This is a genomic window from Rhodococcus sp. 05-2255-1e (assembly GCF_002259025.1).
Classification (GTDB): Bacteria; Actinomycetota; Actinomycetes; order Mycobacteriales; family Mycobacteriaceae; genus Rhodococcoides; species Rhodococcoides fascians.
This window is the reverse complement of sequence record NZ_NOZE01000009.1, coordinates 514,671-628,330: the sequence shown is the minus strand read 5'-3', so window position 1 is coordinate 628,330 and position 113,660 is coordinate 514,671. Positions and strand designations below refer to the sequence as shown.

116 protein-coding genes, 2 pseudogenes and 2 riboswitches (2 of these 120 cut by a window edge) are annotated in these 113,660 nt (G+C 65.1%); of the genes and pseudogenes, 47 read left to right on the top strand and 71 right to left on the bottom strand.

Features of this window, described 5'->3' with window-relative positions; translation table 11 throughout:
- Positions 1-355: the 3' portion of a winged helix-turn-helix domain-containing protein gene (locus tag CH262_RS06360; protein ID WP_032366689.1), read on the top strand. 125 nt of this gene lie to the left of the window's left edge; only the last 355 of its 480 coding nucleotides appear in the window; its start codon lies beyond the left edge, outside the window; the stop codon is at positions 353-355.
- A 14-nt stretch (positions 356-369) separates the two neighbouring features.
- On the opposite strand, the gene CH262_RS06355 is transcribed toward CH262_RS06360, so the two are convergent.
- From CH262_RS06355 to CH262_RS06335, 5 genes are all read right to left on the bottom strand, one after another.
- On the bottom strand, positions 370-894 hold the full coding sequence (locus CH262_RS06355; RefSeq protein ID WP_027494251.1) for a hypothetical protein: 525 nt from the start codon (positions 892-894) through the stop codon (positions 370-372).
- 54 nt (positions 895-948) lie between these two features.
- Entirely contained in the window at positions 949-1,164 is a 216-nt protein-coding gene (locus CH262_RS06350) for a VOC family protein (protein WP_157889861.1), read from the bottom strand.
- 38 nt (positions 1,165-1,202) lie between these two features.
- A complete protein-coding gene (locus tag CH262_RS06345) occupies positions 1,203-2,549 on the bottom strand; it encodes an LLM class flavin-dependent oxidoreductase (RefSeq protein WP_032386126.1) in 1,347 nt (448 codons plus the stop codon).
- Positions 2,550-2,561: 12 nt separating this feature from the next.
- Positions 2,562-3,434 carry an LLM class flavin-dependent oxidoreductase gene (locus CH262_RS06340; protein ID WP_032366691.1) on the bottom strand — a complete coding sequence of 291 codons (873 nt, stop codon included), beginning with the start codon at positions 3,432-3,434 and terminating at the stop codon, positions 2,562-2,564.
- A gap of 342 nt (positions 3,435-3,776) precedes the next feature.
- Positions 3,777-4,187 carry a nuclear transport factor 2 family protein gene (locus CH262_RS06335; protein ID WP_032386125.1) on the bottom strand — a complete coding sequence of 137 codons (411 nt, stop codon included), beginning with the start codon at positions 4,185-4,187 and terminating at the stop codon, positions 3,777-3,779.
- Between the two features lie 126 nt (positions 4,188-4,313).
- Here CH262_RS06335 and CH262_RS06330 point away from each other — a divergent pair, with 126 nt between their 5' ends.
- The gene (locus CH262_RS06330) at positions 4,314-6,128 is read left to right on the top strand and encodes an FAD/NAD(P)-binding protein (protein WP_032386124.1); all 1,815 of its coding nucleotides are present in this window, start codon (positions 4,314-4,316) and stop codon (positions 6,126-6,128) included.
- Between the two features lie 29 nt (positions 6,129-6,157).
- On the opposite strand, the gene CH262_RS06325 is transcribed toward CH262_RS06330, so the two are convergent.
- A complete protein-coding gene (locus CH262_RS06325; protein ID WP_032386123.1) occupies positions 6,158-6,748 on the bottom strand; it encodes a TetR/AcrR family transcriptional regulator in 591 nt (196 codons plus the stop codon).
- A 93-nt stretch (positions 6,749-6,841) separates the two neighbouring features.
- Between CH262_RS06325 and CH262_RS06320 the strand changes: the two genes are divergently transcribed.
- Positions 6,842-7,861 (top strand): aldo/keto reductase, encoded by a 1,020-nt coding sequence (locus CH262_RS06320; RefSeq protein WP_032369853.1) that lies wholly within the window; start codon positions 6,842-6,844, stop codon positions 7,859-7,861.
- A 1-nt stretch (position 7,862) separates the two neighbouring features.
- Entirely contained in the window at positions 7,863-8,720 is an 858-nt protein-coding gene (locus CH262_RS06315) for an LLM class flavin-dependent oxidoreductase (RefSeq protein WP_032386122.1), read from the top strand.
- A gap of 24 nt (positions 8,721-8,744) precedes the next feature.
- Here the strand turns inward: CH262_RS06315 and CH262_RS06310 are convergent, their stop codons facing one another.
- The 10 genes and pseudogenes from CH262_RS06310 to CH262_RS06265 form a co-directional block, all read right to left on the bottom strand.
- Positions 8,745-9,680 carry an NADP-dependent oxidoreductase gene (locus CH262_RS06310; protein ID WP_032386121.1) on the bottom strand — a complete coding sequence of 312 codons (936 nt, stop codon included), beginning with the start codon at positions 9,678-9,680 and terminating at the stop codon, positions 8,745-8,747.
- A gap of 37 nt (positions 9,681-9,717) precedes the next feature.
- Positions 9,718-10,829 (bottom strand): annotated as a pseudogene (locus CH262_RS06305) (LLM class flavin-dependent oxidoreductase).
- Positions 10,826-11,566, bottom strand: a complete 741-nt coding sequence (locus CH262_RS06300) for a DUF1684 domain-containing protein (RefSeq protein WP_230591118.1) — start codon at positions 11,564-11,566, stop codon at positions 10,826-10,828. Before CH262_RS06300 ends, CH262_RS06305 begins: the two are co-directional and overlap by 4 nt.
- Positions 11,563-12,927, bottom strand: coding sequence for an NtaA/DmoA family FMN-dependent monooxygenase (locus CH262_RS06295; RefSeq protein WP_032386648.1), 1,365 nt, complete (start codon positions 12,925-12,927; stop codon positions 11,563-11,565). The genes CH262_RS06300 and CH262_RS06295 overlap by 4 nt, the downstream gene beginning before the upstream one ends.
- A 2-nt stretch (positions 12,928-12,929) precedes the next feature.
- Complete coding sequence (locus CH262_RS06290; protein ID WP_032386118.1) at positions 12,930-14,009, bottom strand: LLM class flavin-dependent oxidoreductase; 1,080 nt, start codon at positions 14,007-14,009, stop codon at positions 12,930-12,932.
- A complete protein-coding gene (locus CH262_RS06285) occupies positions 14,002-15,600 on the bottom strand; it encodes a dipeptide ABC transporter ATP-binding protein (RefSeq protein WP_032386117.1) in 1,599 nt (532 codons plus the stop codon). Before CH262_RS06285 ends, CH262_RS06290 begins: the two co-directional genes overlap by 8 nt.
- Complete coding sequence (locus tag CH262_RS06280) at positions 15,597-16,493, bottom strand: ABC transporter permease (RefSeq protein ID WP_032386116.1); 897 nt, start codon at positions 16,491-16,493, stop codon at positions 15,597-15,599. Before CH262_RS06280 ends, CH262_RS06285 begins: the two co-directional genes overlap by 4 nt.
- On the bottom strand, positions 16,486-17,466 hold the full coding sequence (locus CH262_RS06275; RefSeq protein ID WP_032386115.1) for an ABC transporter permease: 981 nt from the start codon (positions 17,464-17,466) through the stop codon (positions 16,486-16,488). Before CH262_RS06275 ends, CH262_RS06280 begins: the two co-directional genes overlap by 8 nt.
- The gene (locus CH262_RS06270; protein WP_032386114.1) at positions 17,463-19,073 is read right to left on the bottom strand and encodes an ABC transporter substrate-binding protein; all 1,611 of its coding nucleotides are present in this window, start codon (positions 19,071-19,073) and stop codon (positions 17,463-17,465) included. Before CH262_RS06270 ends, CH262_RS06275 begins: the two co-directional genes overlap by 4 nt.
- 220 nt (positions 19,074-19,293) lie before the next feature.
- Positions 19,294-19,387, bottom strand: a riboswitch (SAM riboswitch).
- A gap of 103 nt (positions 19,388-19,490) precedes the next feature.
- Entirely contained in the window at positions 19,491-19,997 is a 507-nt protein-coding gene (locus CH262_RS06265; protein ID WP_143547076.1) for a hypothetical protein, read from the bottom strand.
- Between the two features lie 370 nt (positions 19,998-20,367).
- Here CH262_RS06265 and CH262_RS06260 point away from each other — a divergent pair, with 370 nt between their 5' ends.
- Positions 20,368-22,311, top strand: coding sequence for an HNH endonuclease signature motif containing protein (locus CH262_RS06260; protein WP_094717229.1), 1,944 nt, complete (start codon positions 20,368-20,370; stop codon positions 22,309-22,311).
- Positions 22,308-22,829, top strand: a complete 522-nt coding sequence (locus CH262_RS06255) for a TfoX/Sxy family protein (protein ID WP_080731886.1) — start codon at positions 22,308-22,310, stop codon at positions 22,827-22,829. Before CH262_RS06260 ends, CH262_RS06255 begins: the two co-directional genes overlap by 4 nt.
- 62 nt (positions 22,830-22,891) lie before the next feature.
- Here the strand turns inward: CH262_RS06255 and CH262_RS06250 are convergent, their stop codons facing one another.
- The 4 genes from CH262_RS06250 to CH262_RS06235 all read right to left on the bottom strand — a co-directional run bounded on the left by CH262_RS06250 (position 22,892) and on the right by CH262_RS06235 (position 26,252).
- A complete protein-coding gene (locus CH262_RS06250) occupies positions 22,892-23,362 on the bottom strand; it encodes a GNAT family N-acetyltransferase (protein ID WP_027494269.1) in 471 nt (156 codons plus the stop codon).
- A gap of 128 nt (positions 23,363-23,490) precedes the next feature.
- Positions 23,491-24,465, bottom strand: a complete 975-nt coding sequence (locus CH262_RS06245) for an ABC transporter substrate-binding protein (protein WP_032386111.1) — start codon at positions 24,463-24,465, stop codon at positions 23,491-23,493.
- A gap of 42 nt (positions 24,466-24,507) precedes the next feature.
- Positions 24,508-25,299, bottom strand: a complete 792-nt coding sequence (locus CH262_RS06240; protein WP_032386110.1) for an amino acid ABC transporter ATP-binding protein — start codon at positions 25,297-25,299, stop codon at positions 24,508-24,510.
- Positions 25,296-26,252: an amino acid ABC transporter permease gene (locus CH262_RS06235; RefSeq protein WP_032386109.1), complete on the bottom strand. Its 957-nt coding sequence runs from the start codon at positions 26,250-26,252 to the stop codon at positions 25,296-25,298. The genes CH262_RS06240 and CH262_RS06235 overlap by 4 nt, the downstream gene beginning before the upstream one ends.
- Before the next feature lie 117 nt (positions 26,253-26,369).
- A riboswitch (SAM riboswitch) is annotated at positions 26,370-26,463 on the bottom strand.
- Positions 26,464-26,619: 156 nt separating this feature from the next.
- Between CH262_RS06235 and CH262_RS06230 the strand changes: the two genes are divergently transcribed.
- The 4 genes from CH262_RS06230 to CH262_RS06215 all read left to right on the top strand — a co-directional run bounded on the left by CH262_RS06230 (position 26,620) and on the right by CH262_RS06215 (position 29,412).
- Complete coding sequence (locus CH262_RS06230) at positions 26,620-27,021, top strand: hypothetical protein (protein WP_032386108.1); 402 nt, start codon at positions 26,620-26,622, stop codon at positions 27,019-27,021.
- Positions 27,022-27,148: 127 nt separating this feature from the next.
- A complete protein-coding gene (locus CH262_RS06225; RefSeq protein ID WP_371828174.1) occupies positions 27,149-27,490 on the top strand; it encodes a WhiB family transcriptional regulator in 342 nt (113 codons plus the stop codon).
- Positions 27,491-27,580: 90 nt separating this feature from the next.
- The gene (locus CH262_RS06220) at positions 27,581-28,339 is read left to right on the top strand and encodes an HAD-IIA family hydrolase (protein ID WP_068053998.1); all 759 of its coding nucleotides are present in this window, start codon (positions 27,581-27,583) and stop codon (positions 28,337-28,339) included.
- Positions 28,339-29,412: an isochorismate synthase gene (locus tag CH262_RS06215; protein WP_032386107.1), complete on the top strand. Its 1,074-nt coding sequence runs from the start codon at positions 28,339-28,341 to the stop codon at positions 29,410-29,412. The genes CH262_RS06220 and CH262_RS06215 overlap by 1 nt, the downstream gene beginning before the upstream one ends.
- Positions 29,413-29,417: 5 nt before the next feature.
- On the opposite strand, the gene CH262_RS06210 is transcribed toward CH262_RS06215, so the two are convergent.
- Genes CH262_RS06210 through CH262_RS06195 form a run of 4 tightly spaced genes read right to left on the bottom strand, consistent with a single transcriptional unit; the run spans position 29,418 to position 32,522 of the window.
- Complete coding sequence (locus CH262_RS06210; protein ID WP_032386645.1) at positions 29,418-30,641, bottom strand: O-succinylhomoserine sulfhydrylase; 1,224 nt, start codon at positions 30,639-30,641, stop codon at positions 29,418-29,420.
- The gene (locus CH262_RS06205; RefSeq protein WP_032364957.1) at positions 30,638-31,051 is read right to left on the bottom strand and encodes a rhodanese-like domain-containing protein; all 414 of its coding nucleotides are present in this window, start codon (positions 31,049-31,051) and stop codon (positions 30,638-30,640) included. Before CH262_RS06205 ends, CH262_RS06210 begins: the two co-directional genes overlap by 4 nt.
- A 48-nt stretch (positions 31,052-31,099) precedes the next feature.
- A complete protein-coding gene (locus CH262_RS06200; RefSeq protein WP_032364956.1) occupies positions 31,100-31,627 on the bottom strand; it encodes an Rv0361 family membrane protein in 528 nt (175 codons plus the stop codon).
- A gap of 34 nt (positions 31,628-31,661) precedes the next feature.
- Complete coding sequence (locus tag CH262_RS06195; protein WP_032386106.1) at positions 31,662-32,522, bottom strand: TauD/TfdA dioxygenase family protein; 861 nt, start codon at positions 32,520-32,522, stop codon at positions 31,662-31,664.
- 304 nt (positions 32,523-32,826) lie between these two features.
- Here CH262_RS06195 and CH262_RS06190 point away from each other — a divergent pair, with 304 nt between their 5' ends.
- Complete coding sequence (locus CH262_RS06190; protein ID WP_032364954.1) at positions 32,827-34,212, top strand: FAD-dependent oxidoreductase; 1,386 nt, start codon at positions 32,827-32,829, stop codon at positions 34,210-34,212.
- Positions 34,213-34,283: 71 nt separating this feature from the next.
- On the opposite strand, the gene CH262_RS06185 is transcribed toward CH262_RS06190, so the two are convergent.
- Positions 34,284-35,153, bottom strand: a complete 870-nt coding sequence (locus tag CH262_RS06185; RefSeq protein WP_230591115.1) for an SMP-30/gluconolactonase/LRE family protein — start codon at positions 35,151-35,153, stop codon at positions 34,284-34,286.
- Between the two features lie 55 nt (positions 35,154-35,208).
- Here CH262_RS06185 and CH262_RS06180 point away from each other — a divergent pair, with 55 nt between their 5' ends.
- Entirely contained in the window at positions 35,209-35,955 is a 747-nt protein-coding gene (locus CH262_RS06180; RefSeq protein WP_032364983.1) for an amidohydrolase family protein, read from the top strand.
- Here CH262_RS06180 and CH262_RS06175 read toward each other — a convergent pair.
- Entirely contained in the window at positions 35,952-36,434 is a 483-nt protein-coding gene (locus tag CH262_RS06175; RefSeq protein ID WP_032371480.1) for a DUF456 domain-containing protein, read from the bottom strand. The two genes, CH262_RS06180 and CH262_RS06175, sit on opposite strands and share 4 nt — an antisense overlap.
- A gap of 42 nt (positions 36,435-36,476) precedes the next feature.
- Between CH262_RS06175 and CH262_RS06170 the strand changes: the two genes are divergently transcribed.
- Positions 36,477-37,172: a CPBP family intramembrane glutamic endopeptidase gene (locus tag CH262_RS06170; protein WP_143547075.1), complete on the top strand. Its 696-nt coding sequence runs from the start codon at positions 36,477-36,479 to the stop codon at positions 37,170-37,172.
- 10 nt (positions 37,173-37,182) lie between these two features.
- Here the strand turns inward: CH262_RS06170 and purT are convergent, their stop codons facing one another.
- Positions 37,183-38,379 carry a formate-dependent phosphoribosylglycinamide formyltransferase gene (gene purT / locus CH262_RS06165; protein ID WP_032386104.1) on the bottom strand — a complete coding sequence of 399 codons (1,197 nt, stop codon included), beginning with the start codon at positions 38,377-38,379 and terminating at the stop codon, positions 37,183-37,185.
- A 95-nt stretch (positions 38,380-38,474) separates the two neighbouring features.
- On the opposite strand from purT, the gene CH262_RS06160 reads away from it, so the two are divergent.
- A complete protein-coding gene (locus CH262_RS06160; protein ID WP_032386103.1) occupies positions 38,475-39,551 on the top strand; it encodes a CaiB/BaiF CoA transferase family protein in 1,077 nt (358 codons plus the stop codon).
- A gap of 68 nt (positions 39,552-39,619) precedes the next feature.
- Here the strand turns inward: CH262_RS06160 and yczR are convergent, their stop codons facing one another.
- Complete coding sequence (gene yczR / locus CH262_RS06155) at positions 39,620-41,101, bottom strand: MocR-like transcription factor YczR (RefSeq protein ID WP_032373687.1); 1,482 nt, start codon at positions 41,099-41,101, stop codon at positions 39,620-39,622.
- Between the two features lie 90 nt (positions 41,102-41,191).
- Here yczR and CH262_RS06150 point away from each other — a divergent pair, with 90 nt between their 5' ends.
- Positions 41,192-41,716, top strand: a complete 525-nt coding sequence (locus CH262_RS06150; protein ID WP_032386102.1) for a methylated-DNA--[protein]-cysteine S-methyltransferase — start codon at positions 41,192-41,194, stop codon at positions 41,714-41,716.
- A 72-nt stretch (positions 41,717-41,788) separates the two neighbouring features.
- Here the strand turns inward: CH262_RS06150 and CH262_RS06145 are convergent, their stop codons facing one another.
- From CH262_RS06145 to CH262_RS06110, 8 genes are all read right to left on the bottom strand, one after another.
- Positions 41,789-42,133, bottom strand: a complete 345-nt coding sequence (locus CH262_RS06145) for an LGFP repeat-containing protein (protein ID WP_230593450.1) — start codon at positions 42,131-42,133, stop codon at positions 41,789-41,791.
- A gap of 186 nt (positions 42,134-42,319) precedes the next feature.
- Positions 42,320-43,885 carry a hypothetical protein gene (locus CH262_RS06140; RefSeq protein WP_032386643.1) on the bottom strand — a complete coding sequence of 522 codons (1,566 nt, stop codon included), beginning with the start codon at positions 43,883-43,885 and terminating at the stop codon, positions 42,320-42,322.
- Positions 43,886-43,944: 59 nt separating this feature from the next.
- A complete protein-coding gene (locus CH262_RS06135) occupies positions 43,945-44,451 on the bottom strand; it encodes a SipW-dependent-type signal peptide-containing protein (RefSeq protein WP_228139290.1) in 507 nt (168 codons plus the stop codon).
- An 86-nt stretch (positions 44,452-44,537) separates the two neighbouring features.
- Positions 44,538-45,044, bottom strand: coding sequence for a hypothetical protein (locus CH262_RS06130; protein WP_032386101.1), 507 nt, complete (start codon positions 45,042-45,044; stop codon positions 44,538-44,540).
- Complete coding sequence (locus CH262_RS06125) at positions 45,041-45,640, bottom strand: signal peptidase I (protein ID WP_032386100.1); 600 nt, start codon at positions 45,638-45,640, stop codon at positions 45,041-45,043. The genes CH262_RS06130 and CH262_RS06125 overlap by 4 nt, the downstream gene beginning before the upstream one ends.
- Positions 45,637-46,089: a hypothetical protein gene (locus tag CH262_RS06120; RefSeq protein WP_230591113.1), complete on the bottom strand. Its 453-nt coding sequence runs from the start codon at positions 46,087-46,089 to the stop codon at positions 45,637-45,639. The genes CH262_RS06125 and CH262_RS06120 overlap by 4 nt, the downstream gene beginning before the upstream one ends.
- A 111-nt stretch (positions 46,090-46,200) precedes the next feature.
- Entirely contained in the window at positions 46,201-46,767 is a 567-nt protein-coding gene (locus tag CH262_RS06115; protein ID WP_032386098.1) for an alternate-type signal peptide domain-containing protein, read from the bottom strand.
- Between the two features lie 412 nt (positions 46,768-47,179).
- Positions 47,180-48,469, bottom strand: a complete 1,290-nt coding sequence (locus tag CH262_RS06110; RefSeq protein ID WP_027494295.1) for an adenylosuccinate synthase — start codon at positions 48,467-48,469, stop codon at positions 47,180-47,182.
- Between the two features lie 203 nt (positions 48,470-48,672).
- On the opposite strand from CH262_RS06110, the gene CH262_RS06105 reads away from it, so the two are divergent.
- From CH262_RS06105 to CH262_RS06095, 3 genes are all read left to right on the top strand, one after another.
- Positions 48,673-49,338, top strand: coding sequence for a hypothetical protein (locus CH262_RS06105; protein WP_027494296.1), 666 nt, complete (start codon positions 48,673-48,675; stop codon positions 49,336-49,338).
- Entirely contained in the window at positions 49,335-50,108 is a 774-nt protein-coding gene (locus CH262_RS06100) for a site-2 protease family protein (RefSeq protein ID WP_094717377.1), read from the top strand. The genes CH262_RS06105 and CH262_RS06100 overlap by 4 nt, the downstream gene beginning before the upstream one ends.
- Positions 50,109-50,225: 117 nt before the next feature.
- Positions 50,226-50,693: a pyridoxamine 5'-phosphate oxidase family protein gene (locus tag CH262_RS06095; RefSeq protein ID WP_179274920.1), complete on the top strand. Its 468-nt coding sequence runs from the start codon at positions 50,226-50,228 to the stop codon at positions 50,691-50,693.
- Here CH262_RS06095 and CH262_RS06090 read toward each other — a convergent pair.
- The 3 genes from CH262_RS06090 to CH262_RS06080 form a co-directional block, all read right to left on the bottom strand.
- Positions 50,683-51,612 (bottom strand): cation diffusion facilitator family transporter, encoded by a 930-nt coding sequence (locus CH262_RS06090; protein WP_094717228.1) that lies wholly within the window; start codon positions 51,610-51,612, stop codon positions 50,683-50,685. The genes CH262_RS06095 and CH262_RS06090 overlap by 11 nt on opposite strands.
- A gap of 78 nt (positions 51,613-51,690) precedes the next feature.
- A complete protein-coding gene (locus CH262_RS06085; RefSeq protein WP_048316520.1) occupies positions 51,691-52,785 on the bottom strand; it encodes an FUSC family protein in 1,095 nt (364 codons plus the stop codon).
- Positions 52,786-52,822: 37 nt separating this feature from the next.
- Positions 52,823-53,239, bottom strand: a complete 417-nt coding sequence (locus CH262_RS06080) for a DUF3151 domain-containing protein (RefSeq protein ID WP_027494301.1) — start codon at positions 53,237-53,239, stop codon at positions 52,823-52,825.
- A gap of 148 nt (positions 53,240-53,387) precedes the next feature.
- Between CH262_RS06080 and CH262_RS06075 the strand changes: the two genes are divergently transcribed.
- Positions 53,388-54,074, top strand: coding sequence for an Rv0361 family membrane protein (locus CH262_RS06075; RefSeq protein ID WP_143547074.1), 687 nt, complete (start codon positions 53,388-53,390; stop codon positions 54,072-54,074).
- Between the two features lie 63 nt (positions 54,075-54,137).
- Here CH262_RS06075 and fbaA read toward each other — a convergent pair whose 3' ends face one another.
- A complete protein-coding gene (fbaA, locus tag CH262_RS06070; protein WP_027494302.1) occupies positions 54,138-55,178 on the bottom strand; it encodes a class II fructose-bisphosphate aldolase in 1,041 nt (346 codons plus the stop codon).
- Between the two features lie 185 nt (positions 55,179-55,363).
- Between fbaA and CH262_RS06065 the strand changes: the two genes are divergently transcribed.
- On the top strand, positions 55,364-56,104 hold the full coding sequence (locus CH262_RS06065; protein WP_371828753.1) for a VTT domain-containing protein: 741 nt from the start codon (positions 55,364-55,366) through the stop codon (positions 56,102-56,104).
- Between the two features lie 64 nt (positions 56,105-56,168).
- A complete protein-coding gene (locus CH262_RS06060) occupies positions 56,169-56,834 on the top strand; it encodes a DedA family protein (protein WP_027494304.1) in 666 nt (221 codons plus the stop codon).
- Between the two features lie 83 nt (positions 56,835-56,917).
- Here CH262_RS06060 and CH262_RS06055 read toward each other — a convergent pair whose 3' ends face one another.
- The 4 genes from CH262_RS06055 to CH262_RS06040 form a co-directional block, all read right to left on the bottom strand.
- On the bottom strand, positions 56,918-58,054 hold the full coding sequence (locus CH262_RS06055; RefSeq protein WP_032373679.1) for a glycoside hydrolase family 76 protein: 1,137 nt from the start codon (positions 58,052-58,054) through the stop codon (positions 56,918-56,920).
- Between the two features lie 62 nt (positions 58,055-58,116).
- Entirely contained in the window at positions 58,117-58,800 is a 684-nt protein-coding gene (locus CH262_RS06050) for a TrmH family RNA methyltransferase (protein ID WP_045841394.1), read from the bottom strand.
- Entirely contained in the window at positions 58,797-59,414 is a 618-nt protein-coding gene (locus tag CH262_RS06045; RefSeq protein ID WP_230591112.1) for a DUF6636 domain-containing protein, read from the bottom strand. Before CH262_RS06045 ends, CH262_RS06050 begins: the two co-directional genes overlap by 4 nt.
- 131 nt (positions 59,415-59,545) lie before the next feature.
- Positions 59,546-60,334: an SDR family oxidoreductase gene (locus tag CH262_RS06040; RefSeq protein ID WP_027494308.1), complete on the bottom strand. Its 789-nt coding sequence runs from the start codon at positions 60,332-60,334 to the stop codon at positions 59,546-59,548.
- Between the two features lie 90 nt (positions 60,335-60,424).
- On the opposite strand from CH262_RS06040, the gene CH262_RS06035 reads away from it, so the two are divergent.
- A complete protein-coding gene (locus CH262_RS06035) occupies positions 60,425-60,874 on the top strand; it encodes a hypothetical protein (RefSeq protein ID WP_094717227.1) in 450 nt (149 codons plus the stop codon).
- Here CH262_RS06035 and CH262_RS06030 read toward each other — a convergent pair.
- Positions 60,801-61,487, bottom strand: a complete 687-nt coding sequence (locus CH262_RS06030; protein ID WP_373453764.1) for a lysoplasmalogenase family protein — start codon at positions 61,485-61,487, stop codon at positions 60,801-60,803. The two genes, CH262_RS06035 and CH262_RS06030, sit on opposite strands and share 74 nt — an antisense overlap.
- A gap of 150 nt (positions 61,488-61,637) precedes the next feature.
- On the opposite strand from CH262_RS06030, the gene CH262_RS06025 reads away from it, so the two are divergent.
- From CH262_RS06025 to CH262_RS06005, 5 genes are all read left to right on the top strand, one after another.
- Positions 61,638-62,237, top strand: a complete 600-nt coding sequence (locus tag CH262_RS06025; protein ID WP_143547073.1) for an Rv1733c family protein — start codon at positions 61,638-61,640, stop codon at positions 62,235-62,237.
- A 92-nt stretch (positions 62,238-62,329) separates the two neighbouring features.
- A complete protein-coding gene (locus tag CH262_RS06020) occupies positions 62,330-62,791 on the top strand; it encodes a MarR family winged helix-turn-helix transcriptional regulator (protein ID WP_032364936.1) in 462 nt (153 codons plus the stop codon).
- Positions 62,788-64,014, top strand: a complete 1,227-nt coding sequence (locus CH262_RS06015) for an MFS transporter (protein WP_032386093.1) — start codon at positions 62,788-62,790, stop codon at positions 64,012-64,014. The genes CH262_RS06020 and CH262_RS06015 overlap by 4 nt, the downstream gene beginning before the upstream one ends.
- Before the next feature lie 271 nt (positions 64,015-64,285).
- On the top strand, positions 64,286-66,133 hold the full coding sequence (locus CH262_RS06010) for a hypothetical protein (RefSeq protein ID WP_094717225.1): 1,848 nt from the start codon (positions 64,286-64,288) through the stop codon (positions 66,131-66,133).
- A gap of 97 nt (positions 66,134-66,230) precedes the next feature.
- On the top strand, positions 66,231-66,728 hold the full coding sequence (locus CH262_RS06005) for a class F sortase (RefSeq protein ID WP_230072970.1): 498 nt from the start codon (positions 66,231-66,233) through the stop codon (positions 66,726-66,728).
- 57 nt (positions 66,729-66,785) lie between these two features.
- Here the strand turns inward: CH262_RS06005 and pyrE are convergent, their stop codons facing one another.
- The 5 genes from pyrE to clpB all read right to left on the bottom strand — a co-directional run bounded on the left by pyrE (position 66,786) and on the right by clpB (position 72,744).
- A complete protein-coding gene (gene pyrE, locus CH262_RS06000; protein WP_027494314.1) occupies positions 66,786-67,334 on the bottom strand; it encodes an orotate phosphoribosyltransferase in 549 nt (182 codons plus the stop codon).
- A gap of 102 nt (positions 67,335-67,436) precedes the next feature.
- Positions 67,437-68,012 carry a LemA family protein gene (locus tag CH262_RS05995; RefSeq protein ID WP_094717224.1) on the bottom strand — a complete coding sequence of 192 codons (576 nt, stop codon included), beginning with the start codon at positions 68,010-68,012 and terminating at the stop codon, positions 67,437-67,439.
- Positions 68,013-68,069: 57 nt separating this feature from the next.
- Positions 68,070-69,032 carry a hypothetical protein gene (locus CH262_RS05990; protein WP_094717223.1) on the bottom strand — a complete coding sequence of 321 codons (963 nt, stop codon included), beginning with the start codon at positions 69,030-69,032 and terminating at the stop codon, positions 68,070-68,072.
- A gap of 116 nt (positions 69,033-69,148) precedes the next feature.
- Positions 69,149-70,102, bottom strand: coding sequence for a DUF5666 domain-containing protein (locus CH262_RS05985; RefSeq protein WP_094717222.1), 954 nt, complete (start codon positions 70,100-70,102; stop codon positions 69,149-69,151).
- Positions 70,103-70,197: 95 nt separating this feature from the next.
- Entirely contained in the window at positions 70,198-72,744 is a 2,547-nt protein-coding gene (clpB, locus tag CH262_RS05980) for an ATP-dependent chaperone ClpB (protein WP_094717221.1), read from the bottom strand.
- Between the two features lie 213 nt (positions 72,745-72,957).
- On the opposite strand from clpB, the gene CH262_RS05975 reads away from it, so the two are divergent.
- Positions 72,958-74,118: a globin domain-containing protein gene (locus tag CH262_RS05975; RefSeq protein WP_032382279.1), complete on the top strand. Its 1,161-nt coding sequence runs from the start codon at positions 72,958-72,960 to the stop codon at positions 74,116-74,118.
- 17 nt (positions 74,119-74,135) lie between these two features.
- Here the strand turns inward: CH262_RS05975 and CH262_RS05970 are convergent, their stop codons facing one another.
- From CH262_RS05970 to CH262_RS05960, 3 genes are all read right to left on the bottom strand, one after another.
- Entirely contained in the window at positions 74,136-74,828 is a 693-nt protein-coding gene (locus CH262_RS05970) for a hypothetical protein (RefSeq protein WP_143547072.1), read from the bottom strand.
- A gap of 106 nt (positions 74,829-74,934) precedes the next feature.
- A complete protein-coding gene (locus CH262_RS05965) occupies positions 74,935-75,216 on the bottom strand; it encodes a DUF2277 domain-containing protein (protein ID WP_032373673.1) in 282 nt (93 codons plus the stop codon).
- Between the two features lie 22 nt (positions 75,217-75,238).
- Positions 75,239-75,814, bottom strand: a complete 576-nt coding sequence (locus tag CH262_RS05960) for a TetR/AcrR family transcriptional regulator (protein ID WP_027494321.1) — start codon at positions 75,812-75,814, stop codon at positions 75,239-75,241.
- 95 nt (positions 75,815-75,909) lie between these two features.
- Between CH262_RS05960 and CH262_RS05955 the strand changes: the two are divergent.
- Positions 75,910-77,280 (top strand): annotated as a pseudogene (locus tag CH262_RS05955) (cytochrome P450); the annotation flags it as partial.
- 26 nt (positions 77,281-77,306) lie between these two features.
- On the opposite strand, the gene dinB reads toward CH262_RS05955, so the two are convergent.
- Positions 77,307-78,494 (bottom strand): DNA polymerase IV, encoded by a 1,188-nt coding sequence (gene dinB, locus CH262_RS05950; protein WP_032364970.1) that lies wholly within the window; start codon positions 78,492-78,494, stop codon positions 77,307-77,309.
- Positions 78,495-78,673: 179 nt separating this feature from the next.
- Between dinB and CH262_RS05945 the strand changes: the two genes are divergently transcribed.
- The 3 genes from CH262_RS05945 to CH262_RS05935 are packed head-to-tail and all read left to right on the top strand — an operon-like array spanning position 78,674 to position 82,628.
- The gene (locus CH262_RS05945) at positions 78,674-80,947 is read left to right on the top strand and encodes a putative bifunctional diguanylate cyclase/phosphodiesterase (protein WP_094717219.1); all 2,274 of its coding nucleotides are present in this window, start codon (positions 78,674-78,676) and stop codon (positions 80,945-80,947) included.
- Between the two features lie 11 nt (positions 80,948-80,958).
- Positions 80,959-81,582, top strand: coding sequence for a 5,6-dimethylbenzimidazole synthase (gene bluB, locus CH262_RS05940; RefSeq protein WP_179274518.1), 624 nt, complete (start codon positions 80,959-80,961; stop codon positions 81,580-81,582).
- Entirely contained in the window at positions 81,579-82,628 is a 1,050-nt protein-coding gene (locus CH262_RS05935) for a hypothetical protein (protein ID WP_094717218.1), read from the top strand. The genes bluB and CH262_RS05935 overlap by 4 nt, the downstream gene beginning before the upstream one ends.
- 4 nt (positions 82,629-82,632) lie before the next feature.
- On the opposite strand, the gene CH262_RS05930 is transcribed toward CH262_RS05935, so the two are convergent.
- The 4 genes from CH262_RS05930 to CH262_RS05915 form a co-directional block, all read right to left on the bottom strand.
- A complete protein-coding gene (locus tag CH262_RS05930; RefSeq protein WP_032364925.1) occupies positions 82,633-83,145 on the bottom strand; it encodes a DUF427 domain-containing protein in 513 nt (170 codons plus the stop codon).
- Between the two features lie 22 nt (positions 83,146-83,167).
- Positions 83,168-83,962, bottom strand: a complete 795-nt coding sequence (locus CH262_RS05925) for a DUF2637 domain-containing protein (RefSeq protein WP_094717217.1) — start codon at positions 83,960-83,962, stop codon at positions 83,168-83,170.
- A gap of 40 nt (positions 83,963-84,002) precedes the next feature.
- On the bottom strand, positions 84,003-84,305 hold the full coding sequence (locus tag CH262_RS05920; RefSeq protein WP_032364923.1) for a WhiB family transcriptional regulator: 303 nt from the start codon (positions 84,303-84,305) through the stop codon (positions 84,003-84,005).
- A 259-nt stretch (positions 84,306-84,564) separates the two neighbouring features.
- Positions 84,565-85,125 (bottom strand): gluconokinase, encoded by a 561-nt coding sequence (locus tag CH262_RS05915; RefSeq protein ID WP_094717375.1) that lies wholly within the window; start codon positions 85,123-85,125, stop codon positions 84,565-84,567.
- A gap of 80 nt (positions 85,126-85,205) precedes the next feature.
- Between CH262_RS05915 and CH262_RS05910 the strand changes: the two genes are divergently transcribed.
- Positions 85,206-85,949: a FadR/GntR family transcriptional regulator gene (locus tag CH262_RS05910; RefSeq protein ID WP_027494331.1), complete on the top strand. Its 744-nt coding sequence runs from the start codon at positions 85,206-85,208 to the stop codon at positions 85,947-85,949.
- 59 nt (positions 85,950-86,008) lie between these two features.
- A complete protein-coding gene (gene otsB / locus CH262_RS05905; RefSeq protein WP_094717216.1) occupies positions 86,009-88,561 on the top strand; it encodes a trehalose-phosphatase in 2,553 nt (850 codons plus the stop codon).
- A gap of 222 nt (positions 88,562-88,783) precedes the next feature.
- On the opposite strand, the gene CH262_RS05900 is transcribed toward otsB, so the two are convergent.
- Entirely contained in the window at positions 88,784-89,890 is a 1,107-nt protein-coding gene (locus CH262_RS05900) for a LacI family DNA-binding transcriptional regulator (protein ID WP_032364921.1), read from the bottom strand.
- Between the two features lie 141 nt (positions 89,891-90,031).
- On the opposite strand from CH262_RS05900, the gene CH262_RS05895 reads away from it, so the two are divergent.
- The 6 genes from CH262_RS05895 to CH262_RS05870 are packed head-to-tail and all read left to right on the top strand — an operon-like array spanning position 90,032 to position 95,033.
- On the top strand, positions 90,032-91,054 hold the full coding sequence (locus CH262_RS05895) for a metal ABC transporter solute-binding protein, Zn/Mn family (protein ID WP_032386084.1): 1,023 nt from the start codon (positions 90,032-90,034) through the stop codon (positions 91,052-91,054).
- 48 nt (positions 91,055-91,102) lie between these two features.
- Positions 91,103-91,936, top strand: coding sequence for a metal ABC transporter ATP-binding protein (locus CH262_RS05890; RefSeq protein ID WP_027494335.1), 834 nt, complete (start codon positions 91,103-91,105; stop codon positions 91,934-91,936).
- Complete coding sequence (locus CH262_RS05885) at positions 91,933-92,811, top strand: metal ABC transporter permease (protein WP_027494336.1); 879 nt, start codon at positions 91,933-91,935, stop codon at positions 92,809-92,811. Before CH262_RS05890 ends, CH262_RS05885 begins: the two co-directional genes overlap by 4 nt.
- Positions 92,812-92,821: 10 nt before the next feature.
- Positions 92,822-93,580, top strand: a complete 759-nt coding sequence (locus tag CH262_RS05880) for a LamB/YcsF family protein (protein ID WP_094717215.1) — start codon at positions 92,822-92,824, stop codon at positions 93,578-93,580.
- Positions 93,580-94,182, top strand: coding sequence for a 5-oxoprolinase subunit PxpB (pxpB, locus tag CH262_RS05875; protein WP_094717214.1), 603 nt, complete (start codon positions 93,580-93,582; stop codon positions 94,180-94,182). The genes CH262_RS05880 and pxpB overlap by 1 nt, the downstream gene beginning before the upstream one ends.
- Positions 94,179-95,033, top strand: coding sequence for a biotin-dependent carboxyltransferase family protein (locus CH262_RS05870; protein WP_094717213.1), 855 nt, complete (start codon positions 94,179-94,181; stop codon positions 95,031-95,033). Before pxpB ends, CH262_RS05870 begins: the two co-directional genes overlap by 4 nt.
- A 94-nt stretch (positions 95,034-95,127) precedes the next feature.
- On the opposite strand, the gene rlmB is transcribed toward CH262_RS05870, so the two are convergent.
- From rlmB to CH262_RS05845, 5 genes are read right to left on the bottom strand one after another with little or no spacing between them, the layout of a single operon-like run.
- Complete coding sequence (gene rlmB, locus CH262_RS05865; protein ID WP_032373657.1) at positions 95,128-96,111, bottom strand: 23S rRNA (guanosine(2251)-2'-O)-methyltransferase RlmB; 984 nt, start codon at positions 96,109-96,111, stop codon at positions 95,128-95,130.
- Positions 96,111-97,526, bottom strand: coding sequence for a cysteine--tRNA ligase (gene cysS, locus CH262_RS05860; RefSeq protein WP_094717374.1), 1,416 nt, complete (start codon positions 97,524-97,526; stop codon positions 96,111-96,113). Before cysS ends, rlmB begins: the two co-directional genes overlap by 1 nt.
- Before the next feature lie 23 nt (positions 97,527-97,549).
- On the bottom strand, positions 97,550-98,014 hold the full coding sequence (ispF, locus tag CH262_RS05855) for a 2-C-methyl-D-erythritol 2,4-cyclodiphosphate synthase (RefSeq protein WP_094717212.1): 465 nt from the start codon (positions 98,012-98,014) through the stop codon (positions 97,550-97,552).
- Entirely contained in the window at positions 98,011-98,676 is a 666-nt protein-coding gene (gene ispD, locus CH262_RS05850; protein ID WP_094717211.1) for a 2-C-methyl-D-erythritol 4-phosphate cytidylyltransferase, read from the bottom strand. Before ispD ends, ispF begins: the two co-directional genes overlap by 4 nt.
- 35 nt (positions 98,677-98,711) lie before the next feature.
- Positions 98,712-99,200, bottom strand: a complete 489-nt coding sequence (locus CH262_RS05845) for a CarD family transcriptional regulator (RefSeq protein WP_027494344.1) — start codon at positions 99,198-99,200, stop codon at positions 98,712-98,714.
- A gap of 288 nt (positions 99,201-99,488) precedes the next feature.
- On the opposite strand from CH262_RS05845, the gene CH262_RS05840 reads away from it, so the two are divergent.
- The 3 genes from CH262_RS05840 to disA all read left to right on the top strand — a co-directional run bounded on the left by CH262_RS05840 (position 99,489) and on the right by disA (position 102,762).
- The gene (locus CH262_RS05840; RefSeq protein WP_027494345.1) at positions 99,489-100,097 is read left to right on the top strand and encodes a hypothetical protein; all 609 of its coding nucleotides are present in this window, start codon (positions 99,489-99,491) and stop codon (positions 100,095-100,097) included.
- 53 nt (positions 100,098-100,150) lie between these two features.
- Positions 100,151-101,548, top strand: coding sequence for a DNA repair protein RadA (radA, locus tag CH262_RS05835; protein ID WP_027494346.1), 1,398 nt, complete (start codon positions 100,151-100,153; stop codon positions 101,546-101,548).
- Between the two features lie 128 nt (positions 101,549-101,676).
- Positions 101,677-102,762: a DNA integrity scanning diadenylate cyclase DisA gene (disA, locus tag CH262_RS05830; RefSeq protein WP_027494347.1), complete on the top strand. Its 1,086-nt coding sequence runs from the start codon at positions 101,677-101,679 to the stop codon at positions 102,760-102,762.
- Positions 102,763-102,807: 45 nt separating this feature from the next.
- On the opposite strand, the gene CH262_RS05825 is transcribed toward disA, so the two are convergent.
- The 3 genes from CH262_RS05825 to CH262_RS05815 form a co-directional block, all read right to left on the bottom strand.
- Positions 102,808-103,677, bottom strand: a complete 870-nt coding sequence (locus CH262_RS05825) for an SCO6745 family protein (protein WP_094717210.1) — start codon at positions 103,675-103,677, stop codon at positions 102,808-102,810.
- Positions 103,678-103,692: 15 nt separating this feature from the next.
- Positions 103,693-104,439: a hypothetical protein gene (locus CH262_RS05820; RefSeq protein ID WP_027494349.1), complete on the bottom strand. Its 747-nt coding sequence runs from the start codon at positions 104,437-104,439 to the stop codon at positions 103,693-103,695.
- Between the two features lie 132 nt (positions 104,440-104,571).
- Positions 104,572-105,198, bottom strand: coding sequence for a carbonic anhydrase (locus tag CH262_RS05815; protein ID WP_027494350.1), 627 nt, complete (start codon positions 105,196-105,198; stop codon positions 104,572-104,574).
- Between the two features lie 183 nt (positions 105,199-105,381).
- Between CH262_RS05815 and CH262_RS05810 the strand changes: the two genes are divergently transcribed.
- On the top strand, positions 105,382-106,266 hold the full coding sequence (locus CH262_RS05810; RefSeq protein ID WP_094717209.1) for an A/G-specific adenine glycosylase: 885 nt from the start codon (positions 105,382-105,384) through the stop codon (positions 106,264-106,266).
- Here CH262_RS05810 and CH262_RS05805 read toward each other — a convergent pair.
- Both CH262_RS05805 and CH262_RS05800 read right to left on the bottom strand, forming a co-directional pair.
- Positions 106,263-107,072: an alpha/beta fold hydrolase gene (locus CH262_RS05805; protein ID WP_094717208.1), complete on the bottom strand. Its 810-nt coding sequence runs from the start codon at positions 107,070-107,072 to the stop codon at positions 106,263-106,265. The two genes, CH262_RS05810 and CH262_RS05805, sit on opposite strands and share 4 nt — an antisense overlap.
- Positions 107,039-107,815, bottom strand: a complete 777-nt coding sequence (locus CH262_RS05800) for an alpha/beta fold hydrolase (RefSeq protein WP_094717207.1) — start codon at positions 107,813-107,815, stop codon at positions 107,039-107,041. The genes CH262_RS05805 and CH262_RS05800 overlap by 34 nt, the downstream gene beginning before the upstream one ends.
- Before the next feature lie 36 nt (positions 107,816-107,851).
- On the opposite strand from CH262_RS05800, the gene CH262_RS05795 reads away from it, so the two are divergent.
- Positions 107,852-108,163 (top strand): antibiotic biosynthesis monooxygenase family protein, encoded by a 312-nt coding sequence (locus CH262_RS05795; protein ID WP_027494354.1) that lies wholly within the window; start codon positions 107,852-107,854, stop codon positions 108,161-108,163.
- A gap of 16 nt (positions 108,164-108,179) precedes the next feature.
- Here the strand turns inward: CH262_RS05795 and CH262_RS05790 are convergent, their stop codons facing one another.
- Both CH262_RS05790 and CH262_RS05785 read right to left on the bottom strand, forming a co-directional pair.
- Positions 108,180-110,474, bottom strand: coding sequence for a putative bifunctional diguanylate cyclase/phosphodiesterase (locus CH262_RS05790; protein WP_143547071.1), 2,295 nt, complete (start codon positions 110,472-110,474; stop codon positions 108,180-108,182).
- A gap of 173 nt (positions 110,475-110,647) precedes the next feature.
- Positions 110,648-111,085, bottom strand: coding sequence for an OsmC family protein (locus CH262_RS05785; RefSeq protein ID WP_027494355.1), 438 nt, complete (start codon positions 111,083-111,085; stop codon positions 110,648-110,650).
- A 94-nt stretch (positions 111,086-111,179) separates the two neighbouring features.
- On the opposite strand from CH262_RS05785, the gene CH262_RS05780 reads away from it, so the two are divergent.
- Positions 111,180-112,379 (top strand): lipase family protein, encoded by a 1,200-nt coding sequence (locus tag CH262_RS05780; RefSeq protein WP_179274919.1) that lies wholly within the window; start codon positions 111,180-111,182, stop codon positions 112,377-112,379.
- Positions 112,380-112,478: 99 nt separating this feature from the next.
- Positions 112,479-113,660, top strand: partial view of a serine hydrolase domain-containing protein gene (locus CH262_RS05775; protein WP_094717205.1) — the 5' portion only. It continues 156 nt past the right edge of the window; 1,182 of the gene's 1,338 nt are visible here — the first part of the coding sequence; the start codon lies at positions 112,479-112,481; its stop codon lies beyond the right edge, outside the window.

The window sequence follows — 113,660 nt, the reverse complement described above, 5'->3', positions numbered from 1 at the left end:
ACCGCATGCCAAGATCCTGACGCGTTTCGACGTCCGGGTGAACGAACTCAACGCTCCCCTCGTCATCGACCTACCCGCACGCGATGTCGTTCTCGCCGGCAAGAGCGTTCGGTTCAGCCACACCGAGTTCGAGATCTTCGCCTATCTCGCCCAGCATCCTCGTGTCGTGGTGAACAGATCCGAGCTGAGTGACTCGAACGGCGGCCGCAGTGTCGACGTCCATCTCTCCAGGGTGCGAACCAAACTCGGGCAGTACGGCCGACTGATCACGACGGTCCGCGGCACCGGCTACCGATTCGACCCCGAGCCCGGAATTCGCGTCATCACCGAGCCGTCGGTGCTGCGCAGCGCCTGAGATCAGTTACACGACTACCGCGTCAGTGCTGCTGTTCGACGTCGACGGTTGCGCCGTACCACCACGAACACGAGCAACGCGACCAGAACCACCGCGATGATCGCGCCCAGTGCCGTCGCGCCACGGAAGCCGGGTGCGCTGGTATCGAGGGTGCGTTCGCCGGCGTGGGCGGCGTTGCTGGTACCCAGAACGATGGTCAGAGTCAGCAGGTTCGGGATGGCGGTGACGACTGCGAGAATCACCGATCCGATCGCCAACTGCTTTCCCGCCCTACCCTTTCGGACCGACCACGCACTCCAGAAGAACATCAGTGGCGCGAACGTGCAGACGATTCCGAACAGCAGGCCCCACAGAATTCCCTTGGTGAACGTGCGATCAGCCAGGCTCTCGACGCGCAGGCTCCACCACCGCGGCAGGAACGCCGCCAGAACGAAGTAAGCGATCAACAGAAGAACGACGCCGGCACCGAGCAGGATGCCGCGCCGCTTCCAATTCGCCGAGCTGGTCGACGGTGCAGGCGTGGTCGGGTCAGCAGTCATAGGCCCATGGTAGAGCGTTCACGTTCCCATCGGACCCGACCCGAGACCTGATCGTTAGCTTCGACCGGAGATGCGGTCGAAGTCCAATCGAAAGCCCTCGGGAGCTCTCGCGTTGTCGATGACACAGAAGCGGTTGCCTTCGGTATCCGCCAGTACGACGAAATCGGCGCCATCCGGATACCGCCACTCGACGGTAGTCGCACCGAGGGACAGCAATCGCGTCACTTCCCGCTTCTGCCCCGCCGTATCGGGCGCTCCCAGAACCAGCACCTAGCGCTACCGCTTCCCGTCCGCCGCGTGACGTATTTTCACGACGCCCGTGCACGGTCGGAAACAGCGTCACCGTCGAGGCCCAGGTGTCCCCGCAACGTCGTCGAGGTGTATTCGGTACGGAACACCCCTCGCTCCTGCAATGCCGGGACCAATTTGTCGACCAGATCGCCGATGGCGTCACGCAGGTGATACGGGTTGATGTTGAAGCCGTCGACCACACGGTGACGCACGAGGGCTGCCCAGTGGTCTGCCACTGCCGCAGGGGTTCCCGAGTGGAAGCGCGACGCCGGCGACACTTCGAGCACCAACTCTCGGATGGACAGCCCTTTCTCTTCCGAGAGGGCTCGCCATTGCGCGATCTGAGTCAGTTTGCCGGTCCGAGCGTCGATGGACAGCGTGCCGCGTGACGGATCCAGCTCGGCGTCCACCGGATCGATGTCGGGTAGTGGGCCCTCCGGGTCGTACGCCGAGAGGTCCTTGCCCCAATAGTGCTCGAGAAAGGCGATGGCTCGAACACCGTTGTGCGCGTTGGTTCGAAGCCACCGCACCTTTTCTTCGGCATCGGCTTCGGTATCGCCGAGTACGACGGTCACCCCGGGCAAGATCTTCACGGCATCGGCCGGTCGGCCGTAGGCAACCGTCCGGGCACGTAGATCTTTGGCGTAGGTCACCGCTGCGTCGTAGGCGTTGTTGGCCGAGAAGACGACGTCGGCGTGCCGGGCTGCGAGGTCCCGTCCTCCCGGCGAATCGCCGGCCTGGAACAGCACCGGCCTACCTTGCACACTGGACCGAACGTTGGGTGCCGCAACCGCTTCGAGCAGATCGGTGTGGGACTCCACAGGGGAATTTGCCCAGTACTGCTTCGCCAGTTCGACCACCTGGGTGGCGCGCTCGTAACGGCGTTCGTGCTCCAACCACCCTCCGCGCCTGAAGTTTTCACCCGTCCAGGCGTTGTCGGTGGTGACGATGTTCCATCCGGCGCGCCCGTCCGACAGCGCGTCCAGGCTGGCCAAACGACGAGCCAACTCCACCGGGATGCTGTACGTGGTGTTCTGGGTCGCGACAAGTCCGATGCGCTCGGTCACCGACGCCAGAGCCGCCAGTTGCGTGATGGCGTCGGGCCTGCCGGCGATGTCGGTGGAGAGAATGTCGCCACGGTTCTCTCGGATACGTTGACCGTCCCCGAGAAAGAACGCGTCGAACAAACCGCGTTCGAGTGTGCCGGCGACTTCGACGAACGTGTCGGTGGCCACTTGATCGGGGGCGTTCGGATGCTCCCAGACCGTCTGCGCGCCTATTCCTGGATAGAACACGCCCAGATGAATCTGCGCGTTCGGGTCGAACGGTGCGCCGGTGTCCGGGTGATGGTCGATGATGCCCATGACAGCTCTTCTCTACTCGTGCGCAGCCGCGGCGTAGCGGCTGACCGGACGCGGCAACCCCAGGTTCTCCCGCAGCGACAGTCCCGGCGTCGGTCGACGAATCAGATGTGCCGGTACCGCAAGCTCTTTCAACGCCGCACCACCGAGGTGCAGCCGAACGCCGTCGACGACACCGGCGAGGGCCTCGGCCTTCGACAGGTGGTCGATATCGGCGAACACCAGCGCGGCTCCGTCGCGGCGAGCGGCGTCGGCCTGCTCGCCGATACCGTCCCCGCGTACGAGTGCGACATCGAGCAGATCGGTGACTCCCAGGTCGGCGTCGCCGATGACGACCACCTGCCCCTGCGGCGGACGAGGAGTGATCAGTGGCCCTACGACGTCGAAGAATTCGCCCTCGAAGCGCACGTGATGCACGCGAGCGGGATCGAGATACCGGCCGGACTCCGCGTCTCGAACGACGGCGTCGTCTTCCCACGAATCCCACAGCCGCCGAGCCACGTCGATGACGTCACGCACTTCGGCGGTGGTCTCGGAGCGGACCTCGGATCCGACAGCCGCGTGAGTGTCCGCGCTGTTGTCGACACCGACCACCCAGGCCCCGCGGCCGTGCGATGCGTGGTCCACACTCGCGAGTTGTGTTGCGAGAAAGAACGGTTCGGTCGTCAAAGTGTGGACCGTGGGAGCCAGGCCGAGGGTGGACGTGGTGGAGGCGACGAATGCCGCACGAGTACCTGCATCGAGGCGCTCGCGTGAGGAGACCAGCGAATCACCGAAGGTGACGAGGGTGAAGCCGGCGCGTTCGGCGTCGGCGACGTTCTGCTTCAGGAGCGCGGGTGTCTCGTCGAACCCGTCGAGTTCGACGGCGAAGTACAACGTCTCGGTCATCCTCGGTTCAGCCCTTCGCACTCATCGTGTTCCTGCTTCCTGTACCGACGATCTTCACCGGACGGCTCAACCACGAGTTCCGAAGTCCAGCGCCGCGGCGGTGCAGGCAGGCTGAGCTCCGAGTCGATCGATCAACGCCGCTGCCAGTGCTTTCAGCCAGGTCATACGTGGACCCTAGGTTCATCCGCTGTAGAGCACACCCGTTGCGATCACGCTGATTCGAAGGACGTAGATGCCGTAGTACGTAGATGTCGCAGTACGTAGACGCGCAGTGTCAGCACGAGGTCACCGCTCTCGCGGGCCCGGACCACCTCTCCACTGTCACCGATCAGGTCGTGCGACCTACGTCGACCTCCACGTGGACCCGGTTTCGCGCTCGAAGACCGGCCGCACATCCACGGTGTCGTAGACGATGGACAGTGCAGTGATGCATCCGTTCTCGTCGAGTTCGGCGACGTCGACCACGTCGAACGGGGCCGCCACACCCGAGGGCAGTCTCCAGTCGAAATGGAACCAGAACGTGACGAGTCGAGCGCCTTCGGACGTACGACCTTCGGCGACGCCCTTCGAGGTCAGCGTCGCACCCGAGGTGTCCGCGAAAAGCGCGCGATAGAAGTCGGATGCGGGCGTCGGTCCGTACAGCGGCGAGTGCACAACCGCACCGGGTGCGAACAGAGTCAGGACCGCATCGACGTCGGCCCGTCGAAGTGCATCGAGGTACTGCTCGACCAAGTGGTCCGCGGACGAGTTCATGGAGCAAGGGTAGCCGACCGCCAGGACGCAAGACATTCGCTCATCGTGATTTTTTGCCCCTGCAGCAACGACTTTCGGCGTGTGCATACTTCTCGTAGTGGGACAGTGTCAGATGGAGGGCCGCCGGTGAAATCGTTCACTATCGCCATTGTGGGTGCGGGTCCGCGCGGCACAGGTGTACTCGAACGACTGCTGGCGCGCCGGTCCGATGCGGAGCTGCACATCCACGTCGTCGATCCGTTCCCTCCGGGGGCCGGTCGCATCTGGCGTAGCAGTCAACCACCGCTGCTGTGGATGAATTCGGTGGCCGCCGACGTCACCATGTTCACCGACGACACCACCGTCGTCGACGGTCCGATTCGCCCCGGTCCGACGCTGGCGCAGTGGGTTCTGGAACATGCCGACACCCTGCGCCAGGACCTCGAATTGCGGGACGAACTGCGCGATTTCGGTCCGCATTCCTTCGCGTCGCGGACTTTACAGAGTCGCTACCTCAGCTGGGTGTTCGAGCACGCCGTTGCCGACACCGACACGCACGTTCACGTTCATCGAGCACGGGTGACGGACCTGACCGCCGACCAGGTACTGCTACTCGACGACGGATCGACCATCCGCGCCGATGCCGTGCTCTTGGCACAGGGACATCCGGATGCGCTTGCATCGCACCGTGAATCACAGCTCGATGAGTTCTCCCGAACCCATGGGCTGACGTACATCGGCCCCGGATACACCGCAGATCTGGATCCCAGCCGAGTGCCTGCGGGAGAACCGGTGCTGATTGCCGGGCTCGGATTGGCATTCATCGACTGGATGGTGTTGCTCGCGGAAACTCGCGGTGGATCGTTCGCCCGCAACGCGGACGGCGTGCTCGAGTACACCGCCTCCGGCCGCGAACCGATTCTCTATGCGGGTTCGCGGCGCGGAGTTCCGTACCACGCGAAGATCTCCTACGACATCGCCGCGGCGCGCCCGCCCCTCCCGAAGTTCTTCACCGCCGACGCCTTCCCCGGCCACGGCCCTCTGCACTTCCGCGACGAAATCTGGCCGCTCGCATCCAAAGAACTGGCCTGGGCTCATTACTACGAGTTGTTCACGGCCCACCCCGAGCGAACAGTCGGCTCCTGGACGGAGTTCGAGATCGGATTGAGCGAGATCACCTGGGGATCGCAGGAACTCACCGCCTTCGTGGAGCAATTCGTTCCGAAGGACGAGGACCGCATCGATCTGGCACGGCTCGACAAGCCCTTTGCCGGACGGCGTTTCGAGGGACTCGACGAGGTAGGTACCGAGCTGCAGACCTACATCGAGACCGACCTTCGTCGTCGAGCAGATCCCTACTACAGCTCGGATGCCGCCGTCTTCTCGGCACTGCTCTCGGTGTACATGACCATCGGAGAGTTGTTGCGACGCGGGCGCATTCCGGCGCAGTCGGTCGCCGGCGATGTGGAAGGGTGGCTGCACTCGTTCTTCAGTTTCGTCGCGAGCGGTCCGCCACCGGAACGGCTCGAACAACTCCTGGCCCTCAGCCGGGCGAACATCGTTCACTTCCTCGGCCCCGATGTCACCTTCTCCCCGGAGAACGGGTCGTTCCTCGCCCGTAGCTCTGCACACGATGTGGTGGTGCACGCCGACACTCTGATCGACGCGCGCTTACCCGTCGCATCGATCGCCGCCGCCGGAGACGAATTGCTTCGCACCCTGCATACGCGCGGCGACATCACCGACATCCGCGCCACCGAGCACAGCGCAGCGAAAGTAGCAGTCGACGGGCGCTCTCGATTGATCACCGCGTCGGGAGAGGCGGCCGAGAACCGCTACGCGGTGGGTCCGTGGGTCGCCGGACACACGTGGTCGAGCGCCTTTCCGCGGCCGAGGACCAACGCCGGGTTCTTCCGACACAACGACCAGCTCGCGGCAGAACTACTGCGGCACAGCCGCTGAACCGTCGGTCGGCCGAACAACGGACCGGATCACGGCGCGATGCGCAGTCCGGCGATCAGCACCCGCGCCATCTTGCGCGGGTCGTAGCGGCTGTCCGTGGCACCGATGCACAGGTTGCCGACCGCCCGCATCAACTCCAATGCGGTCTGCCCCGGGGCGATCTCCCCCGAGTCCGCAGCGGCGTCGAGCAATGACTCGCACACCGGAACCAGCCGGTTCAGGAAGTAGCTGTGCAAGGTCTCGAATCCGGCACTGTCCGACTGCATGGCCTCGGCCAGACCGTGTTTGGTGACCAGGAAGTCGACGAACCGATCGATCCAGAGCACCAACGCCGCGTGCGGTGATTCGCGGCCGGCGAGAAGCTCCTGACCGGCGACGGCGCAGGCCTCCACCTGATGTCGGAAGACGGCGACGACGAGGTCGCCCCGCGTCGGGAAGTGCCGGTAGATGGTTCCCACGCCGACGCCGGCCCGCCTGGCGATATCGCGCACCGGCACTTCTACTCCCGACTCGACGAACGCAGCCGCCGCCGCGTCGAGCAAGGTCGCTTCGTTGCGCCTCGCATCCGCCCGCTTTCTGGGCTGCTCGGCTTCGGCCTCGGTCACTGTTCCTCCAGCCATCGACAAACGGAACAACGTTCCGTATGTTTGTTTGCGGAACGTTGTTCCGCTTACTCGCAGAGTAACCCCTCCAGAGGCCACAAGGAGATCCCCATGCAGTACCGCACACTGGGACGCACCGGCGTCCAGGTCAGCACTCTCTCGCTCGGCGCGATGAACTTCGGTGCCATCGGACGCACCACGCAAGACGAGGCAACCGCGATCGTCGACGCCGCACTCGAGGGCGGTATCAACCTCATCGACACCGCGGACATGTACAGCCAGGGACAATCCGAGGAAATGGTCGGCAAGGCGATCGAAGGTCGGCGCGAGAACATCGTGCTGGCCACCAAAGTGTTCAACCCCATGGGCGACGAACGCAATCATCAGGGCAGCTCCCGCCGCTGGATCGTCACCGAACTGGAGAACAGTCTGCGCCGACTCGGTACCGATCACGTCGACCTCTACCAGATACACCGCTGGGACCCCACCACGAGCGACGAGGAAACCCTCTCGGCGCTGACAGATCTGCAGCGTGCCGGGAAGATTCGATACTTCGGCTCCTCCACCTATCCGGCTTACCGAATCGTGCAGGCGCAGTGGACCGCACGGGAGCACCGTCTAGGGCGGTTCGTCACCGAGCAGCCGCCGTACTCGATCCTGCAGCGCGGCATCGAATCCCACGTCCTTCCGGTCGCGCAGGAGTACGGAATGGGGGTTCTGGCGTGGAGTCCCCTGGCGGGCGGCTTCCTCTCCGGAGCCATCCGGGCCGGGCGAGAGACCACCACCAACCGCGCGGCGATGATGCCCGAGCGATTCGGCACGGACACTCCCACGGGACGGGCCAAACTCGACGCCGTCGAGAAACTGGTCGGTGTTGCCGACGAAGCCGGACTGACACTGATCCAACTCGCACTCGGTTTCGTGACGGCTCATCCGGGAGTCACCAGCGCGATCGTCGGGCCGCGTACCGTCGAGCACCTACACTCGCAGCTCGCTGCCGCCGACACCGTCCTCCCGGCCGATGTCCTCGACAGGATCGACGAGATCGTAGCTCCGGGAGTCGATCTCGCGCCGGACGACAAGTTCGACACCCCGCCGGCACTGCTCGACGCCTCCCTGCGGAGACGCTGACATGGTCAGCTACGGGATCATGACCCCTCCCCAGAACGTCTCCTACGCCGACCTGCTCCGGGTGTGGCGCGAGGCAGACGGCATTCCGGAAATCGAGCACGCGTGGCTGTTCGATCACCTCATGCCCATCGGCGGTGACCTCGACGGCCCGATCTTCGAAGGCTGGACCATGCTGTCCGCATTGGCCGCTCGCACCGAGCGGTTGCGATTGGGAATCATGGTCACCAGCAATCGGATCCGTCCACCCGCGATTCTCGCGAAGATCGCCGTCACGGTCGACACGGTCTCGGACGGGCGGCTGGACTTCGGCATCGGTGCCGGATCACGGCCGAGCGTGCCGATGGCGAGACGGGAGTACGACGGGAGCGGGCTGCCCTACAGCGACGCTGCGAATGCTGTTGCGCGACTGAGTGAATCGCTCACGGTGATTCGTAGGCTCTGGACCGAGAGTGAGCCCTTCGACTTTCACGGCAACCACGTCGACCTCGTCGGGGCATTCCAGAATCCGAAACCGATTCAGCGACCGGGCCCGCCGATCGTGATCGGCGGCCGGGCGGCAGGAGTGCTGCGCCTCGTCGCCGAACACGCCGACGTATGGAACATTCCCGGTGGGGACCTGGCCGACGCACTGGACAGAGGCAGACTACTCGACCGGTACTGCGCCGAGATCGGGCGCGATCCAGGGGCGATCACCCGATCGATCGCTCTCGGGGTGTCGTTCGAAGAACCCGAGAGAACGAGAAACGACATCGGCGACGCGGTGGCCGCCGGATTCGATCATGTCGTTCTCATCCTCCCCGGACCCTATCCCGATGGCATCGCGCAGAGAGTGACCGAGGCGTTCATCGATCGCTCGTAAGAACCCGTGCGCCGGGCCTTGTCCTCACGGAACCAGAACGAACTTTCCACGCGGGTGCGTCGACTGCAGTTCGGCATGCGCCTTCGCCACGTCCTCGAGCGGGAAGGTCTTGGCAACCGTGACCTCGAATACGCCTGCACCCGCCTGCTCCAGCAGCACCGGGGATGCGAGGCGTCGACGCTCCATACTGACCGGCCCACCAACGGTGAGGAACCCGTCTGCCGAAGCTCGTCCGAAGGCGGCCGTGCTGACCAATCTCGCTCTGTCCGTCAGTAATTCGAGAGAGACGTCGACGGCCTCGTCGGTGCCCACCGTGTCGATTGCCGCATCCACCCCATTCGGCGCGGCTGCTCGTACCCGGTCGATCAGTCCGTCGCCGTACTCGACGGGCTCGACACCGTAGGACCGGAGCGCGTCGTGGTTCTGTTGGCGCGCAGTCCCGATGACGGTGGCCCCACGCTCCAGAGCGAGCTGAGCCACCACGGACCCGACGCCGCCCGCCGCCCCGTGCACGAGAACGGTGTCTCCGCTCTCGACACCGACGGATTCCAGTGCGTCGTAGGCAGTTCCAGCCACGGCGAGTACACCCGCAGCAACGTTCCAGTCCAGGGCTTCCGGCTTCGGAAACACGAACCGCGCGGGAACCAGAATTCGCTCGGCGTACGTACCGTTCTGGCCGGAGACAACCACCGCGTCGCCGACGGCGACAGGACCGACCGGCCCCTCGACGGTTCCGCCGACCGCCACCACGATGCCCGACGCCTCGCTGCCCAACGCGATCGGAAGCTTCGACGCGTCGGTGCCGAATGCACCGCTGTAGCTCTTGTAGTCGAAGGGGTTGACGCCAATCGCTTTGACTTCGACCAGAACCTGGCCCTCGGATGGTTCAGGCAGCCCTCGTTCGACGATCTCGATGACGTCCGGTCCACCGTAGGACGCTGCAACAGCAACTCGTGTCATGCGCGGTACAACGGTCACCACGACGCAAATGTTCCGCTCAGATCCGCAGGCGCGGCAGTCCCCATTCCCTACCGAGCAATTCGTACGAGCGCAGCCGGTCCGCATGGTCGTATGTGACCGAGGTGAGCACGAGTTCGTCCGCATCGGTCGCTTCCTGCAGGGCGTCGAGCTTCACCGCGACCGTCGCCGCAGACCCGACGATCTGGGTGTCCACCCGATCCGCTACGCGCTGGTACTCCTCGTCGGTCAGAGGTGCCACATTGTTCGGATCCGGATACTCGATCGCACCTCGACCACTGCGAATGCTGTGCACCCATTGCGGAAAAGACGCTGCAAGCTCTCGGGCCTGCGAATCCGATTCTGCAACAACTACATCGGCCGACACCGCCACGTACGGCGAGGACAACCGGGCCGACGGCAGAAAAGCACGGCGATACTCGTCGATCGCCTCGAGAGTCGTCCCCGGGCTGAAGTGATAACTCGCCGCGAACGGCAGACCGCGGGCACCGGCCTCACGGGCAGTCGGCCCAGCGCTGCTGCCGAACAGCCACAGCGCCACATCGGCCCCGACACCCGGGCGTGCCGTCAACGGCACCTCGTCGCGCTCGTAGCTACCGGCAAGCAGCGCAACAAGGTCGTCGAGTTGATCGACGAATTCCGGGACCTCAGCGTGTGGCTGCTGCAGCGCAGCCAGAGACGCACCCAGCAGCGGGGTCGTTCGCGGGGTCGCCACTGGGAACAGTCCACCGTGTTCCGATGACACCGCGTGCTCGGGCGCAGCCTGCTGTGCACCGGTCAGGGCTGCTGCTCTGCGCTGCCCGGATCGACCCACACCAAGATCGATACGACCCGGATACAGCGCGTCCACCGTTCCGAAGGACTCCACTACGGCAGCAGCTGTCGTGAAACCGAGCTGGACCGCAGCCGATCCGACACGAATGCGGTTGGTGGCAGCCGCAATCAAACCCACCAGTACGGCAGGCGCAGAACTGGCCGCAGCGACGAAGTGATGCTCGGCAACCCAGTAGCGCTCGTAGCCCACTCTTCGGCCTGTCGTGCCAGATCGAGCGAATTCCGGAGCGCCTGAGCAGTGCTCGACCCAGCGCTGATCGGTGCCAGGTCGAGAACGGACAGCGGCACGCGCGTCATCCGGGCGTCTTCTCCCCTGCTTCGACAGCCACCGTCAGCCGGTTCTCCGCCGGTGCGACCGGGCACGTCGCGTAGTCGGTGAACGCGCACGGCAGGTTCGCCGCTCGGTTGAAATCGAGTGCCACGGAGCCACCCTCGGGTTCCGCCACAGCAAGGATCCGCGCCGCCGGGTACGTGGTGACCCCGCTCGTGGCATCGGTGAACAGAACCTTCAGACCAGTGCCGTTGCCGCCGAACGCAACCAACTGCTGGGCCGTACCGGCCAGCTCGAAATCGAGGGTGCCCACCGCAGTGTGGTGGTGTTCGAGACCCTCGACCACGGCACCTGTCGTCACGGTGACCGGGGCGTCGTAGGGCGTGAACGTGGCGCGGGCCACGAACTGCTCGCTGGGCTCGTAGGCCGGTATTCCGTTGTAGGACTGCAGGGTCGAGGCTTTCGGATCGTGGACCCGCAACGCCACCGCGCCGGTGCGGCGGATGACCTCGATACGGCGTTCACCGTCGTCGACGAGGATCCCGGGCGCACCCTCCACCGGATTCAGAGTCGTCACCCCGTCCACTCCCTCGACGGTCACCGAGTCCGAGTCGGCCCGCCATCGGCCGGGCAGATCGGCAACGATCTCGAACTCGTCGGTGAGCCAATACAATCCGGTCAGCGACAACCATCCCAATGGATCGCCGTAGGACGCTTCCCGGTCCGCGTGCCACTGCTTCCAGTCCTGCTCGAATTCACTCACGATGCTCGTACTCCTTCACGCTGTTGGTACGGGTGACGCAGACCGAGGTGATCACGCAGCGTGTTACCGGTGTACTCGGTACGGAAACTACCGCGATCCTGCAGTTCTGGGACGACTTTGTCGACGAACTCGTCGAGTCCGGCCGGCGTGATGTGCGGGACGAGGATGAACCCGTCGCACGCATCGTTCTGGACGTAGCTGTCGATGTCCTCTGCTACCTGTGCCGGCGTTCCGACGAACTGCTGCCGGGTCGTCACCGCGATGATGAGCTCCCGGATGCTCAGGTTCTCGGCCTCGGCACGCTCACGGTACTGCTGCGCAAGGGTTCTCGGGTCACCGTGGCGAGCGCGACCACGGGTGATGCTCACGTCACCACTCGGCTCGACGTCGGGCAGCGGTCCGTCCGGGTCGTAGTCGGACAGGTCTCGTCCCCACACCTGCTCCAGAAACGAGATGGCCGTCTTGCCGCTGACCTGTTGGTGCCGAATATGGTCGGCCTTCTCGGCTGCATCCTGGGCCGAGTCCCCGAGGACGAACGTGGCGGCGGGCAGCACCTTCAGGTCGGCGTGCTCGCGGCCGTATTTGGCCAACCTTCCCTTGACGTCGGTGTAGAACTTCTGCCCGTCCTCCAGCGTTCCGTGGATGGTGAAGATCGCATCCGCCTTGGCCGCACCGAACTCACGACCTTCGTCGGAATCGCCGGCCTGCAACAACACCGGGTGTCCCTGCGGACTGCGCGGCAACGTGAAGCGGCCCGTCACATCGAATTGACGACCCGAATGCGAGACCGTGCGGATCTCGGATTCTCGGCCGAAGACACCTCGATCCCGATCGACGACGAACGCATCGGACTGCCACGAATCCCAGAACTCTCGGGCGACGTCGATGATCTCGTTCGCTCGCACGTAGCGGTCGGCCCGGTCGAGGTAGCCACCGCGTCGGAAGTTCTCTCCGGTGAACGCGTCGGACGAGGTCACCATGTTCCACGCCGCGCGCCCGTCGGACAGGTGGTCCAGCGAAGAGAACTGCTTGGCGAGCTCGAAGGGCTCGTTGAACGTGGTGTTGATCGTCCCGGCGAGTCCGAGCTTCGTCGTCACCGATGCCAACGCGTTCAACACCGTGAGCGTGTCCGGGCGGCCGACGACGTCGAGATCGTGAATCTTGTTGCGATGCTCGCGTAATCGCAGACCTTCGGCGAGGAAGAAGAAGTCGAACAGCCCACGCTCTGCGGACTCGGCCAGGTGGACGAACGAATCGAATTCGATCTGGCTCTTCGACGCCGGGTCGGTCCAGACGGTGGTGTTGTTGACGCCAGGGAAATGCGCGCCGAGGTGGATCTGCTTCTTGGTCCGCTTCGAGATCGTCACCGACTGTTCCTTTCGGGTGCTGCAAAACGATTTGTCGGGCGAGCCAGGCCGAGGCGCTCACGCACCGTCGCTCCGGTTCTGCTGTCCGTGGCCGGGAGTGTCTTCACTCCCGACGGAAGCGCGAGCGGCACGAGGGTGACCCCGTCCAGTCCCGCGGATTCGGCCGCTCCGAGAAGCAAGTTGAGCCCGGCGACGTCGCCCACGTACTGCAGCGATTGCGGCGTACGTACCCGACCTGCCCAGTTGTCGAGCTGCGCCAATTCTTCGGCCGCGGTCTCAGACACCAAGGTCTCGACGTCGAGTAGCACGAACACGTCCACCGGGTCGCGGCCCTCGGCCACGACGGCCCGTCGAACACGCGCCGCGAGGGCAGCGGCGCCCTCGATCGAGTCTGCAGCAATCCGCACGATGTCCGCTCTGGCGGCCGCTACCGCGGTGGATTCGGCGGAGTGGGCGCGCACTGCTACCAGTGGCTGTCCTTGAGGTGACCTCGGCGTGATGGACGGCCCTTTCACCGAGAAGTGCTCACCCTGAAAGTCGATGTAGTGCAACTTGTCTCGGTCGACGAACCGGCCCGTCGCAGCGTCTCGAATCTCGGCGTCGTCCTCCCAGCTGTCCCACAGCCGAGCGACGACCTCGATGGCCTCGTCGGCCTCGTGCCACAGGCTCCCTTCGTTCTGCTCGCCCTTACGCCCGAACAGTGCTGCCTGCTCCGCGCCGCCGGACACCTCGACCTGCCAACCTGCGCGACCGTGTGAGGCGAAGTCCAGACTCGCGATCCGCTTGGAGATATGGAACGGCTCGGTGTGGGTGACGGTGACCGTCGGGATCAAACCGATGCGTTCGGTGAGCGCAGCAGCCCGGGCTGCCACGGCAACCGCCTCGAGGGTCCGGGAAGCGAAGGAGTCTGCGAGGAAGACCAGATCGATCCCGGCCTGGTCTGCCGCGCGGAGTTGTTCGATCCAGAATGCCGCGGTGAACACTTCCTCGGCGCGAGAATCCTGTCGCCGCCACGCCTGTGGATGTGCGCCGGTTCCCCTCGGTTCGATTGCCGTGACGAAAAGCTTGTCAGACACCGGTACCCACTCTCTGTGTCGCTGTTCCTGGGATGGCCGCGAGCAACTCGCGGGTGTATTCCTGCTGGGGGTTGTCGAATATCGAGGCGGTGCTGCCGTATTCGACGATTACGCCCGACTGCATCACAGCCACGGTGTCGCTGATCTGGCGAACCACGGCCAGGTCGTGCGAGATGAACAGATAGCTCAGACCGAACTCGGATTGCAGATCGCCGAGCAGCGAAAGAATTTGTGCCTGCACCGACACGTCCAAGGCCGATACGGGCTCGTCGAGCACCACCACCTCCGGTGCCAACGCCAGTGCCCGAGCGATTGCGACGCGTTGACGTTGACCACCCGACAACTCGGCCGGGCGACGCGCCAGGTGGTCACTGCTCAGGGCCACTTGGTCGAGCAGTTCCGCGGCACGCGCCGAGCGGTCTCGGGACGTCCCGATCTTGAACGCGTCCAGCGGTTCTCGCACGATCTCGCCGACGCGCAACTTCGGGTTCAGTGATGCGTACGGGTTCTGATAGACGATCTGGACTCGACGCCGCAGCTCCCGCCTCGCCGTGCCACGAAGGCCGGTGACATCGATTCCGTTGAACGTGACCGTGCCCGCGGAGGGTGTTTCCAGGCCGATCGCGATACGCGCCAGGGTGGACTTCCCCGAACCGGATTCGCCGACGACAGAGACGGTTCGACCCCGCTCGACCGTGATCGTGGCGTCTCGCACCGCATCCAGGTGAACGCCTCGTCCGATGGCGAAACGCTTCGACACCGACGAGACGGACAGAATTGGATCGCCCGCACCCGTCCTGGCCGGACGGAGCGTCGAGTTCAGAGACGGCGCGGCCGCGAGCAGCTTCTGTGTGTAGGGGTGGGTGGGGTTCGCCAACACCTCTGCAGTCGGACCGGTTTCGACGATCTCACCACCACTCATGACGACCAGCCGGTCGGCGCGATCGGCCGCAACGCCCAGATCGTGCGTGATCAACAGAACTGCGGCACCCGTCTCGGCAATTCGGGCGTCCAGATGGTCGAGGATGCGTCGTTGCACGGTGACGTCCAGGGCGCTGGTCGGTTCGTCGGCGATCACCAGTTCGGGGCGGCACGCGAGAGCGATACCGATCAGTACCCGCTGCCGCTGCCCACCGGACAGGTCCTGCGGGTACTGGCGTGCCCGCACCTCGGGGTTGTCGAGGCCCGCGTCGGTGAGAATGCGGATCGCCTCGAGCTTCGCGGTACGCCGATCTGCCAACCCGTGCACACGCAGCACCTCGGCCACCTGGTCTCCGACGCGTACGACGGGGTTCAGTGAAGTGGTCGGATCCTGCGGGACGAGCCCGATATGCCGACCGCGCAGGCGATTCAGTGTCTTGTCCGACGCGGTGTCCAGGCGCCGGCCGTCGAAGGTCACCGAGCCACTTCGGATCCGGCCGTTGCCGGCCAGCAAGCCGATGACCGCGTGGGCCGTGGTGGATTTTCCCGAACCGGATTCGCCTACGACGGCCAATACCTCGCCGCGTTCGACGGTGAACGAAATTTTGCGCACGGCCGTCGTCGTGCCGTAGCCGACCGTGAGGTTGTCGACTTCGAGGATGGGGCTCATTCGGATCGCCTCTCGAGTGCGTGCCCGAGACGGTGCGCGGACAGCACGACTGCCACGATCACCAGGCCCGGCAAGGTGGTCATCCACCAGGCGGTGGCGAGGAAGTTTCGACCCTCGGAGATCAGCGATCCCCACTCCGGTGTAGGCGGAACAGCGCCGAATCCCAGGAAGCTCAACGCCGAGACCGCCAGGACCGCCATACCGAATTCGACTGCTGCGAGGGCAATCACGGGACCGTACGAGTTGCGAAGGATGTGTCGGCGGAAGACGTCGAGCCATCGCACACCCGAGGCGTACGCCGCCTCGACATACAGCGATCGACGCACACGCAACACCTCCGACCGCATGACCCGGGCGAAGTTGGCGATGAGGGTGACCCCCACGGCGATGGCGACGTTGACGGTTCCGAAGCCGAGCGCTGTGACCAGGGCCAGCGACAGCAACAGCGTCGGAATCGAGAGCAGCACATCGACGATGCGCATCAGCACGGCGTCGACGAGGCCCCCGACTGCCCCGGAGATCAGGCCGACGAGCGATCCGACGACCAGTGCGATCCCGACGGCGAGCAGTGTCGCGGTCAACGACAGACCGGAGCCGTGCACCACGCGGGTGAAGACGTCACGGCCGATGTTGTCGGTGCCGAACCAATGTGCCGTACTGGGGGCCTGGAGCTTGTCGGCGGGCACGCCCACCAACGGGTCTCCGCTCGCGAACACGGAGGGGAAGAGTGCGAATCCCAGCGCGAGCAGCAGCACGAGCGCGGACAAGGCAAGCCACACGTGCTTCAGGGCGTCCGTCAGAACCCGGCGACGCCGAGCTGTCGACGGCACCGGCTCTGCCTCGAGCAACGCCTCTGCCCGAACCTCGCGGTCACGAATCAGAATGTCAGACATGAGCTTTCTCCGGTTCCGCGACTGCGCGCGCAGGCTTGTACTCGCGCACGATGCGCGGGTCTATCAGCGGATACAGCAGGTCCACGGCCAGGTTCACCACGACGAACACCAGCGAGGTCAGCACCACGATGCCCTGCACCACCGGAATGTCCTGGGCCAACACCGAGGTCTGGGTCAGCCGTCCTACTCCGGCCCGCGAGAAGACCGTCTCGACGACGACCGATCCGGCGAGCAGCGTCCCCACCAACACACCCGCGATCGTGAAAGCCGGGATGGACGACAGCCGCGCTATATGCCGCGTCTGCACCCGTAGCCGCGAGACGCCCTTGGCGCGAGCAACATCGACGAACGGCTGCTTCCAGGTAGTCGACATGCTGGTGGCCAACACCTGAGCGATGACCGCACCGGTCGGCAATGCCAACGTGACCGCAGGCAACACCAGTGCAGCCGCTCCGGCGTCACCGAAGGCCGGGAACCACCTCAACTGGAACGAGAACATTTGCAGTAACAGCAGTCCCACCCAGAAGGTCGGTACAGCCACCCCGAGCGGCGGGAGTGCGAACAACAGATTTTTCAGCCACGGCGTTCGGGTGTACGTCGCGGCGTACGCCAGTGCCGACCCGAACACGACCGCCAATACCAGTGCGGTGCCTGCGAGGCCGAGCGTGCTCGGCACGGCATCGAGGATCGCCGTCGTCACCGGCTGTCCGGTGGCGATGGACAATCCGAAATCGCCCTGCACAGCCCCGGTCAGCGAATGCCAGTACTGCACCCACACCGGCTGGTCCAAACCGTAGCGGGCCTGCAATTCTGCGACGGCCGCCGCGTCGACCGGTGTGCCCGAACCGGCAGAGTCGACAGCGAGACTGACTGGGTCCGAGGGCAGCAGGAACAGCACGCCGAACGAGATGGTGAACGCGGCCCACAGCACTGCCACTGCCTGCAGTACGCGCTGTCCGAGGTACCGGATCATGCGCTCAGCCAGGTATCGAAGAACTGCAGTCGAGCGGAGGCCTCGAACTTCAGATCCTGCACTTTCGACGCCGCGCCGACGGCCTGCGACAGCTCGATGGTGGGGATCCACAGTCCGTTGTCGAGCACCTGCTGCTGAGCGGTGGCGAGGATGTCGTTGCGCGCCGTTAGATCGGTGGTCGAGAGCTGATCGGTCAGCGATGCATCCAGATCGGGAATCGGGCCGCGCGCGTTCAGGTTACGTCCGTCCACGGCGAACGTGGTGCGCAGAATGTCGCCGTCGGCGCGGGTGCTGTTGTAGTACGTGGAGTCGTAGTCCTTGGTGCCCTGACGTGCTGTCGCCTCGGACGTCGAGACCAACTCGAGCTGCAGGTCGACGCCCACCGCACGTAGCTGCTGCTGCGTCAACTCCAGGATCGCCTGGTTGCCAGCGAACACTGCGGAGTACATGACCTCGAAACTCAGCCTCTGCCCGTCCTTTTCACGGATTCCGTCGGCACCGGGAACCCAGCCGGCGTCGTCGAGCAGCGATTTCGACTTCTCGGGATCGTAGGTGACATCGGCGAGTTCGACGTAACCTGGGGTGGCGCTGGCCAACGTGCTTGTCGCCGTGCGGAAGTCGGGCCCGAGGACGGTATCGACGAGTTCCTGACGGTTGATCGCCGGCACCAGGGCCGTCCGGACGGCGGGGTCTTGTAGCGCACCGCGAGTGACGTTGGGCTGAATGCCGAACGGGACTCCCGGGTTCGAGGTGGTCAGAATTCGGCCGCCGGTCGCTTCGATCTGCGGAGCGTCCTGCGGCAACGCGTCGCTGACGGCGTCGAGCTGATCGGAGGACAAGCTTCCTGTGCGAACGCCCGACTCGGGCACGATGGTGAATTCGATGCGATCGAGATAGGCCTCGCCGGTGTGACCGAATACCGCTGAACCCCAGTTGTATCCGCTTCGCTTGGCCAGAGTGACTGAACGGTCCTGCTGGTAGTCCGCGTAGGTGAACGGTCCCGATCCGATATTGGTACCCAAGCACCGCGACTCGGCCGACTGCGCCGAGGTCGCGATGGATTGAATTCCGAGCTGAGGTGTCGAACTCGCCTGCAGGAACTGCGCATTCGGTGCTGCGAAGTCGATGCGCACCGTCGAGGGGTCGACCACCGTGGCGCTCTGATAACCGGTCAGGTAGCTCGCCGCCAACGGTGCCTTCGCTGCGCCGAGGCCGATGATCGCGTCGAAATTCGCCTTCACCGCCGCCGCGTCGAGCACCGTGCCGTCGCTGAAGGTGACGCCGTCCTTCAGCGTGAATGTGAAGGATTTCGCATCGGGACCCACGTCCCACCGCTCGGCCAGCCACGGTTCGATCTCACCGGTTTCGGGGTTCTGATCGGTGAGTGAATCGACGACCTGACGGGTGACGTAGATGGTCTGGTTGGTGCCGGACTGGGCAGGATCCGAGCAGGTCGGGGCCCCGGACAAGCCGTAACGCAGAGTTCCGCCGGGCTGGGCCGGACCGGCGTCGGCGGCCGTGGTGGCGGCACCACCGGCGCATCCGGCGAGGACTGTGGCCGTAGTGGCGATCAGGCCGGCCACCAGGAATGCAGGACGAGTGGACACGTAGGTGTCTCCGATATCTGGTCGATCGCGCGCACGATCCCGCATCCGAGCTGGGTGTGCCCAGGAAGGAGTGCGCGCAGATGATGAGGTGAGGTGTGAAGTACGAGTTGTGACGAAATGTCAGCTGCGACAGGTCGAACCGTTGAGGCGGCACAGATCGACATGGAGACGGCGGCAACCGTTGACGAAGCCTGCGGCAACTCGGGTGTTCACGTGCAATCCTCCATCGGTCCCGGCGGTAGCACCCTCACCCGACGAGCGGGGGGTTGCTGCGACGTCATAGAGCCAGGTCTCTCGGTCGCTCTGGATGGTCCTACAGTTTCCGATACTACGAGAGCATCGCCCCGGTTGCCAACCGGGGTAGGAAAACCCGCCGATAACAGACGCGAGAAGCACGGTCGGACCGACGCCTACCGTTCAGACGGCCAGCGCCAGTCCAGCGCTCCCACTCGCGCAAGATCTCGAATCATCATGCGACGCAACTTTATTCAACTCTATCGCATTCACGCGGTGCACCCAGTAGTCGATCGCTTCGCCGGCATGAGCGAATCGGACGAGGACGTCCATGCAGAGCCAGGTCGCGACCGAGAAGTCCTGTTCCGCACCGTCGAGACCGATCAGTGTCAATTCTTCACCCACAGCAAGCAACGCGCGATCGATATCGGACCCGCCGGGGCCGAGCCACGCCAGTGCTCGTCCGAGTAGCGCCCAGTCTCCGGCGGTCACAGGCTCATCGGCCGATTGTCTGCACAGTTCCGCAGCCGCAGCGAGAGCATCCGCCACCGGAGTCGACACCGAACCGTGGAGCTCAGCGAGAATGCCGCGATCGGAGTCGACCAGATCGGCCATGTAGCGCCAGCGGGCAGGAAGCGCCGCGTCCTTTGGCCATAGGTCGGCGGTGCCGAACTGGAGACGGGTGATCATGTCCTTGGGCAAACTGCACGAAAGCGCGGAGCCACACGAGTCGTTCATGTCGATCATCCCCACTGGGTCAACACACAACATTGGACACCGGCTCGACAGTCGCGTTCGGAGATACCGTCGAGCAGTGGCTTTCGTCACCGATGCAAGCAACGCTGCTGTGGTCGTTACGTCCGCCTTGGGAGATATTGAACGCCGCCACCAGCATCTTCGCGACTCGTGGTTGTACAAAACCGACAACGTCACACTTTTGGTCCATATGTAATTGGCCGCATAGTGCCGTGCTCCGACTCCAGCTGGGCCGCAGCGACAGCCAAATGATGCGGGAACAAACGTTCGAATACTTGTCGGTGGGTCGCGGTAGATTCTGTTCATGCTTTCGGGGGACGGCGGATCAGGGGTGGACGGCATCGAGACGGTGCCGCCTGCCCCCGTCGTGTCCGACCCTGTCTTGGCGGGGTTGGTCGAGGCGGTGGAGTCGGCGGTCGCCGAGTTGGCGGGGCAGGCATCGGTGGCATGGTCGAATGCCGACCGGCGTGCGGTGATCCAACGCATGGAAGCTGTGTCGCGGTCTGTGACGGCGTACTCGCACACCTGGCTCAACGAACTGATCTCACAACACGGCCTCGACGTCTATCCGGGTTCGGTGCCGTGCTCGGTGGCATGGATGCTGCGAATCACCCCACGAACAGCCGGGGCGCGGGTGCGTCTGGCCGCGGAGTTGGGTGATCGCACCGCACTGTCCGGCGAACCGCTACCTCCCTTGTTGCCGCACACCGCTGCAGCGGTGCGGGCAGGGTTGCTCGATGCCCAGCACGTGCAGATGATCCGTGAATTCTTCAAGCATCTGCCGTCGAGTGTGGATCCGCAGACCCGGGATCTCGCCGAACAGCAGTTGGTGGGTCTCGCCTCGACGAGGCGGCCCGACGACTTCGCGCCGTTGGTGGCGCATCTGGACTCGATCCTCGACCCCGACGGCGACTTCGACGAGAACGAAGACGAGGACAAGAACGCGAAGCCGAAGCCGCGGAAACGGGATGCGTTCTTCTACCTCGGTGAGCAGGGTTCCGACGGCATGTCCGAGGGAAAGTTCTGCGTCGACTCCGAGCTACGCGCCTACCTCGAAGCCTTGTTCTCGAAAGCCGCGAAGCCCGGTGTGAACAATCCTGCCGACCCGACATCGGTCGTCCACGAGGATGAAGCTGACAGCAAGTCCACTGCAGAGCAGCCCGAGCCGACGTCCGAGCCGTCGTCCGGTGATGCCGGGTCGAGCGATGCAGGCCTGTGGGATGGGACGACCCGCAACGGGGACAGTGACTGCAGTGACGACGACTGCGGTGACGAGGATTGCTGCGAAGGCGACTGCGGCGAGTGCGACGGTGACGACTGTGGTTGCGGCACAGGGTCCAACGGCACAGCTGCAGCCAAGGACGCAGCGGCACCCAAGGACACCAACGACACCAACGACACCAACGACACCAACGACACCAACGACACCAACGACACCAACGACACCAACGACACCAACGACACCAACGACGATGCCGGCTCCGGCAGCGCTGCTGAACCCGGCGGCCACGCCGACGCCGACGCATCGGACACCGCTGCTCGCGACGCTGCCGCCGCACGGGATCGACGCACCCAGAACGAACGCCGTCATGATGCACTGAAGATGGCGCTCCGGCACACCCTCGCCTCCGGCACGCTCGGCACCCATCGCGGGCTGCCCGTCACCGCCTTCGTCACCATGACCCTTAGAGACCTCGAATCAGGCTGCGGCTACGCCATGACCGCCACCGGATCCCGCGTCTCGATCTGCGACGCCATCCGCATGGCTTCGCACGCCCACCACTACCTGACCATCTTCGACGACAACGGCAGAGCCCTCTACCTCGGCCGATCCAAACGCATCGCCTCCGCCGACCAACGCATCGTCCTCATCGCCCGCGACCGCGGCTGCAGCTTCCCCTCCTGCACCCGCCCCGCGACCTGGTGCCAAGCGCACCACCTCGACGACTGGGTCGAGGGCGGACCCACCGACATCGACTCCCTGACCTTCGGTTGCGATATGCACCACGCACTCGTCGGCACCGGTCCCGGAAAGTGGGCAACCACCAAAACCACAGCAGGACATCGCTATCCGGGCCGCACCCTGTGGCATCCACCAACAGGGATGGACTCGAAGCGCCGTGGGCTGATCAATCACGCACACCACCCCGAGGAGGTGCTCTACCCACCCGACCACCACTGCGACAACACCCACGACACCCGCGACACGGGCGACACCGGCGACGAGGAACCACGAAAACCCGCATGACGACCCACACCACCACCACGGCACAGCTCTGCCTGTCGCACCACCCGGCCATCGACACAGCCCTGCCTCCGGCAGGACTGCAACGCAGATACCGAATCCCCATTGCGTCGACCCACAGTTGCGCTCGACACGACCAGGGGGTTCCATCGATACAACCATCTCAGGAGGAGTACGAGCGCATGGCGTACGACGAGCTTCTTGCGGACCGCATCCGCGACGCTCTCTGGGACCAGGAGAGTCTGCGTGAGCAGAAGATGTTCGGCGGTCTGGCGTTCATGGTGCGAGACAGAATGGTGGTGTGTGTCGGCACCGAAAACCGTGCCTTGCTTGTTCGTGTGGACGGGGTACGCGAACCCGAATACCTCCAGCTCGATGGGGCCCACCATACCGTCATGGGCAAGGGGCGGTCGATGGGTGAAGGCTGGATCACCGTCGATGCAGAAGCGCTGACGAGCGAACAGGCACTGCAGTTCTGGGTCGGTGCAGCTCTGGAACACCACGCCGACACGTCGGGCTGACAAACATTGCTCGGCGACACCGCACCCCACTCGGGCCGTAGTCGGGCATCACTGAACCGGGCTCATTCGAGACTCTTCTCGAAGGGGTGCGATCCGACTGTTCTGGACGGCAGACTTCGGTCGTAGAGCGGGGTGTATCCAGCTGCCAGGTACAGCGCAACGGCCTCGGGCTGATTCCAGCCGGTCGTCAGGTAGACCCTGCGATATCCGCGATCACGTGCGCTGCGTTCCAGCTCGGCCACGACGAGTCTGCCGAATCCCCTGCCGCGGTGCTCTTTCGATGTCCAAATACGTTTCAGCTCTGCGGTTTCCGAGTCGTATTTCCGGTACGCACCTCCGGCAACAGGAACGCCATCGGCCAAGGCAATTACCAACACACCACCCGGCGGTGCGAACTCCCGGGCGGGATAGGACTTCAGTTCCTCGTATTGGACACCGGGGCTCCGGCCGTACCGGGACGAATATTCGATCGCCAGTTCTTGCAGCAGGGGCGTCGCCAGCCGATCGTGCTGATCGACCTCGACGAAGTCCACGCGTCCTGGACCGTGTCACCAGTGCGAATGTTGACATCGAACGTCGCGCTCATGTGCTTCCTGTCTCGATTATCTGTCCACCAGATCAGCGACCAACTCCCCGGCCGACGTCAACTCTGCTCAGTTGTCTAACCTTCCTTGCGGGGTAGCCCGGGCGGGTTGATGACGGACTCGGTCACTGCCTCGGACTGCAGGCCCCAACGATCGATCACCTTCTGATAGCTGCCGTCCTCGATGGCGTGGTTCACTGCGTCCTGCACGGCGTCGATGAGCCCGTTGTCCTTCTTGGTCAGTACTGCTATCTCACCCTGCAGCGCATCTCCGGCACCCGAGAACGTGCCGATGATCTTGGTTTCACCACCGGTTGCCGCGTGGTAAACAGCCGACGGATTCGGTCCCAGGTACCCGTCGATACGGTCCGACCCGAGCGCCAGGTAGTAGTCGGACGTGTTCTGGTAATAAGCGATCTCGGCGGGAGCCAGACCCTCGGCTACGTTCTGCTCGTTCCAGTCGACCAGCAACTGCTCTTGGTTGGTACCGGAGCCGACCCCGATCTTCTTTCCTGCGATGTCCTGACGCTTCTCGACTGTCCAATCGGTGTCCTTCTGCGCCTCGAAAGCGAGGTTGTCCAGTCGATAGGTCGCGAAGTCGTACTTGTCCTTGCGCTCCTCGGTGACGGTGACATTGGAGATGAACACGTCGTTCTCACCGGAGTCGATCTTCACGAAGTTCTGCGACCAATCTGCGACCTGAAGATCGACGTCGAGACCGAGAATGTCGGCGATCAGGTACGAGAAGTCCACCTCGGACCCCACGATGGTGGTGTCGTCGGTCGCGTAGAAACGCAGCGGCGGTGCGGTACCGCCCGACCCGGTGACGACCAGCGTGCCGCGATCGCGAATCGCTTGCGGCACTTCGGCTGCGATCTCGTCGACCTTCTGGGCGCGAACGCGGTCGGCCTGCTCGGGTGAAAGATCGAACGATCCGCCGTCCTCCGTGACGACCTGAGATTCGGCAGTGGGCTCGCTGCATGCTGTCGCAGTGAGTGCCAGGACAGCGAATGCCGACGCTACTACCGCGAGCCTACGAGATAATCCGGACATGACTTTCCCCGTTCGTGGGTGCAGGTGAAGCATGAGTGAGAGCTAGAGAACGTGAGCGAGGAACGACTTGGTGCGTTCCTCCTGGGGTGAATCGAGAAGCTCTGCAGGAGAGCCTTGTTCGACGATGACGCCGCCATCCATGAAGACGACGGTGTCGGCGATCTCGCGGGCGAACCCGACCTCGTGCGTGACGATCACCAGGGTCGCACCATCGCGTGCCAGGCCGCGGATGACCTCGAGAACCTCTCCCACCAATTCGGGGTCGAGTGCTGACGTGGGCTCGTCGAACAGAATGACTGTGGGACGCAGGGCAAGTGCACGCGCGATGGCGACCCGCTGCTGCTGTCCGCCGGAGAGTCGTCGCGGATAATCATGGGCTTTCGCGTGCACCCCGACTCGTTCGAGGAGAGCCAGCGCCTCGGGTTCGACGTCGGAGCGCGTGCGCTTCTGCGCCGAGATCGGGGCTTCGATGACATTCTCGAGGACCGTCAGGTGAGGAAACAGATTGAAGTTCTGAAACACGAAACCGATCTGGGAACGCTGCCGCAGAATCTCCTTGTTGCTGAGTTCGTGCAGTTTGTTGCCTTTGCGCCGATATCCCACCAGATCACCGTCGATCCGGACGGTGCCCTGGTCCACCTTCTCCAGATGGTTCAGAGCGCGCAGCAGGGTCGACTTGCCCGAACCCGAGGGGCCGATAATCGCGGTCACCTCACCGGGACGTACGAGGAGGTCGACGCCTTTGAGCACCTCGAGCCCGCCGTAGGACTTGTGGACGCCGCGCACCTCGACCGCGTATCTCGTTGCGGCAGTGGAGGCATCGCGAGTGGTCATCGGGTTGCCCCTCTCGGCGCGAAGGTGACGTTGGAGAGCTTGTGGCGAATCTGCTGGATCGGCGTCAGCGGAATGTTGCGTACCGCGCCCTTGGCGTAGTGCCGCTCGACGTAGAACTGCACGATCGACATCACCGACGTCAGAATGATGTACCAGACGGTCGCGACCATGAGCAGCGGAACCACGCGCCCGTTGCGTCCGTATATGACTTGCACCTGATAGAACAATTCGGCAATGGCCATCACCGACACGATCGACGTGCCTTTGAACAGACTGATCACTTCGTTGGCCGCGTTGGGGAGAATCCCTCGCATCGCCTGCGGCAGAACGATCTTGAAGAACTCCCGCCTCTTCGGAATACCCAGCGCTGCTGCGGCTTCGAGTTGCCCCTGGTCCACGGAGATGATGCCGGCCCGAACGATCTCGGCGGAGTAGGCCGCTTGGTGCAGGGCCAGGCCGATGATGGCCGCCGTCGATCCACTGATGACGTTGTTGACGTCGAACTGAAAGAAGCTGGGACCGAACGGAATTCCCAAAGACAGAGTCTGGTACAGGTACGCAATATTGAACCAGAACAGAAGCTGCACGATCAACGGGATGGAACGGAAGGCCCAGATGTAGAACCAGGAAATAACCTGCAGCACAGGATTGTCGGACAGCCGGGCCACCGCCAGGCCGATACCGATGGCGAAACCGATCAGCGTTCCCCAGAAGGTGAGCTGGATGGTCAACCACAGCGCCGACATCACCGATGCTGCAGTGAAGTACTGCGCGAAGGTGCCCCAATCCCAGCCGGGGTTGGTGACGAAGCCGTGCAGGAACTGACCGACCACGATCAGCGTTGCGACCGCGATCACCCAGCGCCACGGGTGCCACGTGCGTGCAACGACGAGCTGTTCGTCGGGAATGTCGTCGGTCGTATCCGCAACGGGTCGAGAGTCGAGTTGAGTCACCGGAACCGCCGGGGCGGATGGGCAGCGATCATCGCTGGGTTGCCTTTCGAAGATTTTGTGCTGTGAGTACGCCGATCGGTCAAGCGTGCGTACAGATGCAGATGTTCATCGGTCGTGCCTCCATCGGTCCTGGCGGTAGCACCCACACGCCGTAAGGCGGGGTTGCTGCGACGTCATCGAGCCAAGGTCTCTCGGTCGCTCTGGATGGTGACAGGAACGTACAGAACAATCTATCGAAGCGTCAAGTGCACGTGCGCATTCGGTTACAATCACGATGATTTCAACCCTTGCCACCGGCGCAACCGCCCCCGGGTTGGATCTGTAGAGGGTCGGCGAACTCCACCACCCTCGTGCGAGAATTCGACCCATGCACGTGTGGAAAGCCAGGATCGGTGGCGATGGCTTTCGAAAAACGCCGCGCTATCGGCAGCTGAACGCAGCGAGTGTCGTCTTTCTCGGTTCGCTGGTCGTGATCGGCACATTCGAGGCAGTCGACACGTCCGATTCGATACGTCTGGCCACTCACAGCGCCATCCTCGTGGCGATCGCAGCCGCAATTCTGTACGCGCTCAGGCGAACTGACCGAAAGCCGACGTGGCTTCTTCCCCGTACGACACTGATTCTGTTCGGTCTCGGCAGTCTCGTGTGTGTCGTCGCAGGCGACTATCTCCCTGCTGTGGTCGCCGCGATCCAGGCTGTGATCCTTCCGCTGTTCATGCTGGACGACCGAGTGAACGCCCTCTATCGGTACAGCCCCGACGTGTCCTGAACCGCGACCTCGAATCACCCTGATTCCAACCCTTGCCTCGCGCCCGCGACGCGGCGAGAGTTCCTGGCGAATGGCCTTGTGCGGGAGCAGTCTCGCGCAGCGTCGACGAAAGGAATGGGTCGCCACGATGCCGAACGAATCTGCCCCGTCGAAGAACACCGCAATCGCCATGATCGAACGCAGGATTTCCTCGTCCACCGCCGAATCCTGGGACTGGCAGCTCGACGCACTGTGCCGGGGTCAGGACTCGGAGATCTTCTTCTCCCCCTCTGGTGAGGGGCGAACGGCGCGTCGCCAACGCGAGGATCGCGCCAAGCAGGTGTGCGCAGGCTGCGGAGTGCTCGACGCCTGCAAGCGGTTCGCGTTGGCAGCCAACGAACCGTTCGGAGTGTGGGGCGGCATGACGGCCCGCGAACGGCTGGTGCATCGGGCCAACTCGCGACGCGACCACGAGCGGCGGGCGAGTTAGGCCACGTCGAGAAGATGGTCCCCAGCTCGCCGGATGGTCCACAATGGAGGGGTGACCGATATCGAGAAGCCCCTGCCGTGGACGTACCTGATGGACATGGACGGAGTTCTGGTCCACGAGGATCACCTGATCCCCGGTGCCGACACGTTCCTTGCCGAGCTGCAGGCCAACGAGATCCCGTTCATCGTGTTGACGAACAATTCGATCCGCACCCCACGTGACCTGCGCGCACGTCTCGCATTCACCGGCTTGGACATTCCGGAGAAGTCGATCTGGACCTCGGCTCTCGCCACCGCCACCTTCCTCGGCAATCAGCGGCCCGGCGGCAGTGCGTATGTCGTCGGCGAGTCCGGTCTGACCACCGCGCTGCACGACATCGGTTACACCCTCACCGACTCCAGCCCCGACTACGTGGTGCTCGGGGAGACCCGAACGTACTCGTTCGAGGCCATCACCACCGCCATTCGTCTCGTCGAGAAGGGTTCACGCTTCATCGCCACCAACCCCGACGCGACCGGTCCGTCGCGCGAGGGTTCGCTGCCCGCGACCGGTTCGGTCGCCGCACTCATCACCAAGGCGACGGGCAAGGAGCCGTACTACGTGGGCAAGCCCAACGCGTTGATGATGCGTTCGGCTCTACGCGCCATCGGCGGGCACTCCGAGAACACTCTGATGATCGGCGACAGGATGGACACCGACGTGCTGTCCGGCCTCGAAGCCGGATTGCAGACCATTCTGGTGTTGACCGGCATTTCGACCGTGCAGTCCGTCGAGCAGTACCCGTACCGTCCGACGAAAGTGCTCGATTCCGTCGCAGACCTGGTGGGCCGCACACAGAACCCGTTCTGATGAAGCTCCGATTCGTTCTGTCTCGGCAGGATCATCACGTCGTCGGCTTGGGAGTGCAGCAACAGTTTCCGGACGTCGCCGACGCAGTCGCGGCGGTACAGCAAGGCCGAAACGTCGTCGGGGTATTGCCTTTCGACATGTCCGACGCGACCGCGCTGATCGAGCCGGCGGAGTTCTACCGACGCGCCGGTGCGTGGGCGGTACCGGATGCTCAGCCGCCACTTCCGTCCATCACCGTCGAACGCCAGATCCCCGAGCCGGACGTGCACGTCGAACGGGTACGCGAGGTCGTGCGGCGTGTGAAAGCCGGTGTCGCCGAGAAGATCGTGCTCGCACGAGCGATCGAATTGGCCGCCGAGTCGCCCATCGATCCGTCAGCGGTGTTGAGCGCGTTGGTGACTCGCGATCCGATGGGAAACGGATTTCTCGCAGACCTCTCGCCCACAGACGAGCCCGGCAGACATCTCGTCGGCGCAAGCCCCGAACTGCTGGTGCGCAAACGCGGGAACGTCGTCAGCTGCCATCCCTTCGCCGGGACGGCCGCGCGCTCCACCGATCCCGACGAGGACGCGCGTATCTCGGCGGCACTGGCGGCCAGCGCGAAAGACCAGGCCGAGCATCGCTTCGTCGTCGACGAGATCAAGGCAGCACTGGCGCCGTTCTGCGAGACGCTGGACGTACCCGCGACACCTCAGCTGAGCAGCACTCCGCAGCTGTGGCACCTGTCCACGCCGATCGTCGGCACGTTGGCCGACCCGTCGACGTCGGCCCTCGACCTCGCATTGGCGCTGCATCCCACCGCTGCCGTCGCCGGTGTTCCGCGCGCCGCCGCCATGCGAGCGATCACCGAGATCGAGGGATCCCGCGGCTTCTATGCCGGGGCGCTCGGATGGACCGACGGCAGCGGGGACGGTGAATGGATGGTCGCCATCCGGTGCATCGAACTCACCGCGGACGGCCTGTCCGGTACCGCCACAGCCGGCGGCGGCATCGTCGCCGACTCGGACCCCGACGCCGAGCTGGACGAAACCACGGCAAAGTTCAGAACGGTACTCAGCGTCTTCGAGAACTGACCCAGCTAGTTCAACGCCTGGTCCAGATCCCCGATCAGGTCCTCGGTGTCTTCGAGACCGATGGAGATCCGCACGACGCCATCGGTGATGCCCACTGCGGCACGACCTTCCGGCCCCATCGCGCGGTGCGTGGTGGTGGCCGGGTGGGTGATGAGCGTCTTGGAATCGCCGAGGTTGTTCGAGATGTCCACGATCTTCAGGCCGTCGAGCAGCTCGAAAGCACGCTGCTTGCCTGCGCCCTCGGGGGCATCGAGCTCGAACGTGACGACCGTGCCGCCGCCCGACATCTGCGACGTCGCCAGCTCGTACTGCGGATGTGATGGCAGGAACGGGTATTTGACCCACCGCACCGCCGAATGCCCTTCGAGGAACTCGGCTATCTGCAGCGCGGAGTTCACCGAATGCCGCACGCGCACCGGCATCGTCTCCAAGCCCTTGAGCAGTGTCCAGGCGTTGAACGGACTCAGCGCCGGGCCGGTGTGCCGCATCAGCGTCTGCACCGGACCGTCGATGTACTCCTTCGATCCCAGGATCGCACCGCCGAGTACCCGGCCCTGACCGTCGATGTGCTTGGTGCCGGAATACACCACCACATCGGCACCGAGTTCGAGACTGCGCTGCAGCAGAGGCGTCGCGAACACGTTGTCCAACACAACCGTTGCGCCGGCGGCGTGCGCCATCTCGGACACCCGCCTGACATCGACGAGCGACTGCATCGGATTGGACGGAGTCTCGAAGAACACCGCGGTCGTCGGCACCGACAGCGCCTGCTCCCACTGCTCGAGGTCCTCGCCGTCGACGAAGACGGTCTCGACGCCCCAGCGCGGCAGAATCTCGTTGCACACCACGAAGCAGGAACCGAAAAGGCTACGCGCAGCGACCAATCGATCGCCGGCCTTCAACAGTGCGCCGAGCGCGGTGAACACTGCCGACATTCCACTCGATGTGCCGAAGCACGCCTCGGCACCCTCGATCAGCCGCAGCCGCTCCTCGAACATCTTGACCGTCGGGTTGCCATAGCGCGAATAGACAAAATGATCGATGTCACCGGTGAACGCCCGCTCGGCGGCACCGGCACTCTCGTAGACGAAACCCGAAGTGAGATACAGCGCTTCGGCGTTCTCGTCGAAGCCCGATCGCATCAGACCGCCGCGAACTCCCAGCGTTCCCTGACCCACGCCGTCGGGTAGCGGCTTCTGAAAACCCCCGCCTCTGGGAATGTTCGTCACGACTGCCTCCAGGGCAACCCGACCGCACGCCACCCCACGGCACCGCGGTGGCCGTCGGCATCGGTGGCACCTTCGAAACCGTCGAGCACGTTGTAGGACGGGCCGATTCCCGCAGCCGTGGCCGCCTCGGCCGCACCGATGGATCGCTGACCGGAGCGGCACAGGAACACCACCGGCCGATCGCCGTCCACGCCTGCGGCTTTCAGCTCGTCGACGAAGTCGGTGTTGCGAGCGCCGTCGGGGTAGCTCACCCACTCGATCAGGTGGGTCGGGCGATCGATGCCGGAGGTGTCGGGTACGCCGACGTACTGCCACTCGGCATGGGTACGGACGTCGACGAGAACGGCATCGGGGTTGCTCTGCAACAACTCCCACGCCGCCTGCGGGGTTATGTCACCTGCGTAGGTCACTGGATCAGCCTTCCGTCACTTGCTGTTACGACATCACACGTGCCCGAATCACACATTGCACACCAACCAGGTGTCGTTCACCCGGACGAACTTCCATTCGTCGTCGGATCGCGCTCCGGATTTCTCTTCCTTCAGCGGTACCGTGACGACGCCGCGGTCGCCGTTGACCTCGTACCCCGTGGGCACTCCGTCGATCGACGTCTCGCCGTTGCGTTCCACGTCGCCTGCGCGGTCGGTGCGGTACTGGGCGTCGTCGCCGGGAATCAGGCGCTCGACCTGATCGGCGCACGTGTTCGCACGCAGCAGATCCGCGTCACCGGTGTTCTGTGCTTCGAGGAAACCGTCGACGGCGTCGGTGAGCAACTGCGCCTGTGTCACGTTGTCCTCCGCGGGGGCGAACTTGGACGCCGCGAAGATGCCGACGAGCAGCACGACGACGATGCCCGCAGCGATGATGAACGGCCACGCGGTGGGCGGACGCTGCTCACCGGAGTCGGCAGCCGCCTGGGACGCGTTGTTGCGCGCTTCCTCACGACTGTCGACCCACTGCTGCCTACGTTCACTCCACGACGCCATGTAGGCAATCTTCCTCGATCCGACGTGCCCGGAACTACCGGGGTCCGACGGGAATGTCGCCGCGCAACGTGATGCGGTGCATCTTGCGGTGCTCGGTACCGTAATCGCGGTTGGCGTAGTGCGAGGTGCTGCGGTTGTCCCACAGCACCAGATCACCCAGACGCCAACGGTGGCGCACGATGTGCTCGGGCTTGGTGAGGTGCGCGTACAGCAGATCCAGGATTCCGCGGCTCTCCGCCTCCGAGACGCCCACGATGTGGGAGGTGAAACCCGGATTGACGAACAACCCCTTGCGGCCGGTTTCCGGATGCACCCGCACGACGGGATGTTCGACGGGGACCAGCGCGGTCACTTCCTTGCCGTCCCACACGTTGCCCTTACCGCCGCGCTTCTGCGCGAGGTAGTAGCCGAACTCGCGGTTGCCGTCGTGAATTGCGGTGAGCCCGTCGATCATTCGGCGAACCGGCGCGGACAGGGACTCGTAGGCGAGTTGACTGTCGGCCCAGTTGGTGTCGCCGCCGTGCGGCGGTAGTACGACGGGCCGCAGGATCGACCCCATCGGTGGGCGCTCCATGAACGTCACGTCGGTGTGCCAGACGTCGGCGAATCCGTTGTCCTGACTGTCGAGGGCGTAGACCTCGGGGGCGACGTGACCACTGTCGTGCACGGGGTGTCCGGCGGTGAGGTCACCGAGTCGGCGGCCGAACTCGATGTGGCCTGCGTCGTCGATCGACTGACCTCGGAGCACGAGTACCTTGTGCTCGACGAGAGCTCGGCGGACGGCGTGGATCTGCGCATCGGAGGCCGACGCGACATCGAGGCCGATGACTTCGGCACCGAACGACGGGCCGAGCTTGTCGAGCGTGAGGGTGGCGGTCTGTTCCAGGGTGGTCATGTGTCCTCGAATCCGAGAGACAGCGGTGCGCCTACTGATCGCGGCACGGCCGTCGAGGGAGGGATCCCGTCCCGACGACATCGGGGAACAGGGATTGGGCGTCGGGTCAGGTCACCGACAACACATGTTGGTGCAGGTGCGACAGAAGTCGACGGTGAACCGTCGGACCAGGTATGTCGTCTGCACGGGTCAATTCCTACCGGAACCCGGGGAATACGGCAAGTTGCCCACTGCCCCAGCTCAGGTTGTCCTTAATTTATGCTGGGGTGTCCGCACTTCCCTCGAAGAAGGTAGCTCGCTGCACATGACTGATCAGACTCGTCCACTCCGCGTCGCCATCGTCGGTGCCGGACCGGCAGGCATCTACGCCGCCGACGCGCTCATGAAGTCCGACCACAATGTCAGCGGACCGGGCGTGAGCATCGACCTCTTCGAGCGGATGCCGGCCCCGTTCGGGCTCATTCGCTACGGCGTTGCCCCTGACCACCCACGCATCAAGGGCATCATCACCGCCCTGCACAAGGTGCTCGACAAGCCCCAGGTTCGCCTGCTCGGCAACATCGACTACGGCACCGACATCAACCTCGACGACCTACGTCGCTTCTACGACGCCGTCATCTTCTCCACCGGAGCCAACGCCGACCGCGCACTGAACATCCCCGGCATCGACCTCGACGGCAGCTACGGCGCCGCCGACTTCGTCTCCTGGTACGACGGCCACCCCGACGTCCCCCGCACCTGGCCCCTCGAAGCCGAGAAGGTCGCCGTCCTCGGCGTCGGCAACGTGGCCCTCGACGTCGCACGCGTGCTGGCCAAGACCGGCGACGAACTGCTGCCCACCGAAATCCCCGCCAACGTCTACGAGGGCCTCAAGGCCAACAAGGCCCTCGAGGTGCACGTCTTCGGCCGCCGCGGACCGGCTCAGGCCAAGTTCACCCCGCTCGAACTGCGCGAGCTCGACCATTCGCCGAACATCGAGGTCATCGTCGCCCCCGAGGACATCGACTACGACGAGGGCTCCGAGCAGGCTCGCCGCAGCTCCAAGCAGATCGACATGGTCGCCAACACCCTGCAGGACTGGGCCATCCGCGACGTCGGCGCTCGCCCGCACAAGCTGTTCCTGCACTTCTTCGAGTCCCCGCACGAGGTACTCGGCGAGGACGGCAAGGTCGTCGGTCTACGTACCGAACGCACCGAACTCGACGGCACCGGCAACGTCCGCGGCACCGGAAAGTACAACGACTGGGACGTCCAGGCCGTCTACCGCGCCGTGGGCTACCTCAGCCAGAACATCAGCCAGCTCCCGTTCGACGAGCAGGCAGGCACCATCCCCAACGAGGCCGGACGCGTCGTCGAATCGCCGCACTCCACCACGCCCGTTCCCGCCACGTACGTCACCGGCTGGATCAAGCGCGGACCCGTCGGCCTCATCGGTCACACCAAGGGCGACGCCAACGAAACAGTCGCGAACCTGCTCGAGGATGCGCCGAGCTTCGCCGGTGCGGCCGAGCCGGACCTCGATGCCGTCACCTCGTTCCTCGAAGGCAAGCAGGTTCCGTTCACCACCTGGGACGGCTGGTACCGCCTCGACGCCCACGAACGCTCCCTCGGCGAAGAAGAAGGCCGCGAGCGCGTCAAGGTCGTCGAGCGTGAGGACATGCTGAAGGCCTCCGAGCCCGACAAGGCGTAGAGCGGCTGGCGCCGCATGTGAGTGGAAACGCGTAGCAGGCTACGAGTTTCCACTCACATGCGCGAAGCGCTCTACACCCGAACCGCCAGCAGCTTTCCCTCGGTTTCGATCTTGCGTTGATGCTCGTTGAAATCGGGTGCAGCGCAAACGAACAGCGTGCGGCCGTCGGATCCGCCGAGTCCACACGCGAACACGCCGAGATCGAAGTCGAGCTGCTCGAGAACCTCTCCGCCCGGCGCGACGTGCAACACGCGCTGACCGAGTGCGTCGGCGATCCACATCGTTCCGTCGGTGTCGATGCAGCAGCCGTCGGCTGCCACCTTCACCTCACTCATGGCCGTTGCCATATCCGTCGACGACGGCAGCTCACCGAACGTCGCCCAGTCGCGCCGCTCCCCCAGTGATCCGTCCTCGGCGATGTCGAACGCACTGACCCGGTTCCCGACCGTCTCGTCGACGAGCAGTTCACCGGAATCGGTGAACGCCATTCCGTTAGGGAAGTACAGATCCGAGGCCACGACGTGCGCGGACCCGTCCGGATCGACGCGAATCAGGTCGGCCGTCTCGACGGGAGCGAAGTTCATCAGGTCGAATCCGAAATTGCCGATGTACGCGCGTCCCTGCGCGTCGACGAGCATGTCGTTGAGGTTCGCCTTCACGTACGTCGACAGATCGGCATGGACGGTCAGCGAACCATCGTGCTCGCGTAGTAGCAGTTTGTAATCGCGCATCGAGATGATCAGCAACCGCCCGTCGGGTAACCAGCCCAGGCCCGACGGCTGATTGGGCACCTCGGCCTCGACTCGCACGTCGGAACCGTCCTCGAGGGCGGATACGACGCGATGACTGTAGAAGTCCGATACCCAGATCCTCCCGTCGTGCCAGCGTGGACATTCGAAATACGTGTATCCGTCGAGAACGACGGTGGTCTCCGGTTTCATATTTCGCATTCAAACACCGGGCCAGGTCGCCGCGACGGCGAATCGGCGAGCTGGCATGCTGGGACCCGTGTTCGACGCCCACCTACACATCATCGACCCCAGATTTCCGCTGATCGAGAACCAGGGATACACGCCGGATCCGTACACCGTCTCGAACTATCTCTACGACGTCGACGGGCTCGGGATCACCGGCGGTGCCGTGGTCACCGCATCGTTCCAAGGCACCGATCAGAGCTATCTGTTGGCCGCACTGGAGACGCTCGGACGCGGCTGGGTGGGGGTGGCTCAGCTCGATCCGGAGTGCACGGACGAGGAGATCGTCGCCCTCGACGAGGCAGGCGTGCGGGCGATGCGATTCAACCTCAAACGCGGTGAAACCGACGTCGAGATGCTCACCACGCAGGCCCGACGCGTGCACGAACTGGTGGGCTGGCACGCCGAGCTGTACGTCGACGCGTCGTTGCTGCTCTCGCTCGAGCCGATCCTCGCGAAACTACCGGCGGTGAGCATCGACCATCTGGGACTGTCGACGCAGGGACTTCCCTATCTGTTGAACCTCGTCGACCGCGGAGTACGCGTCAAGGCAACGGGATTCGGCCGCGTGGACCTCGACATCGTCGATACCCTGCAGCAGATCCACCGCGTGAACCCGGAGGCACTGCTGTTCGGCACCGACCTGCCCGGTACGCGAGCCCCACGGCCGTTCTCCGAGACCGACATCGACATCATCTCCGGGGCCGTCGGCGGCGACCTCCCCGCTGTGCTCGACGGTAATGCCCGGGCCTGGTATCGGGTCCCCTAGATCAATACTGCTCCCCCGAGCCACACGGCCGAGGCGAGCAACGCGCCGAACAGCTCCACCAGGATCGACAGCCCGGCCGCCTTGGTCGCATGCACGGTCGATCGCCAGGCCTCGGAATGGTTGCGGTGCCTGGGTAGTTCGGCCACGTAGACGCCTGCGATGAAACCGATGAACAGGCCCACCACGGGAATGACGAAGAAGCCGACGATGCCGAGCAGGCCGCCGACGATCAGCGACCGCATCGGCACGCCGGCCTCGCGCATCCGGCGGCCCGGCCAGGTGTACTTCACGACGCCGCTCAGAACCAGCAGCACCGTCGCGATGCCGAACACCGTCCACGCGGCCGTGCCGCCGGTAACCCACGCCCACACCGCAACAGCCGCGAAGATCAAGATGGTGCCCGGCAGGACGGGCACGACGATGCCGACGAGTCCGACCAGAATCACCAGGCCGACCAGTATTTCTCCGAGAGCGCTCATGGTGGTCAAGTGTGCACGCCGATCGCCGGTAAGTTGACGCCTGTGCCCCGAACCGCGACTTTCGAACGTCCCGTTTCCGGCGGCGACGCCCTGCTGTCCATCGGCAGCCTGCTCATCGGGGCCATCGCTGTGGTGGCCGCGGTCGTGCTTCTCGTCGGTGTGTTCGACCTGAATTGGGTACTCGGCTACGCCATTCCGCTGGCGACGGCGGTGTTCGCAGTTGCCTTGTGGCAGTCGCTGAGTCGCCGCGGCTGGACGTGGAAGGATCTGCAGCTCACGTCGGGTCCACGATCGCTGTGGCACCTGCTGTGGGAAGTACCCGTCGCGTGGATCGCCGCCATGGGCGTCGGCATTGCACTCGCCGGCGCTGTCGACATAGCTCCCGCCTCCGATGCCGGCGGAAGCGCGTCGACTCTCGATGCACTCGACGTGGGTGTGGTCGCCGGCGCTCTCACCATCGCCTGCACCGTCCTGATCGCACCGGTACTCGAGGAAATCCTCTTCCGCCGGGTGATCTTCGGGTGGTTCGACACCCGAATACGATGGCAGATCGCAGTTCTCGGATCTGCGGTGTGCTTCGGGGCCGTCCACGTACTGCCCGCCATCGCGCTGATCATGGTCTGCATAGGCTCTGCTGCGGCCCTGCTGGTTCGACTGCACCGATCGTTGATTCCGGGCATCGCACTGCACACGATGAACAACGCCCTTGCTACCGCCGCCGTGGTGGCCTCAATCTAGACGGCGCGATCTAAACGGTCGGTCGTACCTTCCCTGCTGCCTCGCGAGCCCGAGCGCGAGCGGTCTCGATGTCCGACGCCGTCGACACCGCAACACCCATTCGCCGCCGGACGAAGCTGGCGGGCTTGCCGAACAGCCGGAGATCGGTTTCGGGAACCGCGAGGGCATCGGCGACGCCTTCGAACAAGATTCCGTCCGCATCGACACCGCCGTAGATGACCGCCGACGCTCCCGGCGAGAGCAGTGTCGTGTCGATGGGTAGCCCGAGAACGGCGCGGGCGTGCAGCTCGAACTCCGAGAACCGTTGCGTACGAAGCGTTACCAGGCCGGTGTCGTGCGGCCGGGGGCTGACCTCGGAGAAGTACACGTTGTCGCCCTGCACGAACAGCTCCACGCCGAACAGTCCCCGACCACCGAGTGCCGTCGTGATTCTCTCGGCCACTTCGCGTGCCGACGCGAGTGCCGCGTCGGACATCGGTTGCGGCTGCCAGGATTCGATGTAGTCGCCCGACTCCTGCAGATGACCGATCGGCTCGCAGAACGAAGTCCCGTTTGTCGCGCGCACGGTGAGAAGTGTTATCTCGTAATCGAAATCGACGAATCCCTCGACGATGACGCGGCCCAGATCGACTCGACCGCCCTTCAACGCGTAGTCCCACGCCGTCTCGACGTCGGCTTCGGTCCGTACCACCGACTGCCCCTTACCGGACGAGGACATCACCGGCTTGATGACGGCGGGGAAGCCTATGCGGGACAACGCTTGTCGGACCTCGTCCAACGAATCGGCAAACGCGTACGGCGAGGTGGGCAGACCGAGTTCCTCGGCCGCGAGCCGCCTGATTCCTTCGCGATTCATCGTCAATTGTGTTGCCCGCGCTGTGGGAATGACCACCGAGCGCCCTTTGGCCTCTACTTCGGCGAGCGCATCGGTGGCAATGGCTTCGATCTCCGGGACGACGAAGTCCGGCTGCTGAGCGTCGATCAGCGCCAGCAGCTCTTCGGGATTGCTCATGTCGATCGTGTACGCGTGATGCGCCACCTGATGGCCCGGGGCGTTGTCGTAACGGTCGACGGCAATCACCTCGACACCGAGGCGCTGGAACGCAATGATGACCTCTTTGCCCAGCTCACCTGCCCCGAGGAGCATGACCCGGGTGGCACCGGGGGTCAGTGGAGTACCGATGCGGACGGGATCTGGGGCGGTCACAGCCCCATTATCCACACCCACATCACTAGGACGCCCTAGTACACGTTAGTCTCCATTCACTATCGCAGCTGACGAGTCGGAACGAGGCAACAAACGTGGCTAACACTGGTGGACCGCTCGCAGGGCTCCGCGTCGTCGAACTCGCAGGGATCGGACCCGGCCCGCACGCCGCACTGCTGCTGGCCGACCTCGGCGCAGACGTCGTCCGCGTCCAGCGCGCCGGGCAGGTCTCTCCACACGACCACCAGCTGCGCAGCCGCACCATTGTCGAAGCGAACCTCAAGGACCCCGCCGACATCGAGAAGGTTCTCGGCCTCATCGAGCGCGCCGACGTACTGATCGAGGGGTTCCGCCCCGGTGTCACCGAGCGACTCGGCCTCGGGCCCGACGACGCCCTGCCCCGCAACCCGCGCCTGGTCTACGGTCGCATGACCGGCTGGGGGCAGGAAGGCCCCTGGGCACAGACCGCCGGCCACGACATCAACTACATCTCCGTCACGGGCGTCCTCAACGCCATCGGCCGCGACGGCGAACGACCGGTGCCACCGATGAACATGGTCGGCGATTTCGGCGGCGGATCGATGTTCCTCGTCTTCGGCATCATGGCGGCGCTCTACGAACGACAGAATTCGGGACAGGGACAGGTCGTCGACGCAGCCATGGTCGACGGCACCGCAGCACTGTCGCACATGATCTGGGCCTGGCGAGGCGTCGGAGCATGGAGCGACGACCGCGGCGTCAACCTGCTCGATACCGGCGCACCGTTCTACGACACGTACGAGACGTCGGACGGCAAGTACATGGCGGTCGGGTCCCTCGAACCACAGTTCTACGCTCAGCTCGTGACCGGTCTCGGCCTCGCCGATGCAGACCTACCGTCACAGATGGACAAGCCGCGCTGGCCGGAGCTGCGCGAGAAGTTCACCGCGACATTCCTGACCAAGACCCGCGACGAATGGGCGGCGATCTTCGACGGCACCGACGCCTGCGTCTCCCCCGTCCTCACCTTCGCCGAGGCCCCGAACCACCCACATATGAAGGACCGAGACTCGCTCATCGACATCGGCGGCGTGACGCAGCACCGTCCGGCACCGCGGTTCTCCCGCACCGAAAACGGAGTCCCGACGCCACCGCCGTCCACGGCGACCGACATCGCATCCGTCTGGGCCTGACCGTTGCGCCGAACTCGAAGTTATGGACGCTTTTCGGCTGATTCTCGTCCATAACTTCGAGCTCGCGGTCAGAACACCAGGGCCGGCTGTTCGGATTCGACGCTCGGTGCCAAGGCTCGATACGCCGCGGCAGTGGCCGCAACCGCAGCCCGAAGCTCCTGCGGCTCACGGGTGTACGGCAGCCGAAGGTAGCGCTCGAACGCACCCTCGACCCCGAACCGTGGGCCCGCGGCCAACACTGCCCCGAACGCAGGCGCAGTAGCGGCGAGCGCACTCGACACCGGAGCGGGTAGCTGAAGCCACAGCGACATCCCGCCCTCCGAGCGCCGGTACTTCCACTCCGGAACATGTTCGGCCAGAGCATCTTCGAGCACATCTCGACGCTCGCGCAGCTGGGATCGACGGACCTCCAGAGCAGGTTCGGCATCCTGCAGCAGGAACGACGACGCCAGTTGATCGACGATCGAGGTACCGAGGTCGTGTGCTGCTCGCGAGCCGGCGAGCTGCGACACGAGCGATGGATGCGCTCTGATCCATCCGATGCGCAGACCGCCCCAGAACGACTTGGACGCCGAACCGATCGTGACGATGTCCGATCCCGACACCCGCCCGAACGATGCGACCGGTGGCGGCGGTGGCGCGTCGAGCCACAGGTCCACCATGGTTTCGTCGACAATGAGCGTCATTCGGGTGTCTCGGGTGATGCGCGCGAGCTCGGCGCGCCCCTCCGCGTCGAGCACCTGACCGGTGGGATTGTGGAAGTCCGGAATCAAGTACGCGACCTTGGCGGCGGTTTGCCTTGCCGCGCTGCGGATTCCGTCCAGATCCCAATCGCCCTCGACCGGACGCACCGGCACCGGTACGGGCCGGGCACCGACGCGCCTGATGGCCTCGAGTGCGTTGGGGTACGTCGGGTGATCGATCAGGACGCGGTCGCCGGGCGAGGTCAGCGTGCCCAGTAGCAACCGAACCGCTTGCTGCGCACCCGAAGTGACCATGATCTGATCGGCGGTGGTGGGCAACCCACGTTCGACGAAACGCTGCGCGATGGCCTCCCGCAACACAGCGAGTCCGATGGGCTCCATACCGTGAGTGGGCAGATACGTCGGAAGTGCTTGCAGCGCAGATTCGTACGCTGCTGTCATCGTTCCGTCGGCCGCCGACATGGCCGCATGACTCATGTCCACCACCGGACCCGACGGCGACGTCGACTGAATCAACATGCCGTTTGGGGTCGGCGCAGCAGGCAACGCCACGGTGCTGCGCGATCCCTGCTTGCTGATGAGATAGCCCTCGTCGCGCAGCACCGAATACGACGAGGTGATCGTGGTGCGACTCAGGTCGAGAGCAGCCGACAGATCGCGTTCGCTCGGCAACCCGACACCCAACGGGATGCGGCCGTCGTGAATGAGCAGTCGAACTCCGTCCGCGAGAGCCCTGTACGTGGGACGGGAGGCCTTGCGCCTGCCGGATCCATCGGCCGACGCGTCGCCGCGCCAGCTTCCGAGATCTCGTGCCAGCGACGTTGCATTGAGCACTCTGGAGGCCATACAGCCCATATTCACCCACTGGCATCGAACTTTCAAGTCCATTGGGCGTTCGACTGGACTGCCTGTCGACGTCCGGTGGATACTCGACCCATGCCGAGCAGCACCCTCTTCGACACGGCCATCGGGCGATGCGGTCTTGCCTGGAGCGCCGACGGCGTGATTGCCGTGGCACTACCCGAGCCGTCGGACGAGGCGATGCTCGACTACCTGGCCGGCTTCGCCGCAACCCGAGGTCCGGTCGACGCTCTCGCCGCGGACGCAATCGATCGAATCGTGGCGCTCCTCGCCGGGCGCGCGGTGGACATGAGCCCGATCCCGTTGGTGCTCGAGGTTTCGGCGTTCGACGCCTCGGTCTACACCGTGTGCAGCGCGATCCCCAGGGGCGCGACGCTGACGTACGGAGACATCGCGCGCCGTCTCGGGCTGCCGGGCGCGGCCCAGGCGGTGGGCGGGGCACTGGGCCGAAATCCGGTACCGATCATTGTTCCGTGTCATCGCGTGCTCGGCGCGGGCCGAGAGGTAGGCGGCTTCTCCGCTCCCGGCGGGGCGAATACGAAACAACGAATTCTCGGCATCGAAGGCGTCGCCGGATTCGACGAGCCGACGCTGTTCTGAATTCATCGGTAATCGCTAAAGATACTTCTCGACCGAATATATAGATCCAAAACAGGATTGAAGTTGGCTTTGTCAGCCAGATATGCCGACCGAAGACATCGAGGCGTCGACAACGGAGACCGTCGCGGCGTCGGGACCCGGACTGACATCGGAATCCTCTTCTCTACCGCCGATGGTGAATGCGCCCGTATCCGGAAGCCAGCCGATCGCTCCGCGCTGGAACAGGTTGTAGCGTCCGGAACCGGTGGGCGTCGGGCGCTCGTTGCTGATCGGATAGCCAAGTGCGCCATAGGGTCCGCCGTGCGAGAGGTACCACTCCAGAATGGGTCCGTGTACTTCGTGCGCACCACCCTCGGGGAGGGCGAACACCATCGCGTGGGTGAACTCCAACATGCCGCCCCCTTGCGGACCGAGCATGAATTCGCCAGTCTGCGCCCCGATCCACGAGTGTTCGTAAGCAAACCGATCGAATTGGTAGCTGAAAACTTCCAAGCCATTGTAATTTTCAGTCATCGACCGGCCCTCCGTCGCTTTACTTGGCCTCGATTATCCACCCGATTCGTAGACGCGCACTTCGATTCCGAGATATATGTGGCGTCTCCGCTATTGCAGAAGGGCGAGAATCTCGGCGGGGACGTCATCCGTCGCTGCGGGGTCGACCACCGTTCGAGACCAGCTTCCACCCGACGCGTCCAGCCGAACCAACTGATCCGGTCCGAGCAACCACAACTGATCCCCGGCTGACCAGTTGACGCCATAGCCGTACGCCTCGCTGGAGGTAGCGGGAGCGCTGTACTGAACATTGCCTGCGGTGTCGACGATCTGCAGCGTCGGAGAGCCGTCGATGTCGACAACCTGAGCAGTCGACGCACCCGACGGTGAGACCACGGGGCCGGACACAACCGCGGGAGACGGCGGGGTGGTCGTGGTCTCTGTCGGTAACGACGCCGGGGCAGCAGCAGGTGTGTCGGTGGTGGTCGATGGTGTCGTGGTGCTCGGGGTGGAGATGCTCGGCGTAGTAGTACTCGGCTCGAGCACGCCGGGCGAGGTGGTCGTGGGACTCGAGGTGGTGGGTTCGGCAGTGGGGGCCGGAACAAGCGAGGACTCTGTCGGGGCAGGTGCGGTGGACTCGGGAGCTATGGCCTGCGGGGCACTGCGAGCGGAAACACCGGAGGTGGAACTGGTGGGTGCCGGCGTACTGGACACACACGAGGTCAGCAGCGCGGTGGTGAAGTTGATTGTCCACGTACCGGCCGACGGCGAAACGAAATCGCCAAGAAATGCCCTGAGCGTGAAGGTTCGATTTCCGACCATGAGTAATGTGGCCGCAGGTTGATAGGTCCTGGTTGTAGCCGTCGAAGGGTTGAGGATGACCGGATTTGTCACGCCGTCGACAGCGGGCGTGAAGTCCAGACGGTAGCTATAGGCCGTATTGACGTTGGGCCAACTCAACCTGGCACCGGTCAGACCAGCAACTGTGTTCGTGCAGCTGAAGCTTGCCGGTCTCTGCAGGACCGTTCGAAACTCCCCGCTCGCGGCGGTGGACGTATCACCCAATTGGGCAAGTGTCGTCGGAGTGTGCGCAGCTGACAGCCCGACGGTCCCTACTGCTGCAATCGCGAGCAACACCGTGAGCGGTGCTTTGATGTGCCGTCCGCCAGAACTATTCGGGTCATGCAAGTCTGCCGCTTCGCGCTTCTTCACAATTCCCCTCGGCGACCAGGCGACCATCAGCAACACGCCGACGAGGACACCCCCGACGAACACCGCCACCGGTCCACTCAACCAGCTCACCGCGTAGCCGAGCTTCGGCACGCTGGCCACCACTCGGCCGACCTCGGAGACGATGTACGCCTCCGCATCTCGCTCTGCGTTTGCATCGCCCTGCAGGTAAAGCTGGGCACTGTCGGTGCCTACGGCACCTATCTCCACGACTCGGTGCGTGATACGGCTTCCCGCCGCGTTGGTCACGTTGACGATGTCGCCGACGCTCACCGCCGTCGCTGGTGTCTCCTTACTGATTGCCAGTGCGCCGGTGTCGATTGCCGGAGCCATGGATCCCGAACGGAACACCAGGGGCGTCACCCCGAACAGCAGTGCCAGAGCGGCGACCGTCACGCAGAACAGACCTGCGAGCGCGCCGACCGTGAGCGCTACTTCGCGAACCATGTTCCGTTTCGCAGAATGTTCACCGAACTGCGCCTGGTGGCGATTCGTTTCCGACATGGTCAGCTCGACGTCGCTATGAGGGTGTAAGTGACCGTGCCTGTTGCGCCTAGCGCTGGGACTACGGTCCCTGAAGGCATCGTGACGCTGATACATAGCTGATCGGTAGCGCCGACTGCGATTGTTCGTGGGAATCCTGTGAACGGCTTTGAGGTACCGAGACCGGTCACACTGGACAGAGCGGTTGGGCCACAGGCAGTTTCGAACACTGATGAGTTCAGCAGGTTGCCGATTCCGGTGTTGCTTGCCACGACGGACAGCGTGTAGGTGAACGCAACGGTTCCCGAGTTTCTGACCAATAGCGGCGCGGTCACGACATTTCCGGGCACGATTGCCGTGTTCGTCAGCGCCGTGCTGAACGCTGCAGGGTTGTTGTCGACACCGGGGTCAGCACCCAACTTGATATCGATCCGCCCCGTTGTGAACACGCCCGACGTCGCTGTTGCCGTATCCGACCATGAGGCAAGGGTTCCCACGGCACCGAGACCGAGGACGATGCCGATCGACATGATTGCCCGAGCCCGCGCGCTGATCAGTGCGAAGCCGATCCGACGGGGGACGCTCGAAGCATCGAAACCGCTACCGTGACGCGCCATCAGGACTGCGCCCCTTCCATATCCATCCGTGCACCCGACAGCTCCGGGCACACGTCGCTCATGCTGTGGTCCCACTGCAGAACCAGATCAATTCGTGCGGTGGAGGTTCGGGTGTCGTTGCCTGCTGCTTCGGACATCGCTACGACCACGTCGATACGTTTCTTCTCCCCGGCAGCGACGATGGTCAGAGCGCATGACCCGGTCACGGTGTCACCGATCGAGACGTCGAGCGCGCGAGCGAATGCCGGATTGTCGCTGGCAAGGGACACCCACAACCGCCCGTCCGTGTCGCTGTCGTTGAATACGTGAAATTGCGAACTACGAGAGTCCTGCGGAACCCACCGAATGTCCCTGCCGAACAACGGGCTTACGAAATCGGTATCCCACCGCTCACCGTCGGCGCTGTACTTGACCGTCTGCGCGGGAGTCGATCCGGCACCGAGGAGCAACACGACCGCGATGCCTGCGAAGGCTGCAGTGCAGGCGACGAACGTGTTGTGCTTCACCGCGCCTGCGCCTTCCGGCTTCGGTAGCGATCCATACCTGCACCGACGAACATCACCAGCGCGTAGCCGAACAGGCCGATGACGATGACGGCGACCGTGATCTTGCGCTGTTCGCCGTTGAGCCAGTTGTTGACATAGCCCATGTATGGAACCGAATACCAGACCTCGCCGCGAATCTGACCCACCTGCACCGGGTTCTCGTCGTCAGCGCCGTTGTTGTCACCGCGGGTGATGAATGTCTGCTCTCCGCGCCCGCTCTGCCGGGTAGCAACGATGCGGTGAGTCACCACTTCGGGTTCGCCGGAACGCAATTGGTAGGTGATCGGCGTTCCGATGGCGAGCTCGCTCGGCTCGACTGGCCGCACGACGATCAGACTGCCGGGGGGATACGTCGGTTCCATAGACTGAGTCAGGACGGTGTACGGAGTCGATCCGGTGACTCGTGGGACAACGATGGTGACCAGAAGAATCAGAACCATCACCGCAAGCAGTGTGTATGAGCCAATCCGGCTCACCCACCACCACACTCCGGTGTGCTCGTCCTCATCCTTGCGCGGAGGGGCGACCGGGATGACATCGGTGTCGTCGGTGGTCATGCCTGATCCGCCCGGAAAGAGAACATCACTGTGGAAGTAGCGCTCTGGGGTGGTTGATCGGAGGTGGTGAGTCGAAAACACCACACCTCGCTGGCACCTGGGGCGAGCGGACGGGCTGATGGCGTGACCGGCACCTGAGCACCTGCTGCGATGTTGTTGTACAGAACAGTCGCCCCGATTGGCGAACCGGTTGCGGGACACGCATCGGGGTTGGCAACGGTGCTTGCGGTCAGCGTGAAAGGCAGCGTTCCACTCACTGTTGTGTTCTGAAGTCGGAAGAGGAACGGGGTGCTGCCTGAGTTGCGGATCGACAGCGGTGCCTGAGCGAATCCGTTCGGCCCGAGATTCAACGACCCCAGCCCTGTGATCGTGAAATCGTTTACCTCTGCACCCGCTTCGCCCACCTTGATGTCCAAGGTGCCCGAGGTGATGGTGCCGCCGTCGAGCACTTCTTCGTCGCGCCACAGCGCGCCCGTCACCTGTGCTGAGCCGAAGCTCACCACAAGGACGGACGCGGCTGCCAGCGACCAGTGTCGACCGTGCTTCAAAGGAACCAGGACTCAGGGAGTGACGGCTTCGCGGACCTGCTGCAGGTTCAGCGTGAAGGCCTCGAGGTCGATGGACTGGTTCTGTGCTTCCTGCAGCGGTGTAGTTTCGTCGAACGTGAAGGTCACCGTCAGGTCCACGACCTGGTCGGCGGACGATATCCGTACCGTCTCGCCGTCGGTCGGCAGCACCGTGGCACCCGAGGTTGCGACGATGTCTGTGTCGATGCGGCTGAGCAGCTGGGCATTGCCGGCACCGGGCGCGAGGTCAGCGATATTCACGCTCAGGTCAGCCTGCAGGTTGTCTCCCGATGCTTCGATGTCGAAAGTGGCCGAGTAGGTGACCACGTCGCCCGGGACGATCAGGAAGGTCGCTGGATCGATCACACGTGCGGCGTTGACGTCGCCGGAGATCTCACTCCACACCGGCTCGCCGTCCTGCGTCAACGACAAATCCCCCGAGGTGATGGTGCCGCCGTCGAGTTGCTCACTGTCGCTCCACAAAGCCAGCGATCCCAAACCGCCGAGCAGCAGTACAGCTGCCGCCCCCGCAGCTATGGCGCCTTTGGTTGCCTTGTTCATTCGTTCTACTTTCTTCGGTGGCCTCATTGGCCGAGGGGGTGATCCGATCGGATCGTCGGCCATCCAAAGAGGCCTCCGCAATTGGTGCGATGCTCATTGTTTCGCCACGTCTACCTGGCCTGTTACCCAAGTGAGAGTAAAAGTCCAGGAGTCTTTTCGGCCGCTCGTTTCGAACTCTGCGTTTACATGTCGCAATCATCTGTAAAGCAGAGGCCCATCCGGAATCGGTCGAATCGGACACCCGCCGACGGCCGATTTCGGACCATTACCCGTCCAAATGATTGTTTCCAGCCGGTCTACGAGAGCGCAGTTTGTTTCATCGACACAGACGATCCTGGGTCTATCGGTCCGCACGGAGACAGCAAAAAGCCCCGAGGCAGAATGCCTCGGGGCTTTTCGGTAACGGGTTCGGCTACCGCAGGATGTCTCGCCGCACGATGGTTTCGTCGCGGCCCGGTCCCACACCGATGCACGACATGTACGCGCCCGACAGTTCCTCGAGACGCAGGACGTAGTTTTGCGCGTTGATCGGCAGTTCCTCGAATGTCCGGGCACCGGAGATGTCTTCCCACCAACCGGGCATCTCTTCGTAGATCGGCTTCGCGTGGTGGAAACCGGTCTGCGTCATCGGCATTTCGTCGTGGCGGACGCCGTCGACGTCGTAGGCGACGCAGATGGGCACGGTGTCCAGGCTGGAGAGCACGTCGAGCTTGGTCAGGAAGTAGTCGGTGATGCCGTTGACGCGGGTGGCGTACCGAGCGATGACTGCGTCGAACCAGCCCGTACGTCGGGCGCGACCGGTGGTGACGCCCACCTCGCCGCCCTGCTTGGCCAGGTACTCACCGTGGTTGTCGAACAGCTCGGTCGGGAACGGACCGGATCCCACACGCGTCGTGTACGCCTTGAGGATGCCGAGCACCGTGGTGATCTTGTTCGGGCCGATGCCCGAGCCGACGGACGCGCCGCCTGCCGTCGGGTTCGACGACGTCACGTACGGATAGGTGCCGTGGTCGACGTCGAGCAACGTGCCCTGCGATCCCTCGAGCAGAATCGTGTCGCCGCGCTCGAGCGCGAGGTTGAGCTGCAGGCGCGTATCGGTGATGCGGTGCTTGAATCCTTCGGCCTGCTCGAGCACCTCGTCGACGACCTGCTGTGGATCCAACGCCCGGCGGTTGTAGATCTTCGAGAGCACCTGGTTCTTGAATTCCAGTGCGGCCTCGACCTTTTGGGTCAGGATCTTCTCGTCGAGCACATCCGCCGCACGCACACCCACGCGGGCGAGCTTGTCCTGGTAGCACGGGCCGATGCCGCGCCCGGTGGTGCCGATCTTCTTGGCTCCGAGGAACCGCTCGGTGACCTTGTCGATGGCCACGTGGTACGGCATGATCAGGTGCGCATCGGCGCTGAGCAGCAGATTCGACGTATCGACATCGCGCTTCTCGAGGCCGTCGAGCTCGGTGAGCAGCACACCCGGATCGACGACGACACCGTTACCGATGACGTTCTTGACGCCCGGCGTGAGAATTCCCGACGGGATCAGGTGCAGTGCGAACTTGTCTCCGTTGGGAAGAACGACGGTGTGGCCGGCGTTGTTGCCGCCTTGGTAGCGAACCACCCACTGAAGTCGTTCGCCGAACAGGTCGGTGGCTTTGCCTTTGCCTTCGTCGCCCCACTGGGCGCCGATCAGGACTATCGCCGGCATGTGCTCTCCTACGTTGCTTTCGTGCAAGGACGTGCTGCAGATGTACTCGAGCGAATGCAGCAGTCACCATTCGTCGCAGGCGCGACAGTGGCCGGGGGAACAGTCTAGCCGAGGCGGTGAGCTGGCCCGCATGCCGCTACGGTCGACGCCGAACGAGGGCACTATGGTCGTGACGAGGATTCATCGGAAGATCTAGGAGCGCCGTGACACCGTTCGTTCTGCAGTGCGGCAACCCGCTGCTGCCGATCACGCTGACCGACGTCCCACTGCGCAACGCCGACGCAGTACCGACCGACGACGACTGCAGCGCGATCTTCTCCGACATCGAATCCGCCCCCGAGCCACGCATCATCGTCCTGGGCGACGATGCATCCCTCGCCGCGCTGCTGACGCGCCTGATGCGCACCGAACGGCTGCACGTCGAGGTCGCGTTCGTGCCGGAGAACGCAACCGACGCCGCGCACATCTACAAGCTGGGCACCGGGTCACGTGCCGCCAAGGTCGCCCTGACGGGTACGGCCTCGAGCACACCCCTCATCCGCGACGATGCAGGCAAGGCCGTCGTCGGGAGGGCACTGCTCGGCGGTGCCGACGGAACCGACCTCGAAGGCGAGGCCTACGTCGACGACACCCGGTTGTTCTCCGGCGTCGTCCCCGGAGTCGAGGTGGCCCCCACCGCGGACATGCCCGGTCTCCGCGCACGCGTCGTCGGCCGTCGCCGATTTCTGCCGCGCCGCTGGGTCAGCGGCCGCGCCATGCAACTCGGCTCCCCCGCCGCCGAACTGACGCGCGACGGCATCGCCGGCGGCAAGGCGGTGAAGCGGTCGACCTTCTACCGCCACCATCAGGAGTGGTTGCTGGTCCGATGACCGTTCCGGTGCGGCGCAGTCCCGTACTGCCGAGCCCGATCTTCGTCGCGGTGCTCGCCGTCGCCGGAATCGGTGGTGCCCTTGCCTGGACGGCGGACGACGTCACGTCCGTCGCCGCGCGCATCGGAGTGTTCGTACTCGTTCTCGCCGGGTGGATCGCGTCGGTCTGCCTGCACGAATTCGGCCACGCCTACACCGCGTTTCGAGCCGGTGATCGCGAAGTCGAGCTCCGCGGCTACCTGACCCTGAACCCGCTGAAGTACACCCACCCGCTTTTGTCCATCGTTCTCCCGGTGGTGTTCATCGCGATCGGCGGAATCGGCCTGCCGGGCGGTGCCGTCTACCTGCGCACCGGCCACCTCTCGGCGTCGACCCAGCGGCGCATCGCACTGGCCGGCCCGTTCGCCAATGCCGTTCTCGCCGTTGTTCTTCTGACGGTCATCAAACTGTTCGGTACCGACGGCACCAACGCCGCCTTCTGGTACGGGCTCAGCTTTCTGGCGTTCCTGCAGATCATGGCCACGATCCTCAACCTGATCCCGGTACCCGGACTCGACGGATACGCAGCCCTCGAACCCTCGCTCTCACACACCACCCGAGCGTCGCTGAACCAGTTCAAGGGATACGGAATCCTCGTCCTCGTTGCTCTGCTCTTCGTGCCGGCCGTCAATGCCGCCTTCTTCGGAGCGATCTATACCCTGTTCGGATTGTCGGGGGTCCCCGAGTTCTTCGCCGGCAACGGCAACTACCTGATGCGATTCTGGATCTGACAGGTCCAGCGGGAAAGAGCGCACGATATCGAGCGCAATCGGCGGGATTCCGTCTGTTCGGGCAGATTCCGTGCATTCTTTCCCAACACTGTCGGTGCCGGGTCGCATAATGTGCGCATGACGACGTGGAACGAATTCTCGGCAGCGGCCCCGATACTCGCGTCCGCGGTGCGTGCTCGATTCACCGCGCACAAGCACCATGTTCTTGCGACGCTACGAATAGACGGCTCACCGCGCGTCAGTGGAACCGAGGTGGAGTTCGTGGATACCGGGGTGCTGCGACTCGGCTCGATGCTCGGTGCCGCCAAAGCGAGAGATCTTCAGCGCGACGGCCGCTTCGCACTGCACAGCAATCCCGGCCACCACTCGATGGAGGGCGGCGACGCAAAGATCAGCGGAATCGCCGCAGAGATCACCGATCCTGCTGTGCTGCAACCGATATTCGACGCGGCTCCCGGCGAACTCGTGCCGTATCACGTGTTCGATCTCGGCATCGGCGAAGTGGTACTGACGTCACTGGTGGACGATCACATGCAGATCGACGTCTGGCGCCCGGGAACCGAGGTACGCACCGTCACCAGGTGAGCTCTTCCTTGCAGGTTCGGCCGTGTGCGGTCGGCTCGACCTGCACGGTGGCGTGGTCGAGTCCGTAGGTAGACAGCAGTGAGCGCGCGCGATCGAGCACCATCGACGACGACCCCTCGCATTCCAGGTGCACGGTGGCCACGTCCATTCCGGTGGTCAGGGTCCATACGTGCAGATCGTGCACTCCCGTCACTCCGGGAAGGGCGCTCAGGTCCCCGGTCAACGCGTCCACGTCGACATCGGCGGGGCTCGCCTGGGTGAGAATGCGCAGTGCCGACCCGGCGAGCTTGATCGCACGCGGCACCACCCACAGAGAGATGAGCACACCGACGACGATGTCGACCCAGGTCCAGCCGAACACCAACATCAGCACACCGCCCACGAGCACACCGACGCTGCCGACGGCGTCGGCCAGTACCTCCATGTAGGCACCGCGAACGGCCAGGGAGTCCTTCGCATCGCCGCGGATGAGCATCATGACGACGATGTTGGCGGCAAGACCGGCCGCAGCGGTGAGAATCAGCGGAAGACCGGGGATCTCGGGCGCATCGCCGATGCGAGATATCGCCTCGTACATGATGAACGCCGCAACCCCCAGCAGCAGAACGGCATTCGCGATGGCGGTCAACACCTCTGCCCGATGCCAGCCGAAAGTCCTTGCCGCTGCAGCACTTCCGTTCCGCGCAAGGACGAGTGCGATCAAACCCATCGACATTCCGAGTACGTCGGTGAGCATGTGGCCGGCATCGGCGAGCAGACCGAGCGAACCTATTGCCACGGCAACGGTGGCCTCGACGACGAGGAACACCACCAGAATCGCCAGAGCGACGACCATCTTGCGAACCCGAGATCGGGGCGGCCCCGCACCTGCGGGCGAGTGACCGCCCACGCCGTGGCTGTGTCCGTGACCCGCGCCCATGACTCCCCCTCGTGATTGCAACGACTTCAGGCAGTCACCATATGCGTACATACGCATATATGCAATGGTGCGCTCGGGTCACAACTCCGGCGGGACGTGCGGATGCTTGACCGTCGGCGGAAGCGTCGCCAACGCGGAAATACGCTTGAGCCCGGCGACCTGCAACAGATCGACGATGATCGACCGCAACTGAGCGAGCACCACCGTCGCCGACAACCCGGCGTTCGAGATCAGTTCCGGCTTGGCTCCGGCAGCAACCGACCGCAACACCCGCGCGGCCTCCGCCGCATCCGGCTTCTGCCCCGGATCGGCGAGAATCATCTGGCGTAGGACTTCAACCGCATGCGCCAGCTTCTCCACCTCGTCGACCACCCGCGGGTCCAGAATCTCGTCGTCGCGCACCAAGGTCAGCGACCGCCGTGCCAGCACCCGAATATTGCGAACCGCGTTGTCGATCGGATCGGCCGTCGCGGCGAGGGCCGCCAACCGATTGCGATGATTCCAGTACATCGGCGAAATTCGTGCGATCTCGCGGCCGCCCTTGAGGTCGGTCCGTAGAGCATCGATACCGGACTGCGTCGCCCGAGCCTTGCGCAACGCATCCTCGATGGGTTTCGGGTCGTTGGCCACCAACCCGTCGGCCACCTTCTGCAGCACACTCGCCGCGGTCGCCAACACGTTCGCCGCATCCTTACGCGCCCGCCACACCGGATGCGTCGGAATCAACGCCACGATCGCGATGCCCACCAGACCACCGACCAACGCGTCGACCATGCGGTTGGGGCCACCCATGTTGCCAGGAGGAATGAGGGTCGCCACCAGCACCGCGGACGATCCGGCCTGCATCGCGATGATGGGGCCGCCGTCGAGGAACACCGCAGCCGACATCGCCAACACGACCACCAGCGCGATCTGCCACGGCCCACTGCCGATCAGGGAGATCAACAGATCGCCGACGCCGATGCCGACCGTCACGCCGGCCACCAGCTCGGCCGATCGGCGCAACCGCGCCCCGAGGGACACACCGAGCGAGACGACGGCCGCAATGGGCGCGAAGAACGGACGTTCGTGACCGACGAGGTCCGTAGCGACGAACCACGCGACCCCGGCCGCCAACGCGCACTGCACGATGGGCAACAACGACAACCGCAGCCGCTCGGTGCCCGCCTTCATCCGGGTTCGGCCACGCGCCCGGCTCGCGCGGGCCCGATCAGCCCAGGCCGAGCGCTTCCGCTGCTTTGGGATCACAGTCTTCGAGGAGGTCGAGGCAGCGGGCGTACTCGTCGTGCTCGCCGATGTCGCGGGCGGCTTTGGCGAGGACTGCGACGCATCGGAGGAATCCGCGGTTGGGCTCATGGCTGTACGGGACCGGCCCGAATCCCTTCCATCCGTTACGACGCAACTGGTCCAGACCTCGGTGATAACCGGTACGCGCATAGGCGTACGCGGTGATGGTGGCACCCGATTCGAGAGCGGCCTCGGCGAGATACGCCCACGCGATCGACGCCGTCGGATGGGCCGCAGCAACCGTCTCGGGAGCCTCGTGATTCAGCAGTGCGGATTCGGCCTCGTCGTCGCCGGGCAACAGCGTTGGTTGAGGTCCGAGCAGATCACCGAAAGAAGTCATGGCGCTCATTGTGCCCCTACGTCACCCAATCGTGTCCGAACACCCCCGGCGGCGCTCACGCTGCGCTGCACACGCGGTCGATAGGCTGCCAGCTGACGAAATTTCGGACTTACAGCTTTCGAGGAATTCGGTGAACGAGGGAGAACGCATGTCGGACGAGAAGAACAATGCGACCCCCGAGGCCGACACGACCAAGATCGACCTGAACAAGAAGAAGCCGGCCGACGAATCGACGGACGCCCCCACCGAGAAGATCGCTGCACCTGAATCCGATTCGCCGGTAGCTGCGCCTCGAAAAGCCGAGCCCCAGAAGATCGCGCCCAGAAAGATCGAACCCCAGAAGGCTCGGCCGCAGCAGGTCGGACCACGCCGCGTCGGACCGCCGGCTTCGGAACCGAACAAACCGAGTCACAAGAAGTGGTGGGCGGCTCTGGTGGCCGCGGTGGTGGTGATTGCGGGCGTCGCGACGGCCGCATTCCTGCTCGTCGACCGCGGTGGCGTCGAAGACTCCCCGGAAGCGCAGATTCGCACGACGGTCGAGTCGTTCACCAGGGCGCTGGCCGCCGGAGATCTGGCCACGCTGCGCAGCACGTCCTGCGGAGACCTGGCGACGTTCTACCGCGACATCCCGGACGCGGAGTTCGCCGACGTGCATCGGGTGTCCGTGGAGCAGGGCAACATCCCGACCGTCGACAGCATCGACGCCATCCAGGTCACCGACGACACCACGGCGATCGCTCAGGTCATCGCCCACACGGACGCCAACCCGAACGATCGCTCGCCGCGCACCTTCGACCTGAGCCTCGACGGCGATCAGTGGAAGGTGTGCAGCTGAGAACCCATGTGAGTGGAACTTCGTAGCCCACTACGAGGTTCCACTCACATGGGGCGCAGCCGCTTATCCGGCGCTGACGCTGCGTCCGGCCGACTTCAGGTCGTTGCAGGCCTCGATCACACGGGCCGTCATTCCGGCTTCTGCCTTCTTGAGGTAGCTGCGCGGGTCGTAGGCCTTCTTGTTGCCCACCTCGCCGTCGATCTTGAGCACACCGTCGTAGTTGGAGAAGAAGTGTCCGGCGATCGGGCGGCTGAATGCGTACTGGGTGTCGGTGTCGACGTTCATCTTCACCGTTCCGTACTCGAGCGCCTCTTCGATTTCGCTCTTCGCCGAGCCCGATCCGCCGTGGAAGACGAAGTCGAACGGCTTCGAGCCCGATGCCAGGCCGAGCTTCTCGCTGGCCACACGCTGACCGTCGGCGAGAACGGACGGCTTGAGCTTGACGTTGCCCGGCTTGTAGACGCCGTGCACGTTGCCGAACGTCGCCGCCAGCAGGTAGCGCGAGCCGGCGTCTCCGGCACCGAGTGCCTCGACGGTCTTGAGGAAGTCCTCGTTCGACGTGTACAGCTTGTCGTTGATTTCTGCCTCGACGCCGTCTTCCTCGCCGCCGACGACACCGATTTCGATCTCCAGGATGATCTTCGCGGCCGCAGCGCGGGCCAGCAGATCCTTCGCGATCTCCAGGTTCTCGTCGATCGGCACGGCCGATCCGTCCCACATGTGCGACTGGAACAGCGGGTTCTTGCCGGCGTCGACGCGCTCCTGCGAGATCGCGAGCAGCGGACGCACGTAGGTGTCCAGCTTGTCCTTGGGGCAGTGGTCGGTGTGCAGCGCGATCGTGACGTCGTATTCGGCGGCCACGACGTGGGCGAACTCGGCGAGAGCGACAGCGCCGGTGACCATGCTCTTCACACCCAGGCCGGAGCCGAATTCTGCGCCGCCGGTCGAGAACTGGATGATGCCGTCGCTACCCGCGTCGGCGAAGCCTTTGATGGCGGCGTTGATGGACTCGGAACCCACACAGTTGATTGCCGGGAAGGCGAACTTGTGTTCCTTCGCCCGGCCCAGCATCTCGGCGTAGACCTCGGGAGTTGCGATAGGCACGGCGTCATTCCTCCATTGAAAGTTCGATTGTGTCCTGTGCAGTATGGCAACCTCCGGGCTCGGTGTCGTGCGTACCCGCTCACGTCCCTCCCGGGTGGTTGTCCGTCGAGGGGTGCCGAACAGGCCATCGAGTTCACGGTCGGCCGACACCGACTGTTCAGGAGTTGCCGGTTTCGGCCGGTAGTGTGGGCGCGGTGAGTCTTCTTGCTGCTTCGGAATCGGTGACGACGAATCTGGCCCTGTTGCCCGGTTTCCTCGATCCGGTGAACCTGCTCAATTCCTTCGGTCACTGGGTCCTGATCGGTCTGCTGCTGGTGGTGTTCATCGAGTCGGGCCTGCTGTTCCCGCTGCTGCCCGGCGACTCGTTGCTCTTCACAGCCGGCCTGATCGCGGCGTCGAAGTCCACCGAGATCGAGCCATTCGCGTCCATTTGGACGCTGGTCATCCTGATTCCCATCGCGGCGATCCTCGGCGACCAGGTCGGTTTCCTCATCGGCACCAAGGGCGGTGCTGCCCTCTTCAAGAGCAACGACGCCCGGTTCTTCAAGAAGAAGTACATCGACGAGTCGCACGTCTTCTTCGAGAAGCACGGCCCGATCACGATCATCCTGGCGAGATTCGTACCCATCGTGCGGACGTTCGCGCCGGTCGTCGCCGGTGCGTCGCACATGAAGTACTCGCTGTTCCTGACGTACAACGTCGTCGGCGGCATCCTGTGGGGCGCGGGTGTCACGGTTCTGGGGTACCTGCTCGGACAGATCGCGTTCATCCGCGACCACGTCGACATCATCTTCCTGCTGATCGTCGCCGTGTCCGTCCTGCCCATCGTGATCGAGGTCGGCAAGCGCATGATCAAGGCCCGCAAGACTCCACTCGGGGAAGCAGCCGACGCGATCGAAGCCGACGCCCCGGACTCCAAGTCCTGATCCGAAAGCGATCGAGCCCGTGTCACTGAGCGCCACAGCATTGACCGCCGCCGCACTGCAGACCGTGTCCACCGAGGCCGTCGGCAGTTTCGGACCGCTGCAGTCGGCGGGTCCTCTGGTCGTGTGGGTGATCGTGATGGCATTCGTGTTCATCGAATGCGCGGTGATCATCGGCCTGTTCCTACCCGGTGACTCGATGCTGATCACTGCGGGCATCGTCATGGCGACGCACGCGTCGGGCACCGGCCACATCTGGGCTCTCTCGGTCGGTGCGATGGTCGCGGCGATCGCGGGCAACCAGGTGGGATACATGATCGGCCACCGAACCGGTTCGACGCTGGTGGCCCGCAAGAACGGCAAGTACCTCAACACCAAGAACCTGCACAAGGTCAATCTGCTGCTGGAAAAGCACGGATTCTGGGCGGTTCTCGTCGCGCGTTGGATCCCGTGGGTGCGCACACTGTGCCCGATGGTCGCCGGGGCCGCGAAGATGGATCACCGTCGCTACACCATCGCCAGCACTCTGGGCGCAATCATCTGGGCACCGGTGCTGCTGCTCGTCGGTTTCTACTTCGGCTCGTTCATCCAACGCATCCCGTGGCTGATGCCCGCGGTGCTGATCAGCATGATCGTGCTGCTGGTCGTCGGAACGGGTCTGGGCATCTGGCAATACCGCAAGGAAATGGCGCGTCCCGAAGAGACGATCGTCGTCGACGAGGTTGTCGAGTAGTAGCCCGGAGCGATTTAAAAACCAGCGGGAGTGCAGCCTGCGGAACGACCTAGAATCCGCGGGAGTGCAGCCTGCGGAACGACCTAGAAACCAGCAGCGCAGACGCGGTAGGCCGCTTCCATGAGCATCCAGCCACCGAGTTGCACGGACAGGTCGCGTTCGGGCACCTCGGACGGTCGGACCGTTCCCTCGGCGAAGGTGGCGATGTGCAGGCCCTGCCCCGGGAATCGTGCTTCGCGGGTCCAGTCGGCACCGAACAGTGGGTTGTCCTCCACTTCGAGTCTGTTCTCCCATGCGGCCTCGGCCGAGGCGAGGACGATTGCGGCCGCAACCTCTCGTGCACGGTCGTCGGCGTCGGTGTCGCCGGGTAGTTCGGTGGCCACCAACGCGAGGTAGCGCGCGAGGATCGGGTTGAACAGGCCCCCGTCTCCCCCGCCGCCGCCGGTGATGACGAGGTTGCGGGTGAGGTGGTTCTCGACGGCGTCGACCAGCGCGTGGACACGCTGCGCGTGCCTCGGCTCGCCGAGACGGAGTGCGAGTTCGGTTTCCAGGCCGAGTGCGACGCCCTGGCAGTAGCTGTAGATCGCGCGTTCGACCTCGCCGGACTTGCCCGCGTCGACGAGGGCGCGGGTGGAATGCATGCCGTCGAGGATCAATCCGGTGCGCGAGTCACGCAGGGTGCGGTCCATCCAGTCCGACATCTCCTGGGCCCGCCAGAGCCGACCGGTGCGGGCGAGCATGATCGCGGCCGGGCCGTTGGCCGGCGCGTTGTAGAAGTCGGATTTCTTGCGCCACGGGATGCCGCCGCCTTCGGCCGGAGCCCAGGCGTCGAACAGTTCCATCTCGATCTGCTGGATGCCGCTGCGGTTTCCGACGAAGTGCTGACGCTGCGCACGTTCGAGAGCCAACCCGAGCCAGGCCATGTCGTCGTAGTAGTTGTTGGTCCAGCCGGTGAGGTTTCGGGTGCGGTGCGCGCGGGTGATTTTCGTCAGGCGTCGTCGACGTTTTGTGGTGAGTTCGCGGTCGGCGGCATCCACTGCGCAGTCGAGCAGGTGTGCCTGCCACCAGTAGTGCCAGCGCAGGAAGGCACGCTCATGCTTGACGGGCGGCCACGCGACGACTCCGAGCGCCGTACCGGGCAGTCCCCACAGCCGACGCATGTGCCGTGCGACGACGGCCCCCTCCGCAGCGTCGGCACGCTGCGACCACAACTCCTGCATACCCGCAATCCTGCCACTACCGTTGCCGAACCGTTACATCCCGTCCTGGTAAGGCCCTGTCTTCACCATGCGGTATCGAGATCGGCGTGGCGACGAATCCACGAGTGCATCGCAATCCCGGCCGCAACACCGGCATTGATGCTGCGTGTCGACCCGAATTGCGCGATCGAGACCGTCATGGACGCGGACTCCCGCGCGCTATCGGAGACGCCGGGACCCTCCTGACCGAACAGCAGCAGGCAGTTGCGCGGCAATTCAGCCGTTTCGATCGGCACCGAGCCCGGGGTGTTGTCGACGGCGACGACGACGAGTCCCTGGTCCTCGGCGAACGCCATCAGCGCCTCCACCGAATCGTGGTGGTGAATGTGTTGGTACCGGTCGGTGACCATCGCGCCGCGACGGTTCCATCGACGCCTCCCGACGATGTGCACCGCCTGCGCGGCGAAGGCGTTGGCCGTCCGCACCACGGTGCCGATGTTCGCATCGTTCGCGAAGTTCTCGATGGCGACGTGCAGTGAATGACGGCGAGTGTCGATGTCGGCGACTATGGCCTCGCGTCGCCAGTATCGATATGCGTCGACGACATTGCGTCGATCACCGGCGGCGAGCAGTTCGGGGTCCAGTCGCGGGTCGTCGGGCGGCGGCTCGTCGTGGGTGTCCGACCACGGGCCGACGCCGTTCGGGTTCTCACCCCATTCGGTGGGACCGGCTTCGGCCGGTTGGCCGTCGATCTCGTTCTCGCTCAATAGATTTCGTTACTGTCGGGCGCGATCCGGAATCCGTGACCGGTGGCGTCGTTCGCGCACGAGATACCGTTCTCGGCCGAGGTACAGGTGTAGCCACCCTCGGCGATGGTCGCACCGACAGCCAGCGGCGGATCCATCGACTCGCCACCCGAGGTGTACACCACTCCCCCGGAACACATGAATGCCGCGGGACCGTCGTTGGTCACGCGAATACCGTTGCCCCAGTTGATCATGCAGTCGTCGGGCCGCGGCGGAACCGGGGTGGTCGTGCCTTGACAGCCGGCCTCGGTGCGACTCGACAGCGGCACGATGCCGCATTGAAACAGCCCGTCGGGCGAAGTGAAGTAATAGGCCCCGCCGATCGCGGCATACGTCGTCTGCGGCTCCGCGACCGGTGGGGGTGGTTCGACCGGCGGGGGCGGCGGCGCTTCCGACGTGGTCGTCACCGGCGGCGGAGTCGTGGTCGGTGCGGTCGTCGTGGTGGTCGGCACGGGGGTGGTGGTCGACGACGTAGGCGGCGCTTGCGCAGCCGACTCGCTACTGCAGCCGGTGAGTACGAGCGCCGACCCGACCCCGACAGCGACCACCCACGCCCGCACCGTTCCGAATCGCACTGTCCCGAATTGTCTTGTCCTGCTCGACCGCACCGTGCTCAGCATGAAGAAAACCCGACCCACCTTTCGACACCTACTGCTCGAAAGACAGACGATACCGGCGCAGCGCCGGCATCGTCCGGTGCGGCGTTCTAGGTGTGGCTCAGACGGCGGTTGACTTCACGGGTGAGCCACGCAGGCGAGAACCGTGAACCGAGCGAGAGCGCCTTGGAGGGCAGCCCGACCGGGAAGTGCACCTTGTGCAACCGGCGCTTCACCGGACGGGTGGCGTCGAAGATCGCGTCGGACACATCTTTGACGGTGAGCTTGATGCCCAACGAGCTCGTGGTGCCCGTCGAGATCTTCTCGGTCATCGCCGTCTGGACGAACAGCGGCCACATGGCCTTGACCGCGATGTCGTACTTGCTCCATTCGAGATCCAACGCCTCGGTGATGCCGCGCACCGCGAACTTGGATGCGCCGTACGTCACCAACTCGGGCTGACCGTAGATGGCCGAGGCCGAGCACAGGTTGACGACCTGCGCGCCCGGGGTGTCCCTGAGGTAGGGGAATGCAGCGTGGGTGCCGTAGACGACGCCGTTGACGTTGATGTCGATCTGGCGGCGATGCACCGAGAGCGGCATGTCTTCGAAGGCCCCTGCAGCGAGGATCCCGGCATTGTTGATCAGGATGTCGAGTCGACCGTCACCCTCGGCAACGAACTCCTTCAACCGGGTTTCCCACTGGTCGGAGTTGGTTACATCCAAAGTACCGGTGAACACCCGACCGCTGAGCGAAGCAGCTTCCTTGCCGAGTGACGCCAAACCGGTCTCGTCGATGTCGTACGCACCGACGAGGTAACCGTTGGCAGCGAACTTGAGTGCCGTTGCACGGCCGATGCCGGCCGCGGCACCTGAGATGAAGACAGTTGGTCGAGTCACATCGATCACCGTACATGTAACCCTACTTACGAGTAACCCCCAATCTCCGATCGATCGAACGCCGTCTCCCGACGGCACAGGAGTACCGAAGTGAACGACTCGAGGATCGTGCGCGCCGTCGTCGCCGTGGCGATCGGCTATTCGATAGTGCTGGCAGTCTGGATCGGCTGGCTCGTGGACAAGACACCGCCCGACACCTTGCCGTACCAGTTGGCAGCCCTGGTGGCCGGATTCGGCGCGGCCCTCGGCCTGGCCATGATGATCGCCGGACGCCCGACGCGCGAGCAGAAGGAACTGATCGAACACGGCGTCGAGGGATGGGCGACCGTCGACGCTATCCGGCGCATCGACGACGACACCGCCGAGCTGGACCTGGAGTTCACCGTGCCGGGCTCGAGCAGCTACTTCGGCAAGATCGTCTACGGCATCCCGCGAGCCGACACCGCACACTTCGAGCCGGGTACGGTCATCGCCGTTCGAGTGGACCCAGCCCATCGAGAGCGGGTTCTGCTGCTTCCCCGTCACGACGTCGACGAGTAGTGGCCAGGGCGTCGACGAGGAGCATCTGAGCGGCCACATAAGTGGACAGGATCACCGCCTCGGCCGTGCGGCGGTGCCGTTCGTCGGTGAGGAACAGTCGTCGGTGGACGATCAGCGCGTCGGACACCGTGAACAGGATTCCGCCCACGACGAGCCTGCGGTCACCCCCACGCGAGACCGACCGAGCAGACAACGTCGACGTCGTCGCGAGCACGCCGCCGTAGGCCGACAGGGTCGGGGCGACCGCCGGTTGGCGTCGAGCCAGCAGAATCGACGCCGCCAGCCAGCCCGCGTATCGCGGAACGGCGTCCAGCAGAACCGGTCGCGCACCACGACGCCACAGCAGAAACGTGTAGCAGCTCTGCATGACTCCGAATGCCGTGGCACCGAGTTCGAGTGCCGAGTCGTCGTCCGGGTCGATCAACAGCACGTCGCCGATGGTGGCTGCGGCCAGACCCGTCGCCAGCACCCGGTCGTGTGCCGGATCGAGGGCGGTGGCCAACGCGGGAACGATCAGCGGCTTCGCGATCTTCTGCAGCCGTGCCGAGCCGGTCCACGCCCCGAACACTGTCACCGCAGCTGCTACCGACGCGGCAGCGCGGGCACATCTCACCCGATCGATGTTCACTTCCGACCTTTCCGGGGCGAATCCGTCATAACGACCGTCACATGTGACCCTGACCCCTATCGCTTGATACTCGCAGTGAGCGTGGGCATCGTGGACAGGTCGGTCGGAACATTTTCGAAAGCACTGGGGACCATCATGCGCCGCAAACTCACCGGGCACACTCGCATCGCAGGTGACGAGGTCGCCGGCTACCCCAATCCGCTTCTCCGCGACTGCGACCTACGCCAGGCACAGATCAAACGCTGGATCGTCACCCTGTTGCTCGTCATGGTTCCGTTCTCGCTGTGGATCGGCATCGGTGCCTACTCCGAGCAGCAGCAACGACTCGACGATCAGCGCACATCGATCCACCAGGTGACGGCCACCACGACCGATGTCGCAGCCGTAGCACCGACGGCCGCGACCAGCTTCGACTCCACCAACGGTGCCGCCGTGACGGCCGTTCCCTCGCAGTGGGTCTACCGAGGCGTCGAGCACACCGGCCGCGTCAGCGTCGACACCGGGTCGCCGGTCGGTACGACCGCTCAGATCTGGGTGAACGACGCCGGCGAGCTGAGCCTGCGGCCACTGACCTCGTCGGATGTCGTCGCTGCCGCGATCTTCAGTGCTGTCGGAAGTTGGATCCTGGCGGCCACTGCGCTGATCGGCTTCTACTACGTCATGCGCTTCCGTTACGACGGGCGCCGAAACGCCGAGTGGGATCGCGAGATCGCCGATCTACTGAGTCGACACTGACCGCTCTCTTCCCCCGAGCTCACCCCACCCGATTTCAACGGCCGGTGAGCCTCGCGTTGCGATAGATAGTTAGTGTATGTAACAATAAACCGGTGAGCCATTCCCACGACGACCTCAAAGATTTGGTCTCGGAGCTGGTCACCAGTTCGTCACGCTTCGTTCGCTTGGCTGCCCGATTCGGCAGCGACGAATGGCCCAGAGCGTGGATGCGGGCACTGTCGCTGCTCGAGGAGTATCAGCCCCTGCGCATCAGCACCTTCGCCGAGTTGGACCGATGCTCGCAGCCCTCGGCCACGGCACTGCTCGCGAAGTTGGGCAAGAACGGCCTGGTGACCAAGACGTCCGACCCCGACGACTCGAGGGCCGTGCTCGTCGAGATGACCGAGGCCGGCCATCGGTGGCTCGCCGCGAGTCGCCGTCACATCGTCGACGGACTCGTCCCGTACCTGTCCGACCGAGACCCGGAACAAATCCAGAAATTGACCGACGGCCTGAGCGAGCTTCGCAGCATCCTCGAACCCGTCGATCGCGAAAAGAGAGGAACTCTTTCGTGACCACCAGCACCTCCCCCGACAGCCTGCTGAAGCAACCGCGCGCAGTGTGGGCCGTCGCGTTCGCCAGCGTCATCGCCTTCATGGGTATCGGTCTGGTCGACCCGATCCTCAAGCCGATCGGCGAACAACTGCACGCCTCGCCGTCTCAGGTGTCGCTGCTGTTCACCAGCTACATGCTCGTCACCGGCGTCGCGATGCTCATCACCGGCGTCGTGTCCAGCCGATTCGGGCCCAAGCGCACATTGCTGGCCGGCCTGGCCGTCATCGTGGTCTTCGCCGCCCTCGCCGGCATGTCCGGTTCCGTCGGCGAGATCATCGGATTCCGCGCCGGCTGGGGACTGGGCAACGCCCTGTTCATCGCCACGGCGCTCTCGACCATCGTCGGCGCAGCATCCGGCGGCGTCGCCCGCGCGATCATCCTCTACGAGGCCGCACTGGGCATCGGAATCGCAACCGGACCGCTGGTCGGCGGCCTCCTCGGTGGATTCAGCTGGCGCGGACCGTTCTTCGGCGTCGCAGTACTGATGGCCATCGCATTCATCCTGCTGATCGTCATGCTCCCGGACACCCCCAAGCCCGCGCACACCACGTCGATCCTCGATCCGTTCCGGGCACTGCGACACCGCGGACTGCTGACCGTCGGCATCACCGCACTGCTCTACAACTACGGCTTCTTCACCCTGCTGGCGTACACCCCGTTCCCCCTGGACATGGGCACCTACTCGATCGGTTTCATCTTCTTCGGCTGGGGCCTCTGCCTGGCCGTGGCATCGGTGTTCATCGCGCCGAGACTGCAGCGGGCCTACGGAACGCTGAACATGATGATGCTCTCGCTCCTGCTCTTCGCCGTCGACCTCGGCGTCATGGCGATGTTCACCGAGAACAAGACCGTCCTGATCGTCGGAACCGTCGTGGCCGGCCTGTTCCTGGGCGTCAACAACACTCTGATCACCGAGACCGTCATGATCTCGGCACCGGTGGAGCGCTCGACCGCGTCCGCGGCCTACAGCTTCGTCCGCTTCACCGGCGGTGCCGCCGCTCCCTACCTGGCCGGCAAGCTCGGAGAATCGAACATGCACGTCCCGTTCTGGGTCGGCGCGGCCTGCACGGCACTGGCCATCGTCGTCCTGGCGACCGGCCGAAACGTCCTCGCCCACGTGGACGAACACGAGCCGGCACCGCACAGCATCGACGAAGCTCGTGCGGTGACAGTCGGCGACTGAGCCTTTCGATCAACCGCTGAATCCGACGGCCGAGAGCATCGCTCTCGGCCGTCGACGTGTATCAATGGCCTCATTCGTCACATCCGTCTCATCAGTAACACTTTGATAACCAATACCTCAGTAAAGGACTTTTCGGTTCGATGTACCGTCCGGTTGGTTTACGGTCACGTCATCACGGTTGTTCGTGTGACTCACCAACAACGCTCGTTCCGCGTGGGAGGACGGGTGCGCGCAGCTCACTGCTGCCACTGACCGAAGGGCCACAATCTCCATGTCGCAGAAGTCGATCGCCAGGTCCAAGAAGGCGCGCCTCGCCGCAGCCGGGGCCGCCATGGCACTGTCCCTGTCCATCGCCGCACCGGGAATCGCCAGTGCTCAGGAGCCCAGTACGCCGGAAAGCTCCGAGGTTCAAGCACCGGCGGGCGAAGAATCCGAAGGCGTCGAACCCGCCGCTCCCACAGGCGAACAGGGTGCCGCAGTAGAAGGATCGGGCACCGCAACAGCCGAAGGACAGATCGACGCACCTGTCCCGGCCGTCACGTCCGAGGACGCAGCCGCGGCCGCCGCAGCCGCAGTCCCGACACCCGAAGCCCCCTCCGCCGTTCGTCCACTGCCGCAGATCACCGGCGGCGTCGTGTTCAACGAAGACGGCACGGCCACAGTCAATCTCGACGTCATTCCGCAGTTGTCCGACGCCGAGAAGAAGGCGATCGCCGACGCCGAGGCCGCCAGCAAGGAAGCCGCAGCCGCATCGGCTGCCGCCCAGGTACGACTCGAGACGGCCAAGGCAGCCGAGGCCACCGCGAGCACCGACGCCACCAAGGCAGAGGTTGCTGCTGCCGAGGCAGACGTCAAGGCCAAGGCCGCCGTCACGGCCGCCTCGAACGCCAAGGTCGAGAGCGCAGCAGCGAGCGCAGCGGTCACCGCAGCGAAGAACACCGCCGCCGAACTGAAGACCAAGGCCGACAAAACCAAGGCCGCCGCCGACAGCGCTGCAACAGTCGCAGCCGAGGCAGAGGCGAAGGCGAAGGAGCTCGAAGCCGCAGCCGTCTCGGGCGACCCCGAGGCCACCGCCGCAGCCGAGGCTGCTCGCGCAGATGCCGACGCGAAGGCCGAACTCGCCGCCACCGCCAAGGTCGAAGCCGACGCATCGAACAAGGCGCTCGCGGATTCCGTTACCGCTGTTCAGGATTCGTTCAAGAACTTCAACCTCGCCAAGGTGACCGCTGCAGTTCGCGCTGCCGCTGCCACTGCCGCGAAGTCGCTGGCACTGAACATCGAGGCTCAGACCGCTGCAGCAGTGGCCGCAGTGGCCGAGCAGAACGCGAAGAACCTCGAAGCCGCAGCCGAGGCCGCTGCAGGTGAGGAAACTGAGTCCGAGAAGGCCGCAGCCGACGCCCGCACTGCCGCCGACGCAGCCAAGGCCGACGCCGACACCAAGGCGAAGGCGGCCACCGCTGCCCAGGCTGCACTCGACGCCGCCCCGTCCGATGCCGACATCACCACTTTGGAGAAGGCCGCAGCCGACGCTGCCCAGGCAGTCGTCGATGCCGACGCCGCAGTTGCGGCTGCCGATGCAGATCTGCAGGCCAAGACCGACGCAGCCGCGGCCGCCAAGACCAAGGCCACGGAGGCAGCAGCCACGCTGAAGACGGCTCAGGACGCCGCAACGGCCGCCAAGACCGAGGCCGACGCCAAGGCGAAGGCCGAGGCCGATCTCAAGGCCGAGGCAGCCGAATTGGCAGCCAGCGGACCGAAGTTCGAGTGGACCATCAACCTCGGCAACACCGTGAAGGAAGACGTGCCCGTCACCGAGGTCGACGAGAACACCGTCGTCGTCGACGAGACCGGAGTCTCGCTCGTCGGCGTCAAGAACGAGGACGGATCCTTCACAGTCGCGGACTACTTCACCACCGACGACAACGGCGTCGTCAGCGTGGCCGGAGAGCTCCCGCCGGTCGATCTGGCACTCGGCGATTCCTCGAACGAGGCGTCGGGCGCTTCGGACAGCTCGTCGAACACCCCGGTGATCCTGGCCGGCGTCGGCGTGGTCGTCGTCGCAGCTGCCGGTGGCGCGTTCTACCTGCGTCGCCGCAGCTCCACCGATGCCACCTCGTAACACCCGCTGGCTGTGGACGGCGATCCTGACGTTCGTTCTTCTCGTATCAGGTTGTGCGAGTGACGAAGTCGGGATCGCCGCACCCGATCGTTCGCCGGTGCAGTCACAGATCTCGGGGGCTGCACCGACGGGCGATGTCGCCCCCTCTCGACCGGAGTACATCGAGCTGCGCTCGGCGGACGGGTCGACCTATCTGAGCAGTCCCATTCATCCGGACCCCCTCTATCGCGGCGGGGAAAGCGGGCAGGTGCTGAACCCGGTGGACGAACTACCGGCCTGGTGGGCCGAGAGTGGCATGCCGGGCACCTCGACCGAGCAGACGGTAGTTGTTGCCGGACACAACTATTCGAAGCGGGACGCCCCGTTCAAGGCGTTGCGGGTGGTGACCCCTGGCGACACCGTTGTGCTGCGCACCGCGAGCGGCACTCTGGAGTACGCCGTCGAATCGGTGGGCCCCCTACCGAAGGGATCTCTGCTCGCAGACAACGAACTGCGCAAGTCGGTAGCAGGACGATTGATCCTGGCCAACTGCGACGTCCAAGGCGGCGAACCCACCGACGACAACTTCGTGGTCGTCGCACAGCTCATTCGCTGAATCCGGCTTGTAGACAGTCATTTTCGCGGCCGGGCCCCCGGTCCGGCCGCGAAGTGGCTACAGACCGAGGTCGGCCAAGCCGAGCAGGGATCGATATTCGAGCCCTTCGGCGGCGATGACATCGTCCGCACCCGTCGCCCGATCCACGACAGTGGCGACCCCGACCACCGTCGCGCCCGCGTCGCGCAGGGCTCGAACTGCGGTCAGGGGCGAATTGCCGGTCGTCGTCGTATCTTCCACCACCAGAACACGTTTGCCGACAATGTCCGGTCCCTCGATCTGACGCTGCATACCGTGCGCCTTCGCTGCCTTGCGCACCACGAATGCGTCGATCGGCCGGCCCTGCGCGTGCATGATCGCCATCGCGACGGGATCTGCGCCCATCGTCAAACCGCCGACCGACGCGAAATCCCAGTCGGCGACGAGTTCGCGCATCAGCGAACCGATCAATGCACCTGCGCGATGATGGAGGGTCGCCCGACGCAGATCCACGTAGTAGTCGGCTTCCTTGCCCGAGGACAACGTCACCTTCCCGTGCACGACGGCGAGCTCTTTCACCAGATCGGCCAGTTCCTGCCTGTCCGAATTCGCAGCGCTGTCGGCCATGTTCGGGTTCCTCTCGTCGTGCCATGAGGCGGTCGGGTCGGTACGAACTTACCCACCGAGATTCTCGACCACCCGCACCCGGGTACTGGGCGCAGCGCTCCCCTACGCGGCGACCTCGGCGGCGCGGTGCTCGTCCAGGGACTCCTTGGTTTCGACGAACGGTTCGGGCGCGGTCACCGAGCGAGCCTTCGCGACCAGCGACGAGGGGAACGATCCGACGGCCTCGGACAGCTGATACGCCGTGTCGTTGTACACCCGCACCGCGCCGGCAATCCGCTTCTCGGTGACCGTCAGGTCGCCGGCCGGCCCCTGGAACGCCCAGTTGCCGACGACACTGCGGCGCGCTTCGGCGTCGTCGAGAACCGCGTGGAAGGCGGCGGACAGAGCGTTCTCGGCGGCAGCCTGCGCCTGCAGGCCCAGTCCGCGATCACGGACTGCCTTGGACCACGAACGCGCTCCGGCGAGCTGCCGCAGCAGGTCGCCCGACAGGTCCGCCGACTCGGCCGCAGTCAGAAACGGTTGCAGTTGCTCGTATCGACGCTCGAGCTCGATGTCGACGAGCCGTGCGCTCTGCTCGGCCAGACCGCGGTACCGCGCGAGGCGGCGCACCACACTCAGGATGTAACCGAGAACGACGAGTACCAGCACGAGGACCACAACGCCCGAGAAAACCGTCACGAGGTACGAATTTAACGGTGCCCAGCCGCCGAGGCCGGTAGGCACGCCCGAGAATGATCAGGGTTGGTTGCGTCGCCGATCCGCATCGAACGGAATCGGACGGGACACGGGCGGACGCGGCACCGGTCGCACCGGATTCACCGATCGCGTGGCCTGCGGTCCGCTCTGATCCGGCCTCGGTGGACTCGGCCGTCGAGTCGCCTGCTGCGGACGAGAATCGGCAGCAGGACTTCTCGTCTCCACACCGCGAGGCTCGACACTGCGCGGCTCCACACCGCGCGGCGGGACGTTCCCGGACTGCTGGTTGCGGGGCGGCCCGACGCGCGGTTCCTGCACCAACGGTCGACCCGGATCGCTTCGATCACGAACGGACTCGCCGCCGCCCGGACGCGAGCCGTACACCGCGCTACCGCGGACCGGCGGCAGAACGTGCAGCATCCCCGACAGTCGCGCCACCGCATCGATCGCGGCATCCCAATCGCGCCCCGAGCTGGTCAGGGGCATCGATCCGAGAGTCCAGTCCTGTTCACTCCACAACAGCTGCAGATTCTCGGGAATCGACTCGGTGAACGCAGCCATCCGCTGGTCACAGACACGACGAGCGATGTCGACGTCGGTGGCGAACACCACTCGCGGTCCGATGGACCCGAGCAGTTGCATGTCCTCGTCGCGCGGAGGTGGCGTCGAGCGGGGCCTCAGGTCGATATCGACGTCGGAGCCGACGGAACGCTGCACGGCCACGATGGTGCCCGTTTCCTCGACGTCGAAGAGTACGAACTCCTCACCACGCCGAACTCCGGTGACGACACCGAGAGCCACATCGAACTCGGGCTTGGACAGCGCGGCGCGCGAGAACTGGGTGACCAGCTCTCGGTCGTGGGGTCGGTACTCGTACCCCTGGGCCTTGGCCCACATCTGCCGAACCCGACCGGATCGATCTCGCTTGGATCGGTCGATGTAGAGCAGCGCTGCTGCGCCCACGAGTGCAATTACCGCCAGGCCGAACCACATTGCCGTCATCGCGAACCACCTTAATCGACTTCCACCTCGCGCCCGTCCACCGCCGCCGACTCCTGTGAACGGTCATAGGAGCCGCACGAAGAGCTGCGGGTCATTCCGCAGGCTCCGTTCCCGCCTTACCCTCCGAGCTTGGGGGTCTCGATGATGACGTTCGCACGGATGATTCCGTTCTCGACGGCCTCGCCCTGCACCACGACGAAAGCACCGACGGCCAACGACGCCAGATCGCGACCGGACAACGAGATTATCTGGGTCTGCGGTGTGGTCTGCACTGTGACCGGAGCGCCGTCGAGGCCGTCGAGCGTCAGAGTCGAACCGTCGTTGGCGCTGATCGTTCCCACCGACGAACCCAGCTGACCGAGAATCTCGGGAATTCCCCCTGGGATCAGCTCGGGCGTGGTGGCGGTGCCCGATTCGGTGGGCTGCGGCGCTGTCGTGGGCGCACTCGACGTGGGCGGCCTGATCGACGTCGACGTCGACGGACCGGTGGCAGTGGTGCTGGGCTCGTCCGATCCCCCGCTCAGGAAGGAAATTCCGAAGAACACGACAATGGCGAGGACGACGAGTCCGATCAGCGCCAGAACCCACGGCCTGGGCCCCTTGCTGCCGGAATCGGTCGCGTTCGGATCCCCGGTGGGCGGCGGAGCGCCGTACTCCGGCGGCTGCCCGAATTGCTGAGTGTGGCCGAATTGCTGAGTGTTGCCGTACTGCGGGGCCTGGCCATATTGGGGTTGACCGTACTGCGCAGTCTCGTAACCCGGGGGTTGACCGTACTGCTGGGTCTGGCCGTATGCCTGATTTGCCGCCGCCTGCTGCTCCGGGTCGTAGGGCGGGAAGGCCTGCGTGGGCTGATAACCGGGCGGATAGGCCTGCGGGTCCGGGTTCTGACCCGCCTGTGTCGGATACTGCTCCGTCGGTTGCGAGCCGTCGGGATACTGCTGGGCACCGGGATACTGCTGGGCACCGGGGTACTGCTGTCCGTAGGCCTGGGTCGATTCTGCTGACTCCGGCCCGTCCGCCGCGTCCTGATCGCGTTCTCTGGGTGACCGCGGGTCGTCCGGATTCGTCATCCCACGAGCGTACCTACCCGGTACACCCCGGTTGAAGGCAAAAACAGGCCCGCACGAGCTGTACTCGTGCGGGCCTGCTCGGGAAAAGACCGCGGCTAGCCCAGGATCAGGCGCTCTCCGTCAGGGCTGACACCGACCGACACCACATCGCCGTCGTGGACGTCGCCGGCGAGCAGCAGCTTCGCCAGTTGATCCCCGATGGCCTGCTGGATCAGTCGACGCAGCGGCCGCGCTCCGTACAGCGGGTCGTAGCCGCGAACCGCGAGCCACATCTTCGCCGGTGACGACACGTCAAGCGTCAGTCGACGAGCTGCCAGACGCTTGGCGAGGAAGCCGAGCTGGATGTCGACGATCGACTCGAGCTGATCCTCGGACAACGCGTCGAACACCACCACGTCGTCGAGTCGATTGACGAACTCGGGCTTGAACGATCGCCGCACCGCGTCCATCACCTGCTCCTTGGTACCGCCGGCACCGAGGTTGGAGGTGAGGATCAGGATCGTGTTGCGGAAGTCGACGGTCCGGCCCTGGCCGTCGGTGAGCCGGCCTTCGTCCAACACTGCGAGCAGGATGTCGAACACATCGGGGTGCGCTTTCTCGACCTCGTCGAAGAGCACAACCGTGTACGGACGCCTACGCACGGCCTCGGTCAGCTGACCTCCGGCCTCGTAGCCGACGTAGCCCGGAGGTGCACCGACGAGCCGAGCGACGGCATGCTTCTCGCTGTACTCGCTCATGTCGATACGCACCATCGCGCGTTCGTCGTCGAAGAGGAACTCCGCCAACGCTTTCGCCAGCTCGGTCTTACCGACACCGGTCGGTCCGAGGAACAGGAACGATCCCGTCGGACGGTTGGGATCGGCCACCCCGGCGCGGGAGCGTCGGACGGCGTCGGACACCGCTTGTACTGCACCCTTCTGCCCGACGACTCGCTTGCCGAGCTCGTCTTCCATGCGGAGCAGCTTCGCGGTCTCACCCTCGAGCATCCGGCCTGCCGGAATTCCGGTCCAGGCCGCGACGACGTCGGCGACGTCGTCCGGTCCCACCTCCTCCTTGAGCATGACGTCACCCTGAGCCGGCGAGTCCTCGGTCTTGGCTGCGAGCTCCTTCTCAAGAGTCGGGATACGTCCGTAGCGCAGCTCGGCGGCCCGGCCCAGATCGCCGTCGCGTTCGGCGCGGTCGGATTCGCCGCGCAGGTTCTCGAGCTCCTCCTTCAGGACCCGCACCGAGTCGATGGCGTTCTTCTCGTTCTGCCAGCGGGTGCTGAGCCCGGCGAGCTTCTCCTGCAGATCGGCAAGTTCCTGGCGGAGCTTGTCGAGCCGAGCCTTCGACGCGTCGTCGGTCTCCTTCGCCAGGGCCATCTCCTCGATTTCGAGGCGACGGACGGCACGTTCGACCTCGTCGATCTCGACCGGGCGTGAGTCGATCTCCATGCGCAGCCGGGACGCGGCCTCGTCGACCAGGTCGATGGCCTTGTCCGGCAGGAACCGGGCGGTGATGTACCGGTCACTGAGCGTGGCCGCGGCGACCAGGGCGGAGTCCGTGATCCGGACGCCGTGGTGCACCTCGTAGCGCTCCTTGAGTCCGCGCAGGATGCCGACGGTGTCCTCGACCGACGGCTCACCGACGTAGACCTGCTGGAAGCGTCGTTCGAGGGCGGCATCCTTTTCGATGTACTTGCGGTACTCCTCGAGGGTTGTCGCACCGACGAGGCGCAGTTCACCGCGGGCGAGCATCGGCTTGATCATGTTGCCCGCGTCCATCGCCGATTCACCGGTCGCACCTGCTCCGACGATGGTGTGCAGCTCGTCGATGAACGTGATGACCTGGCCTGCGGAGTTCTTGATGTCGTCGAGCACGGCTTTGAGCCGCTCCTCGAACTCACCGCGGAACTTCGCGCCCGCGACCATCGAACCGAGGTCGAGGGAGACGACGGTCTTGCCGCGCAGGCTCTCCGGTACGTCACCGGCGATGACGCGTTGCGCGAGTCCTTCGACGATGGCCGTCTTGCCGACACCGGGTTCGCCGATGAGCACCGGATTGTTCTTGGTGCGCCGTGAGAGAACCTGCACGACGCGCCTGATCTCGGTGTCGCGGCCGATGACGGGATCGAGCTTGCCTTCGCGGGCCAGCGCGGTCAGATCGGTGCTGTACTTCTCCAGCGCCTGGTAGGTGTTCTCGGGATCTGCGCTGGTGACCCGAGCACTGCCGCGAACGGCTTGGAAGGCGTCGCGCAGCTCGTTGGGTCCGGCTCCGTGACCGGTCAACAGCTTGCCGACGTCGTCGCTGCCGGTCGCCAGGCCCACCATGATGTGTTCGGTGGAGACGTACTCGTCGTCGAGTTCGGTGGCCAGATGCTGTGCGGCGGTGATCGCGGCGAGGGTTTCACGGCCGAGTTGCGGAGTGGTGGTCGAACCGGATGCCGAGGGCAGGCGGTCGACGAGGTTCTGCGCTTCTCGACGCACCGTTGCAGGGTCGACGCCGACGGCCTTCAGCAGTGGTGTGGCGATGCCGTCGGTCTGATCGAGCAACGCCACCAACAAATGTGCCGGACGAATGTCCGGGTTACCGGCCGCGGATGCGGCCTGCAGGGCAGCAGAGAGCGCCGCCTGCGACTTCGTGGTGGGAGTGAAACTGTCCACCGGTCACCTTCTTCCGAGAGTGGGATTCGAGACTGTCGCTGGGTACAACCATAGACAAGTTGAGTCTGTTCCGCTCAACCTTGATTTTTCTCGTGCGCGTTTTGCGTACCTGGAGGGGCGCAAGACGCGCACGAGGGCGCAGCCCTGATGCGCGAAAGTCTCGATCGGTCTACTTTGGTGACGGTCGAAGGTGTCAATCGGTGGGGGTGGAGGTTGCTCGACGCACGCACGGTCTCCCTGGTCCGCACCGGATTCAAGTCGGTAGCGGCTGCACCGAACGGTCCCGAACAGCTGTCCCGGTCGTTCTACGCTCACCTTTTCGCCGAGTATCCCGACTTCCGTTCCCTGTTCCCGGCGTCGATGGACGCATTGCGCGAGCATTTCGTCCTGGCACTGGGGTACATCTTCGACAATCTGGACGATGCCGACCGCGTCGAGCCGTTCCTCGAACAGCTGGGCCGGGACCACCGCAAGCACGGAATTTCCGGGGCACATTTCCGGGCGGGGAGTTCGGCGCTGATCAGCGCCTTCCGGAGCTTCGCCGGCACCGAGATGTGGACCGACGAGGTCGAGACCGCCTGGCGAGACGCCCTCACCGTGGTGAGCAACGCGATGGCCGCCGCCGACAACGACGAGCTGCCCCCGTACTGGAGCGCGACGGTCGTCGAACATCACCGCCTGCTCGACGACCTGGCCGTGGTGCGACTGAAGACCGACGGGGAGATTCCGTACTTCCCCGGCCAGTACGTCAGTGTGCAGATTCCGCAGCGGCCCAAACTGTGGCGCTACCTGTCCCCTGCCATTCCCAGCAACCCCTACGGCGAGATCGAGTTCCATGTTCGACGCGTATCCGGAGGCTGGGTATCACCGGCGATGGTCACCGAAACGACTGTCGGCGACCGTTGGCTGATCAGCCCGCCGCTGGGCGGCATGCACGTCGATCGCACGATCGGCGAGGACGTGCTGATGATCGCCGGGGGCACCGGTTTGGCACCGTTGCGCGCGCAGGTGATGGAGATGGCCCAGCGCAGCACCAATCCGCGGGTGCATCTGTTCGTCAGTGGGACGTATCCGTGCGACCTCTACGACCTCGACACACTGTGGCAGCTGTCGTTGTCGAATCCGTGGCTGACGGTGGTGCCGGTGACCGAGGAGCTCGAGGATCCGTGGTGGCACTCGGGTCCGACGCGCGAACTCCCGTGGGGCATGCATCATCGACTGCACGGCCCGGTGGGCAAGGTGGTGACGCGGTTCGGCTCGTGGGCCGATCGGCAGATTCAGATCTGTGGATCGCCGTCGATGGTGCGCACCACGCTGTACGCACTGCGCAAGGTCGGTACGCCGATGGAGCACATTCAGCACGATCCGTTCTGACTGCGCTGCAACGCTTTTCAGCCGGGAATGATCTTTCGGCCGGAGATCGACCGCGGCGGGAGGTCCTCGACGATGCCTCCGACGACCAGCCGCGGTGTCCAGCTCTCGGTGACGAGCCTGCCGTCTCCGGTGATGATCGCCTCGGGATCGGGGTCGACGAGAATGGGATATCCGGTGTCGGACGTAGCTCCGACGTTCTGCACCAACAGGCCGTTCTCGATGGTGTAGTACACGTGCACCGGGTGCAGGTCGGAGTCGAAAGCCCATGGGCGACCGATGAATATCACTGCGTCGCCGGTGCCGTCGAGCACCGATACGGAGCCGTCTCGCTCGAGCCGCAACTCCCAGCACGCAGGCATGGATGCGGTGAACTCGAATCGATGCGGGGCCTGGGCTTCGAGCAGGTGAATCATCAACAACGCACCCTCGCGTGGGTCTCGTTGCGGCACAACCACTTCGAACGAGCCACATTCGTAGAATCTGGATCCGAACGGTCCCGGTACGCCTACCCCGAGATCGTCGGCGATGGCCAATTCCAGGCGGATCGAACCGGATCCGTTCTCGGCCCGCAAGGTGATGCCCTCGGAAGGATGGGGCATCGGGGACTCGTCGCGGGGCGCGTAGGACAACACCGCTCGCAGCAGCGGCTCGGCGACCTCGGCGTCACCGTCTCGGGAATCGAACGTGCGTCGTCGTCGTCGATCGGTCATCGTCACCCCCTTCGCCTGACTCGACCAGTTTGCCACCCTCGACCCCGATCGCGCGTCCGATTCTGCGGAAAACCATCCATTCGATGCAGTGGTCTGCTAGCGCGCATCAGGCCCCGGCAGCCGCCTTGGCGGCAATCCGCGCCTGCACTTCCGGACGCCTGAGCGGCGGCACCGTCGGAGGTGGCTGCCGCCGGTCCGGCAGGGCGTCGAGCAGCCGATGCGTCGTGGCCGTCACCTCGGCGACTGCCGTCTCGAACGCGTCACGGGTGGCGTCGGACGTCTTCTGAACTCCGCTGATCTTGCGGACGTACTGACGCGCTGCGGCCTCGATCTCGTCGTCGGTGGCGTGTGGTTCCAATCCCCGCAGGGTGGTGATGTTTCGGCACATTCCCCGACGATAGACCCGCAGGTCACACCTCGAGAAGACCTGCAATCGCCTTCAGACACAGCTCGCGAACCTGTTCCCTCTTCAGAGTCCTGCGCTCCACCCAGTCGTGACAGACCGCGCGGACGAAAGCCACCCACCCGCGGAGCGCGGCCCGGATCATCTCGTCGTCGTGGAACTCGTCCGGCAGCGCGTCGAGAATGCGCTGCTGCTGAATGTCGAACTCGCGCGTGAGGATGTCGTTGATGCGGTCGTCTCCGAGCAGCGCGCCTCGATTGACCGCTCGGACACCGTGCGCATGCTCGTCGGTGTAGGCGATGTAGGCGTCGAGTCCGGCGGCTATCTGCTCGAGGACCGGCAACGAGGGGTCCGGGGCGGTGACGGCGAGGTTGCGCTCGGATTCGGTGCGCACGATCTCGACGAAGAACTCCCGCTTGGACGGGAAGTAGTGATACATCAGACCCCGTGAGACCCCGGCCAGGTCTGCCACTTCCTCGATCCACACGTCCTCGTAGGGACGTTCGGCGAACAGGGTCGACCCGATCTCGATCAGCTGCGCACGCCGCTGCTCCGGTGTCATGCGTTTTCGAGGTGTGGTCATGGGGTTTCGAACCTTACTTGACACGAGTTCAACGGTGAGTACGGTCACTATTTGACACCGGTTCAACGAGTCGGTTCGGGGACTGAGGAGCGGCCATGTCGACGGAATTCGCACTACGAGACGGCGTACTACCGCATCCGCCGTATCGATTGCCGATACTGGGCGACGTCATCGGCGTCGACCCGCGCTCGCCGATCCAGGATTCGACCGCTCTGGCCGCCCGGCTCGGACCGATGTTCGAGCGCCACATTCTCGGCAAACGCTTCGTCTTCGCCTCGGGTGCCGACGTGGTCGGCGATCTGTGCGACGAACACCGCTTCGAGAAGTTCCTGCCGCCGGGCGTCGAGCGCCTCCGCGACATCGGTGCCGACGGCCTGTTCACCGCCTACAACCATGAGCCCAACTGGCAACGCGCCCACGATCTGTTGCGGCCGGCGTTCACCGCCGGAGCCATGCGGGGCTACCACGACATCATGGTGAACGTCGCGGACGATCTGATCGAGCATTGGACCGAGCGTTCGCGCGACGCGTCGACGACCGACGTGTCCTCGGACATGACGAAGCTGACGCTCGAGACCATCGGACGCACCGGATTCAGCTACAGCTTCGGCTCGTTCACCCGCGCCGAACCACACCCGTTCGTGTCCGCGATGGTGGGCGCACTGACGTACAACCAACGGCGGGCGTTGGTATCGATCCCGGCGTTCGCCGCGCCGCTGTTCGCCCGATCGGACCGCCGCTACGAGCAGAACAAGAAGTACCTGGCCGAGGTACTCACCGACGTCGTACGTACTCGTCGACAGTCCGACGGCGACTTCACCGACCTACTGCAGATCATGATGGACGCGGCGCGCGAGGCCGACAACCCGAATGCATTGAGCGAAGCCAACATCGGCCACCAGATTCTGACGTTTTTGATCGCCGGGCACGAGACCACCTCTGGTGCATTGTCTTTCGCACTGTACTTCCTGGCCACCCACCCCGACGTCTTCGAACGTGCTCGGGCCGAGGTGGACGAGATATGGGGGACGGACAAGCCGGAGTTCGGCCAGGTCCCCAAACTCCGGTACGTCCGCCGAGTCCTGGACGAATCACTGCGTCTGTGGCCGACGGTTCCCGCGTTCGGACGCGGCGCACGAGCCGACACCGTCATCGGCGACGGCTACCCCATGGCGGCAGGAGACTGGGCGATCGTGCTCGCGACGGCCCTGCACCGAGATCCGGTGTGGGGCGACCGGCCGGAGAAATTCGACCCCGACAACTTTCTGCCCGCCCGCATCAAAGCTCGGCCGGCGCACGTGTACAAGCCCTTCGGGACGGGCGAAAGAGCATGCATCGGAAGGCAATTCGCCATCCATGAGGCCGTACTGGTACTCGGCACCGTGCTGCAACGCTTCGATCTGCAGGCCGACCCGTCGTATCGGCTGAAAGTCACGGAGCGGCTGACCATGATGCCCGAGGGCTTCGGGTGCAGCCCACGGTGCGCACGTAGTCAGTCCGGCAGCAGCGGTACCGATACCCCCGGGTCTCGTCCGAGCAGTACCCCGCGCGTCAGCGACGTCGACCCGAACTTCTTGTGCACCCCATCCAACGCACGGTCGAGAGCCGACGCCTCGGGTGGTCTGCGTACCGAGGGGGCGTCGAACTGCAGTTCCAGTTGCTCGGCTCCACCCCTGTCGATGCTCGAGACCGTCACCCCGACCAGCGTGATGCCCTTCTCCGCGATCAGCGGAGCCGCCTCGTGCAGCAGCTCGAGGGCGGCATCGAGGATGTCCCGGGTGTCGGCGGTGGCGCGATCGAGGGTGTGCGATCGGGTGGCCCGAGTGAAATCGGCAAACCGCAAGCGCAACATGACCGTTCGGCCGGTCCGCTGCGCGCCCCGCATTCGGTGCGTGACGCGATCGACGAGACCGATCAACGACGCCTCCACCTCGGCCGCGTCGTGCCGCCCGCGGCCCAGGGCCCGTTGGGCACCGATGGAACTACGCGACTTTCCGGGCTGCACGCGGCGCGGATCTCGGCCCATGGCCAGTGCGTACAGGTGCGCTCCTGCGCCCTTTCCCAACACCGAGGCCAGCGATCTCTCGCCGTAGGCCGCGATGTCTCCCACGGTTCGGATGTCGAGCACGTGCAGCTTCTCGGCGGTGACCTTGCCGACGCCCCACAGCCGTTCGATGTTCAGCGGGTGCAGGAACTCGAGTTCACCACCGGGTGGCACCAACAGCAGCCCGTCGGGTTTGGCGAACGCACTGGCCACCTTCGCCAGGAACTTGGTGGTGGCAATCCCGACGGTGATCGGGAGCCCGACCTGTTCGGCGACGTCGCGGCGCAGTTGCTGCCCGATGTCGAGTGCACTGCCCGCTATCTTGCGCAGGCCTCCGACGTCGAGAAAGGCCTCGTCGATGGAGATTCCCTCGACGAGCGGCGTCGTGTCGTGAAAGACGTCGAACACGTCCTTGCTCGCCTGGGAGTACGCCTCCATACGCGGAGGCACGACGATCGCCTGCGGACAGACCGCCCGCGCCTGCCCACCGCTCATCGCGGTGCGTACCCCGAAGGCCTTGGCCTCGTAGCTGGCCGCGAGTACCACCCCCCCGCCGACAATCACCGGTTTTCCCCGCAACCGCGGGTCGTCTCGCTGCTCCACCGAGGCATAGAAGGAGTCGAGATCGGCGTGCATGATGCTCGCTTCCCCGCTCTTCGCCTTCCCGGCGTTCGACTCCACGATTTCATGCTCCCACGAGGCACCGACATCCCCGTTACCTGCATCGAGCCCGAAAAACACCCCGAGAAAGTGACCCAGGTCACCTGATGTGCCATTGTTGAGTCGTCGGATCACGCGAACGGCTGGAGACAACTGTGACGGCCTGGTGGCGGTGGTACGGAGCACTCGGCGTACTCGGCTGCATCGCCTACTTCGCGGTGCCCGACTCCGTCTGGTCGCAATCGATCTTCGTCGTGGTCGGGGCGTCCGCCGTCGCCGCCACGATCGTGGGAACGAGGCTCAACCGTCCGCGCAACCGAACCGCCTGGTGGAGCATCGCCGCGGGCACCGCGGTGTGGGTGCTCGGCGACATCGTCTACGAGTGGCTTCACGCCGGCGGAGGCGTCGCGTCCTACCCGTCGCTCGCCGACGCGCTCTACCTCGTCGGCTACCCGATCTACGGTTTCGGACTGTTTCTGCTGGTCCGGCACAAGTGGAGGGCGAGCGAACGCGGCCACATCGCCAACAGCGCTATCGTGATGGTCGCATTCGCACTGCTCACCTGGGTTTTTGCGGTCCAACCGTCGCTGGATGGGGACGGCATTTCCGGCGTCGCCGGGCTGGTCGATGTCGCCTATCCCGCGATGGACATCTTTCTGCTCGGGTTGCTCGCCCACTTCGTCGGCTCTCGTCAGTGGCGGGCACTGTCCTACCGACTGCTCACCGCGGCGGTGGTCCTGCTCGTCGTCACCGACACCGTCAACAACTTCTCCATCGTGTCCGATTCCTCGGCCGACCGCTCGCTGCTCGACGCGGGATGGACGCTGTCCTACGTCCTCATCGGCGTCGCCGCACTCCACCCGTCGATGCGGAGAATCACCAGTCCCACCATCGAATCCGACGCCCACCTGATGGCGTCGTTCACCACACCGTCCGTCGTCGTGCTGACCGCCGCCACGCTCACCGCCCCCGCCGTGATGGTCGTCGAAGTCGTGCGCGAGAAGCCGATCGCACAATGGGGATGGGCGGTCATGCTGTGCGCGGGCATTCTGGTGGTCCTGGTGATCCTGCGCATCACCGACCTGCTGCGACTGCTGCACACCCAGACCGTTCAGCTCCGTGCCGTCGCCGACACCGACCACCTCACCGGGCTGGCCAATCTGCGCGCCCTCGAACACCGGATCTACGGCAACGCCGGTGAATCGACATTGCTGACGGTCGACATCGACCGCTTCACCGAAATCAACGACACGTTCGGACGGGGCCTCGGAGATCAGGTGTTGGCCGCCGTCGCCACCCGACTGCGCACGGTGGGCGACGACGCGATCCTGTTGGCACGCTTGGCCGGTGACGAATTCGCGTTGTGCGGTGAGTCGGATTCGATGGATCCCGCAGCCCTCGCCCGCGACATACTGGAACAATTCTCGACGCCGTTCGAGGTGGGCAACATGTCGTTGCTCATCGAAGCGAGCGTGGGGGTGGCGACGAACGCCCCGGCGCGCGTCGCCGAGGACGACGCCACACCCGACCGTCTGGTGCAGCGCGCCGACCTCGCCGTGCAGGCCGCGAAGACCGTGCAATCGCGCGTCGCGTACTACGACCGGTCCATGGACCGGGACAAGAGCGAGCAGTTGATCATGCTGGGCGAGCTCACCGCCGCCCTCGCGTCGGATCAACTGAGACTGCGCTATCAGCCCCAGGTCGACCTGGACTCGATGACCGTGGTGGGGGTCGAAGCCTTGCTGCGTTGGCACCACCCGAGTGGAGACATTCTCTCTCCCAGCGCATTTCTGCCCACGGCCGAGCACACCGGACTGATCCGCCCACTGACCCGCTACGTCCTCGAGCAAGCCCTGGCGGAACGACAGCGATGGGCAGCATCGGGCCTGAACCTGCGCATGGCCGTCAACATCTCCACTCGAAACCTGTTCGACGACAGTCTGATCTTCCACGTGTCCCGAGTCCTGTCCGAGTTCGATTGCCCTGCAGAGCAGTTGACCTTGGAGGTCACCGAGAGCTCCGCGATGACCGACCCCGCCGGTGCCACGGAAGTGCTGGCCGGTCTGCACGCCATGGGAGTGCAGGTCGCCATCGACGATTACGGCACGGGCTACAGTTCTCTGGCCTACATCGAGCGCCTCCCGGTCCAGGAACTCAAGATAGATCGAACGTTCGTCAGCGGAATGTCGCACAATGCCACTCACGCCGCCATCGTTCGCTCGACCATCGAACTGGCGCGCACACTGGGGCTGTCGGTGACCGCAGAGGGCGTGGAGGACGAAAGGACGGTATCGGTGTTGCGTGAGCTGCGATGCGGACGGGCGCAGGGCTTCCATCTGGGCCGCCCCACCCCCGGCGAGCACCTGCCCGCCCTCGTCTACGAACTGAACGAGAACCTGAAAACTGTTATCGGAGAACGGATATCATGACCGAAGCCACACTGTCGGTATACGCGGCCATTCGATCTCGCCGCGACGTGCGAGCCGAGTTCGACGGAACCGTCGTCGACGACGACACCTTGCGCCGCATCCTCGGCGCAGCGCATCAGGCACCGAGCGTCGGTAACACCCAGCCCTGGGATTTCGTGGTGGTCCGCAAACCCGACACGTTGAGCGCCTTCGCCGCACACGTCGCCGACTGCCGACAGGACTTCGCGGACAAGCTCGACTCCGAGCGCCGACAGACGTTCGATCCCATCCGTATCGAAGGGATCGAGACCAGCGGCACCGGAGTGGTGGTCACGTACGACCCGAACCGGGGAGGCCCGCACGTCCTCGGTCGCGACACCGTCGACGACACCGGATTGTTCTCGGCAGTACTGGCCATCGAAAACCTCTGGCTCGCAGCGATAGCCGAGAACGTCGGGGTCGGCTGGGTGTCGTTCTACGACGAGGCGTACCTCACCGAACTGCTCGACATCCCCGCCCCGGTGCGTCCGATCGCATGGTTGTGTGTGGGCCCGGTCGAGTCGTTCCAGGAGGTACCGGATCTCGAGCGATTCGGCTGGCGCACGGGGCGTCCACTGGACGATGCCCTGCACTTCGAGCAGTACCGCCGATCGTGAAAACCGCTCTCACCGCGGCGACGGTCACGTGCCTCCTGCTCGTGGGGTGCTCTCCTGCCCCTGACGAATCCCCCTCGCCGGCAACCACTCCGGCAACAACTCCGGCAGCCGAACCGGCCCAGGCACCCGATTCTGCCGATCCCGTCGGAACTGTCGTTCCGCTCCCCGGGGCTCCCGAGGGCATCGTCGTGGGGACGTCGGGCATCGCCGCCGCCGGAGTACGCGAGCCCGACGGCGTGGTGCTGTTCGACGCGGCGACGGGTGCCGTCCGGCAGATGGTCCAGACGACGGGCGCACCCCGGCACCTGTCGCTGGCAGGTCTCGACGGCCCGGTCCTGGCCCCGCTCGAAGGCAGTGACGAACTACTCGAAGTGGCGCTGAACGACGGCGCGATCCTGTCCACGGCCACGGGTGTCGGACGCCAACCGCACGACGCGGTGCTCACCTCCGGCGGCACGATCGTGGCTACCAACGAGATGGGCGGCGGGGTGATCTTCCTGCGCGAGGGATCGGTCTTGTCGGAGCTACCGCCGGGCCCGGTCCAGCCCGGTGGCGCTGCCGCTCTCGGCCCGTACGCCGCCGTCGCAGACGTGCAGGGCAACGGTGTGTGGGTCTACGACGGCGCGACCCAGCGGGAGGTGGCGCAGGCCCCGATCGGCGTCAAGCTGACCCACGCCGTGACGGTGAACGAGACAACAGCCGGGTTCGCCGACACCGACGGCGGAACCGTTCTTCTCGCTTCGGTCGACGCTGCGGGGAGTATTCGCCAGACCGCGTCGATCGAGGCCCCGGGAAATCCGTACGGACTTGCCGTCGACCGCGACCGGGCACTGCTGTTCGTGACGTTGACAGCGTCGAATCTGCTGCGCGTGGTCGATGTTTCGGACGTCTCCGCACCGCGAATCCTGGGCGACGTCCCGACCGTGACACAGGCCAACTCCGTTGCCGTGGACCCGCGCACCGGGGACGTGCTGGTGACCGGCAGCGACCCCGGCGCAACGAGTTCGATTCAGATCATCCCCCGCGCCGAGCTACCCGCGGGGTGAGTGATCACCAGCCGTAGGAGCCTGGAATGCCCTTGAACGGCCCGACCACGTCGTCGGTGATCCAGCCCTCGTAGAAACCGCCTTCTTGCGGCCGGACCGCCTCGCCGTCGATTTCGCAGTCGAGTCGGCTGGGTGAGAACGCGAGGTAGCCGGCGATCTCGGCGAACCGCGGTGTCGGGTTCTCGTAGCTCCACCCCGCGGCCGGTGCCACGGCGTCCCCTCCGTGCACGTCCCAGTACGTCGCCGCGCCCTTCCATTCGCAGTGCGTCGACCGGGCCTCGGACGGCGTCAGCGCACCCGGAACCACGTCTGCGGGAGAGATGTACCAGGTGGGCGGATGGCTGGTTTCGAGCACTCGGTACGCGGCGGTGGTGCGCGCGACCACCTCGCCGCCGAGCCGGACGACCAGCGAACGGTTGGAGGACTCGAGCTTCGGTGGACGGGGGTAATCCCACACCGACTCCTGACCCGGCTTCGGCTTCTCGGGAACTACGGATCTCGGCAGATTCTGGCTCATCACTCGATGGTGCCACCGGATGTCACGGAGCGTCGACGGGATAGAGATCGTCCACCCGTTCCTCGTCGAGAATCCAGCGATCGACGTCGTCCAATGGTTCGACCGTGCGCACGGACGTGAACGGAATATCGCTCGTCGGCGAATCGCGACGAACATCCTCGATCAGCGTCTCCTGGGTTCGCGCACCCGAGGTGTCGCCGTCATGGTCGTCGATGCTCGCGGCGCCGGGGACCGTCAGCCTCCGGGCATCGACCGGAACGTCTGCGGTGCTCGACTCGACGTCGTCGGGTTGCTCGGTTGTGCGGTGCTGTTGCGCCTCGGCCTTGCCGGTCTGTTCGACCGCATGGACCTGTGCGATTTCATGGGTCTGTTCGGGTTCGGGTAGTTCGACGTCGCGCGGCAGTTCGGCCGGCACTCGGACCAGGATGCCGAGTCCGTGGGTCGCGGCCAACAGACTGACCGGGGCGACCGTTGCAATGGCCGCCGACAGCGCCGGATGCAGTGTTCCGGCGTCGGAAATGAAGGCGTGCATGGCATTTGCGCCGATACTGACCAGAGCCGCCGTGATCAACACGCCCCAGAAAAAGCGTCGACCACTGCGTTGTTCCTCGAATTGGGCGAGTGCGATAACGGAGATCGTGGCCTGCAAGATGGTGCCGTCGACGATCACGGGCCACAGCCACGACAGAGAACGCGGGACGCCCGCCATCGTGGCTAGATCCCACAGTGCGGCGAAACTCAACACGAACGACGCGATTCCGATGACGGTGGTGATGACGACCGCACTGACGAGCGTCGCACGCAGGACCTTGTTCATGGGTCGTCATGAAACACGAGCCCACCGACAGGTTTTCCGATCAAGCGGTACGAACGGCTCCGCGGTAGAAGTCTGCGCGATCGTGTGCAGACATTCCGCCCCACACGCCGTACGGCTCGTTCGCCTCGAGTGCGTGCTGACGGCATTGCTCGAGCACCGGGCACCGGCCGCAGACCTGCTTGGCGGTCTTTTCCCGAGTGGCGCGGGCACGGCCTCGCTCCCCCTCGGGATGGAAGAACACGGACGAGTCGAGACCACGACACAGACCGTCGAGTTGCCAGTCCCAGACATCTGCATTGGGAACGGGAAGTTGGACCGGCCTGGCGGGTGCGCCTCGCACCATGAGCTGTCTCCTCACTGAAAAGTGAACAAGCTCACCTTCTCGCATTCGTCGTACTTTTACAAGTCCTTTCGGTCATTCGTAGTACTTAAAATCAAGCGCGCTTGCTTGGAATATGCACTTACCGGACACTCCGCCCCGGACCTCTGCCCTGTTTCGGCCCCCGGGTGTGGATCAATGTCCCATTGCCGCACTCTGACCGACTGAATCCCGCATTGATCCGAACCCGGGTGGGGAGCGAGAGGGCAGAGGCAGGCAGCACTCAGTGGCTTTCGGACATTCCTGCGCGTTTTTCGAGTTCGACGAGGACGTGTTCGGCGATTTTGGTGGGCGGCGGGCCGATGTCGACGACGATGGCGTTCTCGTCGTCGCCGAGGGGTTCCAGTGTCGAGATCTGGGTGTCCAGCAGCGAGGACGGCATGAAGTGGTCCATCCGTGCATTCAGACGCCCGCTGATTCGGTCCTTGGTTCCGGCCAGGTGCACGAAGATCACCGGCGCCCCGTCCCTGGCTCCTGCGCTCAGTACGTCCCGATACGACCGTTTGAGTGCCGAGCACGTCACGATTCCCGATCGTCCCGTGCTGGTGTGGTCGGTGATCCACTCGGCGATGATGTCGAGCCACGGCCATCGGTCCTCGTCGGTCAGGGGCTGACCCGACGCCATCTTCGCGACGTTGGCGTCCGGGTGCAGGTCGTCGCCCTCTTGGAGGTCCCATTTCAAGGCTCCGGCGAGGATGCCTGCCACGGTTGATTTGCCCGATCCGGATACCCCAATCACCACGAGAACCGGATGGTGCGCTCTGCCTGTCTTCTCTGCTGCCATGCCTCGATACTGCTCCATCCGGTGCATCGGGATCGGACAGACGCGAGAAACCGGGCAACCCGTGGGACGATCGATCGGACATGACCGAGACCAATGATTTTCGCCAACTCCACGATTCGGTGCTCGACGAGCTCGGGCGCGACATCGTGAGTGGCGCGATCCCGAGTGGCACCCGAATCTCGGCCGACGACGTCGCCGTGCGGTTCGCCGTATCGCGAACCGTGGTGCGAGAAGTCGTTCGTGTTCTCGAGTCACTGGGCCTGCTCACCGTTCGGCGACGCGTCGGCATCACGGTCCTGGGTTCGCAGAACTGGAACTCCCTCGACCCGGTGGTCATCCGCTGGCAACTGGCCGGTCCTGCCCGCGCCGAGCAGCTTCTGCTGCTCAGCGAACTGCGCTCAGGTATCGAGCCTCTGGCGGCCAAACTCGCTGCCCACCGAGCCACCCCCGAGCACTGCGGGGCGCTGACCGCGGCGGTTATCGGTATGTCGTCGACGTCGCGTTCCGCGGACTCGGAGGCCTACCTCGAACACGACTGCAACTTTCACCGCACGCTGTTGGAGGCGTCGGGCAATCCCATGTTGCGGTCGATGTCGGACATCGTCGTCGAGGTACTCGCCGGACGCACCCGCCATGCCTTGATGTCGCGGCAAGCAGACCCCGAGGCCATCCGGTTGCACGGAGTGGTCGCGTCCTCCATCCAGTCCGGTGACGCCGACGCCGCCCAACGAGCGATGTTGGCCATCGTCACCAAATCCGCGAGGTCGATGTCGGCTGCTTCCGGTGTGACGCCGTCGCCCGGTCTGGTTCCCGACCAGCAGTGATGCACCCAGCGCACAAAGCCAGGTACGCCGACACGAGGTTCATCGCCTAGATTCGACGCGTGACTGCTCTCGAATTGCCGCTCGAACTTCGCCGCGCACTCGTCGGAGTCGCTCGGACTCCGCGTTTGCTCGTCGCGTCCGATTACGACGGAACCATGGCTCCGATCGTCTCCGACCCGCAGAAGGCCTTCCCGCACCCCGAGTCCGTCAGCGCCATGCGCGGGCTCGCCTCCCTCGCCGGCACCAACGCTGCGGTCATCTCCGGCCGCGCTCTTCGCGATCTCGCGATCCTCTCGCGATTGCCGTCCGAGGTGCAGCTCGTGGGTAGCCACGGCAGCGAGTTCGACGCCGGGTTCGTCAACGCCATCGACGACGACGCCAAGAAGCTCCTCACCGTCATCACCGGCGAGCTCCAAGCCATCGCCGACGCCCATCCGGGCGTGAGTATCGAAACCAAGCCGGCCAGCGTCGCACTGCACGTGCGCAACGCCGAGCCCGCCGCGGGCGAGGAAGCCCTGGCCGCCGTGCGTTCCGGTGCTGCCGCACGCGACGGCGTCCAGGTGACCGAGGGCAAGTCCGTCATCGAGCTGGCCGTCATCATCACCGACAAGGGCGTCGCCCTCGATATCCTCAGACATCAGGAAGCCTCCACTGCCGCAGTCTTTTTCGGCGACGACGTCACCGACGAGAAGGCATTCGGCCACCTGCACGGACCCGACATCGGAGTCAAGATCGGACCGGGCGACACCCTCGCCGAGTTCCGCATCGACAGCACCGAGCACGTGGCGCTGGCACTGGCGTTCCTGCTCGAGGAGCGTCGCCAGTGGCTCTCCGGAGCCGACGCCCCGCGCATCGAACGACTGACGATGTTGGCCAGCCCCAACGCCGTCGCGCTGCTCACTCCCGATGCGGATGTCACCTGGCTCTGTCACCCCGAGCCCGATTCGGCAGCGGTGTTCGCGCATCTGCTCGGCGGCGATCAGGCCGGTCACTTCAGCATCGGACCCGTCCGCGCATCACTTCCGCTGAGCCAGCAGTACGTGGACGGCACGATGACCGTCCAGACCAAATGGGCCAGCCTGCAGGTCACCGACTACCTCCCGCACGACATCGGCCAGGGCCAGACCGCACTGACCCGCGTCGTCACCGGCAAGGCACCCGCCATCGTCACGTTCGCGCCGCGTCCGGAATTCGGAAAAGCCTGGGCGTCGCTGGAACCCGACGTCGACGGCCTGCGCATCCTCGGCACCGCAGACCCGATGGTTCTGCGCAGCCCCGGAGTCACCTGGAACATCGTCTCCGACGGATCCCAGCAGTCGGCCCACGCCGAGGTCGATCCGTCGAACGGGCCGATCGTTCTCGAATTACGGCTCGGCACAGACGATCTGGACGAGCACCCGTGGCCCGAGGTCGAACGCCGTCGAGCGTCGGAGTCGTATTGGAAGGACTGGGCCGACGGCCTTGACCTGCCGCCGCTCAAGCGCGATCTAACGAAGCGATCGGCCCTGACTCTGCGCGGCCTCGTGCACGCAGAATCCGGCTCGATCATGGCCGCCGCCACCACGTCGTTGCCCGAAGACATCGGTGGAGTGCGTAACTGGGACTACCGATACTGCTGGCTGCGCGATGCAGCACTGACCGCGACCGCACTGGTCGACGTCGGATCGACTGCCGAGGCCGAGAATTACCTGTCGTGGATCCATGGGGTACTCGAATCGGTGTCGGGACCCGAACGCCTGCACCCGCTCTACACCATCTGGGGCCTGGGCCTGCCACCCGAGGCCGTCATCGACGAGCTGCCCGGCTACGCGGGCTCACGTCCAGTACGCGTGGGAAACGCTGCCAACCAACAGGTTCAGCTCGACGTCTTCGGCCCCATCGTCGAATTGGTGTCCGCCCTCGCCCACGCACGTAAGGCCAAGGGCTCGGAAAACGGCCTCTCCGATGACGACTGGGAACTCGTCCGCGCGATGGTCGAAGCCGTCGAGCGACGCTGGTTCGAGCCCGATCACGGCATCTGGGAAATCCGAGACAATCCCCGCCATCACGTGTACTCCAAAGTAATGGGGTGGATCACGGTCGACCGCGCCCTCGGACTGGCCGAAACATTCGGTCGCACAGCGGAACCGCGCTGGAGCGAGCTTCGTGACACCATCCGAGAAGAAGTGCTCGCCAACGGCTGGAACGACGAAGTGCAGTCCTTCACCGCCGCTTACGACGGCACCGACCTCGATGCCGCGACATTGTTCATCGGGCTGTCCGGCCTGATCGATCCGGCAGATCCGCGCTTCGCCGCCACGGTCACCGCCACCGAAGCCGAACTACGCAGTGGGTCAACGGTCTACCGCTACCGCCACGACGACGGTCTGCCCGGCGGCGAAGGCGGATTCCACCTGTGCGCAGCATGGCTCGTCGAGGCATACCTGCTGGTGGGCCAACGCGCCGAGGCCGAGGCTCTGTTCGCTCAACTCGTCAGCGCCGCCGGACCGACCGGACTGCTCAGTGAGGAATACGACCCGATTGCCGAACGGTCGCTCGGCAACCACCCCCAGGCCTACAGTCACCTCGGTCTGCTGCGCTGCGCGAGATTGCTCAGCGCTCAGCCTGCATGACCCCCCGCCCCGCCTCGCGCACCCGGTTCACTCCTCCCCAGTTGGGATCAATGCGCCTTTGTTGCACTCAGACTGACTGAAACCCACATTCATCCCGAACGGGGTTCCAACCGACACTGAATGAATGTGGCTTTGTTGCACTCTGAGTGACTGAAACCCACATTGATCCCAAAAGGGGCGCAGATCTGGGGCGCAAATCTGGAGTGAGCGCGCGAGGACAGGTCAGGCGATTGCGGGCGGTTGAGCCGGCGGCGGTGCTGCGGTGCGGCCGCGGAAGAGTTCGGTCGGGAGTGTTTCGGCGGCGACGATGCCCGAGTGCGAGGACGAGAGCACCAGTTTGCCTGCGCGGCGGCCTTTTTCCTCGGCGTCCTGGCGCACGGTGGTCAGGTTCTCGCGAATGGCGTCGGAGATGCCGTCGAATCCGGTGACCGAGAGTTGGCTCGGCACATCGATTCCCGAGACTCTGGCGAAGTTGAGTGCACCGAGGGCGATGACGTCGGTGGTGCAGAGCAGTGCGGTGGTCTCGCGGTTGGCCTGTAGTGCCTGGGCTGCGGCGGAGTGGCCGGAGCGCACGGTGTGGTCGAATCGTTCGACGACGGTGAGGGTGTCGGGGTCGAGTCCGGCGTCGATCATGGCGGCCTGGACTCCGGCGATACGTTCACGTTGGACGTGGAAGTGACTGTCGGCCAGCCGCCCGGGGGGTACGACGCCATCGCGGCGGTCGCGTCCGAGCCGCATGCACAGCACTGCAAGATGTTCGTGTCCCAGCGAGATCAGATGTGCGGCGAGCATTTTCATGGCGACGCGGTCGTCGATTGCGACGAGGGCGGCCTCGGGGATGTTGCGGGGTTGGTCGCACACGACGATCGGTAGGTGTCGTTCGCGCACTGCGGCCAGGTAGGGGTCGTCGTCGGCGACGGAGTAGACGACGAATCCGTCGACCCCTGCTTGTTGGACGACGGCTGCGGCTTGGACGTCGTCGCGTTCGGCTCCGGCGGGGATGAGCAGCAGTCCTTGTCCTGCGGCCTCGCAGGATTCGGCGAGACCGGCGAGGAAGCTCATGGCGGCGGGGTCGCGGAAGGAGTAGCTGAGGGCTTCGGTGAGCAGGAGTCCGATGGCTCCGGCTTTGCGGGTGCGCAACGATCGCGCGACCGGGTCCGGGCCTGCGTAACCGCGTCGCTTGGCTGCCTGGAGAACGCGTTCGCGCAGTTCGGGCGAGAGTTGATCGGGTCGGTTGTAGGCATTCGAGACGGTGGTTCGCGATACCTTCAGCTCGGCTGCGATCGACGCCAACGTCGCCTGACGTCGGGGCTCGCTTGACCTGGCCATAACCGGGACGTTAGTCCCACACCACGCTGCAGTGAAAATCGAGGTTGGGCTCGTCCGATTCGATACCGAGCCCGCCCGAGAGCTAGAGTACAACGGTAACGGTTTCCATTAGCGTCAAGCCCTGCCTTCAGGAGTACATCGATGTCGTCCTTCCACCGCCCGTCTCGGGTCAAGAGCTCGGCCCTCATCGGCCTGACCTGCGCTGCCGCGCTGGCACTGACCGCGTGCAGCTCGAACGAGCCGACGAGCACCGAGTCCGCTCCGGCCAACCCCGTCGACGGTCCGATCACGATCGTCGCGTCGACGAACGTGTGGGGCAGCGTTGCCGAGGCCGTTGCGGGCGACCTGGCCACCGTGAAGTCGATCATCGCCGACCCGTCGGCAGATCCACACTCGTACGAGGCGAGCCCCGGTGACGCTGCCGCGGTTGCCGAGGCGTCCTTGGTGGTCTACAACGGCGGTGGCTACGACCAGTTCATCGAGGACATCCTCGGCTCCGAGGGCAAGGACGTGCCGTCCGTCGATGCCTTCACGTTGCTCGACGCGGACCACGATCACGACTCCGAGACGACGTCCGAGGCAGCAACAGAGTCCGCAACCGAGCCCGCGACCGAAGACGGCCACTCGCACGGTGAGGTCAACGAACACGTCTGGTACAACGCCGAGGTCGCAGCGCACACCGCCGAGGAGATCGCCGACAAGCTCGGTCAGCTAGACCCGGACAACGCCGCGCAGTACACCGCCAACGCCGAAACGTTCCACGAGCAGATCCACGCCATCACCGACGTGACGGACCGGATCGCCGCCGAGTTCCCGAACGCACCGGTGGCCCAGACCGAACCGATCGCGCACTACCTCCTCGAGGAGTCCGATCTCGACGACCGCACTCCCGAGGACTTCAAGGACGCCATCGAGGAGGGCAACGACCCGTCGCCCGCATCGATCGCCTCGACACGGGATCTGTTCACGTCCAAGTCCGTCCGCGCGCTGGTCTACAACACTCAGACCGAAGACGCTGTCACACAGGACATTCGCACCACCAGCGAGGCTGCGGGCATCCCCGTCGTCGAGGTCACCGAAACTCTGCCCGCCGGGATGACGTTCATCGAGTGGCAGACCAAGGCCGCGACGGACCTGCAGGCCGCGCTCAGCACCAACCCGTGAGCCGATCCGCTTCCCGATCGGTGGGCAGCTGATGGAAAGCTGTAACGCATGCCTGCTGTAGAACTGCGCGATGCCGGACTGGCCTTCGGCGACCGCACCCTCTGGCAGAACCTGGATCTGTCCGTCGCGGCGGGCGAGTTCGTCGCCGTCCTCGGCCCCAACGGGTCGGGCAAGACGTCGTTGCTCAAGGTGCTGCTCGGTCAGAACCACCTCACGTCCGGCACCGCGTCGATCGGCGGCAGTCCCGTTCGCCGCGGCCAGTCGGGCGTGGGGTACGTCCCCCAGCAACGCAACATCGACGACGATCTGCCGCTACGCGGACGCGATCTCGTCGGTCTGGGCTGGGACGGCCACAAATGGGGCATGGGACTGCGCGGCATGCGGCAGCGCAAGGAGACGGTGCAGCGCGCCATCGATCAGGTCGACGCTAATTCCTTCGCCGGCGCACCGGTCGGCTCGATGTCCGGTGGTGAACAGCAGCGACTGCGGATCGCCCAGGCACTCGTCGGCGATCCGTCGGTACTGCTGTGCGACGAGCCCCTGCTCAGCCTCGACCTCGCCAACCAATCGTTGGTCTCCGGCCTCATCGATCGCCGACGGCGGGAGCACGACACAGCCGTGCTGTTCGTGACGCACGAGATCAACCCGATCCTTCCGCTCGTCGACCGCGTCGTCTACATCGTCGACGGCCGGTTCCGGATCGGGACTCCCGAGGACGTCATGACCACCGAGGTGTTGTCCGAGCTGTACGGCACGGAGGTCGAGGTGTTGAAGGTTCGCGGTCGGCTCGTCGTCGTCGGAACCGGCGACTCGATCGATGCGCTCGGCTCGGCCGGCGCCCACCACCCACCCGTACCGCACGACGGAGAAGACAAGGCATGAACGAGAAGGTTCTCGACGCATTCTCGAAAATGCTCGACTTCGACACCACGGCGAATCTGCTGAGCTACGACTTCGTTCAGCAGGCGTTGATCGCCGCTGCCATTCTCGGATTGCTCGCCGGCGCGCTCGGACCGCTCATCGTCAGTAGGCAGTGGGCCTTCGCGGTACACGGATCGAGTGAACTCTCCCTCACCGGTGCGTCCGCAGCACTGCTCGTTGGTATCACCGTCGGACTCGGGGCCATCGTCGGTTCCGTCGTCGCCGCGGTGATGTTCGCCCTGCTCGGCAACAAGGCCCGCGACCGCGACTCGGTCATCGGCGTCATCATGTCGTTCGGTCTCGGCCTGTCGGTGCTGTTCATCTGGCTGTACCCGGGCCGAACCGGTACCAGCTTCTCGTTGCTCATCGGCCAGATCGTCGGCGTCGGGCAGAGCGGAATCCAGCTGCTGCTGGTGTGCGCCGTCCTCGTGCTGATCGTCCTCACCGTCGTGTACCGCCCGCTGTTGTTCGCCAGCACCGACCCCGAGGTGGCCCTGGCCCGCGGCGTCCCCGTCCGCGCGCTCTCGGTCGTGTTCGCCGTACTCGTCGGTGTTGCCTGTGCACTCGGCGTGCAGATCGTCGGCGCGCTGCTGGTGCTCTCACTGCTCATCACCCCGGCCGCGGCCGCCGCGCGGGTCACGGCCAGCCCGCTGAAGGCGACGCTGCTGTCCATCCTGTTCGCCGAGATCGCCGCTGTCGGTGGCATCTTGCTCTCGCTCGCTCCGGGGCTCCCGGTCTCGACCTTCGTCACGACCATCTCGTTCGTCATCTACCTCCTCTGCCGCGGCATCGGGGCAACCCGCAAGGCCAATTCCGGACGGCTCGTCGCCGCCTAGACTGTCCAAGGTGACGGCCATCGATCTCAACGCCGATCTCGGCGAAAGCTACGGTGCGTGGACTCTGGGCGACGACGACGCGATGCTCGCAGTGGTGTCCAGTGCCAACGTCGCGTGCGGCTTTCACGCCGGTGATCCGACCACTCTGCTGCGCACCTGCCGCTCTGCTGCGAACGCGGGCGTGCGGATCGGGGCTCAGGTCGGCTATCAGGACCTCGCCGGATTCGGTCGACGCTTTCTCGACGTCGCCCCCGCAGACCTCACCGCCGACGTGATCTACCAGATCGGTGCCCTCGACGGCCTTGCCCGAGTGGCCGGTTCGGCCGTCACGTACGTCAAACCGCACGGGGCGCTGTACAACGCGATCGTGCATCACCGCGAGCAAGCGAAAGCCGTCGCCGAGGCAGTAGCCGCGTACGACCCGCACCTGCCGGTACTCGGACTGCCCGGTTCGGCATTCCTCGACGAAGCCGAACGCGTCGGGTTACGCACGGTCGCAGAGGCTTTCGCCGATCGCGCCTACACCCCACAGGGAACTCTGGTCTCGCGCTCGGAACCGGGAGCCGTGCTCAGCGCCCCGGAGGCGGTCGCCGAGCGGGTACTGACGATGATCACCGACGGTACGGTCGAGGCGGTGGACGGCACAACGGTCGAAGTCCGCGCCGAATCGATCTGCTTGCACGGCGACTCCCCCGGCGCAGTGGCGATGGCGAATGCCGTGCGGGATCTGTTGCGCGTCAACGCTGTCGATATCACACCCTTCGTCTGATGCGCCTCCTACCCGCAGGCGAGAACGCGCTGCTGATCGAGTTCGCCGACCTGCCCGAGACCATGTCGTACCACCGGTCCATGGTCCGCCAACGGCCGGACGCGGTCGTCGATCTGGTTCCTGCCGCCCGCACCGTGCTGGTGATCTTCGACGGGGCACCGGCACCGATACTCGAGTGGGTCGCGGCGCTGGAACCCGCTGTCGACGACCCCACTGCCGCATCCGAGGCGGTCACGATTCCCGTCACCTACGACGGCGCAGATCTCGACGACGTCGCCCGCCTGACGGGCCTGTCCACCGCCGAAGTGGTTGCAGCGCATACGGAACAGACCTGGACGGTCGCGTTCGGAGGCTTCGCGCCCGGCTTCGGCTACCTCGTCGGCACCGACACCCGACTGCACGTGCCGCGACGTGATTCACCGCGCACCAGCGTCCCGGCAGGCGCAGTGGGTCTGGCCGGCGAGTTCTCCGGCATCTACCCGCGATCCTCACCCGGGGGATGGCAGTTGATCGGCCGCAGCGACGTTACGCTGTGGGACAGCGAGCGCACTCCACCGGCACTGCTCACACCCGGCACCACCGTCCGATTCGAGTCGACATGAAGACCCTGACCGTCCTGCAGACGGGACCGCTGTGCACCGTCCAGGATCGTGGACGACGTGGCCACGCGGCGGTGGGCGTCGGACGATCCGGTGCAGCGGATCTCCGTTCACACGATGCGGCAAATCGTCTGGTGGGCAACGACTCCGGTGCCGCCACCCTGGAAGTGACGTTCGGTGGCCTGCAGGTCCGAGCCGAGTTCGACGCCGTCATGGCCGTCACCGGAGCGCACGTGATCTGCCGCGTGGACGGCACCGTGCAGGGACTGCATTCGACGCTCGTGGTCCGAGCCGGGCAGGAGTTGACTCTGTCGCCGCCCTCATCGGGTCTGCGCAGCTACCTCGCCGTCCGGGGAGGCATCGACGTCCCGTCGGTTCTCGGCAGCAGATCGACGGACACGATGTCGGGCCTCGGGCCCGCTCGGCTCTCCCCCGGCACGGTGCTCCCGGTCGGCGACGCCACAGACCATTGGCCTGCAACGAATTTCGTAGTACCGACCCGGCTCGAGCAGACACTGCACATCACGTTCGGCCCGCGCGATGACTGGTTCACCGAGCATGCCCGATCAGTTCTGGTGCAGCAGCCATGGACGGTCACGCAGGATTCGGATCGCGTCGGCATCAGGCTCGACGGCGCGGAGCCCTTGACCCGCGCGGTCGACGACGAATTGCCCAGCGAGGGAATGGTTCTCGGGGCACTACAGGTGCCGCCATCGGGACAGCCGGTGTTGTTTCTCGCCGACCATCCCGTCACGGGCGGCTATCCGGTGATCGCCGTCGTCACCGCGAACGATGTGTCCGCCGCCGCGCAACTGATCCCCGCAACACAGATACGGTTCCGCACTGTCCGTTGAGACCGGCCCAGCGCAACCTCACACCCTTCTTCTCGACCTCACACGCCCACTCGAGTCATAGCAGGGGTTGAGGTTCGCAGAAAGGGTGTGAGGTTCAGCCGCGACGCTGACGCGCGATGTCGGCCAGCACGACGCCGGCCGCGACGGATGCGTTGAGCGATTCCACCGGCCCGGCCATCGGGATCGACAGGATGTGGTCACAGGTCTCGCTGACCAGACGCGAGAGGCCCTTGCCCTCGGATCCGACGACGATGACGACTGGGCCCTTACCGTCGAAGGTGTCGAGGTCGGTGTCGCCGCCTGCGTCGAGGCCGACGACGGTGACGCCCTTGGACTGCCAATCCTTCAGTGTGCGAGTCAGATTGACCGCCCGCGCGATGGGCAGTCGGGCTGCGGCACCGGCGCTGGTGCGCCATGCCACCGCGGACACGCTGGCGCTGCGACGCTGCGGAATCACGACGCCGTGACCACCGAACGCGGCCACCGAACGCACGACGGCACCGAGGTTGCGCGGGTCGGTGATGTTGTCGAGCGCCACGAGAAGTGCGGGTTCCTGGTGCGTGCGCGCATTCGAGATCAGATCGTCGGGGTGCGCGTAGCGGTACGGCGGCACCTGCAGGGCCAGGCCCTGGTGCAGTCCGTTGGCGCTGAGCTTGTCCAGATCGGAGCGGGGAACTTCGAGGATGGAGATCCGTGCGTCGCCTGCGCGCTGCACGGCTTCCTTGAGTCGATCGTCGCTGTCGGTGCCGACGGCAACCCACAGGGCGGTGGCGGGCACGCCTGCACGCAGGCACTCGACGACCGGGTTGCGCCCGAGTACCACCTCGGGACCGTCTTCGGCCTTACGTCCGGCCGGGCGTCCACCCGCGCGTCCTCCGGTGGTACCGCCGCGGTTCTGCGCGGACTTCTCGGCGAGCTTGGCCCGACGCGCTGCGGGATGCTTGGTGCGCTCGGAGGCGGGGGGCGTCGCGCCGCGGCCCTCGAGGCCCTTACGACGCTTGCCTCCGGATCCGGCGACCTGACCCTTCTTGGTGCCGTCCTTGCGGATTGCGCCGCGCCTACTCGAATTGCCTGCCATCACAAACCTGCTTCGTCGGTCTTGCTCGTACCCAGCGACCATTCGGGCCCGTTGGGTGTATCTGTCACATCGACTCCGGCCTGCGCCAGTCGATCGCGTATCTCGTCGGCGACGGCCCAGTCCTTGGTCGCCTTCGCCGTTGCCCGACGCTCCAGCTCGGCCTCGACGAGAACGCCGAGTGCACCGAGAGCTGCTGCATCAGAACCACTGTCGCTCGACCAGTGCGGATCGAGGGGGTCGACACCGAGGATGTCGAGCATCGCCCGCACGCTGCCCGCATGCTCCACGGCTGCCGGTAGGTCACCGGACTCGAGGGCGGTGTTGCCGAGGGTGACGGTGACGTGAATCTCGGCCAACGCTTTGGGCACTCCGAGATCGTCGTCGAGAGCCGCGGCAAATCCGGCGGTCCACTTGCCCATCGGTACGTCACCGGCACGTTCGACGGCTCGCCGGACGAACCCTTCGATGCCCCGGTACGTCACCGCCGCGGTCTCGAGCGCAGTGTCGGAGTACTCCAGCATCGAGCGATAGTGCGCGCCACCGAGGTAGAACCGAAGTTCTTGCGGCCGAACCTTTTTGAGCACGTTGGGTACCGAAAGGACGTTGCCGAGAGACTTGGACATCTTCTCGCCGCCCATCGTCACCCAGCCGTTGTGCAACCAGTAGCGCGAGAAGCCGTCGCCGGCCGCCATGGATTGGGCTCGCTCGTTCTCGTGATGCGGGAACACGAGATCGAGACCGCCGCAGTGGATGTCGAAGTCCGGACCGAGGTAGGTCTCCGCCATTGCCGAGCACTCGAGATGCCAGCCGGGACGGCCTGGACCCCACGGCGTCGGCCACGAGGGCTCGCCGGGCTTGGCACCCTTCCACAGCGTGAAGTCGCGAGGATCGCGCTTGCCCTCGGCAACGCTCTCGCCCTGGTGTACGTCGTCGAGCTTGTGACCGGACAACGCGCCGTAACTCGGGAAACTCTGCACGTCGAAGTACACGTCTCCGCACGAATCGGCATACGCGTGCCCACGCTCGATCAGCCGCTCGATCATCTGGACCATCTGAGTGATGTGGCCCGTCGCACGCGGTTCGGCGGACGGCGGCAGCACACCGAGTCGGTCGTAGGCCCAGGTGAACGAACGCTCGTACGTTGCCGCCCACTCCCACCACGGACGACCGGCGTCGCGCGCCTTGTTCAGGATCTTGTCGTCGATGTCGGTCACGTTGCGAACGAAAGCGACGTCGTAGTCGTGTGCCAACAGCCAGCGGCGCAGGACGTCGAACGCCACTCCGCTGCGTACGTGGCCGATGTGAGGCTCACCCTGCACCGTTGCCCCACACAGGTACACCGATACATGGCCAGGGACCAAGGGGGTGAATTCCCGCAGGGCCCTCGTCTCGGTGTCGTGTAGGTGAAGGGTCACGACCAGCAATGCTACCGGTGGTTTTACCTCGTCATGACAAGTGCGGTCGCGACGGCCGCGATTCCTTCGCCGCGACCGGTCAGCCCGAGCCCATCGGTGGTGGTCGCGGACACCGACACCGGGGCACCGAGCACACCCGAGAGAACGTCCTGCGCCTCGACGCGGCGCGGTCCGATCTTGGGCCGACTACCGATGATCTGCACCGCAGCGTTGCCGACCGCAAACCCGTCGGCGTCGAGCAACCGTCGTACCTCGGTCAGCATCGCGGCTCCACTGACCCCGTCCCACTCCGGACGCCCGGTACCGAAGACCGACCCCAGATCGCCCAGGCCCGCAGCGGACAGCAGGGCGTCACACAGCGCGTGTGCGGCGACGTCGCCGTCGGAGTGGCCCTCGAGACCGTCCGCGTCCTCGAAGAGCAGTCCGGCCAGCCAGCAGGGTCGGCCGGGAGCGATGGGGTGGACGTCGGTGCCGATGCCGACTCTCATAGGAGCGCCTCTGCCAGTAGTAGGTCGTGCGGAGTGGTGATCTTGAATGCGAGGGCGTCCCCGACGATGGTGTGCACCGTCTCGCCTATCCGCTCGACCAGTCCCGCATCGTCGGTCGAGATGTCGGTAGCTGCGGCATAGGCACGACGCAGGACGTCGGCGTCGAAGCCCTGCGGGGTCTGGACCGCACGCAGACTCGCGCGATCGGGTGTGCCGACCACAGCGCCCATGAGGTCGACTTCCTTGACGGTGTCGACGACGGGCAGCACCGGGATGACCGCTGGGCGTCCGGCTCGGACCTCGGCGACCACGCGGGCGATCAACGCGGGCGGGGTGAGAGCGCGAGCGGCGTCGTGGACGAGCACGACCGAAGCGCCTCCGACGACGGCGAGACCGGCGCGCACCGAATCGGTGCGTTCGCGGCCGCCTGCCACGACGGTGACGTCGTCGCCGACGAGCCCGCGGGCCGCGTCGAGCAGATCGACGGGCACGATGACGACGATGCGGTCGACGGCACCCGAGGCACGCAGTCCGTCCACGGACCGCGTGAGAAGAGAGTCGGTACCCAGACAGACGAAAGCCTTCGGCTCGTCGTGTCCGAGCCGAAGGCCTTTACCTGCTGCGGGTACCAGGGCGACAACGTCGCCGGCGGTACCGTTCACGCTACGAAGCTGTTCATTCTGCGAAGCTGCTCACTCTACGAAGCGGTGGCGAGAACTTCGTCGAGCATGGTGTCGGCCTTGGCCTGGTCGGTTCCCTCGGCCAGTGCCAACTCGCCGACGAGGATCTGACGCGCCTTGGCGAGCATCCGCTTCTCGCCTGCCGACAATCCACGATCCTGTTCGCGACGCCAGAGATCACGAACGACCTCTGCCACCTTGTTCACGTCACCGGAAGCCAGCTTCTCCAAGTTGGCCTTGTAGCGACGCGACCAGTTGGTGGGCTCTTCGGTGTGCGGTGCGCGCAGCACCTGAAAGACTTTGTCGAGGCCTTCTTGCCCGACGACATCGCGAACGCCGACGTACTCGGCATTGTCCGCGGGGACTCGAACGGTGAGGTCGCCTTGCGCGACCTTGAGAACCAAGTACTCTCTCGGTTCACCCTTGATGGTGCGTGTCTCTATCGCTTCGATCAGCGCCGCTCCGTGATGGGGGTAAACGACGGTGTCTCCGACCTTGAAAATCATGTGACAAGTGCCCCTTTCGATTTATCCAGAATACCACGCCCAATATCAACGGCGCAGGTCAGGGGCACAGTGCTGCCGAATCAGGGGTTGACACAGACCGTTCGACGTGTATCCGATGCCACATTTCGGCCGCGGTCGTAACACCCCCGTTCCGTGCGGAAGGCTGCCCTACCTGGCGCATCGTGAGCAGTGGCGGACCCCACGAGCGGTCGGTGGACGAGAACTACTACTCTGCCTAGTGGACGAGATGGACCGAGCCGGCCCGGCACCACATGGAGGACGACCGAAGTGACTGCAATCGACGCTGCGACACCGCTTGGCCGCCATCGCAGAACGGCCGCCGCCCTCGCGCTTCTCGCTGGTGGCACCCTCGTACTCACCGCCTGCGGCGCAGGTCAGATCTCGCAGACGGCCACTCAGGTCGCGGCGGTCAACGGCAATTCCGTCGACGTCGGAGACATTCAGCTTCGCAACGTGCACGTCGTGTACCCCTCCTCCGAGGAGTACAGCATCGAGCCCGGCGGCACCGTCGAGCTCGGGTTCACGGCCATCAACGCCAACCCCGCCGTGGCGGACGAGCTGACCGGGATCTCCTCTCCCGAGGCTCAGGTCACCATCGTCGACGAGGCAGAACCGGGCAGCACCGAGATCGCTCCGCTGACCGCGCTCGGTGCCGGATCACCCGCCGACACGCAGCTGGACGATCCTCTGCTTCCGATCCAGCTCATCAAGGTCGAGATGGCCGACATCAGCGAGAACGTGCGCCCGGGCCTGACGCTGCCGGTCACCTTCGAGTTCGCCAATGCGGGCGATGTTGTCGTCAACGTGCCCGTCGACGCCGGTCACGAATTGGAGCGCTCCGAGGAGGCAGTCTCCGAGCACAGCGGCGGGCACTGACCCCTCCGTACGAGGTCACCGGACCTGTCGGTGCCGATCGTTAGGCTTCCGACGTGGTCAAACTGAAGTCGAGCTACCGCTGCTCCGCGTGTCATCATTCGGTCTCCAAGTGGGTCGGCCGGTGTCCCGAATGCGGCGACTGGGGCTCGATGGACGAGGTCCAGGCCACCGCGGCACCGCTCACGTCGCGCGCAGGTGCATCGGCGCTCCGCTCGGGCGGCGGCGCCATGATCCCGACGACGCCCGCAGCTGCACTGACGACCATCAGCAGCGCAACCTCGCAGGCGAACACCACCGGCATCGACGAGTTCGATCGTGTCCTCGGCGGCGGCCTGGTCCCCGGTTCGGTCGTTCTGCTGGCCGGCGAGCCGGGCGTCGGCAAGTCGACGCTGCTGCTCGAGGTGGTGCATCGGTGGGCGCGTTCGGCTCCCGATCGCCGCGCGCTCTACGTCACCGGTGAGGAATCGGCAGGGCAGGTTCGGCTGCGGGCAGACCGTACCGGCGCGGTGCACGAGCGCGTCTTTCTCGCCGCCGAGTCCGATCTGGCAACCGTGTTCGGACACGTCGAACAGGTCAAGCCCAGCCTGTTGATCGTCGATTCGGTGCAGACCATGCTCGCCGCCGACGTCGACGGCGTCATCGGCGGTGTCACTCAGGTCCGCGCCATCACCAGTGCGTTGACCACGCTGGCCAAGACCACCGGAGTCGCCGTTCTGCTCGTGGGGCACGTGACGAAGGAAGGCGCGGTGGCAGGCCCGCGCTCGCTCGAACACCTCGTCGACGTGGTCCTCAACTTCGAGGGCGACAAGCACTCCACGCTGCGCATGATTCGCGGCGTCAAGAACCGGTTCGGTGCCTCGGACGAGGTGGGCTGCTTCGAGTTGCGGGAGACCGGAATCGTCGGCATCAGTGACCCGTCCGGGCTGTTCCTGCATCACCGCAACGACGCCGTCCCCGGGACCGCCGTCACCGTCACGATGGACGGCAAGCGACCGCTGCTGGCCGAGTTGCAGGCACTGATCGTCGACACCGCCATGCCGTCACCGCGACGTGCGGTCAGCGGACTCGATCACGCCCGTGTCGCGATGATTCTGGCCGTCCTGGAACGCCGGTGCGGGGTGAAGGTGTCCAAGGCCGAGGTCTATGCCGCGACGGTCGGCGGGATGCGCACGAGTGAGCCGTCCGCAGATTTGGCTCTGGCGGCTGCGGTGGCGTCGGCGGTGCGTGATCAACCGTTGCCCGCAGGAATGGTGATTCTGGGGGAAGTGGGGCTCGCCGGCGAGGTACGACGCGTTGCCGGGCTCGGGCGCCGCCTCGCCGAGGCAGCCAGACTGGGGTTCAACTACGCCATCGTCCCCGAGGACGCGGGACCCATCCCGCCCGGCATCAAGGTCAAAACCGTCACCAACGTCGGTGAGGCCCTGACGTACACGCGTATGCGGCCGGTATGACACCGGGCGGTACCCTTTACGGCGCTGCCCGTGTGCAACGGCGTGGCCCGCATTCGGCGGCGCGTTAGTCTTTGTTGGGCACGAGCTCCAGATCTGCCGCATGCCGTTACGACACGAGGGGGTTGGCCATGGAAGGCGCCGCGCAGTCCCCGGCGTTACGCGAGACCATCGCTCGACTGGCACCGGGCACCGCCCTGCGGGACGGTCTCGAACGAATCCTGCGCGGCCGCACCGGCGGATTGATCGTCCTGGGCTACGACGAAGAGGTCGAGGCCATCTGCGACGGCGGGTTCGAGCTCGATGTCGAATTCGCGCCGACACGACTGCGCGAGCTGTCGAAAATGGATGGCGCAGTAGTGCTTTCGACCGACGGGCAGCGCATCGTTCGGGCCAATGTTCAGCTCGTCCCGGACCACAAGATTCCTACCGTCGAATCCGGCACGCGACACCGCGCAGCCGAGCGAACCGCGATGCAGACCGGGTATCCCGTTGTCTCCGTGAGCCAGTCGATGAGCATCGTCAGTGTCTACATCAGCGGCATCAGGCACGTCGTCGAGGGCTCCGCCACCATTCTCTCGCGCGCCAATCAGGCCGTCGCCACGCTCGAGCGATACAAGGCCCGGCTCGACGAGAACACGCGTCAGCTCTCGGTCGTGGAGATCGAAGATTTCGTGACCCTGCGCGACGCGTTGACCGTCGCCCAGCGCCTCGAGATGGTGCGACGGGTGTCGGTGGAAATCGAGCAGAACGTCCTCGAACTCGGCACCGACGGCCGTCAGCTCGCTCTCCAGCTCGAAGAGTTGTTGGGCGACAACGACATCGACCGTCAACTGATCGTGCGCGACTATCTCGCCGGCAACGAACCGTCGAGCACCACCGGCGTGGAGAAAGCACTCGCGGCGCTGGACAAGCTGACCGATGTCGACCTGTTGGACCTGACGACTCTGTCCCGGGCATTCGGTTATCCCGCGACCATCGAAGCGTTGGACACCCCGATGAGTCCGCGCGGTTATCGCGTACTGACGCGAGTGCCGCGGTTGCAGTTCAGCCAGATTCACCGACTCGTGGGCGCATTCGGCACTTTGCAGGGCCTGCTGGCCGCCACCGCAGCCGATCTGCAGTCGGTCGACGGCATCGGCGGCCTGTGGGCCAGGCACATTCGAGAGGGGCTGTCGCGCTTGGCAGAGGCCTCGATCTCCGGGCCTTACGACTAGGAAGCGCTACGACCGAGACCCGGAACCACTGGGAACCGGTAACCCCTACCGCTTCTTGGTCCCCGGGAGGAAACCAGCGTCGATCACGGCTTTCACGTAGGGCCGTGCGCTCGTGATCAGCTGCTCCGCATCCGGAACGGTCTTCCACACTGCCGAAGCCATGGCGTCGGTGCGATCCTCGATGTGCCGATCGAGAGCGGTGCCGGCCTCGGTCAACGTCTCCCCCTCGGCAGAAGTGGTGAGCAGTCCCCGGACGGCGAGTCGCTCTGCAGCCGAATCCCATTCGGTCTCGGACCACTGTCGCGTCAGCTGTGTGATGCGCTTGCCGAGTGCTCGGCGTCCGGGCTGCGGTGTCGGGCGGACGGCTTCGTGGAACACCGCTGCTTCCGCGGGGTCGAGTTCCGCGTCGATCAAGGCGGCGAGGTGGCCGTCGCCCCGCCACTCACGCAGCACGGTGATCGAATGCCACAGGGCGAGATGAGGCACGTCGGGTCGTTCGGTGGAATGCCATGCTGCTGCGAGAGGACGGCCGGCGAAGGACGCCGCGTCGCCGATGCTGCGCAATCGCTCCGCGATGGTCGCGAGATCGGTCTCGGAGGCCAAGGAACCCAATGCTGCGCCGAGGACGGAGTCGAGCAGTGCCCACCGGCGATCGGACACTGCATCCAGACCGACGGCCACAGCGGCCGGCCACGCCTGCTCGATCAACACCGGGTTGAAGTTGTAGAACGCAGCCGCGACGACGCTGGGCGCGCACGGACCCATCGGCGCGGCCCGTGCGCCCACGTACCAGGCATGACCGTCGAGTCCGGTGTCCTCGTACGCAGATCCGAGTTCCGGATTGAAGTACGCGGTCACATGGAAGGGTTCGAGCGTCGTGTAGGCCGCTCGGGCAAGCGCTGTCGAGGTGGTCATGAGATTCGACCGTACTCAGCCGGTGATGTTGAACGGTTCCGGCACGCTCTTGAGTTCGCCGAGCTGTGCGATGGCCTGGTATGCACCGACGCCGACCGGGACGCGCTCTTCACCGCAACCGGGAACCGAGTTGGTGCCCGACCACTTCACCGTGAAGCCGGCCTGCTCACCGGGCTTGAAGGTTCGCAGATCCGACGCAGCGTTCGGGAAGCAGTCGATGTTGGACCAGATGCGCTGATTGTCGAGCGTGTAGACGAGCGCCTGCTGCAACCCGGCACCGACGTCGCGCTGGCACTCCGCTGACCCGATGTTGGTGATCACGACGGTGAACACGGGCTCTTCGCCGAGGCGATAGGTGGCCTTCTCGGGCGTCACCTTGATCGCGAGGGACTGATCCGGGCACTGGTTGGCGATCGCCGGAGCGGGCGCACCACTGGTCGTTGCTGCTGTCGTGCCACCGCCGGCCGCGGAGTCGGTACCGCCGCCCGAACCACCGGACCCACCGGAACCGCCCGATCCCTCACCCGAACCACCGGAGCCACCCGAACCACCGGGCGTGGCAGACGAGCTGGGCGACGGCAGCGCGGACGTGGTCGCCGGAGCTGCGACCCCGGCCGGAGCGGCCTCGGGGTCGTCGGAACGACCGCTGAGCGAGGCGATGAACCACACGATCAAGCCGAGGACGACAACGGCCGCACCGATGGCGAGTGCGCGGCGTCGCCAGTAGATTTCGGGAGGCAATGGCCCGGTCGGTTCCAACACGAATCAACCGTATGCGGCCGAAGCCACGCTATCCCTGAGCCCACGCGGCGTGTCGCACCGGCGAACGGGCTTTCGTGGGCTGCCGGACCGTCAGGCGGGCTGTTCGACCGTTCAGGCGGGCTAGCCGACCGTTCAGGCGGGCTGTTCGCCGATGTCGCCGATGACCTCGCGAAGCTGCGCACGCCCCTTGGACAGCTGGTACGTGAGCCCGACGATCGCCAGCTCGCCGGCTTCGACCTTCTCGGCGACGATGCGCGAACGCTGCATCAGCAGGTTGCCGGTTTCCTGGACGTGGCGCGCCTCGAACTCGTCGACGGCTTCGTGGCCGTCGCGTCGGGCCGAGAGCACCGACGGGGTGACGCGCTCGACGACGTCGCGGATGTAGCCGCCGGGCACGTCACCGCTTTCGAGTGCGTCGACGGTCGCCTGGACGGCACCGCAGTGGTCGTGTCCGAGCACGACGATCAGCGGAGCATTGAGCACCGCGACGCCGTACTCGATGGAGCCGAGAACGGCGGAATCGACGACGTGGCCGGCGGTACGAACGACGAACATGTCGCCGAGGCCCTGATCGAAGATGATCTCGGCGGCGACGCGTGAGTCGGCGCAGCCGAACAGGATGGCCCCGGGGTGCTGAGCGCTCTCGAGCCGGGCGCGGTCCTCGATCCCCTGCGACGGATGCAGGACCTCTCCGGAGACGAACCGTTGGTTGCCTTCCTTGAGTGACTTCCAGGCAGCGATCGGATTCGAAGCAGGCATAGCTCTCATTGTGCACGCGCAGCGGGTTACCGGCGAGTCGGGTGCACGCGCAGCGGGTTACCGGCGAGTCGGGTGCACGCGCAGCGGGTTACCGGCGAGTCGGGTGCACGCGCAGAGGGTTACCGGCGAGTCGGGTTCACTACTGTTGGTACCCGTCACAGACACGAGAAGAAGGGCGCACAGTTGCCGATCGATCCCGAGGCCCTGCTCGGATGGTTCGATACCGACGGACGCGACCTGCCGTGGCGTCGTCCGGGAGTGACCGCATGGCAGATCCTGATGAGCGAGATCATGCTGCAGCAGACGCCCGTCGTGCGGGTGGCTCCCATCTGGGAGCAGTGGGTGCAGCGGTGGCCGGTCCCCTCGGCGATGGCCGCGTCGTCGCAGGCCGAGGTGCTGCGGGCGTGGGGGAAGCTGGGGTACCCGCGTCGCGCATTGCGTCTGCACGAGTGTTCTCGGGTGCTCGCCGAGGACTACGGCGACGAGGTTCCGCAGGACGTCGACACCCTGCTCGGCCTGCCCGGCATCGGGGCCTATACGGCCAGGGCGGTGGCGACTTTCGCGTACGGCCAGCGAGTTCCGGTGGTGGACACCAATGTTCGACGCGTCGTCGCGCGTGCGTTGCACGGCAACGCCGAGCCTGGAAATCCCTCGACGACAAGGGATTTGGCCGACGTCGAACAACTGCTTCCGGTCAGCGTGCCCCGCGCCGCCCGGTATTCGGCGGCGTTGATGGAGCTCGGCGCGCTCATCTGCACCGCCAAGAATCCGGCGTGCCTGCTGTGCCCACTTCCCGAGTGCGCCTGGATCGAGGCCGGGCGGCCTGCGCACACCGGCCCGGCGAAGAAGGTGCAGAAGTTCGCCGGAACCGATCGACAGGTGCGGGGCAAACTGATGTCGGTCCTGCGGGAGAGCACGGGGCCGGTGGAGCGGGCTCAGCTCGACATCGTCTGGCCCACCGACCCCACACAGCGTGACCGCGCGTTGGACTCACTGTTGACCGACGGCTTGATCGAGCAGACCGAATCGGGCTTGTTCGCGCTGGCCGGCGAGGGTTCGGACAGCTAGGACGCCAGAAACTCCACCAGAGTCGCATTGACGGCATCGGGTCGTTCGAGGTAGCCGAAGTGGCCCGTATCGGCTATTTCGACGTAGCGCGCACCGGGTATCGCCGCAGCCACTTCACGACACTGCTGCACCGGAATGAGCCGGTCGTCGGCGAATCCGACGACGAGCGACTTGGCCGAAATTCGGCGATACGCTATCAATCTGTCTGTGCCGGCACGCATTTCGAGTCCGATCTGCGCCCGCATACCGGCCGTCTTCTTGCCGCCGGAGTATTCGAGCACCGCCAGCCAGTCGCCGATCGCTGCCTCGTCGGCCAAGGTCTTGGGCGAGAAGTTCTGCATCGCAGTCATCGCCGCCCGGTACGAGGCCGGAAGTTCGACTCCGGCGTCGAACAGATCTTTCTCGCCCTTCGTCAACTGCTGACGCATCGTGGTGTTTTTGCCGTAGGTGGCCATCATCACTGCGTGCGACACCAGATCCGGCCGCGCCAACGCCAATTCCTGGGTCACGCGTGCGCCCATCGACGTGCCGACGACGCGCACCTTTCCGCCGCCGAGATGTTCGATCAAGGCGGCGGTGTCTGCGACCAAGTCGTCGAGCGTCATTCCGTGCGCACACTCGGACGACGGTGCGATACCGCGATTGTCGAATGTGGCCACGCGATATCCACTCTTCACCAGGGCGGGAACCTGGTGGGTTCGCCAGACGCGGCCCGGGCTTCCCGTTCCCATCACCAGAACCACGAGCGGTCCGTCACCGGTGACGTCGTAGTTCAGGTCGATTCCGTTGAGCTGTGCGAGCGGCATTCGGATGATCCTAGTGTGCGCAGGAACCCCTCGACGGCGTCGCGATACCGCTCCGGGGCTTCGTCGTGAACGAGATGCGCCGCACCCTCGACTCTGACGTACACCGATCCGGGCTTGGCCGAGTGCATTCGGCTCATCTGGCCGGCCGGCGTGATGGTGTGCTCACCTTCGATCAACAGAACCGGAGCACGGACGGCATCCCATTCGTTCCAGAAGTGCCGCGTCCCCCACTCCTGCGAAATGGCCTCGAACGTATCGACGTCACCGTGCAGTCGCCAGCCGTCGCCGCTGAGCTCGAACGAATCCAGAAAGTACTGTCCGGCAACATCTCCGAAGAAGGCGCGTACCGCGTCGGCGTCCGGGAACGGTTGCGGCCACGCCCGGATCATCGCCGCCCAGCCGTCCGCCGTTCGACCGCGAAAGTCCGGCGCGATGTCTTCGACGACGAGCGCGGTGACCAGATCGGGTCGCCGCGCAGCCGCACACCAGCCGTGCAGCGCTCCCATCGAATGACCGACCAGCACACTGGGACCCACCGTTTCGAGGTGCTCGATCAGGTCGTCCACGAACGCCTCGGTCGTCAGTTCTGGCGGCGGAGGCCGACGGTGGCCCGGGGCGTCGTAGGTGTGCACCCGCCCGAATTCTCGGAGCCACGGAATCTGGCGTCGCCACGTCGCCGCACTGCCCATCAGCCCGTGCAGCAGCAGTATCGAACGGCCGGATCCACCCTCGTCGTAGAGCATCACCGCCGAGCATATCGGCGGGGTAGTCTCCCGAGAATGGCCATTGTGAAGATCAACGCGATCGACGTACCCGAGGGCGCAGGCCCCGAGCTCGAGAAGCGCTTCGCCGCGCGTGCCGGAACGGTCGACGGTTCGCCCGGTTTCCTCGGGTTCCAGTTGCTCCGTCCGGTCAAGGGCGAGACACGCTATTTCGTCGTCACCCAGTGGGAGGACGAGGAGTCGTTCCAGGCCTGGTCCGGTGGCCCGTCACGGCAGGCGCACGCCGGTTCCGGCGAGAGCAAGCCGGTCGCGTCGGGCGCGTCACTGTTGGAGTTCGAGGTCGTGCTGGACGTGCCCGCCACCTCGTGACGACGCAGTTCGCCCGTCAGATGGGCTGACGGGCGAGCTCCCACTCCAGTCTGGTGGGCGTATCGGAATCGAGTTTGTGCACGGCGTCGAACAACAGCTCGGCAGGCATCGGGCGACCGAGGTAAAAGCCTTGTGCTGCATCGCAACCCAGCCGACGAAGGGCGTCGAGGGTGCCTGCATCCTCGACGCCCTCGGCCATGATTCGCACACCCAGACTGCGGGCCAGGTCGATGGTCGAGCGAACGATGGACGCGTCGGTGTCGTCGGAGTTCATCTTCGAGACGAACGAGCGGTCGATCTTGAGGGTCTGCACCGGCAGGGTCTGCAGGTACGCCAGCGAGCTGTAGCCGGTCCCGTAATCGTCGATGGCCAGAGTCACCCCCAGGCTGCGCAACGAGGTCAACGCAGCCACCGATCGCACCGGGTCGGTCATGGCTGTCGTTTCGGTGACCTCGAACTCCAGGGCGTGCGCCGGTACGGAGTGTTTCGCCAGTGCCGCGGCGACCTGTTCGGTGAGTGTCTCGTCGAGAAGATTCCGAACCGAAAGGTTCACCGAGACAGACAGAGTGATGCCTCGCCGTCGTAGTGCGCTGCACTGCGCGAGTGCCTCGTCCAGCACCAGTGCGGTGATGGCGGGCAACATGCCGGTGCGCTCGGCATCGGGGAGAAACGTCGACGGCCCGATCAGTCCCTCGCGAGGGTGCAGCCACCGCAGCAGAGCCTCGACCCGGTCGACGCTGCCCGACTCGAGATCGAGACACGGCTGGAAGAACACCCGGAGCTGATGGTCACGGATCGCCGTGTCGAGCTCGCCCAACAGTCGCATCTGATCGTGTCGGTTTCGGTCCATGTCGGGCTCGTACAGACCGATGCGAGCATGGCCTGCCTTCGCGGACGTCAACGCCACATGAGCTCGCTGCAACATCGCCTCGCCGTCGACGCCGTTCGTCTCGGACGCCCCCGAACACTCCTCGAACGCCGCTATCCCTACCGCCGCATCGAGGGCGACGTTGATGTCGTGCACGAACATCGTTCTGCTGACCGCGAATTGGAGCCGATGAGCCATGTCGAAAATATCGGTCCTGCCCGGGAGCCGACGCATCGCCACGACGAACTGATCGCCTCCCAACCGTCCCACCAGATCGTCGGACCGCACCGAGGCGACGAGGCGATGGCCGATCTCGCGGAGCACGCTGTCGCCCACGCTGTAGCCGAACGTCTCGTTGATCTGAGCGAAACGGTCGATGTCGACCACGAGCGTGAAGACGTCCGATTCGCCGCGCGTGGCGAGCATCGTGTCGAGCCGCTCCCGAAGCAGCCTGCGGTTGCCCAGACCGGTAACGGCATCCGTTCGTGCCACGTTCTCGAGCACCGAAGCCTGCCTGCGCAGCGTTCCGAGGAAGCAGGCCATCCTGCCGCCGACCAGGGATATGACCAACGCAGAGGACAGCACGATCACCCAACCCCACTGCGCGACGGGCACTCCGCGAGCCAGTTGCACGGCCATGGCAGCCGGGGTGACGGCAACCGCGAGACCCAGACCGACGAATCGTGCTCGCCCGAACCTGAACGGACTGGGCCGCTCGATGCGTGCGACCGCCCGCTCCGGCACGAACAGCGCAACGACTCCGAAGCACACGTAGGACGCCAGCCACAGCGTGTTCGGGATCAGCGAGCGGTAGAGCTCGACATCGTCTATCCGAGAGTAGGTGGCGAAGTCGGACACGGTCAGAAGCACTGTGCCGATGGTGGCAGCCACGACCGAGATTCCGGTCGAACGCGTCAACAGATAGAGACTGCCGATGAGAGTGAGCAAGAACGCGTCGATGGTGAGGTAGACGGTCGCAGGCAGGAACGAGAGCATCGAGGCCAGCGACCCCGTCCAGTCGCCGGGAACGACGAACATCCACGCGGCCAGACCGACGCCCACCGCGACCACCAGACATTCGAGCAGCTCTTCCAGACCGAAAACGAGCCCGTTCTCGTCGGCCGCGCGCGCGAATCCCACAGCAATGATCAGGTACCCCGCTAGATACAGCACGTCTGCGGCCGAGAAGGTCGAGACCCGACCGCCCCCGTACTGCATCAGGGCCACCAGGCCGTCGCCCACGCCCCAGCAGCCGACACCGAGGGCCATGTACTTCCATGTGCGCCGATCCGGACCGTTCTCGCGCAGGTACCGATAGACGAATGTCGCCATTGTGGCCAGGACCACGATTGCATAGACGATGTCGCGGGGTAGTCCCTGCGGGGCTGCCGCGTGCGCTGCGACTGCGAGGGCACCCAGGCCTAGGAAGCGCGTCCACAACATGGTGGGCACATCCTTCCTAGGCTGGTCGTTACATTCCCCGAAGGTATGCAACAGCCGATCTAACCCGATGCTTGACCTCGATTCGGCACCGAACCATCCGTGGATGGGTCGATTCACGAACTATTTCAAACCTGACGACTGTTCGCCAGTCTCACATCGGGTGATCCGTTCGATCAGCCTTCGAGCGCGGCGTCCAGCGTGATCTCGACACCGGTGAGAGCCTTGCTGACCGGGCAGGTCTCTTTCGCTGCCTGCGCCGCCTTCGCAAACCCGTCGGCGTCGAGACCGTCCACCTCGCCGCGGACGGTCAATTTGATACCGGTGAGCTTGAAACCGGGCTGATCCGGGCCGAGCGAGACATCAGCGGTGACTTCGAGACTCTGTGGAGTACCCCCTGCTTCGGCGATCAGCGCCGACAATTGCATCGCGTAACAGCTCGAATGAGCCGCTGCGATCAGTTCCTCCGGGCTGGTGGTGCCGTCGGCGTTCTCGGCGGCACGCTTGGGAAACGACACGTCGAACGTCGCTGCACCAGAACTGGACAGCTCCACCTGGCCGGAACCTTGTTCGAGAGTTCCATTCCATGCGGTGCGTGAGGTACGTGTTGGCATCGAACCGAGTCCTTTCGTCGTCGACCCTTCATAGGGCCGATACTCAGGCTAACGTCGGCGGGGTGACCGGGCCATCGAGTGCGGAGATCTCGAGATGACGAACGAGCGAGCCACCAGTTGTTTTCGGCGAACAGCGATGATCGTGGCGGCGGCGCTCGTCTGGGGTGTCGCCCTGTCGGCACCCGTCGTCGCCGATCCCCTGTCGGACTTCTACGACCTGCCGGTGGAATCGACGGGACATTCGCCCGGCGATGTGGTGCGAGTACGACCGATGAACTCGCCCAGAGGTTTCGGACTCGGCTTCGACATCGAACGAATCCTGTACACCTCCACAGATACGCACGGCGAACCCATGACCGTCTCCGGGTACACGATGACCCCCACCGCGCCGTGGCCCGCCCCCGGACCGCGACCGGTGATCGCCTACGCGCCCGGTACATCCGGGATGGCCGATCGCTGTGCCGGATCGGCGGTTCTCGGCACAATCGGCTCGTCCCCCGCCATCCTGCCGTTACTGCTGGCCGGCTATCGCGTCGTAGCGACCGACTACCAGGGGCTCGGCACTCCGGGCGGGCACACGTATCTGAACCGCCTGGCCTCGGCACATGCGTTGCTCGACGTAGCCAGAAACGCCGACGATGACGCGCCGGTGGTGCTGTACGGGTACTCGGAGGGTGGGTTCGCCTCGGCCTCGGCGGCCGAACTCGCCAATGTGTATGCCCCCGAGCTGAACATCGTCGGCGCGTACGTCGGCGCGCCACCGGCGGATCCGACGCTCAACATCGAGCCCCTCGACGGCACCACACTCGGCAGCGCCGTCCTGTTCGCGGTCGACGGCATGATCAACGCTTACCCCGAACGTGCCGACGAGATCCGAAGCCTGTTCGACGCCGACGGCACCGCGCTGCTCGACGCCGCGCAGAACTGGTGCAGCACCGACCGCGCAGCGAACGACGCCATCGACACCAGCGAACTCACGCGCGACGGACGCCCACTCACCGCACACCTGAACGACCCCGGAATCGTCGACGTGATCGATGCGAACACCGTCGGCCGAATCGCACCGAGCATGCCGGTCTACCTGTCGCACGGCATCGCAGACGACGTCGTACCGATCGAGCAGTCCCGCACTCTGCTCGAACGCTGGCGGAAACTCGGTGCCGACGTCACCTACCGCGAATACGACTTTCCGGTCGTCCCGATGACGGGCGCGAACCATGCACTCGGAGCCCTGGCCGCATACGCCGACATATTGCCCTGGATCGCGGACCTCGTTCACAGAACCGAGGCCTGATCTCAGCACCGAAATCAGGGTCTTCACCGAGGCGATCGCGGGGAGTTCCTTGATTCACTCGTGCGGCAACGCAGTTCGCCGACCGAGGGACGCCCATTCATGCGCATCGTGCACACCCTGTTGACCGTGGCAGCCATCCTTACCTCGATCTCTCCTGTTCCACCCGACACCGACGCCCGGTCGGACGTCGAGCACGTCGCCGAAGAGTTGGGCCTGCCGGGAGTGGCGCTTCGCGTCGTCTCCGAAGGCGAAGTCACCGAGGACGTGGCGGTCGGGATGGACGGAAACGGTTCCCCGATCGACGACGGCACACCCTTCGTGTGGGGTTCGGTATCGAAATCGGTGACGGCAGCAACGGTGCAGGCGCTCGTGGCCCAGCACCGTCTCGACCTGACCGATATCGTCGAAGATGTTCTGCCCGAATCGAATTCGATCATCTCGGCCGACGTCACCGTTGCAGACCTGATCCACCACACCGGCGGGTTACCCCACGACGTCACCGCGTTGGACGTGTGGGGAAGAACAGAACGAGCCCTCGACGTGGTGCCCACCCTGCGGCTCACACCCGACGACCCGGGTTCGTTCCGCTACTCCAGCCTCGACTACCTACTGCTGCAAGCAATCGTCGAGAAAATCACCGACGAACCGTTCGCCGACGTCGTCGCCCGTGAAACCGGTGTGCACACCAGCGAAGCAGTGCCACCCGGTCACGTCCCGTTCTTCACCTTCCCTCGACGCATCGACACCGGAATCGACAACGCCGGGTTGGGCTACGGCTACCTCGCCGGATCCATCGACGAACTCTCACGCTACGCATCGAGCCGACTCACCACTGTGGCGTCGACCGGTCGAGATACGGTGCCCACGGGGTCGGGACTGTCCTATGGATTCGGCTGGTACGTCGAAACCCTGCCCGACGGTACCGAGATGCGCTGGCACTCGGGGGCCGTTCCCGGCTACTTCACCCACGTCGCGCTCATCCCGGAACGCCACATGGCCGTAGTGTTCGCGACCAACCGATACGGCGAACTCGAAGCCGAACAGTTGGCCTCGGCGGCCCGCGCACTGGTTCTCACGCGACTCGGATTCGACGAGCCCCGCAGCACCGGCCCGGGCCTGTACGCCATGCTGCTGATCGGCTCGGCCGCTGTCGCCGTGCTGCTCGCCGTGTGCGCGATCCGCATTCTGCTTCGCCTGCACACCGCGCCCGGCCGGTGGGCACCTGCGCACGTCCTCATGGCTGTCGCTGCCGGAGGAGTGCTGTACTTCGCGACACCGACG

Excerpts from the sequence above, each read along its gene's own strand:
- CH262_RS06355 (WP_027494251.1), bottom strand. The coding sequence starts at position 894 with ATGACTGCTGACCCGACCACGCCTGCACCGTCGACCAGCTCGGCGAAT.
- CH262_RS06345 (WP_032386126.1), bottom strand. The coding sequence starts at position 2,549 with ATGGGCATCATCGACCATCACCCGGACACCGGCGCACCGTTCGACCCG.
- CH262_RS06340 (WP_032366691.1), bottom strand. The coding sequence starts at position 3,434 with ATGACCGAGACGTTGTACTTCGCCGTCGAACTCGACGGGTTCGACGAG.
- CH262_RS06335 (WP_032386125.1), bottom strand. The coding sequence starts at position 4,187 with ATGAACTCGTCCGCGGACCACTTGGTCGAGCAGTACCTCGATGCACTT.
- CH262_RS06325 (WP_032386123.1), bottom strand. The coding sequence starts at position 6,748 with ATGGCTGGAGGAACAGTGACCGAGGCCGAAGCCGAGCAGCCCAGAAAG.
- CH262_RS06320 (WP_032369853.1), top strand. The coding sequence starts at position 6,842 with ATGCAGTACCGCACACTGGGACGCACCGGCGTCCAGGTCAGCACTCTC.
- CH262_RS06315 (WP_032386122.1), top strand. The coding sequence starts at position 7,863 with ATGGTCAGCTACGGGATCATGACCCCTCCCCAGAACGTCTCCTACGCC.
- CH262_RS06310 (WP_032386121.1), bottom strand. The coding sequence starts at position 9,680 with ATGACACGAGTTGCTGTTGCAGCGTCCTACGGTGGACCGGACGTCATC.
- CH262_RS06285 (WP_032386117.1), bottom strand. The coding sequence starts at position 15,600 with ATGAGCCCCATCCTCGAAGTCGACAACCTCACGGTCGGCTACGGCACG.
- CH262_RS06280 (WP_032386116.1), bottom strand. The coding sequence starts at position 16,493 with ATGTCTGACATTCTGATTCGTGACCGCGAGGTTCGGGCAGAGGCGTTG.
- CH262_RS06275 (WP_032386115.1), bottom strand. The coding sequence starts at position 17,466 with ATGATCCGGTACCTCGGACAGCGCGTACTGCAGGCAGTGGCAGTGCTG.
- CH262_RS06265 (WP_143547076.1), bottom strand. The coding sequence starts at position 19,997 with ATGATCACCCGTCTCCAGTTCGGCACCGCCGACCTATGGCCAAAGGAC.
- CH262_RS06260 (WP_094717229.1), top strand. The coding sequence starts at position 20,368 with ATGCTTTCGGGGGACGGCGGATCAGGGGTGGACGGCATCGAGACGGTG.
- CH262_RS06255 (WP_080731886.1), top strand. The coding sequence starts at position 22,308 with ATGACGACCCACACCACCACCACGGCACAGCTCTGCCTGTCGCACCAC.
- CH262_RS06245 (WP_032386111.1), bottom strand. The coding sequence starts at position 24,465 with ATGTCCGGATTATCTCGTAGGCTCGCGGTAGTAGCGTCGGCATTCGCT.
- CH262_RS06240 (WP_032386110.1), bottom strand. The coding sequence starts at position 25,299 with ATGACCACTCGCGATGCCTCCACTGCCGCAACGAGATACGCGGTCGAG.
- CH262_RS06230 (WP_032386108.1), top strand. The coding sequence starts at position 26,620 with ATGCACGTGTGGAAAGCCAGGATCGGTGGCGATGGCTTTCGAAAAACG.
- CH262_RS06225 (WP_371828174.1), top strand. The coding sequence starts at position 27,149 with ATGCCGAACGAATCTGCCCCGTCGAAGAACACCGCAATCGCCATGATC.
- CH262_RS06220 (WP_068053998.1), top strand. The coding sequence starts at position 27,581 with ATGGACATGGACGGAGTTCTGGTCCACGAGGATCACCTGATCCCCGGT.
- CH262_RS06215 (WP_032386107.1), top strand. The coding sequence starts at position 28,339 with ATGAAGCTCCGATTCGTTCTGTCTCGGCAGGATCATCACGTCGTCGGC.
- CH262_RS06200 (WP_032364956.1), bottom strand. The coding sequence starts at position 31,627 with ATGGCGTCGTGGAGTGAACGTAGGCAGCAGTGGGTCGACAGTCGTGAG.
- CH262_RS06195 (WP_032386106.1), bottom strand. The coding sequence starts at position 32,522 with ATGACCACCCTGGAACAGACCGCCACCCTCACGCTCGACAAGCTCGGC.
- CH262_RS06190 (WP_032364954.1), top strand. The coding sequence starts at position 32,827 with ATGACTGATCAGACTCGTCCACTCCGCGTCGCCATCGTCGGTGCCGGA.
- CH262_RS06185 (WP_230591115.1), bottom strand. The coding sequence starts at position 35,153 with ATGAAACCGGAGACCACCGTCGTTCTCGACGGATACACGTATTTCGAA.
- CH262_RS06180 (WP_032364983.1), top strand. The coding sequence starts at position 35,209 with ATGCTGGGACCCGTGTTCGACGCCCACCTACACATCATCGACCCCAGA.
- CH262_RS06175 (WP_032371480.1), bottom strand. The coding sequence starts at position 36,434 with ATGAGCGCTCTCGGAGAAATACTGGTCGGCCTGGTGATTCTGGTCGGA.
- yczR (WP_032373687.1), bottom strand. The coding sequence starts at position 41,101 with ATGGCCTCCAGAGTGCTCAATGCAACGTCGCTGGCACGAGATCTCGGA.
- CH262_RS06150 (WP_032386102.1), top strand. The coding sequence starts at position 41,192 with ATGCCGAGCAGCACCCTCTTCGACACGGCCATCGGGCGATGCGGTCTT.
- CH262_RS06145 (WP_230593450.1), bottom strand. The coding sequence starts at position 42,133 with ATGCTCGGTCCGCAAGGGGGCGGCATGTTGGAGTTCACCCACGCGATG.
- CH262_RS06140 (WP_032386643.1), bottom strand. The coding sequence starts at position 43,885 with ATGGTTCGCGAAGTAGCGCTCACGGTCGGCGCGCTCGCAGGTCTGTTC.
- CH262_RS06135 (WP_228139290.1), bottom strand. The coding sequence starts at position 44,451 with ATGTCGATCGGCATCGTCCTCGGTCTCGGTGCCGTGGGAACCCTTGCC.
- CH262_RS06125 (WP_032386100.1), bottom strand. The coding sequence starts at position 45,640 with ATGACCACCGACGACACCGATGTCATCCCGGTCGCCCCTCCGCGCAAG.
- CH262_RS06115 (WP_032386098.1), bottom strand. The coding sequence starts at position 46,767 with ATGAACAAGGCAACCAAAGGCGCCATAGCTGCGGGGGCGGCAGCTGTA.
- CH262_RS06110 (WP_027494295.1), bottom strand. The coding sequence starts at position 48,469 with ATGCCGGCGATAGTCCTGATCGGCGCCCAGTGGGGCGACGAAGGCAAA.
- CH262_RS06100 (WP_094717377.1), top strand. The coding sequence starts at position 49,335 with ATGACCGTTCCGGTGCGGCGCAGTCCCGTACTGCCGAGCCCGATCTTC.
- CH262_RS06095 (WP_179274920.1), top strand. The coding sequence starts at position 50,226 with ATGACGACGTGGAACGAATTCTCGGCAGCGGCCCCGATACTCGCGTCC.
- CH262_RS06090 (WP_094717228.1), bottom strand. The coding sequence starts at position 51,612 with ATGGGCGCGGGTCACGGACACAGCCACGGCGTGGGCGGTCACTCGCCC.
- CH262_RS06085 (WP_048316520.1), bottom strand. The coding sequence starts at position 52,785 with ATGAAGGCGGGCACCGAGCGGCTGCGGTTGTCGTTGTTGCCCATCGTG.
- CH262_RS06080 (WP_027494301.1), bottom strand. The coding sequence starts at position 53,239 with ATGACTTCTTTCGGTGATCTGCTCGGACCTCAACCAACGCTGTTGCCC.
- CH262_RS06075 (WP_143547074.1), top strand. The coding sequence starts at position 53,388 with ATGTCGGACGAGAAGAACAATGCGACCCCCGAGGCCGACACGACCAAG.
- CH262_RS06055 (WP_032373679.1), bottom strand. The coding sequence starts at position 58,054 with ATGCAGGAGTTGTGGTCGCAGCGTGCCGACGCTGCGGAGGGGGCCGTC.
- CH262_RS06025 (WP_143547073.1), top strand. The coding sequence starts at position 61,638 with ATGCGCCGCAAACTCACCGGGCACACTCGCATCGCAGGTGACGAGGTC.
- CH262_RS06010 (WP_094717225.1), top strand. The coding sequence starts at position 64,286 with ATGTCGCAGAAGTCGATCGCCAGGTCCAAGAAGGCGCGCCTCGCCGCA.
- pyrE (WP_027494314.1), bottom strand. The coding sequence starts at position 67,334 with ATGGCCGACAGCGCTGCGAATTCGGACAGGCAGGAACTGGCCGATCTG.
- CH262_RS05990 (WP_094717223.1), bottom strand. The coding sequence starts at position 69,032 with ATGACGGCAATGTGGTTCGGCCTGGCGGTAATTGCACTCGTGGGCGCA.
- CH262_RS05985 (WP_094717222.1), bottom strand. The coding sequence starts at position 70,102 with ATGACGAATCCGGACGACCCGCGGTCACCCAGAGAACGCGATCAGGAC.
- CH262_RS05970 (WP_143547072.1), bottom strand. The coding sequence starts at position 74,828 with ATGACCGATCGACGACGACGACGCACGTTCGATTCCCGAGACGGTGAC.
- CH262_RS05965 (WP_032373673.1), bottom strand. The coding sequence starts at position 75,216 with ATGTGCCGAAACATCACCACCCTGCGGGGATTGGAACCACACGCCACC.
- CH262_RS05960 (WP_027494321.1), bottom strand. The coding sequence starts at position 75,814 with ATGACCACACCTCGAAAACGCATGACACCGGAGCAGCGGCGTGCGCAG.
- dinB (WP_032364970.1), bottom strand. The coding sequence starts at position 78,494 with ATGCACGCCGATCTCGACTCCTTCTATGCCTCGGTGGAGCAGCGAGAC.
- CH262_RS05930 (WP_032364925.1), bottom strand. The coding sequence starts at position 83,145 with ATGAGCCAGAATCTGCCGAGATCCGTAGTTCCCGAGAAGCCGAAGCCG.
- CH262_RS05925 (WP_094717217.1), bottom strand. The coding sequence starts at position 83,962 with ATGAACAAGGTCCTGCGTGCGACGCTCGTCAGTGCGGTCGTCATCACC.
- CH262_RS05920 (WP_032364923.1), bottom strand. The coding sequence starts at position 84,305 with ATGGTGCGAGGCGCACCCGCCAGGCCGGTCCAACTTCCCGTTCCCAAT.
- CH262_RS05915 (WP_094717375.1), bottom strand. The coding sequence starts at position 85,125 with ATGGCAGCAGAGAAGACAGGCAGAGCGCACCATCCGGTTCTCGTGGTG.
- CH262_RS05910 (WP_027494331.1), top strand. The coding sequence starts at position 85,206 with ATGACCGAGACCAATGATTTTCGCCAACTCCACGATTCGGTGCTCGAC.
- CH262_RS05900 (WP_032364921.1), bottom strand. The coding sequence starts at position 89,890 with ATGGCCAGGTCAAGCGAGCCCCGACGTCAGGCGACGTTGGCGTCGATC.
- CH262_RS05895 (WP_032386084.1), top strand. The coding sequence starts at position 90,032 with ATGTCGTCCTTCCACCGCCCGTCTCGGGTCAAGAGCTCGGCCCTCATC.
- CH262_RS05890 (WP_027494335.1), top strand. The coding sequence starts at position 91,103 with ATGCCTGCTGTAGAACTGCGCGATGCCGGACTGGCCTTCGGCGACCGC.
- CH262_RS05885 (WP_027494336.1), top strand. The coding sequence starts at position 91,933 with ATGAACGAGAAGGTTCTCGACGCATTCTCGAAAATGCTCGACTTCGAC.
- pxpB (WP_094717214.1), top strand. The coding sequence starts at position 93,580 with ATGCGCCTCCTACCCGCAGGCGAGAACGCGCTGCTGATCGAGTTCGCC.
- CH262_RS05870 (WP_094717213.1), top strand. The coding sequence starts at position 94,179 with ATGAAGACCCTGACCGTCCTGCAGACGGGACCGCTGTGCACCGTCCAG.
- rlmB (WP_032373657.1), bottom strand. The coding sequence starts at position 96,111 with ATGGCAGGCAATTCGAGTAGGCGCGGCGCAATCCGCAAGGACGGCACC.
- ispF (WP_094717212.1), bottom strand. The coding sequence starts at position 98,014 with ATGAGAGTCGGCATCGGCACCGACGTCCACCCCATCGCTCCCGGCCGA.
- CH262_RS05845 (WP_027494344.1), bottom strand. The coding sequence starts at position 99,200 with ATGATTTTCAAGGTCGGAGACACCGTCGTTTACCCCCATCACGGAGCG.
- disA (WP_027494347.1), top strand. The coding sequence starts at position 101,677 with ATGGAAGGCGCCGCGCAGTCCCCGGCGTTACGCGAGACCATCGCTCGA.
- CH262_RS05825 (WP_094717210.1), bottom strand. The coding sequence starts at position 103,677 with ATGACCACCTCGACAGCGCTTGCCCGAGCGGCCTACACGACGCTCGAA.
- CH262_RS05815 (WP_027494350.1), bottom strand. The coding sequence starts at position 105,198 with ATGCCTGCTTCGAATCCGATCGCTGCCTGGAAGTCACTCAAGGAAGGC.
- CH262_RS05805 (WP_094717208.1), bottom strand. The coding sequence starts at position 107,072 with ATGCCGCTCGCACAGCTCAACGGAATCGACCTGAACTACGACGTCACC.
- CH262_RS05800 (WP_094717207.1), bottom strand. The coding sequence starts at position 107,815 with ATGCTCTACGACGAGGGTGGATCCGGCCGTTCGATACTGCTGCTGCAC.
- CH262_RS05795 (WP_027494354.1), top strand. The coding sequence starts at position 107,852 with ATGGCCATTGTGAAGATCAACGCGATCGACGTACCCGAGGGCGCAGGC.
- CH262_RS05790 (WP_143547071.1), bottom strand. The coding sequence starts at position 110,474 with ATGTTGTGGACGCGCTTCCTAGGCCTGGGTGCCCTCGCAGTCGCAGCG.
- CH262_RS05785 (WP_027494355.1), bottom strand. The coding sequence starts at position 111,085 with ATGCCAACACGTACCTCACGCACCGCATGGAATGGAACTCTCGAACAA.
- CH262_RS05780 (WP_179274919.1), top strand. The coding sequence starts at position 111,180 with ATGACGAACGAGCGAGCCACCAGTTGTTTTCGGCGAACAGCGATGATC.